This window comes from Paenibacillus sp. SYP-B3998 (assembly GCF_010820665.1).
Lineage (GTDB): Bacteria > Bacillota > Bacilli > Paenibacillales > NBRC-103111 > Paenibacillus_E.
Window position 1 is genome coordinate 115,344 of record NZ_JAAIKC010000006.1, and the last position, 115,343, is coordinate 230,686.

Below are 115,343 nucleotides of genomic sequence, written 5' to 3' on the forward strand. Positions count from 1 at the left end.
AAAAGCTTTCACTGTAACGGCGGAAGCAGATGGTTATCAAATTATCGGCCACGCTGTAGTAGATGACTTTCTTTCCCCTCTAATCAAATTCCGTAACTTACTTATTATCGTCGCTGCTATTACTTTAGCCCTTTCAACGTTAATTATTTGGTTTGTTGTTAAATCTCAGGTCATTCGACCTCTAAGAACCTTGACGCAATCTATGCATCATGTCAGCTTGGGCAATCTGGAAGTGCCTACACTTGCTGTCTATCGGAAAGACATGATCGGCGATGTCATTCGAGAGTTTATCGCATTGACACAAGCCTTGCGAACGATGGTTAGCACCTTGAAAGATACTGGCGATCACCTAAGCTCTTCCGCCCAGAACTTGAACGCATTCATGAAGGACACACAGTCTTCTTCACTGCTCATTACCAGCTCTGTAACAGAAATGTCTGACGGCGCCAAGAATCAAATGGTAGGGGCCAAAGAATCCGCGATTGCGATGGAAGAAATGTCCCTCGGTATTCAACGTATTTCCGGTAGTATTTCCAATGTAGCCGAAGATTCTGGGACCATGGAATTAGATGCCCAACAAGGAAATTCCCTAATTGGTAAAGCGGTTAACCGGATGCATACCATAACTGAGAAAGTCGTTGCCTCTTCCGACGTGATTAAATCTTTGGAAGCTCGCTCTGCCGAAGCTACTAAAATTATTGGCGTTATCTCTTCCATTGCAAAACAAACGAATTTACTTTCATTAAACGCCTCCATTGAAGCTGCAAGAGCTGGAGAAGCTGGTAAAGGCTTCGCTGTTGTTGCTCTAGAGGTGAAGAAGCTCGCAGAGCAATCCAAACAATCCGCCGAGCAAATATCCGTTATTTTACAGCTGCTCAATGAAGACACGCAGCACGCCGTTCGTTCTATTGAAGAAGGAACCGATGAAGTGAAAACAGGGATGCAGGTCATGAATGAGGCTGGAGAAGTGTTTAAACAAATTCTCACTTCTGTTCAACGTGTAGCCGATCAAATCCAGGAGGTCACTGCTGCTTCTGAGGAGATGTCTGCTGGGACCGAAGAAGTAACCGCATCCGTTGAGGATATGGCCCAAATCGCCAAAGAATCGCATGTCAAATCGGAACATGTTGTTCAAATTTATGACACGCAAAATGCAAAAATTAATAATGCCGTAGCCATGGTAGATGAACTATCCACCTTCTCCAAACAGCTTCAAGCTATGCTGATTAAATTTAAACTCTAGTAAAAACCAAATAGCCTCCGTTACCCTCATTCGTAAGGGTTGCAGAGGCTGTTTTTTTGTAATTATACTGAAATTAATCTAGCTTCGATTAATCCGTTACGAATACCATCTTCATCGACATGCGTTGTCACATAATCCGCGTAAGGAAGCAGATCTTTATGCGAGTTGCCCATTGCGATGCCCAGTCCGACATATTCCAGCATTTCAATATCATTCAATCCGTCGCCGAAAGCAACAGCTTCTTCCGGATTCACGTTAATCATTTCCAACAAAGCGGCAATCCCTTGAGCCTTAGAGCCTCCTGCTGGTAACACATCCATCGCGTGTTGGTGCCAACGAATGAGCTTGAGTTCGGTAAGCATGCCCTCATATAGATGTTCATCACCGCTCTCACAATGAAGAAATATTTGATAAACATCATTTGTTTGCCAGAAATGAGGATCGTGTCTCGGCAACTCGACCTTTAACGATCCGACCGCTCCTAGAACAAATGGATGATCCAGTGTATCCGTGACATAGGTATGCTCCCCTTCAAACACGAGGCTATGCTTATGCTTCGCAGCCAATTCGACCAAAGCTTGTACGCTCTCTTTTGCAATAATCCGCTTGTACAGCGGCTCTCCTCGATATACGGCATAGCCGCCATTCAAGCATACATAGGAATCAATGCCTAGTTCTTCTGCTAAAGATTTGATAAAATACGGCGCTCTTCCAGTCGCTATGACAGGTTCAATTCCACTCGTCTTCAATTGTTGAATGGATGCCAACGTACTAGCTGGAATTTCCTTTTCTTCATTCACTAACGTGCCATCGATATCAAAAAACACGATTTTGTAAGCCATATGGGTCTCCTTTACTTGGCTAGCCTAAGTCTGCTGCCAATCTTCTCTCATTCTTTCATTAAACAACAAAATGATACAAATGACAAAGAAAAGAATCCCTCATCGCCCCGTTACAATTCGAAACTTTCAAGTCATTTTCGCATGATTGGCGGATATAGTGTAGAATGCAATAAAGAACTTAAAAAACGCACGCATAACTAGGAGATGTAAATATGTCTAATGATGAAATAATTTTGACCCCAGAAGGGTTGGCTAAATTAGAATTTGAACTCGAGGATCTGAAAACTGTAAAACGCAAAGAATTAGCCAGCCGGATTAAAACAGCAATCAGCTACGGCGACTTAAAGGAAAACAGTGAGTACCATTCAGCGAAAAACGATCAGTCCTTCATGGAAACAAGAATTATGACGATTGAAAAAATGTTGAAAAAGGTGCGCGTAGCAAAAAATTCAGACGCATCCCGCGTCCATGTCGGTTCGGTAGTTATTCTGAATGATGTGGAATTTGCTGAAAAAATCGAATATCAGATCGTGGGTCCATCCGAAGCCGATGTGCTGGAAAACAGAATCTCCTATGAGAGTCCTCTAGGGACTTCTCTGATGGGGAAATCCGTGGGCGACATTATTACTGTAAACGCACCTATGGGCGTAATTAAATATGAGCTGCTCGAAATTAGAGCTATGTAATCACTCACCAACAAAGGGACTCTTCCTCACACCTCGAGGAAAGGTCCTTTTGTTCATTTCCAGATGTATGTAACTGCGCTTGAACCTATATTTATTACTGCTCATTCTTGGATCGTGTTAGTATATGGAAATAGCTAATTAAATTTATAACAGATGAGGTGTTGCTATGGATTTGGAATTACGTGTCGATGCCCTGGAAAAGCGAATCAAGCACCTGGAACAGCAGCTAAATACCTTGCTTGAAAAGGAACACAAATCAGATGAGCTTCCGCTGCATGCGATAAGCACGACGCCTGAAACCATCGCCCCAGTGATCGATCAACCTCATAGTCCAGTAAACATAGAGGTGAAACCACCCGCTCCCTCCAAAGACTGGGAGCATTTAATAGCACGCGTGTGGCTGCCGCGAATCTTCATCCTTGTATTCCTGCTAGGCGTCTTGTGGGGGTTCACTGCTGCAGTAGGAGCTGGCCTTATTACGCAGCCCATCCGCTGCATACTAGGTGTTGCAGTTGCTGGCTTGATGTATTGGCAAGGGGAAGTGCAGATTCGTCGCAATCGTACAGCCCTCGGGCAAGTGCTGTTCGGAGGTGCGAGCGGCGTGCTGATGCTTTCTTTATTTGCTGCACATATGCTGTTTGATTTAATTCCATCTGGACTCGCATTTATACTCTACTTGATTTCCCTAGGCGGCAGTGTTTACAGTGCACTTCGCCATCGCTCGCAAGCCTTAATGATCATTACCCTGTTAGCCGGTTATTTAGTGCCTTTTCTAGTCGAAACTGCAAAACCTAACATTTGGGCATTTGTTGGATATGAGACTCTCTTTTCGATTGCCATGCTGTTATTATCGTTACGTTACGCTTTCAGAGGTGCTTATTATGTCGCATTTGGAGTGTTACATGTGCCCCTCTTATTTGGATTACTGCTTGAGGATGGAACGGACAATCGCGCGGCAATCCTCACAGCTATTTGCCTACAGCACATTGTTCTTTTCGCGTTATCAGTTTTCTCTTCCAATAATCGTCAGCTTGGCAAGCAAATCACCCTTTTCCTCAGTTTTGGCCTGCTTGTTTCGTGGATGTATGGCTTATACGGGCACTCCAGCGACCGATTAACCTACGAATGGATGTTAGTCGTGTGGTCGCTCTTGTATAGTGGGACTTCATTCTGGTTCTATAGTCAAAAAAAGAGCTGCTCCATTCACTTATCCATCGCTACGTTCAGCTGGTTTCTTTGGTTAATCTACGTACTGCATACAGATCAAACCTCATCGGCGGTTTTGGCTGAAGGCTCACTCGCTCTCTACTTAGGAGTCAAATTGAAAAGCAGACTGCAACAACTCACGGGAACCTTGGCTTATGTATTCGGCGCTGTCAGTGTGCTCGTTCATCCGATCGCAGAGCTTTTCTCGGCAGAAGCGTTCGCTTGGCTTGTTCTCATCGCCTCGATTGGCGGTCTTTACCGTTTCATCCAGGTATCCCTTCAAGAAAGTAAGGGCAAATCTAAGATCAAATTAATCTTGTTATGGGCTGAGTTGGTTCTATGTCTTATCTTCCTCTCGCAAATAACGAATGTCTTGACCGACGCATTAACTTATGACTATCAACATCTAGTGCTATCCGCAGTTTGGGCCGTATACGCAATCATTTTGATCATCTTTGGTGTAATTGTCAAAAAGCCTAAAGCGAGATTAGTCGGCATTTTATTTCTATTCGTAACTCTGCTTAAAATCATTTTTGTAGATCTGCCCGACGTTTCCACTACCGTTCGCGCGATCCTGTTTATTGGGCTTGGGTCGGTTGGAGTCGTTATTTCTAGGCTGTTATATAAGCGATAGTGTCGTGTAAATGAATGTGAGGTTGTCCCAAAAGCAAGTTTATGATTTTTCAGCCCCCACTTTGAACGGGATTTCGTGCATACAAAGAACCTTCAAATCTCCACTTTACTAGTGGATTTGAAGGTTTATTTGCGTAAAATTTGGGACTCTCTTTCATGCGAAAACTTTGGGGATAGCCTCCTGAGGCTTACTCTCCCAGACTGTGCTAGGAATCTCGCGCCGTAGCACAGGAGCAACTTCAGTTGCAAATCGTTCGATCTGCTCGCGCTGCTCCGCTTCCGTTAATCCATCCACACTAACGCTGAGCACTTGATTGCCGTAAGCCGCTTGGTAATTGAGAATCTTCTCAATCACGCTAGCTGGGCTTCCCACAAGGATAGGGCCATTGGCGATATTATCCTCAAGATCTTTGAAGGGCGTATTGTTGATCTGCGCCGAAGCGGTCGCTTGAAAAGCGTTGTAATAGGGACGATAGCGATTAACCGCCTCCTCAGGCGTGTTGGCCAGATACAAGCTGCCAGCGCCGGAACCTACGACAGCCTGCTTCGGATCGTGCCCATAATAGGCTAAACGCTCACGATAATGATCAATCAAGGCTTTGTACTTGGCCTGCGGGTGAAACGTATTGGACGAGAAGATGGGTTCTCCATACTTCGCGGCAAGCTCGGTGGAAAGCGTGCTTGACGCACTTCCATGCCAAACGGGAATCGGCTGTTGGTAAGGTCTAGGTTGCGTAGTGACATTGTCCAGCGGCGGTCGATATTGCCCCTTCCAGGTGACATTTTCCTCATTCCACAATCGCTTTAGGAGTGCGTATCGCTCAGCAAGAGAATCCCATTGTTCCTCTTCCGTAATTCCAAACAGCGGATAGTGACGAGGGTCGTTGCCTTTGCCGATGATCAACTCTAAGCGTCCGCCTGAAAGATGATCCAGCGTCGCGTAGTCTTCCGCCACACGTACGGGATCAAGCACACTGAGCACCGTTACGGTGGTCAACAAGCGAATACGTGAGGTCCTTGCTGCGATAGCAGTCAGAACTACTGGTGGCGAAGAGGATAAGAACGGTGCGCCATGCCGTTCACCTATGCCATAGGCTTCAAATCCGAGCTCTTCAGCCAGGATGGCTTGGTTCAAGATGTTTTGGAATTTCTGCTGAACAGTCAAGGTTTCCCCTGTTACAGCATTCGGAATATTCATCATTAAGCTAAACAATGCGAATTTCATCTTCGGTATACTCCCCTCAACGAACCATGATGCCGTCATTTGCTCTTCGTTCTTCCTACATTCGCTTCCGTATATTGGAATTATCGTATCATACACGTAGATAACCCGTAAATATATTTTCTTACTATTCCGATTATTTTACTACGAAATAAAAAAAGAAGCTGCTTTATAAGGCTAGCAGCCCCTCTTTTGTAGGAATAATTATTGATAATCTTTTGCTTTTTTCACAAGCTCTTCGTAAGCTGCTTCTGGTATCAGCTTGCCGAACATTACTTTTTCACCGATACTCTTGTAGTCCTTCGCTGTGTAATTACTCCAGCCTTTGGCTCCTGCATTGAAAGGCTGCGCATCTGGCGCGACACCTTTAATTAGTTCAATTTGTAATTTATCCGCAGCAGTTAATTTAGGCGTTAAGTATTCCAACGTCTTTTTGGAAACAGGCACACCTCTGGTTGTCGTTAAAATATCCGCTGCTTCGTTATCGTTCACGAACCAATCGATAAACATTTTGGATGCTTCCGCATGCTTGGAGTCTGCGCTCACCGACCAGAACATCGAAGGTTTCAGCCAACCGCTGGATTGCGTGCCCTTCGGCTGCGCAACAAGCGAGTAGGCGCCAGGTTTTACACCTTCATAGCCTGGAAATAAAGCAGCGAACGTACGCTTCATCAATACGCTGTCGTTATTCATTAAATCCAGCTTCGCGTCGGATTCTTTATCTGTACTGGCGATTTCAGCAGGAGGAATGACCCCGGCTGCTCTTAGCTCCGCATATGTCTTCACGTAGGTTAGCCATGTATCTTTATCGAAATTAAATTTGCCATCCACTGTAATTGGGTAGCCCTTGCCTTGACTGATTTGATAAGCTGAATAAGTGATGTAATCGGAAGTACCGTCCATTAACACATATTTATCTTTATCCAGCTTAGCTTTAGCCTCTTTGCCGAATTGGAAATATTGCTCCCACGTCCAGCCATTTTGCGGAGGTTTAACGCCTAGTTTATCCACCGCGTTTTTATTGAAAATCATCCCTGTTGCATTATTGCCCAGCGGAATCGCGTAAAGCTTATCTTTATATTTTCCTGAATCAACTAACGATTTGTCGATATCTTCTGTTCGAATGCCTTTGGACAGCTCGGCCAATTGGTTCCTACCTGCATATTCGGCTAGCCAGGCTGGATCCATTTGGATAATATCGGGGGCATTTTTTGCTGCGGCTTGCGTAGCTAGCTTGTCAGCATAGCCATCAAACCCAGAGAATTCGGGTTCAAATGTCACATTGGGATGCTTTTTTGTATACGCATCTAATGCTTTTAAAGTCGCATCATGTCTAGCCTGTGATCCCCACCATACAATACGCAGCTTTACGGGCTCTGAGCTTGCAGCCGCTGGGACAGCAGTTGCAGCAGGACTGCTCCCTGTACTTGCGTTATTTCCAGAACTACATGCACTGAGGGACAGCGCCATAATGGCAGTCATTGAAAGCATGCTCCATTTTCTCATCTGCACTTTCATTTCATACCCCCTTCCTCTACCCCTGTTATCTTTACAATTTTATTATAGTAAGTACGGGAATGAACAAAAAGCAGAGTAATGAACACATTTCTTTCACTATTGATCACAATCCGTTTAGAAACAGCTTTAATTATCGCTATGTTCCGCTCTTCCCTACTTCACTTGGATTGATCCCATTATACTTTTTGAAAATAGAGCTAAAGTAAGGAACATTTTTATAACCTACTTTTTCGGAGATCTCATAGATCAAATACTTCCCTTCCGCTAAGAGCGCATGCGCCTTCTTCATCCGCACCCGAATCAAATAATTCGTGAAGGTTTCTCCCGTTGCTTTTTTGAAAATTTGATTCAGATAATTGCGGGACAAGTAGAGCTGCTTCGACATATCCTCCAAGCTGATTTCTTGAGCATAGTGGTCATGCGCATATTGAATCATAAATTCAACGGCCTCCTTGTGTTTGGAATTTTCATTCCAATGACGACTCGAAGCGATGAGATGAATCTTCCGATGCAGCCATTGCTTTAATTGCTCTGGCGTCTTGATTTGTACAATTTCCTGCTGCAGGACCATGTCTGGAAATAACTCATCAAGCACAGTGCCGACACTGTATAAAGAATAAGCAAATATCGTCCATAGCTCTGTGCATAAATATTGCAAGTACGGCGGATTAACTGTCTGTACGGACTGTAATTGCTGAATATAGGCGTCCACAATTTGCTTCGCGGTTTCTTCCTTTGCGTACACAATCGCTTCCGCTAGCTGCTGATAAAATTTAATCGGTCGCATTGAAACGTCATTGCCCGATGGAATCACAGACTGCTCGCCTTGCGCTGGAATTATCGTTTGTTGTAATAAATCAAGGAAGGCTTCCTCGGTGGAATCCGATATTTCCTGCCAATCCCGCTTCTCTTGGCCTAAGCCTAGACGAATGCTTAATTGCAAATAAGTAAGAACACAATCGGCGATCCGCTTGCCAATCGAGCGAATCGTTTTCTTCGCTTCCTCCCTTTCAGTGGCAGGAAGTATGTGAAACATAATCGCTGCATGGTGGCTGTGGAGCTCGACAAAGTCGGACTCAGGCCAATCTTCCGCCAAGATTTCACGGATGATGTTAGCTAACGCGAAGCGAAATAAATTCCAATCGATCAACGATAAATTAGCCGTTCGAACCGTACTCATCAACTCAATCCCCATGACCAGATGGCTTCTATACAGCCATTGCGTTTGCTCAGAAAGTTGAAAGCTTTGAGAGGCCTTCGATTTATCAAATGTACCTGTGATGACCGATTTCAGCCATTCCTTCTGCACAAAAGGTTCAACCATCATGAGCTTATTTCTGATTTCTTCTTGTTCTACTTTTTTCATTTCTTTGATCTCAAGTTCTTTAATAACCTTTGAAAGGACGCTGCTAAGCTCTTCGATGGTAACAGGCTTAGATAAATAATCACTGACCTGAAGCCGCAGTGCCTGCCGAGCAAATTGGAAATCGGCGTAACCGCTTAGAATAATTAATTCCCCTGGAAATTGATCCTCGCGGAGCTTCTCGATCATTTCAAGTCCGTTCATCACGGGCATATAAATATCTGTAATCACAATATCCGGATGGGTTCGTTTTACCATTTCTAAGCCTTCTGCGCCATCGCTGGCCTCCCCCACCAGTTGCGCGTCAATCGCCTCCCAAGGAATCGATTTCTTCATCCCTTCCAACACTTGAAAATCATCGTCAATGATGAGTATTTTCCACATGGTATCTCTCCTCCACATCTTCTTTATTTGGAATTTGCGGTAATCGAATGGTAACTTCAGTACCATGACCTTCCTCACTCGTAATCTGAACGCCATACGGAGACCCAAAATAAGCCGCTATCCGCTCTTTCACATTTCGCAAGCCGTACCCTCCTGTTTTCCTAGCCTTGGGTTGATCCCAGTCAGTCCGCAATCCGACGCCATTGTCCAAAACCCGTAAGTGGATATCCTGATTCAGAAGCTGGACACTCACTCGGATCTCCCCGCTTTTCCTCCCATGAAACCCATGAATGATTGCGTTTTCGATAAAAGGCTGTAAGGTTAGCCTTGGTATATAGAGGTCTTTGGCTCCCACATCTACAGAAATGGCGAAGGTCAAACGATCCCCCCAACGAATTTGCTGAATTTGCAAGTAACATTCCACATGCGTGATCTCGTCTGCGATAGAAATCAACGTTTCGCCATTCGATAAACCAATACGAAACATTTTTCCCATCAACGAAAGGATTTTACTAATTTTATCTTGACCTGAATCTATGGCTAACCAATTCAATTGATCTAGTGTGTTGTAGAGAAAATGTGGATTAATCATCGCTTGCAAAGCTTGAATTTCGGCTTCACGCTGACGCTTGTGTTGAGCCTTCAACGAATCCAACAGTTCCTCGATTCTTTCCATCTGTTTGCGATAGCCATTAAACAAATTCCCAAATTCATTTGAATAATCCTTTGGCAAATCCGAAACAAAGCCTCGATCCGGAAGCTTCCCCATGAATGCAACCAATGACTTGATCGGTCTTGTAAATTGGCGTGAGATAAATAAAGTGAAAAACGACGCGATAAAAATCGCGGATATCCCAACCGTAAGTAAAATAAGTGCCAATCGAACGCTACCATGGACGATATTTTTCCATGGCGTCACCTCAACTAATGTCCAGTTCGACGGTGATTTACTCCATACGAGCAAGGATTCACTTTGTTGATTCGTTGCCAAATGAACGCTACCCGACTTTTCCTTGATGAGTTTAATTTTCTCTAGTTCACTCGCTTGCAAATGCGAATCTCCGATCGACGCAATCTTTCTGCCGCCTGCATCGAACAGCAGCCTGCTTCTCGCCTCCGTTTCACCGCGAATCAAGCTCTCAATTTCGGAGGCTTTGACATTTAGCAGAAGCATTCCGACATATTTCCCCGAGTTATTGTACAATTTTCTTGCAAAGCTAATAACGGGCAGCGTTCCTGTATTCGTTTCAATCGTACGTTCTTTCATCCAAGCAAAATCGTTATTTTGAATATCGGGGAACCATTCTTCTTCCTTGACCTTCTGTAAATCATAAACCCGAACTGGCCCTTGGGCATCTGCCAAAAATGGATGCTCGATATATAAATAAATAGATTGCACCATTGTCGTGCTGTACGTGATGCTCGCCAGTAAATCACTCAAGTCTTTTTTTCGACGGTTCCGCTCAAATAAATCGCTTTCAAAAGGATCAAAGCCAATAATATCAATATTCCGAGAAGCGGCAAGCGACATTTGCTCAATGGAGTTTAATTGGGTAGCTAAGCGCTTATTCAGTTCATTTAATATATCCTGCTGGTAGATGGAGGTATTGCCAGCCAACTCACGAGAGGTGAGACTATAGCTGATCCAAGAAAAAACAAGCAGCAGCAGGGCGATGAATAAGGCAAAGCTTCCGAAAAAGAGTCTGCCGATTCGCACACGCTTAAACACGTTGAACACTGAATAAACACCTCTTTCATCCGTGAAATTGGAAAAAAGGTTGCATCAAACGCAACCTTTTCAACCTAAGGATATGCTCTATTCTATCCCTTCACCGCGCCTGAGGCAATGCCATCAACAAAATGACGCTGTGCCATAAAAAAAAGAATCAACGAAGGAACAATGGAGACAAGCGACATGGCTAACAATTGCCCCCAAGGCAATGCAGATTGGCTGTCTACAAATAGCTTCAAGGCAAGTCCTACTGTATATTTACTTACAGAATTTATATACAGCAAGTGGCCAAAGAAGTCGTCCCAATTCCACAAGAAGCAATAAATAGCAACTGTGACTAACGCAGGCTTCGTCAGCGGCAGTACGATCCTCCAATAGATGCCTAGCCAGCTGCAGCCGTCCATTTTCGCTGATTCGTCCAGCTCACGCGGAATGCCACGAATGAATTGTACCAGCAAGAAGATGAAGAAAGGCCCTCCAATCCCTCCCGCCAGGGCATGCGGAATATAAAATGGCAAGTACGTATTCACCCAGCCCCACGCATTAAACATGATGTATTGAGGTACGAGTGTAACCTGACTAGGTAGCATGAGTGTCACCATCAAAATAGCAAACCAGAAGTTTTTGAGCGGAAAATCCAAACGTGCGAATCCAAACGCCACTAAGCTGCAAGAAAGCACGGAGGTAATAAGTACACCTGCGATCAATTCAAACGTATTAAGATAAAAGTGGGTAAACGTAAACTTCGGAATCGCTACCCAGCCTTCGCTAAAATTGCTCCACAGCCACTGTGTTGGAAATATGCTCGGTGAATTCATTTCTGCATTTGATTTAAAAGCTGCCCCTACCCACCAGAGGATCGGATAAATCATGACTAAACTAAACAACGAAAGCATCATGTGAGAACGCAGCGTTCGTGTCATCGTTAGAGATGTCTTCATTTTCTTTTGCCTCCTTCTGTTTCATAAAATACCCAGTACCGGGATGAGGCAAAAATCAAAGCGGTCACGATACCGATCACAACAAGGAGAATCCACGCTAGCGCAGAAGCATAACCCATCTCATATCTTGAGAACGCGCGATCATATAAGTATAAAGCGTACATGTACGTTGAGTTGATAGGCCCGCCCTTCGTAATAATGAAAGCCTGTGTAAACATTTGAAAGGAACCTATTGTTTGCAGCACTAGATTAAATAGCAGTACAGGTGAAAGCATCGGTAACGTAATACTAAAAAACTGTCTTACTTTAGAGGCCCCATCCACGGAGGAGGCTTCATATAACTCACTAGAGATTTGCTTTAAGCCAGCTAGAAAAATAACCATGGAGGAGCCGAACTGCCAGGCAACCAGGATGATTAGTGTTCCTAATGCCGTATGCGGATTGCTGATCCAGCTCACACCATCTAAGCCGAACATGTTTACTATTTTATTGATAAAACCATCTATGCCAAACATATTTTGCCAAAGAATAGCCACAGCAATACTGCTGCCGATTAACGAAGGTAAATAGATAAACGTGCGATATACGGAGATCCCTTTGATTTTCTTATTGAGCAGCATTGCCACCATCAAGGCGCTGAATAGTTTAATCGGCACCGATAATACAACAAAAAGAATCGTGATCTTCAGGGACTGGCGGAACATCTCATCATCAGCAAAAATACGCTCGTAATTCCGCAAGCCAATCCACTCGGGCGCATCAAGGAGCGTATATTTAGTGAAAGAATAGTACATGGATTGAATCATCGGCCACAACGTTAATAACAGAAACCCAAGCAACCATGGAGAAATAAATAAATAGCCAGCAATCGGCGATTCCCAGCGCCCTTTAAGCGTAAACGTTGGCGTCAATTTGAGTGGAATAAGCTTTCGGGGTAAAGGTCTAGGATCAGGTTTCATCGTGACGACCGCCTTTCATTAACTAACAACTCTACTCTAAGTATAAAAGGTAGAACCTGCCTGAAAAATGAGAGTAATGAACACAATTTATTCACAATCGAACAATGACCAACTCATCCATCTTCAACGACGCCCACAGCACTTCTATGCGAAATAAGCCCTTGCTCACAAATGGGTTTAGACTTACAATGAGTGTGCGCATGACGACTTTAACGACAAGGAATGATACACCACGATGAGTGCTGAACTCGCATTTATACTCTTATGCTTGACCTCTTTTATCACGTTAATTAATCCACTTGGGGTCATGCCCATCTTTATGACAATGATGTCGGATTACGATAATCAAGTCATCAAGGCGACGGCAAGAAAAGCCCTTCTTGTCTCCTTTGTAGCCCTTCTTTTCTTCGCGATCACAGGCCAATTGCTCTTCAAATTTTTCGGTATTTCGGTAAATAGTTTCAAAATCGCAGGTGGCGTCATTTTCTTTTTCATGGGTCAAGACATGCTGCAAGCCAGACTCGTAAAAACAAAAGTGGCAGATACAGAAGTCAAAAAATACGTAAATGACATCTCCATCACTCCTCTCGCCATTCCCATGATCTGCGGTCCCGGAGCGATAACGAATTCCATTGTGCTCATGGAGAGCGCACACAACCTTCTTGAGAAGGCAATTCTCATTATTTCAATTGCAGTTATTTGCATACTTACGTATTACGTACTGTTAAATGCTACACGACTAACACGCCTGCTTGGTGAGACCGGCTGTAACGTTTTGATGCGAATCATGGGACTTATTGTGATGGTTATTGCCGTAGAATTTTTCTTAGGGGGCTTGAAGCCTTATCTGATTGACATTCTGTCTCATCAAACGTAAAAGCTCACATTCTTTAATAACATTCGTCGTTTCGCAACAAAAACACCCTTTCGCAAAAGGGTGTTTTTGTGCATAGTTCGTATTCGGTTCGTTGCCTAACATTTTAACTGCTGCTTGCTTCCATGCTCTGCCTCACATCCAGCGACCTTCTTTTGCTGAAGAAAAGAGTGAGGAGCCCCGTTATAACGGTCACAATAGCGAGTGCTACTAAATATGTCGAGATGCCAAACCAATCCAGACAAGCGCCAGTCGCTAGTAAGGCGATCTGGAACATGACACGATCAAGCATCCCGCGAAACGAGAAAAAGCGACCCTGAGCTTCCTTAGACACTTTAAGCTGAAAGACGGTGGATACCATAGGAAAAAAGAAAGCGACCGCGCAACCAAATATCGCGAATGAACCGAGCACCATAAATCTGTTATCGCTGAACGACATACCCACAAAAGAAAGCGCAAATAAGAACATAAAAATGGTTGAACTTGTCACAAGATTTTGAGCGCCGATGACACGTTTGGCAAGCAAGCCAGCCACTAAAATACTCGCGCCCTCTACGGTATAAATCCAGCCCATCAGTTCAGGTGTTTGCTGGATTTGGCTAAATTTGAGCACAAGCAAATTGAAGCCACCTAGAAACAACGTAACAACGCCCATATTGATAAGTCCGATTAGGATAGACGGCTCCGCGCGAATAATCGGGAATACTTCCGCGAATCGTATTTTCTCCCGTTTTGTTTTTCCAGAAGAAAGAGCGTTATGCGGAATTCGCAGCTGGGTGTTGAGTAGCACAAGTAAGACATAAAACGCAAGAGACAGCGCGTATACGGTGTATAAATTCATCATCGATACCAAGATGCCTGCTACTGCTGTGCCGCCTATTCTCGCTATCGTAATAACATTAAAGCTTACGCTGTTAGCTTTCATAAGTTGTGACGGGGAAACGACAGCCGGTAGCGCAGCCTGCACCGTAGGCATATACACCGTAGATGCCAATTGCATGATGACAACAGAAAGCAGCATGAATAAGACGGATTGGTTATATATCGCTATGAACATAACGATGGGAGCCAGGCAGCGAAAAAGTCCGGATACAAACATGACTTTCTTCTTATCGTAGCGGTCAGCCCATACCCCGGCTTGCGGAGAAATGAGCACCCCGAGAAATAAACCGCATATCAAGATCAAGCTTTTACCCAAATCCGATGGGACATGACTTTGCATAAATTGCAAATTAGCAATCAGGCTGATCCATATTCCCGCTCCTTCTATGCCTTCACCTACCATTAATAAAACAAACGTGCGATTGCGAAGTAACGAGTGTTCCATATCGACCTCCATGTATTCTTCAAAAGGTGAAACGAACATTAGTTCGTAAGTGTTTATTGTATCAAACCATGCCTAGCGTGTAAATGCCAAGCTGGATAATCTTAGCAGCTTCAGACGTAGATCCTTTAAGCAGCGTGGACTTTCCAATTTTACATGGTCGGAACATTGGGGATCTCCGCCTGTTTTCTAACGTTGAAAAACTCAACGAAAACATACACAACAAGGAACAAGATCATGAATAAGGACGAATACCTATACATCATCCCGTACCCCGAAGCAGATGAGATAGCCCCTAGCATTAAAGCGCCAACGGCTACGCCAAGGTCCGTAGAGTTATAGAACATGCTGTTGGCCATGCCGTGCTGTTCCTTCGGCGTCGTGCGGAGCATCCAAGCTTGAATCGTAGGTTGAATGGCTCCGAAGCCAAGTCCATAAAGCAGCGCCGATAAGATAAGCATCGGCATGGAGGTGGCATAAGAGAGAATAAGCAAGCTCGTAAACACACTAATCGCCGCTGGTATAAGAACAGCCGCATGCCCCTTACTATCGAATAATTTACCCGAAATAGGCCGTATAATAATAATGGTGAAAGCATTAAACAAGAAAAACAACCCAACTTGCGCCAAGTGAACAGACTCTCCGAATAGAGCAATGAAGCTGAGCAGGCCGCTATAAGTGACCGATAAGCATACGTTCAACAATGCCGGAAACAATAATTTCTTATTGAAAGGCTGTTTTGGTGAAGGAACTCCCCCTGCGGCAGCCTGTTTTTTAAGACCAGGCGGAATGGAACGGGAAAGCAAAATAACCGGGAAAATGAAGAGTACGGTTACCGTACCTATCATGGCGAGGGAGCCGAAGCCAAAGTGCTTCGTCACGTTTAAACCAATCATTGGGCCCATGGACATAGCAAGGCTAGTAGAAAGGCCAAAATAGCCGATACCTTCCCCTAACCTATTACCAGGAATAATTTGCGAGACAAAAGTAGGTATAATCGTACTCACCATTCCGAACCCGATGCCATAACCAACCCGCATCAGAAGCAGCGATCCTATTGAATCTGCCCATACGTAAATGGCTGTGAAAATAGTGGCAATCGCTAGGCCAATAAATAAAATGATATGCCTGTGCACCTTTCGGATCAATACAGCAGTCAAAAAACGAGTTGCAATCGCAGAAATCGCGAACACACTCGTTACTAAACTAACCGTCAAATCACCGGCAAGAAATTTATCTTTCACATAAGCCGGAAATGAAGAAAGCAGCATTTGTAAATTCAAAAACAAAAGGAACGAGCAAATCGTCAAACAAATAAACGCTCTCGTCCATAGTTTCAAGTGTTGTTCCTGATTGCTCATGGTGTTTTCTCCTACTCTCTATCTGTCAGTTCGCTCATGTGATTGTTGATTCTCGAAAGAAGCTCCATCAACAGACTGTATTCATCGTCTGACATGCACGCTTTGACCTCCGTAATAACTTGTTGTTCAATCGGGATCGTCTTCTCGATTAATGATCTGCCTTTGTCGGTGATATAAACCAAGAAAGAACGTCGATCAGTGTCCCCCATTTTCTTATAAACACAGCCCTTTCCCTCCAATTGATCGAGAATTCGGGTCGTTGTCGGTTTATCTTTAGCTGAGCGTTCAGCAATTTCCTTCTGGATTAACCCGTCCGTATTGGCGATCTGATAAAGAACAGACCACTGCTCGGTTGTAATCTCATATTCCTTTAGCCGCTGTTGCAAAACGTTAGATAATTTGCGATACGTCACACTCATATTGAAACCTATCGAATATTCCAGACCATTAGCTTTTGTGGACATGCTTATCCCCCCCCGGGTCATGTTAGTTGTTAAGACAACTATATATAAGACAACTAAATTTGTCAATGGTCTACGTATTGCTTCCCTTGCTTCACTTTTAGTTGAATTAAAAAAAGAGCACTCTGCTAAGTGGCAGCAAAGTAACTCTTTCTCAATCTTTTAAATCCTATTACCGTATCCTGGTAACAGTATCTCTATATCATCAACACTAGTGTACGGTTTTAATCGTATACACACATCGGTTTCCACCTGCTAGCAGATGCTCGCTCCTTATCACTTCTATGCCTATTCCGAGGACTTGCTGTAACATGCTTAGCTCTTTGCTGCAAATGCCTGAACATGACGCTGCTGCTTCACAGATAGGACAATGCTTTTCTATAAAATAAAAGGTGCCATCTGGATTTTCGATAGCCTCTGCCATATACCCTTCGCTCGTGCGTTTCTGTGCCAAGGCTTCAAGCTTCTCATCTAAGGGAAGACTCGCTGGAGCTTTAAGCTGATATTCGATCACCATTTTTCGATTTCGAATTTCCAAGAGCTTCTCTAAACCCTCTTCGCCAAAAGCCTCCCTCACGGATTCAATTAAATGAACGGTAAGTTCGGCATGTCCGTCAGGGAAAAGTCGGTTAGCCTCTGAGGTCAATTTCCACATTTTCGCAGGGCGCCCCATCGCTCTTGGTTCCTCGTCAAAGCTCACGAGCTTTTGATCCTCTAATTGATAGAGGTGCTGCCTTACGGCCATACCAGACACGCCTAGCAGCTTGGCTAGCTGGAGGGCATCCATGGAACCTTCTTGCTTCAATAGCTTCACGATGGCTCTGCTTGTTCTTTCAGCATGGACTTCTTTTCCTTGCGTTTCTTTTTTCTTCATTCGCCGACACCTTCATTTCTAATAAGAAAGTATACACAGACTATTACCAACATAGTAAAGAAAAACCTTGACAAAGTCAACCAAGATCCGTACATTGTACATTATAAAGATTTATGTTTACTAAGTATCCGGATACATACCCAGTTTACATAAAATACATAGAAATAGAGGAGGCAAAGAAACATGTCCAAAGCTCAAAGTATATTTGGTCCGAAATACATGGCCCTATCCATCGGCATCATACTAGCCGTTATGGCCGTCGGGTTTGAAGGATTAGCCGTAACTACAGTCGCTCCGTCCATAGCAAACGATTTAAACGGTATCAGCCTCTATGGCTGGATATTCAGCGCATATCTACTTGCACAAATTATTGGCACATTGGTCGTCGGTCGGCAAATTGACCGCAATGGACCTGCTTTAGCTTTTACCGTTGCTCTTCTTCTGTTTGCAACAGGATTGATCGTTGCAGCGCTTTCGAGCCACATGTACGTTTTAATTGGATCACGTGCCTTACAGGGCTTGGGTGCAGGAGCAATGATGACTTGCGTATATACAGCCATATCGTTAAGCTACCCCGATGAACTTCGCACCAAAATATTGGGTGCCTTTGGCACCGCCTACGTTTTGCCTTCGATGATCGGGCCTTACGTGGCTGGGGTAATTGCACAACAACTGTCTTGGCGCTTCATATTTTGGGGAGTCTTGCCATTCTTGCTTCTAGCAGCCCTCCTCAGCCTGCCTGTATTCAGAAAATTAAAAACACCTGATACGCGCGGAGGCGGAACAGGGTTTGGGGCCACTTGGCTCGCTATCTTATTAGCCATAGGTACGGGACTATTTTTGAGTGGCCTTGGCATGCTGCCTAAACCAATGGGGATCATTTTATTAGTTTTGGGTTTACTTCTAATGGTGCAACCCCTTCGCAAGCTGCTGCCTTCAGGTACGCTAGCTTTACGGAAGGGGCTGCCTTCAGTCTTAGCTTCCCGCGGGCTATTTTTCGCCGCTTATGTGAGCACGCAGAACTTTTTGGTGCTTGCCTTGACGGAGATAAAAGGAGTAGCTCCAGATGTAGCTGGATTAATTGTGGCAAGCGCGGCACTTAGTTGGTGTGCTGCTACCTATGTGCAATCTTACTGGGATACTCACGATAAAGGACAGGGACGCTATAAACGGATTTCAATCGGTGTGCTGCTGATCGCTATTGGAATTGCCATGCTCATCTGGGTTCCAGCGGTCAATCTAGTTATTGCCGTAATCGGTCAAATGATAACAGGCATCGGAATCGGGTTAGCTCATCCAACAAGCGGAGCAGTTGCGTTCACAAGTTCGGATGAAGAAGGGGCTGGGAAAGTTTCAGCTAACTTGCAATTTGCAGATTCGTTTACACCTGGTGTTGTCATCGGCATTGGCGGCGCAATTATCGCCATTAGTCAAGCAACCGGTTTGTCGATGGAAATTGGCATTATTGGCGCCATGACTTTTCAGTTTGTATTAATTCTTGTAAGCCTCCTTGCCAGCTTGCGGATTAAAAACAGTCAAACAAGTAGTAAATCAGAGCATTGATCCTGTTCGCTCTACGACAAATATCTTTCTTAATCTGTCCCTCCTATAACTGGGATGGCTGCATAACTAGGAGATGAGAGCTCGTTTTGCATTTTCTTAAAATGAATTTGTAGCGAACCAAAAAATGCTTTTCCCTGGTTGTAGTGAAGCTCACATTTATACCCATACGAACGGGATGCCGATTGCAGCGCTTTATAGCCTGGTAGCGCAATGACCAAAGAAATAATCCGTCTAATAATATGATTAGGCACCTTGGAAAACATCGTCGCGTATATCCCATCGGCAACCGATATAAAGCTAGGAAATGTAGGCTTGTTGAAGTGCGAAAGTGTGACGCAATCCGCGGCGATTACCAGCATCTCTTTGTTCAAGCGGTTTAAATTTATGGTGATGTCCTTGTAAAAATAAATACCAAAACCGATTTTGTTCGTTACGGGGTTCAAGCGTTTTTTCCATTTCAACCATACAGCTGCCGTATAAGTCTCGAGTTGATCCATACATGAATACCAGCGAATTAGCGATCTCAGCCTTTTTTTCATAAAGTGCTCCTTCGTTTCTATATGTTTACGTAATTTAGGTGTTTATTTTATTTGACTCTAGAACAAGACGGATTGTTCGCTAAAAACCATTGGTAAATGTAGGGAGTGACTGAAGCCTACAAAAAAAACGATCCTGAACGAACTAAAAAGAGAAGGAGCTGCATTCGTGGCTCCTTCTCTTTCATACTACTTTTGTTCCTAATACATGGTTAGATCATCGGTCATCTAACTTTGGCAGGAATCGCTTTTTTATAGTTTAACAGCTCTGAGACGGTAACAAATTTAAATCCCCTGTTTTTTAATTCCGGTAAAATTAACTTTAAAGCATCAATAGTCTGTGTAGGGCCTTCGACGTAATCATGAAATAAAACAATGTTCCCGTTTCTCGAATTTTTTAAAACGCGGTTCACAATTTTATCTACCCCTGGTGTGTTCCAATCTTTCGTATCCAACTGCCAAGTCCACATAATCATCTTATAGCCTTCTTGTTTCACCATTGCTACAAGATTTTCATTATAGAAACCGCCAGGAGGACGAAATAGTTGACAGCGGCGACCGGTTGTCTCATAAATAATTTCTTCCGCTTTGTTAATCTCTTTTTTTAAATTATTTTTTCTGCTCAAATAGGCATGACTATAGGTGTGATTTGCAAGCTCGTGACCTTCATTAACTTCTCGCTTGAGCAGGTCTGGGTTCATCTTCACTTTGTTGCCAACGACAAAAAAGGTCGCTTTCGCCTCATACTGTTTAAGTAGATCAAGAATCTGAGCCGTGTACACAGGATGAGGTCCATCATCAAAAGTTAAGGCAATCACCTTCTCATCGGTCATTATTTCCCAGACCACTTCTCCGCGATTCTCATAATAGGCCCGATCCTTTTTATTCGGTGCTGCGGTAGCGACAGATTGAAACGCCAATAAAAACACGACTACAGTTACAAAAATTCTCATTATGCCTCCCAGTCCTATGTGTAGGTAAAGTTAGGATGCTCCATTCTTCCTAAATTAACCCTACCTATCACGAAAAAAATTGGGAATTTCATTCCTTTATTTGCTGAAAATCTTTTGTTGGAAGTTAGCTATCGCCTCATATTCCTCTTCAAGCTTGCGTGAAATCTGGATATAAATCGGCAGCAGCTCATGATAAATTTCAGCATTCCCTTTTATAGGTTTGTGTTCATGCGTAGCTCCAACCATAGAAGACACCTTTTCAAGTGAATCGATTTTGCCGATTGCAAATAAACCAAGCACCACCGCGCCTAGGCATGAACTTTCGAAACTCTCAGGGATTACGACATCCTGATCAAAAATATCAGCCATCATTTGCCGCCATAAGGGGGCACGGGCAAACCCTCCCGTCGCCTGGATCTTCTTGGGGCGTCCAATACGTTCCTCCATCGCTAACAATACCGTGTACAAGTTGAAAAGCACGCCTTCAAGAACAGCACGTATCATGTGTTGCTTCTGGTGATGCATCGTTAGACCGAAGAAGGAACCTCGGGCATTGGAATTCCATAGCGGTGCACGTTCGCCTGTTAAATAAGGATGAAAGATCAATCCATCAGACCCTGGCGTAACCTTAGCAACGATTTCCATCAGCAGGTCATACGGGTCGATCCCTAGGCGCTTAGCTGTCTCTACTTCCGATGCGGCAAATTCATCCCTCGCCCATCGCAGCAGCATACCGCCGTTATTGACCGCTCCGCCGATAACCCAATGCTTTTCTGTTAACGCATAACAGAAAATCCTCCCCTTCGGGTCGGTCACAGGTTTATCGACAACCGTTCGAATCGCGCCGCTCGTACCGATCGTCGCGGCGACAACTCCCGGCTCAATCGCATCCACGCCAAGATTAGAGAGCGCGCCATCGCTGGCCCCAACAATAAAGGGAGTCGAGACTGAAAGTCCCATTTCTTCCGCAAAAACCGCATTCAACCCTTTCAACGCATAGGTTGTGGGTACAAGCTTAGATAGCTGGTTTCTCGTAATGCCTGCAATGTCTAGAGCCTCTTCATCCCAATCCAACTTCTCAAGATTCATCATCCCCGTTGCTGAGGCAATGGAGTAATCGATAACATACTCGTTGAATAACTTGGCGAACACATATTCTTTGATCGAAATGAATTTGCTTGCCCTTTGAAACAGATACGCATGATCATGGCGAAGCCACATTAATTTGGGCAGCGGAGACATTGGATGAATCGGTGTTCCTGTTCGCAAGTAAATGGCATGTCCGTTCATATCGCGCTTTAAACGCTCAGCCCAAGCGGCACTTCGGTTGTCTCCCCAAGTTATGCATCGTGTGAGCGGCTTACCCTCATTATCAACAACGATGACACTGTGCATGGCAGAGCTAAACGAGACGAACATTATTTGTTCCTGCCTAGCTCCACTCTGAACCATAACGCGCTTCACCGTTTGAACAACGGCCCGAAAGATTTGGTCAGGGTCCTGTTCCGCAACAGACGAAGTTGGTGTGTATAAAGGATAACCCTCGTCGGCCTTCGTCACAACCTTCCCGTTTTCTTCAAAAAGAACAGCTTTCGTGCTCGTTGTTCCAATATCAACGCCAATCATATACATAGGCTGGCTCAATGGATGCACCTTCTTTCCTTGAGAATTGTTCTCCTAAACCACCAAGCTGAGGAGAAGAATGAAAATCAATCCAACAACAGATAGAATCGTTTCCATTACCGTCCATGATTTCAGGGTTTGCGGTACGCTCATATTAAAAAATTCCTTAACCATCCAGAACCCTGCATCATTCACATGCGAAAGAACAAGCGAACCTGCACCTGTAGCTAAAACAACCAGCTCGATATTCGCATTAGGATTCAATGCGAGCACAGGAGCCACGATACCAGCCGCTGTTGTCATTGCAACGGTTGCCGAGCCCGTTGCTACACGTATCAGGGCAGCCACAAACCAAGCGAATAAAATAATATTCACGTGAGCCTCTGTAGCAATCGCAGCGATTGCTCCACCAACACCACTATTAATTAAAACTTGCTTAAAAGCTCCGCCGCCGCCAATGATCAGGATGATCGTAGCTGTCGGTGCCAAACACTCGCTTGCAAAACGGGACACCTCTTCTTTCTTAAAGCCTCTGGCAAAGCCAAGAGAAAAGAAGGAGAAAACGACTGCAATTAAAAGCGCAATTATTTCGTGCCCAATGAATGCGCAGAACTGTGTTAAGCCGCTCGTTGCTTTGGGGTCGATGATGTTTGCAACAGATCCAATTAACATTAAAATGACGGGTAATAAAATCGTAAACAATGTAATTCCAAATCCCGGGAGCTCACGATTTTCCTTCGACGCGAATTGCTCAGCCAAATTGGCCGGCGGCTCTACTAAGATTCGCTTGCCAATAAATTTTCCAAAAAGAGGCCCTGCAATAATCGCAGTAGGTAACCCAACAAGGATGGAATACAAGATTGTTTTGCCTAAATTAGCTTTGTATGCGTCAATTGCAATCATAGGCGCTGGATGAGGCGGGACGAGCCCATGAACCGTTGAAAGTCCCGCCAAAACGGGAATACCTATTTGCAGCAACGACATTTTCGTTTTTCGCGCGACGATGAACACAATTGGAATTAGCAAAATAACCCCAACCTCAAAAAATACCGGGATTCCAACAATAAATCCCACAATCATCATCGCCCAGTGAACTCGCTTCTCGCCAAATTTATCGACAAGCGTTGTAGCGATTTGCTCTGCGCCCCCGGACTCTGCCATCATTTTACCAAGCATCGTACCTAAACCAATAACAATAGCTATCGTTCCTAATGTACCTCCAAGTCCACCTGTAACCGCTTTAATAACATCCGCAGGCTTCATGCCCGCTAGAAATCCTAAAAACAAAGAAGAGATGAGTAACGTTACGAAGGGATTCCATTTATATTTTGCGATTAGCACAATTAGAAAAACAATGGAAATTAACGCCCACAAGATCAACGTTACATTATGACTAAGGCCAAAAATAGTGTTCATCCAGAACTTCTCCTTTTTTTTTACCTTCGGTAATATTCACTGTCACAGCATTCCCATTTTGGATCGCTTTAACTAGCTTATTTTCTTTGCATTGTATACTTGTCGACAAGAATTTCGAAACTTAATGATTGCGGGAATTAGCACGATTTTTAAGGTAAACTACTATGTAGCGTTTTGTTTGAATCTGCAAAATATTCCCTAACCACTCTTTGAATAACCGTTACATCCTTTGACTCCAGCGCCTCTACAATCACTCGATGTTTATCGATAACTGTAATGAGCTTATGTTCTCCCTCTGAGAACACTTCTTCGGTTGTAATTAGCATCACCGTCAGTACAATATGGCGAATACTTTTCCACAAATGCAAGATTCTCGCATGCTTGGCTTCTACAATAATAGCCTCATGAAAGCAAAAGTCTAGGTATGAAAACTCTACAATATCATTATGCTTAACGGATAATTCCATTTTATCTATGTTTTGCTTCAAATTATTGATCAACGATGAATGGCTTCCGGCTGCCAGACGCTGCTGTGCGAAGCTCTCGATTAAATACCGAACATCATAAAGCTCCTCAACGTCCTGCAAGCTTAATCCGATAACAATAGCTCCCATCCTCTCCAAACGAATGAGTCCCTCGTTAGATAACGTTTTCAATGCTTCTCTCACCGGGGATCTGCTGGTACCGAAGTCAGCAGCAACCCGATTCTCAGATATGACCTCACCTGGTTTGAACGTTCCATTAATAATTTGCAGCCTTAATTCGCAGGCAATCGTTTCCCCAAGGGAGACTCCTTGCAACCAGGCAGAAGGATAACTCTTCATGACTCAACTCTCCTATATAAACCAAATTCGGATTATTCAATGTGATAGATAGTATTGATTTTAGCACATATTCACCGAACGATTCTATGAGAAGAATTGCTTTGTATTACTCATTCCGGACAACCGCATGGCCGCCAAATTCATTGCGCAAGGCTGCAACAACTTTGCCATGAAAGGTATCATCTTCAAGCGAACGATATCTCATTAGCAGGGACATTGCAATAATAGGGGTACTTACTTCCAAATCAAGCGCCGTCTCAACCGTCCATTTGCCTTCGCCAGAACTTTTCATTACGCCTCGAATGCCTTCCAATTTTGGATCTTTTGAAAATGCTCGTTCGGTAAGTTCCATCAACCAACCTCTAACAACAGAGCCATTTGACCATACCCGGGCAACTTCTTCATAGTTGAAATCAAATTGACTTTTGGACAACAGCTCGAATCCTTCGGCGATGGACTGCATCATCCCGTATTCAATACCATTGTGGACCATTTTCAGAAAATGACCGCTGCCATGATTACCAGCATATAAATAACCTTTATCGACAGCTATTCCTTGAAATAATGGCTCAATAGTTGCAAAAGCTGCTTTATCGCCGCCGACCATAAAGCAGCCTCCGTTAGCCGCACCTTCTGTGCCACCTGACGTTCCAACATCGAAAAACTGGATGCCGCTCTCTCTCAACTTCTCCGCGCGAGCAATGGATTGTTTATAGTGGGAGTTACCCCCATCAATGACGATATCTCCTTGATCCAATAGCGGAATAAGGGTATCAATGACATGATCCACAATGTTACCCGCCGGAACCATCATCCAGACAACCCGAGGAGTCGCTAGCTTTGAAACTAGCTCTTCTATGGCCATAGTAGATACCGCGCCTAGCTGCTCTAGCTTCTTTCCTGGCTCAGGATTAACATCATAAACAACCACTTGATGCTGTTGGAGCAGTAAATTTTGCACCAGATTAAAACCCATTTTACCAAGACCTATCATACCTAGCTTCATATGGCTCACCTCTTTACGTCTACATGTATACTTGTGTACAAGTTTGTTATTTCATATTACTGCTTCCACAGGAATCTGTAAATATAAATTTGTAAGCGTCAAGCAATCCAGCCATAGAGCAGTGTTAGGGAATTTATTCCACTGCACTATCATCATGCGTTCATAGCAAGTATCCTTGATGATAGCGCAGTGGAATAGCCTTGATTTTATTTAAACTGCTTGGGAAATTGTTTGATAATCCCATCTGTAAGAACATCCGAAAGCATGATCATATGTTCCTCGCCTTTGTCGAAAGCGTTGATCTCCGCATCCCAATTTTTTTGAGCCTTGCGGTGAGATCATCCGTCACGAATTGTAAATGGGTGTGCAATAGGTCCTTTAATTGATTATTAGACCAATTTGGATTTGCCTGACTAAGAAATTGAGCAATGTCATCTGCATTTCTATACCACTCTTTATTATAAGTTTCTACCTCTGCCTGATTATCACTTTTTGCTGCTGTCACTATTTTTCCAGCAATTAGAATATGCTCTTTCAGAAGTTCAGCCAGTTTATTGCCTGCAGCATCACCATAATAGGGCTTAATTGCATTTCCAATATCCTGTTGATTTTTCAAAAGCCTTGCCAGCACTTTGTCTTGATCATCGGAACTTGAAACGGCGCTTACGATGTAGTTTTTAGTCCATACCACATGATCTACCCAAAGCTTCCTTAGATCCCCTTTAAGCTGTGTCATCGATAAACTTATACATGGCTTATTCTTCTCAGCAAGCACTTGCTTTTCTTCTGTTGCCCCAACCCTTAGTGGGGTCAAACTCAATGTTAGACATATACTTAATACGGTCAACTTGAGAAACTGCTTTTTCATGATATCTTCTCCCTGATGTTTGGATTTGAGCACTCTGTGATATTTTGGACATTTCAAATGATTTCATGCAGAAAGAGAGATTTTCATTGTTGTGAAATATACTGGAAATAGCATAACAGCAACTCGTCGTATAGCGCATGTGCCAGCAGAAAACATCGGCCTATCCTGTGATAATTAATTTGGAAGGCAGTGGATGGGGGAACCACGGCTTACACTCGCAGTTTACCATCTGCTCCCCCGCGTCACTTCCTCCACGATTGCCTTAACCCCGTCATCAATCTGTGCAGACTGGGCCCGAGAAATGCTGATCCGCAAAAACTTCTCACGCTCCGGGTAGTCCAATAAATAAAACGGTTTACTGGACACGACGTTAACATCCCTCGCTGCAAGCCGCTTAGTCAAACGATCCAAATTCACTGTTCGCGGCAGCTTAAACTGCACGTAAACACCTGAGCTAACACTCGCCACTTCAAGCGTTCCGGCACTGTTGTGTCGTTCCACAGCCTCATTCAATGCGCGAATCCTTGCCGTGTATTGGCTGCCTATTTTGATCTTATGCCGCTCATACATGCCGTTTTTGATATATACTTCAAGAGCAGCCTGAGACAAAAGCGAGGAATCACCATAGGTTTTATAGGTATTAAAAGTCTTTATCAGCCGTTCCGGCAAAACAGCAACACCTAAGCGCAAACCAGGAAAAATGATTTTCGAGAAGCTCTTTAAATACACCACATGCGAGGTCCGGTCATACGTATATATCGGATCGAAATGTCGCTCTACGCCCAAGTCAGCCATATAATCGTCCTCGACGATATATACATCGTACTTAGCTGCCATCTTGGCGATCGCCTTCCTTTCATCCGCGTTGTACGAAGTACCCAGTGGATTGTGATATCTGGACATGGTGTAAAAAAATTTGATTTCACAGCTTCTAAACTTCTCCTCCAGCTCAAGTAAATCAATCCCCTGCGCTGTGCGAGCAACCCCCTGAACGGGTACTCCTGCCGCTTCCAAAAACCGCAAATAAATATCGTAACTCGGCTGTTCCACCAATACCGTCTCCTTCCCGTTAGGAAACGGCATTTTTGCTAAAATTTCCAGCGCTTGCTGGACGCCTGATGTAACGATAATCCGTTCGGATTTCGCGAACACTTGATCACTCGCCAAATGGGAAACCAGCGTTTGACGCAGCGTTCCCAGCCCTTGTGAATCACCATAAGTAAACAGGTCGTACTTGTATGTATCAATCGCTTTATTCAAACAATGTTGGAAATCCAAATAGGGAAACAAGTGCAAATCTGGCGACGCAGAGGTAAAATCGATCGTTTTACTATCTGTCTTAGTCAGCCAGTCTCCTGGCTTCTCAACAACGTAAAAGCCGCTTTGCGGGACTGAGTAAATGGCGTGACGTTTCTCCAATTCTGCGTACGCTCGTGTGATCGTGCTGACGCTGCATCCATAGAACTCGGCAGCGCTTCGAACGGAAGGAAGCTTCTGGCCGGATCTCAGATGTCCCTCCCTAATTTGTTGTTCCATATCGGATAAAATCGAAAAATATTTTTTCATCCTGCATTCCCCCGTTTAGACTCACCTAGATGCAGACAAAATCTAAAATCTATTTATAATGACGCTGTTTCCGTTTTCTATTATTTCATCATATTTGATCTTTGCCAACTGTATCGGTACAATTCATCCAATTAGCCATTGTTTGGATCTGTGTTCTGACATACCTTTAATATAACGGATGAGGCGTTAGCGAATGTGCTCCCGATTATTGAAAAGAGGTAGATGTTATTATGAACTCAAAAGGTTTGAAGTTAGCCTATTTTTTTGCCATACTGAATGCTGTAATTATCGGATTTTCGTTTTTGTTTACGAAGATGGCGCTCCAAAATGCCCAGCCGCTCGACACGCTGACCTACCGTTTTGCCGCTTCGTTTATAGTCTTGTCAATCCCAGTGGCATTCGGGTGGGTTAAGCTTAATTTCCGCGGCAAGCCTTTATATAAAGCTTTGCTGTTGGCAAGCATGTACCCACTGGGGTTCTTTACGCTCCAGACGTTTGGGCTGCAACACGCCACCTCTGCTGAAGGAGGCATTCTATATGCGTTCACGCCTGTCGTAACGATGCTGCTTGCTTCCATATTCTTGAAAGAAGCCACAACGATCTTGCAGAAGCTTTCGATCTTCTTGTCGGTTTTCGGTGTTGTTTTCATTTTTATCATGAAGGGAAGCAGTATCAATTTGTCGAATATGACGGGCATCTTCATGTTGTTCCTAACTTGCGTAGCTTTTGCCGGATACAGCGTTTTGGCTCGTTCGCTTTCGAAACAATTTAGTCCTGCGGAGATCACTTATTTTATGCTAGGAATCGGATTCGTCGTTTTTCTGGTCGTCTCGCTCACCGATCATGCGACTTCTGGAACGCTCGACCGCTTTTTCGCACCACTCGCCAGCGGCACCTTTATCGTGTCCATTCTCTTCCTTGGCATCGTGTCTTCACTCGTCACAGCCCTAACAGCTAACTACATCTTGTCCAAAATGGAAGCTTCCAAAATGAGCGTATTCACTAATTTATCTACGATCGTCTCCATGGCGGCCGGAGCTATGTTCCTCGGAGAAGAGGTTACTGTGTATCATCTGATTGGCTCGGTACTGATCATAGCTGGGGTAGTTGGAACAAATCGTTTAGGACGAAAGAAGGCAAGCGAGAGCATTCGTTTTGCAGAAAAAATAGAAGCGTGAATTTCCCTGCCATGCAGCATTTATATTGACGTAAAACCGAACATTTTTTATAATTTAGGTCGATCATCGATATAACTGTTAATAAAGGTGGCTTAGAATTACAATGAGAAAAGTCAATTCCTCCTTCATAACGATGAAGGATATTGTACGGGAAGGCGATCCGATCTTACGAAAGAAAACGAAGCCTGTACAATTTCCCTTATCGGACGAAGATTTTAAACGTGCTGAAAGTCTGCTGATTTTCTTGAAAAATTCTCAAGATAAACGAATGGCAGAAAAATATGATCTGCGGGAAGGCGTCGGCTTGGCAGCTAACCAGATTGGTTGGGATAAACAAGTATTTGCCGTATATTTCACGGATGAACAGGATAAACAGTTCGCCTATATTTTCTGTAATCCCAAGATCACCAGTCACTCCTCTGCCATGGTGTATCTTGAAGAGGGAGAAGGATGTCTGTCAGTTGATCGTGTTGTTAAAGGGTATGTGCCTCGCTATGAGCGAGTGACGATTCATGCATTTACCCCGGAAGGCATACCTTTTACACTCAAATTAAAAGGCTATGCAGCAGTCGTCATCCAACACGAGCTAGATCATCTGAATGGGGTGATGTTCTATGATCATATTAATAAAAAGGACCCTTCCCGACTGCCAGAAGTAGAATTCATTCGACCTTTATAGTTTCCGCTCACGACTGCCTTTTTAAGAAGGCAGTTTTTTTGTACCCGACCGTCAAAAAGCATGAACGCGATTACTCATAATCTTTTGCACCGTTTTTTGGTATTGTTCAGCTCTTACTACCATGGCCGCTAAGCTATTGAGAACCTCTTTAGCATCCTCACGATATTCCTCATCCCCAAAAATCCTATAAAGTGTCATGAAGTCATTATATTCATCCAACCATTCATTAAAGAAAGAAGATGTCATCACCGTCACCCCTTTATTTTCATGATAAGGCTGCAACATTAAACTATGATTAGAACTAGATTAACGGAATATATAGTTTGCCGCGATAACTTTTCGTTGAAAGCCAATAAAATCAAAAAATAGCCTGCCGGCATATTCCCGACAGACTGCTTTTTAGAAAAAACTGCTCACTTATTTACTCTTCCATAATCTCTTTCTCAGGATCACTCCTAGAAGGATTAAGGCGAAACCTGTTAATTGAATGTACAAATGACTGGTTTCCCCTGTTTTCGGAAGCGTTTGTTGTGGCGCTTCTTTCACAGAAGTAGTGCCTAGTGGTATTTCTTGGACGTCGATATCAACAAAAGTTTCTGTTTCATTTCCGTCCTTATCTTTTACAACGATGATGATTTTATCTTTACCAACATAGCCAGGGTTCGGCGTATATGTCCAACGGCCATCCGGATCAATTGTTGCCTTTCCATTCTCCGGTTGCTTGCTGATGGACGGAATGCCTCCAAGTGGCACATCAATGTCACCTTCAATAGGCGTATCCTGGTCCGTCGTTTTTTGCTCCCCAGATGGGGTTGGCGTCGGCGACGTTGATGGCGCAGGTGTTGCGCTCGGCGTCGGCGATGTTGATGGCGCTGGTGTTGCACTTGGCGTCGGCGATGTTGATGGCGACGGTGTCGCGCTTGGCGTCGGCGATGTTGATGGCGATGGTGTTGCGCTTGGCGTCGGCGATGTTGATGGCGACGTTGTTTCACTTGGTGTCGACGTCGGCGCTGGCGTCACTGATGGTGATGGTGACGGTGTCACTGATGGCGATGGTGACGGTGTCACTGATGGCGATGGTGACGGTGTCACCGGTGGTGTCACTGATGGTGTCGGTGACGGTGTCACCACCTTAAAGTTGGTTACATTCAGATTAAAGCCTGCAGTCGAATTGATCGTTACTGAACGTTCGTTTGAATCAAGCACATAACCAGATGGAGCCGATGTTTCTTTCACAACGTAGTCTCCAGCCAATAACTTCTTGAATACGACCGTACCCGTTGAATCCGTGGTCAGTGTGTTAATAAGCAGCTTCGTTGAACCTGTTTTACGGTACAATTCGAAGGTTGCTCCGCTAAGCAGCAAAGCACTATCCGCTGAATCGACTTTTTTAACGGTCAATGAGCCTCTGACACCGCTACCTGTACCAGATCCACTAGAGACACCAACAATAACGTCCTCAACCGTATCTTTAGTCACAGTAGTCACATTGCTGCCACTAAAGCTGACTTTATTCGAAACGGTGTCGCCGTTGTTGGCAACAATCAATGACTGGTACTCCAAAATGTAAGCCGTATCAATCTCTTTAAGGAAATTTAATTCAAAGGTTTGCTTGCCATTATCATCCGTTTTGATTTCCAACGTGAAATCCGTGCCTTTAATCAATTCTGATCCCTTGGACACATTTCCGTTAGTAGCAACTGTTGTCGCAAACAGATGGAACGTATTTGGCAGTAAGAGTTGATTACCTGTCGGTGTATCCACGATTTTCGCACCCGATACCGTAGATTGTCCGCGATTAATATTAATCGTCCAGTCAATCTTGTCTCCACTTTGCGTGCCCTTTTTATTCACATATTCTCCGCCTTGAGGAATGTTAACGGAAGCCGTTAAATGATTAGACACTGGATTAACTCCGTCCAATAATTTAGCCGTATTGTTTACTTTATTATCAATAAGTTTGCCTTCAAGGCTTGTATTAAAGACAATATAGTAGGGAGCAGAAATTGGTTTCAGGAACTTCACAACCAACTTATTATCACTGGTTACTGTGTAGTTATAGTAGGTATTATCAACTACTGAACCTTGTGACGGATCGCCGTTAGCTGGAATGTTCATGTTACGTAAAACAAGTGAGTTGTCGACCAATTTCTGATTGGACTCCAGTACATCCTCTACTAATGCACCTGCAAGAGTTTTGCTGTTGTAGTTGACTCCTACTGTCCAAGTAAGTTGTTTGGAAACAGCATTATAGGATCCACTTTTGAAACCGTTATTCTTCACTTCGTTCCTTGGAACAAAGGTTGCAGAGTCCGTTTTCCCAGCGGGAGAGCCCTCGGTCCAATCGATCTTAGCGCTATTATCGAAATTCGTTATGCCAGCTGTAACAATCCAATCATTATTGAATTCCGTCTTGTAGCTGATCGTAACGGGCCCGGTAAGCGTCTTATTGAAAGTTATTTTAAACCCTTGATCAATCGGAGTCGTGTTGTCCACTGAGTAGTCTGACGTACTCATTGGCGCACTCCCTTCATTTACGACCAAAGAACTAGGTATAAAATGAAGGCCTTTATTCGGGAACGTATCCGTCAATACAACATTACTCATCTGTTTGCTATCACCATTAATGGCAATCTTCCACGCAACCGTTTTGGCTTGGTAATCTGCTGCACCCACACTCTTGACAATTACTACTTGATTAATAACTTGAGTGCCAGTACCAGTATTACTGCTACCAGAAGTAATCTTGTTTGTTATGGTTTCATCGTTAATAACACGATTATTCGCCTTCGTTTGGTACGTAATTTTGTAAGCTGAAGAAATCGTATTGCCGAACTGCAGCTTGAATCCCTTTTGGTTAGGAGCGGATGCCGTACTCACCGTATACTGACTATTAGACAATTCACTGCCTAAGGTTTCAACACCGGCGGAGTCCAACGTAACCGGAAACACATGAACAGATCCTGCAACTAATTCTTGGGAATCATTGAACAAATCTGTCAATACAGCTGCTGCCTGTGCAATTGTTTTCTCATTATAATTGTATTTAATTGCCCATTCTATGGTCTGTGTACTTGGATCATACGCTGTTGACGTTTTATCCAAAGCACTTCCATGCTGCACTGAGACGGTTGCAGAAGCGTCAACAGGAGCTTTGTTGCCACCTTCAAACGTTGCCTTGTTGACAAAAGATACTTTGTCAACGTCAGTGACTGGTGTCGTAAATTGAATACGGTAGGCAGTTACAATAGGACTGTCATTAAAGCTGACTTTAAGAACATTACCCGTCGTTTCCACGGCATACTTACTAGGATCAACCAACGCGCCCTGGTTCACTGTTCCATTCAAATTAACATCTAGATCATACACCGCAACGGTAACTGGAACTGATAGTCCGCTAGGAATCGGGTCCGTTACGACCGCGTTCTGAACGGAATCTAGCGCTTTGTTCACGTCAACGGTCCAATCGATGTTTTTGGCATTAAAGCCCTGAGGCACGCCGCTCTTGCCAATTGTTGAAGTCACATTCGGTTTGAAATTAAGGGTGAAAACTTGTTCACCGCTGTTAATCGGAATTTTGATGATTTGCTTCGTGCTGCCTATAATCTTGGTTTTATCGAATTCCGTCTTGAAAGTCAGGATGCCGTGTACATTATTATGGCTTTCGATGTAGTTATTAAAAGTCATGAGCACTTGATGATTAGCTACATTAACACTAAATGTTCCTACATCCTCATCATCAATCACAAGAGGTCCACTTATGTTATTAAAAAGTAAAAACTCTTGTGGCAATGTAAATGTAAATACATCACCATTATGGTATCCATGATTATTTGGCAGAGACCACGTATAATCCAATTGTACTTTGGAACCCTGCTCATACACGTTACCTGTAACAACTTGACCCGCATTATTGTATACAGCCATGTACACGCTATCGATGATATTACCTGAAATCGTAGTAGCTGCATTCGCTGGCGTCAAAAAACTGAATCCATACAAGCTCTGCATGAAAACCAAAAGCGCAATCAACAAACTACTTGTTTTTTTCTTCAACATTGTGTTTAGTGCCTCCATTCCTAATTCATCATGAATGAAGTCAATTTCATAATTCCAATCATTACATGAGTGGATATTTCACATTCTCCGAACTAACGGAGCCCTTGAAACATCCAGATTATGAAGAGTCTTCTCTTTTCTACCTTCAAAATCTAATCTGATTAAAAGAATAGAAGTATGAAATTGACTCTGTTGTACATTTTTTCTCCCTATTGGCTTGATCAGAAGCGTCGTTCCTCCCAAACCCCAATCCCACTCCTCCCCTTCGTTGATTCGAATTGCTTATATTTACCAAGAAGGCACATCTTGTATTTTAGAGCGTGAAGCTGAACAGTTTCTGAACAACTTATGAACAACTTTCGTATACTATTATATAAATCCAAATCCAACCTACATAAAACTTCTTTTTCTAAATAGAAATACTATTGTTCTAGAATGACCGCACTTACGCGTTCACCAATTTCGACCTCAGACTACCGATAGGTTGTTGGTTGAGCAAATGCAAAAAAGCCTACATTTAGTTTCAAATGTAGGCTTTTTTATACTGCACTCCATATTGGAAGCAGACCGTATAATTTAATAAAATTTTGTGATCGTGTAGTTCGATGCATCCTTGATCATTGGCGTTTCTTCTCCGCCTTGTACACGAGCAGCATCATACGTGGTATCGATAGTAACCCATTCCCCACTATCTTTTAAGAAAACTTGGTTCCAAGCATGATAAGTATTCGGAGCATGTACTTCATAACCCATTACCAATCGAGTTGGAATCCCTTCACTTCTAGCCATAGCAGCAAAGGTAGCTGCGTAATCATAGCAGATTCCCTTCGAATCATCGAAAACTTTATTCAGATCAGGGATATAGCCAGCTTCAACGCTTTCAGCTTTATCATTGTCGTATTTATATTTTTCAGTAATGTATGAATAGATAGCAGTAACTTTATCTTTATCCGACTCGGTACCTACGATTAATTTTTTTGCCTCAATAACAGCCTTTGTTTCATCATTCCAATCAATTAGTGGAATGGATTGCACAAACACTTCATTTTCGTTCTCCAGCTTAACATCTATGTTTTCTTGCGCGATTACTTTATATTTATTGTTGCTCACTGATTCGGCAATCAGGATATTGTAACTCCCATCACCTAACTGCAAAGGGTATTGGGCCCCACCCACTAGGTTATAGTCGTACCTAACGTTCCCCTTAGTAATTCGGACGATAGCTTTCGTTCCTTTACCATTCTCATAATTGACTGTAATGATTCCCTTATCCAAAGAGCTCTTATCTACCAAGGATTGAGCGGACGCGGCATAGGTTCCTTTCGGTGCAAGAATGAGAAAAAGCGCCACAATCATCGTCATTAGCAAGGTTTTTTTATACACAAAAAACTCCCCTTTCGGTATCTGGCTGCCATCTTAGCAGGTATGCTAAGGAAGGCCCTTTAGTTTTGCGTCTCTAGCTTTCGCTAGATTTGCCTTTATCGGTGGAAAGCACCGAAATCATATTTTTTTATATGCGTATCATAGCATAGGCTTGTCTGTTTTACTAGACAAATTATTCCTTACTTTTCTACTAACTTCGCTTTAACTATAATACGATGAGTCGGGTTTTCCATAGGATGGCAGGTAATCAACGTAATCTCTTGATCCTTACCATTGCCTTTCAGTACCCAAACATCTTCAGGGAGAACATATAACTTATCCTGTACCTTATACCAATACTGTTTGCTCCCGGTATCTACTTCGATCATATCACCGACCGCGACTTCATCCAGTCTATTAAAATTCTTGCCATAGGTCAGATTCCTATGACCGGCAATCGCATAATTACCGACAGCTCCTAGTTTGCCTGTGTTCGCAATGCTAGCAACCGATAGCTTCATATTATCAACTGTTGCATCCTTAAGAATCGGAAGCTTCAGATTAATCTTATCAATAATCAAAACACCTTCAACATTTTTCTGCATCATAGAAGCTACTGATGTTGTAGGCTCTGCGCTCAAAGCAACCGGCTGGCTATGTACAGTCGCCCCATCAACAGGAATAGAGGAGGGAACCTCTGAAATACGCTCCGTCTCGGATGCTGCTTGGTCAATATGCTGCAAATTTTCTTGCCATTGCTTCAAAATTCTCTGCTGTTGATAGCTTTCATAGCGATCATTCAGCGTCGGATACAGCAAAATAATAATCCCAAGGAAGATGCACACCAGTGAAAGTGTTCTTTTTGTCATCAGGAATTCCTACCTTTGTCTGACCTAAATTGATTTCTAATGGCTCATTATACGCCATAATCGATTCAAAATCCATATGAGCAACAACCGCGTCGTTAGAAAATTAACGGAATTGAGTTTTATGTATTTAAACCGAATAGCTAGCTGGTGAATCGAACAAAATAAGGGGCAAATCGAAATCAAATTCGAATGCCCCCGTTCTCGTATGCTTGATAGAGCTTCCTAATTAATGCATCATCATCTGTTTACCATCTTGTTCATTACTTCTGCAAACAACTTTGTCGCAAAGGCTATAAAATTTCTTAACACCGTTGGTCGGTAACGTTGCAATCACTTCATTGCACGATTTACATAGGATAACACCAAGATCATGCTGATGAACCGCTTCCAATTTTATATTGTTTGTGTTAGACATTTCGCTTCCTCCTTTAGTTGAGTGCTTTCCGCACGAGATACATAGGCTACAAAATCGATGACACGGCTTGCATAGCCCCACTCGTTGTCATACCATGCCAACAGCTTGATCTGGTCTTCCTGCGTCATAATACTGAGTCCATCAATAATGGCTGATTTATCATTTCCAATATAATCGGCTGATACAAGCGGCAATTCATTATAGTCCACGAACGTACCTAATTGGCCCGCGATTGCCTGCTTGATAGCCAGTTTCACTTCATCTACCTTCACTTTGCGGCCTACTACAACTTGAAGGTCCAACAGCGAAACGTCCTGCGTAGGCACACGGATCGAGACGCCTTGAATATGCGGAGCAAGATGCGGTAGAACATCGATAAGCGCTTTACCGACCCCTGTCGAAGTCGGGATAATAGAATTCGTGCAGGCCCTCGCTCGGCGAAGATCTTTATGCGGGTTATCCATATGATTTTGATCATTGGTGAACGCATGCACCGTTGTCATCCATCCTTGCTTGACGCCAAAATCCCTGTCCAGAATTTGTAAAACAGGCGCGATGCAGTTCGTTGTACAAGAGGCTACAGACAGTACACGATGCAGTTTGTGATCATACTTCGCTTCATTGACTCCCATAACCACCGTCAAGTCCATGTTAGCACCTGGCGCTGTAATCAAAACCCTCTTTGCTCCAGCAAACAAGTGTCGTTCTGCCCCATGACGATGATTGAACTTTCCAGTTGCATCTACGACCAATTCCACGCCATAGTCCTCCCATGGCAGCAAATCTGGCTCTCTTTCAGAAATTACGGATATCCGCTGTCCATTAATGATCATCAAGTTATCATTTAACACTTCGATGTTCGCGTCCCAAGTACCATGAACAGAATCATATTTCAACAGATGGGCCAACACATGAATAGGACTTGTTGAGTTAATCACCTTTACTTCGAAATCAGATTGCTTCTCAGACAAAGCTTTTCTCAAACAAAGTCTTCCAATTCTTCCTGTACCGCTTATGCCTACTCGCATCTGTATCCCCCAAATCATCATTTAGTATGTCATAAATATAGCAAATTTTTAAATAAACCACAATATATAAATTAAAAAACATTTTAAATTTAATAAAAAAACGTTAATGTAAAATAAACGCAGTATATATGATGTCATATTCGCATGTGATACCATGAATCGGCGAAATATGTCTTTTTTCACATTGATGTTGAACTCATAATTAATCTCAATATCGTGCAATGTGAATACATCAAAAAAACTACCCGAATTACTTTGTCGAGCGCAAAGTAATTCGGGTAGTTTTTGTAAACTATAGTTAGAACACGATCATTAGGCTATCCTATTGATTATACTTAAGCTGGCCAAAATTTCAGTGTTTGTTTTTGAAAAAATTTACGTAGAAGCTAGGTGAGATCTTTGGCCGTTCTTTCCATCCAGTTCATTTACATGTCTCTGCCAGACTTTTGAACAACAGTGCCATAAAGAAATACTTTGAACGCTTTGCGATAGATGCTAATCGCATCCTTGATTTGAGAACGCTTGGACATTTCACCAAGCCCCATGAGTAGTGCCTCTAAAATAAAACCGAGCGTTCTGGTATCGTCCGACTTCAGTTCGCCTGCGTCTATGCCTTGTTGCAGCATCCGTTGGTTAAATTCAATATGCTCGGAGATATACTTGATTACTTCATCTTGCACATCACTTTTTTCCCATTCGCTGCTTAGGAACTCATCTGCCGCTTTGGTTAGAGGATGATTCAGATCGTTAGCAACGAGATGTTCCGCAAGCCCGTACAGTTTTTCTTCAACCGTAGCATACAAATGTTCCTTCTCAACCCACTGCGCCTTCCATTCCCGATCCCACTCGTCCACTAAATGCAGGAAGAGCCCCTCTTTACTTTTAAAGTGATAATAAATATTTCCTTTACTGCTTCCGGTAGCGGCTACGATATCCTCGATGGAGGTCGCTGCATACCCTCTTTGTGCAAACAAGGTTCTCGCGGCTTCAGCTATCTTATTTTTAGTTAGCTCACTCTGTAGCTGCTTTTTATTCATCATTTTCATCTCCTGTTCAGCTTCTGGCCAATAACTATATGTGTTGATACTCGCTTAGTATCATTTTTCCGCTTTACGAATCGGACCATCTGTCACTTCTTTATTTTATACCGAACGTTATTTTTGTATTCTAACAAACCAAATAACCCGATGCAACTATGAAAAGATGTGCTAAACTCGACCCGCTACAACTGCATTTTATACGTAAAAGTGCTTTTCCATGAGTCAGCCCGCCCACTTATCCAACCGCATTTACTTTTAAAGAATGTCCGCGCATGATCGAACCTTCTGATCCCCCAAAATTTACAACGCATCCTTCATAAAAAGCAAATTCGATCCAGGTGCTACAGCGCCTCCACAGAGATATACAGTAGACTGTCTCTCATGAAACTTGAAAAAATAAAACAAGCCATTTATACTCATACTGAACGAACGGTCAGTATGAGCTCGATAGATAAGAGGAGAATGAGAATGTCATTGCTAGTAGAAACTGGGACTTCCTATGTTTATTGCGTTCATAATGAGCATGTTCTCACTTTTGAAATTATTGATATTTGGGAAGTAACGTTTCGTAGATGGAGGGAAATTAAATGAAATGGATACCAGCTATGCTTTCATTGAGCAATTTGTGCTGCGGTGTGATCTCAATAATATTAGCATTTTCTGGTCTAACAAGTGTAGCGGCACTCGTTGTCCTTCTAGGTATGCTTTTTGATTTGTTGGACGGGTACGCCGCACGTAAGCTACTGGCGGAGAGCCTATTTGGCAAATCTCTTGATTCGCTCTGCGATATTATTACATTCGGGGCCGCCCCTGCGCTACTTAGTTACGTCGTGGCTCTTCATAAGTTACCTTTTTGGGGCGCTGCAGCAACCGGATTGTTTCTAATTTGCGGAGCACTAAGACTTGCGCGTTTCAGCATCCAGAAGCAGCAGGCACGAGGCTTTGTTGGTATGCCGATTACGTTTGCTGGAGGCGTTCTAACGGTATATGCATTATTTGCAATCCACCTGCATGTAATCCTGTCTGTATTCGTCATTATCCTACTTAGCTGCCTTATGGTATGTACGATCAGATTTCCTAGCTTAAAGGTTACTTGAGAGAAGGGGGAGTCTGAATTGAATGAGTTGGATTGGGCATTGTCGGACTACCCGTGCCGGACGAAATCCTAATTGTATTTGTCACAGAATAATCTCTGATTCCCTGTCTTCCGAAAATATTCTAAAATCGTACTCTATTATACGTTTGCGATTAAACCTATATATCACCAAAATTAAAACTTATTTATACTTTAGGTTTCCAGTTGGAATCTCTTAAATCATATTTATTAGGTTTTCGAAAAAAATTCTCATCCTGTACAAATAACCTTTGATATTCAGTTAATGAAGCTGCATTTACTCCTCCCTCCTCATCAGGATTATAAAATTGTGCAGCGTCATCTTCCCAAAGGCATATATCACATATTTCATATGTTCCTGGAGGGATATTCTCTAGCGTTAGGTATCCGCAGCATGGGCATGGATACTTGCTTATTAATGATTCATTAACTTGTATTAAGGTTACTTCCATGCTTTCAATTATATCTTTTAAATTGTTTGAAACATATTCCTTAACGGGTTTTGACCAGTCATTTTCCTTAACAAGGGTTAATCTGTACTGACCTTCTGCTCTAAACTCAGGGTACCAACCTAAGTCGAGGATCATTGAATGCCGTCTATTAGTGAATTGTAGTATATCTTCTTTTAAATCATCCTCATGCATTTCCTCATAAAGTTCGTTAATATTTACAAGCCACCCTGTTGGTATTTTAAGAGAAACTAAGGATCTAATATTTTTTTTCGGCTTTTTAATAGTTACCGCACTCCTTTAATATTATTTGCTTTCCTCTTCTATGATTTACTCGAAAACTCCATTAACAGATATTTGAAATTAATTATAGCAATAATAACTACTATTTTGGTTAGGAAAGACCACCGGTAGCCTTGTTCTGGTAGCTTATTGAGTAAACCTAGTCGAACAAGCGGAGCAGGAAGCTTTGTGGAACCAATACTACTCATATTTTCACCACTTGGCGCTTGAAATCTGTGCCTATGCAAAAAGAGCAAAAGCGACTGGGCCTTTGCTCTACTTTTTCAACTAATCTTCCGTAGGATCCAAATTGCATTCTTCCAGTTTTAACACTTTTGTTTTGTATTTCCACTTGTAACCTAGCCACAGTACCAAGAAGAATGGAATTCCAATATAAGAAGCTGCCAAGAACTTCCAGTCCACCTGACCGTCCGAGAACGCACTAATGCTTTGGCCAATAATGACAATCATGCACATTACACCTGCCAAGATCGGCCCGAACGGGAACCAAATCGAGCGGTATGGAAGGTCAGCTACTTTGCGCCCTTGTGCAATGTAAGCTTTACGGAAACGGTAATGGCAAATTGCTATACCAAGCCATGCGATGAATCCAGACATACCTGACGCGTTCAACAGCCAAATGTATACTTGACCATCGCCAAAGAAGGAAGCAAGGAAAGCAAGCATTCCGAGTGCAGCTGTCGCAAGCAGGGCGTAGACTGGAATCCCGCTTTTACTTAATTTAGCGAACAATTTAGGCGCTTTGCCTTCTTTCGCCAATACCCAAAGCATTCGTGTGGAGGCGTACATCCCTGAGTTACCTGCGGATAGAACCGAACTTAGGATAACGGCATTCATCACAGAAGCTGCTATGCTTAAGCCTGCTTTTTCAAAAATAATCGTAAACGGACTTGCCGCTATGCTATCGCTAGCCAATGTATCTGTGGTGTACGGAATCAGCATGCCAACAACGAAAATAGCCAAGATGTAAAACAATAGAATTCTCCAGAACACGCTGCGGATCGCGCGAGGTACGTTCTTCCGAGGATTCTCGGACTCTCCTGCTGCAACACCGACAAGCTCTGTTCCTTGGAAGGAGAAGCCTGCAGCCATACAAACGCCAAGTACTGCAAGAAAGCCGCCCGAAATCGGCGCGTCACCTGCTGTGAAATTACTGAATCCAACCGCATTGCCGCCCCAGATGCCGACAATCATTAACAATCCGATACCGATGAACACAATAACGGTTACAATCTTTATCATAGCGAACCAATATTCCGACTCGCCGTAGCTTTTAACAGATAATAAATTAAGACCAACCATTAAGGCGAGGAATAGAGCACTCCATAAGAACGACGGGCTGTCAGGCAGCCAGAACTTTATAATTAACGTCGCCGCGGACAACTCTGCCGCAATTGTAATTGCCCAGTTATACCAATAATTCCACCCTAGCGCGAAGCCAAGGGATGGATCTACGAATTTCGTTGCGTAAGTACTGAATGTTCCAGACACAGGCATAAATGTCGCCATTTCTCCCAAGCTTGTTACCAAGAAGTAAACCATAATTCCAATGATGAAGTAAGCTAAAAGCGCGCCGCCTGGTCCAGCAGCATGAATCGCCCCGCCGCTGGCTAGGAACAGCCCTGTTCCAATCGATCCTCCGAGTGAAATCATCGTCATATGGCGCGACTTCAGACCTCTGCGTAATTGATTCTCTTTCACCTTCTGTACTCTCCCTTTATATGTTTTCCGTTAGCTTTCTTTAAGATGAGGGCTAACAACGCAAAAAAGCCGCCTCTTCATAAATAAGTAAGGTAGCTTCTACTCCCTCATTTATCCTGTCTCAAGATAGCACAACACACTGTTTTGGATTCAACAGTATGACAGTTCCGTCCCTTTCGGAAACGGCCCCAGCCGACGCGGTCAGTATACCGTACGGCTTCGGCGATGGTGCCTTTTCATCGGAATCAACAGTCATTGCTGGACTTCCTCCGATGTACTCTTCAACATCGCGACCTCTACCTCATCTAGGTTGATGAGGGTTAGTATTTAATTTTCTTTCAACAATATAAATGAACTCAGGTTATAAATCAATGGATATTCGTTCCATTACAAAATAACAACAGGTATTCAGTCAATAGCGTAGACACAGATTTTTTCATGCGGTAGCTTTAGGTACGTGCATCCGTTCCATTTCTACAAGTGTTTTGTACCTAATCGATGAGTGGATATAATACTTATACTTTCTCGAAAATGTGTAATTAGTCGTGGATCAACGAACGTTTCCAAATGCTATCCGAATTGCAGATCGATTCCATGTTCACGGCTATGTCATAAAGGACTTGCAAGAGGTTTGTGGTATAAAGCATACTTTTTCCAAAGGCGAGAGCTCATCTTAAAGCATCACCCCTTGCTCAACCCTCCAGCAGAATCCCTATCTGCAGAAAGCAAGAAGAAGCTTGATGAAATACTGGGTTACTCAGCAATTCTTCAGAGTAGTTGACCTCACTTGATAAAATTTACTTTGTAAGGTTATCTAAATCACCAATTTTATAATGATTATCTATGCTTAATAAAATACGATCTTTAGCTGTTAGTAGTGATAACTGCACCGCGGCTTCTGAACTTAAATTTTGAGGCAAGTTGTTTAATCAAATAAAAATTAAAATTAAAATCGATTTTCATCCATTCATAAACCTTTGTTTTATGGATAGCTATCGTTTCACAATCTTGTTTCGTAATAACACCGAGTAAACATATTCGTATTTCCCCGGTAACTTAGATGTTCATGTTCATTTTCTCTGTCTATTTATTGAACACAAGTGCATTTGTTTGTGAATACTTTCACAACACTGTCAAACACTTTTCAAACGTTGCTCACAATTATGTGAAATTAATCACATACATCCGTGTATGATATAAATAGTAAGAAAGAACGATGGAGCAGGTGAATATAAATGGACAAATACCGCAAACAAGAAAAGGCGCTCATCATCCTGTGTTCGGTGGTAGCTTTGATCATGCTTTTTTCTTGGAGCCGCCATCTATTTTCTTAGAAATTAGGACTGATCATGAGGCATTAATCTTGCCAGAACTTGAAGGAGCTGAATGTTATGAATTACGATCCCGTGCAATACAGCCGTATGCTCACTGAGCTTACACTCGCCTTTCACATTATTTTCGCAACAATCGGCGTTGGCGTTCCTGTCATGATAGCGCTCGCCGAATGGACGGCCATTAAGCGCAAAGACCCGTACTACTCGCTCATGGCGCGCCGTTGGGCGCGCGGCTTCGTCATTACAGTAGCTGTAGGTGTAGTGACCGGAACCGCTATTGGACTTCAATTAAGCTTGTTATGGCCAAGCTTTATGCGGATTGCCGGGCAAGCCGTTGCCCTGCCACTGTTCTTGGAGACGTTCGCTTTCTTCTTCGAAGCGATTTTCTTGGGCATCTACTTATACACGTGGGATCGCTTCAAGAAACCCATTTTTCACTTCTTGCTCCTTATCCCAGTCGTACTCGGTTCCTCGGCTTCCGCATTCTTTATTACAACCGTAAATGCATTTATGAACACGCCACGAGGCTTCAAATTGCAAAATGGCGCTATTGTGGATATTCAACCTCTTGTCGCGATGTTTAATCCAGCGACACCTACCAAGGTATCCCATGTGTTGGCTTCCTCTTATATGACAAGCGCATTTATTTTAGCCGCAATAGCCGCCTTCTCTTTACTTAAAAAGAAAGATACGCTCTACCATCGGAAAGCATTAAAACTCACGATGACCGCTGCGCTTGTATTCTCCGTGAGTACAGCACTGATTGGGGATTTATCAGGCAAATTTTTGGCCAAGTATCAACCAGAAAAACTAGCAGCAGCTGAATGGCATTTTGATACCGACAAGAAAGTTCCGCTTGTCATGGGCGGCATTTTAACAAAAGACAACGAAATTAAATATGGGCTCAAAATTCCTTATGCGCTAAGTATTCTTGCCCATGGGTCACCGACAGCCGAAGTGCAAGGTCTGAACGAAACACCCATTAAAGAGCGTCCGCCGCTGTATGTACATTACATTTTTGACATGATGGTCTCCATCGGTGTGTTCTTGACGCTGCTAGCTCTGCTCTACATTTGGGCACAGCGTAGAGCGCGCAAGCATCAAGGGCGTTACCCACGATGGCTGCTTCGCCTGATTAGTTGGTCAGGTCCCCTCGCCATGCTAGGCATTGAATGTGGTTGGGTCTATGCAGAAGTGGGACGCCAGCCTTGGATATTGCGAGGGTACATGAAAACCGCAGAAGGAGCAACCACTTCTGCACATGTGGATACGATGCTCGTCTTATTCTGCTTCCTCTACATTTTATTAGGACTAACCGTCATCAAAGTTCTTAGCAAGCTTTTCAAAAACAACGACGTTCAAGACGAGTTAATCGCCAGTGGCATTGAAGGAGGCGAAGCAAAATGAGTTATGAAATACTCGGTATATCGGTTCTTTGGATATTTTTGTACGGTTACCTGATCGTAGCCTCCATTGATTTTGGTGCCGGATTTTTCAGCTACTATTCCTTCATTACTGGAAGAAAGCATCTTGTTCATAACATTATCGAACGTTATCTATCGCCGGTTTGGGAAGTAACGAATGTATTTTTGATTTTCTTCATGGTTGGCATTATCGGGTTTTTCCCAGATACGTCTTACTATTATGGTACAGCTCTTCTGATTCCGGGAAGTGTGGCTATTATTCTGCTTGCACTCCGCGGCTCCTATTATGCATTTAGTAATTATGGGTCCAAAGATAACAAGTTTTATATGTTTCTCTACGGAGCTACCGGACTGCTCATTCCGGCTTCCTTATCTACGGTACTTACGATCTCGGAGGGCGGATTTGTCATTGAAAAAAATGGCAAGGTGGAGTTCCTCTTCGGAGAATTATTACGCAGTCCCTATTCGTGGGCCGTTGTTCTTCTCTCACTCGTCAGTGTCCTGTATATCTCATCTATGTTTTTAACTTACTATGCGGCTAAGGCACAAGATCGTAAAGCTTTAGAAGTTGTTCGTGGATATGCCTTAGGCTGGAGTTTTCCTACGATTTTAGCCAGTCTACTCGTCTTTTTTGCCATCAATGGTCATAATCCCTTGCATTTTCAACGGATGCTTGACTTAGCTTGGATGTTCGTCGCTTCCTTTTTGTGTTTCCTCACAGCTGTCTTTCTCATTTGGAAACGTCGGGGTTATAGTTGGGCTTTTCTACTCGTCATGCTGCAATTCGCTTTTGCCTTTTTTGGATATGGCGCTTCCCATCTCCCTTATATTCTGTATCCCTATATCACGCTTTATCACAATTTCACAAGCGATGCGATGGCGCTCTCCCTAGTTATTGCTTTCATCGCAGGGCTGCTGCTGTTAGTCCCTTCACTAGCTCTACTTATGCGCCTGTTTTTGTTCAATGCTTCCTACGTGCAAGGAACAACATCAAAGAAAGGATGATACCTAAATGGATTTGGATTTCTTTTTAATCATGATTGCTCCCTTTCTAGTTGTGTTGACAGCCATTTTCTTCTTGTTTGCCTGGTTTTCAAAAGGAAATGATGCTTCCATTGAGTAATAGAAAAACCCCTTATGGCGATGAATATTCATCTAACCATAAGGGGTTACTCATATTTCCTGGGAAATGATCGAATCTAGTCGAAATAAACCGCTTTACCTGTTTTTGCCGATTCATAAATGGCTTCTAGAATCTCAGAAACCACACAAGCCTGCTCTGGTGTGACAACTGGCTCTGTGTCATTCTCAATGGCTTGAATCCATAGACGCATTTCCAAATCAGGCGCACTCTCGGTTTCACCATCATAGAACGCAACACCGCCAGCATTCAACTCAACTTCCGTTGTGAACAACCGACTATGCTTCTCGCCATTGATCCGCAAGCCGCCCTTCATGTCTGCTCCGCCTTCGGTACCGCTCAACGTACATTTGGCTTCATCCACTTCCAGTGTGTTCAGCGCCCAGCTTGACTCCAAAATAATGGTCGCACCATTTTTCATCGTAATCATACCAAACGCAGAATCTTCAACCGTAAATTTAGATGGGTCCCATGGTCCCCAAGCATTCGCAGCGTTCTCTCGTTGTGATAGCTTATGGTAGGAAGTACCGAGGACAACCTTCGGTTCGTAGTTGTTCATCATCCACATCGTCAAATCGAGTGCGTGCGTACCGATATCGATTAGCGGGCCTCCGCCTTGCTTCTCTTCATCAAGAAATACGCCCCATGTCGGAACAGCACGACGACGAATCGCATGTGCTTTAGCAAAATAGATTTCACCAAGCTCGCCATCCAGACAAAGCTGGTGCAGATGTTGGCTATCGCCGCGAAACCGGTTATTGTAACCAACCGTTAGCTTCTTCCCAGTTCGCTTCGCAGCTTCGACCATCCGGCGCGCATCTGCAGCTGTTTTGGCCATCGGCTTTTCACTCATGACGTGCTTGCCTGCTTCCAAAGCTGCGATCGTAATGTCCGCATGAGAATCATTTGGCGTACAAACATGAACGATATCTATAGAATCGTCTTTCAGAAGCTCACGGTAATCTTCATACACACGAGCTTCGCCTTTTCCATATTTATTGGCTGCTTCCTGTGCTTTTTCTGAAATAATGTCACAAAAAGCAACCATTTGTACATTGTTTAATTTATTCAAGCTCGGCATATGTTTGCCGTTCGCGATTCCGCCGCAGCCAATAATCGCAATACGATACGTTTTAGACATAAATTATCCTCCTAAAGCTTATTTATCCTTAGCCTTTTCACAAGTGCATACAACTATTACAATTAGAAGTATATCAAATTCCTGAAAAAAGAAAATTTCATTTCTAGCGCAAGTTGTATGCGATTGTGCCATGATGGAGGACAATGATGCTTATTCATGAAATATCTCGCAAGCTTGGTATTACCCCCAGAGCCATTCGCTTCTATGAGCAGAAGGGACTCCTATCTCCAACCAAGATGAAAGTGAATGGTTATCGAACCTATACCGAGCAGGATGCTTGGCGATTACAAACGATTATTTCCCTTCGGGAAGTAGGCATGACGCTTGACGATATCAAGCTTACATTACTGAGCAAAGATCCAAACAATCAAGCTGATGTCATCTTTGCGCTGCAGTTACAGCGTTCCATCCTGTTTCAGCAATGGACAGAGATGAAAGAGATCATCGGTACCATGGATCGAATGATCGATGCAGCCGAAATAAATGAAGAGCTGCCCACTGACCAGCTGTATGAGTTAGCTCAACGAAGCAAGGCGATGCGCGATCTACGTCGAAGCTGGAGCGATCATTGGGACTTTGATGCAAAGGCTTCTGGATTTGATAGCCAACTTATCGACAGTTCCCCGCCAGAGACCAATCCTGTCCCTTTAACCACTTCAATACCTCCGAATGCAGCATACCAAGCTGCACAGGACAAAATTGCTGAGTTTATTTCACCCACCACAGCTGAAAAAGGGTTAGATATTGGGACAGGCACAGGTAATCTAGCTAGCAAGCTGCAGCATCTAGGCGCAACCATGTTCGCCATCGATCAATCCAAAGAAATGCTTAAACGGACTCAAAGCAAATATCCTCAGATAGAGCTAAAGCTCGGTAATGTATTAGCTATTCCCTTCATGGATCGACAATTTGATTTTGTAGTCAGCTCTTTCGCACTGCATCATTTGACCGAGCCACAGAGAGAGTTAGCTTGGGGTGAAATCATTCGTGTACTGAAGCCTGAGGGACGAATCTGCTTGGCTGACTACATGCTAAGCGATACTAGTGAGCAAGCCACCTATATAGCCAAACTAAACCGTACAGGAGCCGCCAGGCTTCCAATGATGCACGAGCAAGTTGAGCTTTATCCCGTGCATACCCATCTTGTAGACTGGTTAAAACGACATACTAAACAAGTTACATCCATGCAAATTGAACAATTAATCCACGTTGTTTATGCGCAAAAATGAGCCAGGGTTGCTGTTTAATCAGCAAGCCCTTGGCTCATTATTTTTTCACCATATTGGCAACTAGCTTGTAACCGACACCGCGGATCGAATCGATTTGTACCGATTGCTGATTCATCTCGAGCTTTTTGCGAAGCGAACTGACATGCACATCAACCGTTCTTTGTCCCCCTATATAATCAAAACCCCAGACAATGTTCATGAGATCGTCCCGAGTAACGACCACACCAGGACGTTGGACTAAATACAACAGCACTTCAAACTCTTTGGGTCTTAAGGGGATTGACTCCCCATTCAAAGCAACCTCGTATTTCTCTGGATATATAAACAATTCACCGGCTTGAATGACCTTCTCGTTGGCTTTATTTCTATCTGCCATGGCTTCCTCAGGCTGCGTTCTGCGTAGAACAGCAGATACCCTTGCAAGAAGCTCAGCGACACCAAAAGGCTTTGTTATATAATCATCCGCTCCGTGTTTCAAACCTTGAACAACCTCGTCCTCTGCATTGCGGGCTGTCAAAATAATAACGGGCGTTCCGTTCCCTTTTTGCCTTAGCTTGGCCAATATTTCGAAACCGTTCAATCCAGGAAGCATGATATCCAAAATAATTAAATCATATGATTGCTGTAAAGCCTCTTGAAGTCCATCTCCACCATGATCAACAACCTTGGTGTCATAGCCTTCCTGCGAAAGGTTGTACGAAAGCAATCGGGCTAAAGTCGGTTCGTCTTCGATAACTAGTATTTTTTGTGCCATGGGATCCCCCGTATTTACAATTTATTAACTTTGCACAGCTTTATTCTAACACGAGATTGTTAAGAGAATGTAAACATTCCGCAACCACCTGAAATTTAGTGAATAACTGGCAATTCAATCGTGAACTTCGTGCCTATACCGACCTCACTATCAACTCGAATGGTTCCCTTGTGCAGTTCCACCAAATGCTTCACGATAGACAATCCTAGTCCAGTTCCGCCTGAGATGCGGGAACGGGCTTTGTCGACACGATAAAACCTTTCAAAAATTCGCGGCAAATCCTTCTTCGGAATACCAATGCCCGTATCTGAGACGATAATCCTCAATCGTTCATAATCACCATCCGTATTCATTTCAAGGGGTTCAACACGAACTTTTACTTTGCCGCCTTCCTGCGTATAGCTAATGCCATTAGACAACAGGTTAATAAAAATTTGCCGTAGTCGATCTTCATCCGCCTCAATGTAAATATCATCATCTACATGCAAACTTAGTTCGATGTGTTTCTTCTCGGCTTCTTTTCTCAGAACACTGAGTGATTTTTCTAGAAATTCAGGTAAATAAATAGGTGAAAATTGCATCGGAATGCGTTTCGATTCAATTTTGGATAGCTCCAAAATGTCCCCGATTAACCGATTCAATCGCTCGCTCTCATCAAAAATGATTTGCAGAAAGGAAACCGCTGTTTCCTTATCGTTCAATGCCCCTGCAAGCAGCGTCTCGGCAAAACCTTTGACTGCGGCAATCGGAGTCTTCAATTCATGTGATACGTTGGCAACGAACTCGCTGCGCATCCGCTCCAGCCTTCTCACAGCGGTTATGTCATTAATTACAATGAGTACCCCCGACCATTCTTCATCCTCATGAGCAATCGGATTTAAGTTTATATCTAAGATGCGTTCAGCCGGATAGTAGAAAATCATCTCATCACGGATGGGTTCCCTTGTTTCTATGCATTCCTGAATCAATTTGGCGAACTCATATTGCTGTTTGGCTTCATTATATTTCTTACCCAACAATTCCTGAGCTGTAAATCCAAGAATGTACTCAGCTGAAGGGTTCAGCAGCATGATCCGCTCTTCACGATCGATCATCATGATGCCGCTCATCATATTTTCCATGACACCTTGAAGCCTGCGCTCGTTCTCCTGAATACGCGCCATCTGCTGCTGCAAGCTTTCTGACATCCGATTAATCGCTTGTCCCAGCTGCCCGACCTCATCGTTACTATAAGAAGCCACGCGCGATTCATAGTTCATATTCGTAATTTGCTGCGCAACACGAGTCATTTTCTCAATAGGGCGTGTAATTCCACTTGCAATCCGATAGCTAACAATTCCCGCAATCACGAACAAGATAGCAAGACCTGCAACCAGAAAATACCATAAACTTCGAATCGACTGATCGACCTGCTCCAAACTCAACGCAATCCGCAAATAACCAGTCACTTTGTCACCACTTTTGACAGGAACAGCAGCATAGAGCATTTTTTCTCTAAGTGTGTCGCTATATCTCGTTGTGTAGCCTACACCGTTAGTGACTGCAGCAGCAATCTCTGGTCGATTCAAATGATTGTCCATCTGCTCTGGATTTTGATCGGAGTCTCCCATTACCTTACCGTCTGCACGGACAAAGGTGAGCCTTGCTTCTGTGGAAGCTTTGATAAGCTTTGCTTGCGATGTGTAGTAGGCAAGCTGTTCACTTTCCGTACCTGTCCGGTTCCAATCGCCAGTCGCACTAATGACCATGAGCTCGCGCTGCATGTTATCTTTCAGCGATTGGACATGTGAATTCTCTAATACCTTGGCCATGAAAATACCCGCAATCAGCATCGATCCGCCGATTAGCAAAATTAAAATATAAGTCAGTTTGGCACGGAATTTCGTCATCCGCTATCTGTCCTCCGATGAGTAAGTTTTAACACTTATTCGTTCAAATGAAAAGAAAAAGGGCTACTCTACATAGTAACCCTTCCTCCCATACCGAAGCCAGTTATTTTTTTGTAAAGGCGCTGACACCCTCTTATTTAAATACAGGCTCTTTCAGTGCTGTCAGCTTCTCCAATGAGTTTTTCTCCACATCGGCATGCAAGCTGTTCCCGTGGGAGTCCATGGTAACGATCGCCGCGAAGCCTTCTGTTTCCAGATGCCACATGGCTTCTGGGATACCAAACTCAAGGTAATCAACACCTTCAACCTTCTTGAAACACTGTGCGTAGTATTGCGCAGCGCCACCAATGGCGTTCAAATATACACCGCCATGATCCTTCAGGGCAGCCAGTGTTTTGGGTCCCATTCCGCCTTTACCGATGACTGCACGAATACCGAACTTCTTAATGATATCGCCCTGATAAGGTTCCTCGCGGATACTTGTAGTCGGACCTGCCGCTTTCACATGCCACTCGCCGGACTCATCTTTGCTCATTACAGGTCCACAATGGTAAATGGCAGCGCCATTGAGATCCAGTGGTGCATCATGGTCCATCAAATATTTGTGCAGCGCGTCGCGTCCTGTATGCATCGTCCCGTTGATCACAACCACGTCGCCGACTTTTAACTGACGAATCTGCTCTTCCGAAATCGGTGTATGCAATACAATTTCTCGACGCTCTACCGTTGTGTCCTGAGCCGCTTTCACACTGGCTTCAAAAGCATCTTGGAACGACACTTCCGTCCCTCTTGGGTAGGACCAGCCATTAATTTCGCCGGATTCCGCGTTCAAAATAACACCCTGACGACGGAACGCCCAACAGTTATAGGCAACGGAAACGAAGAAACTTGCAGGCAATCGGTTCATCACGCCAACTTTACAGCCAAGCAGAGTAACCTGACCGCCAAAGCCCATCGTGCCAATCCCCAACGTATTAGCATGTTCCATCACATACTCTTCCACTTTACGCAGCTCTGGGTGCGGGTTCACATCGTCTACATGGCGAAACAATTGATGCTTAGCCAACTCGTAACCGCTTGTACGGTCGCCACCGATGCCTACGCCGATGAATCCAGCGCTGCAGCCTTGGCCTTGTGCCTGGTATACCGCGTGCATGACACATTTACGAATGCCGTCAAGATCACGACCTGCTTTGCCTAGACCCTCAAGATCAGCCGGAAGGCTGTATTGGATATTTTTGTTCTCACAGCCTCCGCCCTTGAGAATCAGCTTTACTTCAATATCACTACGTTCCCATTGTTCAAAATGAATAACCGGTGTGCCGGGTCCCAGATTATCCCCGCTGTTCGCTCCAGTAAGGGAATCCACAGAATTCGTGCGAAGCTTGCTTGCTTTGGTCGCATTCGCTACGGCTTCAAGAATCTGCTTCTTCATGATAATTTGGTTTGCCCCAACCGGACAGTGTATAATAAACGTTGGCATGCCCGTATCTTGGCAAATCGGAGATACATTGCATTCCGCCATATGAATGTTATCAGCAATTCGTGATAAGGACAGTGCGGAGCGTGTTCCTTTATCCTCATTCTCTTGAGCGGCTTGAACCGCGCGACGTACATCACCAGGAAGGTTCGTAGAAGTTTCGACAATCAAATCGTAAACGCTTTGATAAAAATGCTGCATGACTAAATATGGCTCCTCTCTCAATTGAAAGAAATGATAATGAATATAAATTGGGATAGCAAGTTTTAACAGCCTCTATTATACCATACCTCTCACGAACTATTCGATGTTCTTGTGAGCAAAACAAGGAGATTCACTACTATGTATAAAAGAATTGCCATCACAGTTCTACTGAGTCTCATCGGCCTCAGCTTACTGCTCACACCGCTGCAGGCTGAGCGTTCCCAAGAAATATACTATCAGGACCAAGTCGCAGTGCTTATGTATCACCATGTCCATGACGAAGATACCAGCTCCAGCACAATTACAACTCAATTATTGCAAGACCAGCTACAATCCTTACTTAGTAAAGGCTATCATTTTATTTCTCTCAATGAATTCAAACAGTATATGGCGGGCGCAACCGTCCCAGCCAATGCGGTCCTTGTCACCTTTGATGATGGTTATCAAAGTTTTTACACATCCGCTTATCCGATTTTAAAAAGCTTGCGTATTCCTGCCGTTAACTTCGTCATTACAACGGATTTAGCAAATCCACTCGGCTCCTATATCCCATCGATGTCGAAAGCTCAACTTAGTGAAATGACACATGCCACTAACTTCATTGATATCGGATGCCATACCGACAATTTGCATCATAAGCTGCCGAGTGGTAAAGCTGCCCTCGTTGGACGACTTGATCAAAATGGCCAACAAGAAACCGAAGAAGCCTATCAGCAGCGTGTCTTAAAAGATACAAACACTTGTGTAGGCAAACTCAAGGGACTTACCGATGCACCTTTAGACACAATGGCCTATCCGTTTGGCATTACTTCACCCCAAGCGGCATCCCTTATCCAACAAGCAGGCATCCGTTATGCCTTCACGATTTCACCCGAAATGGCAACGCGAAGCGCTGATCGGTTACTTATCCCGCGGATCAACGCAGGCAGCCCGGAGATCACGCCGGAGCTGCTGCATCGCTCGATCCAGCGCCGCATTGTGGCGCAGCCAAATACGGCTCCGCTACGCGTGGACGCCGCTACCGCTGCCGCGCAGCTCGGCGGCAGCGCTGTTCTAGAGGGCGGTGCGCTTGAGCTCCGCCTCGGACAAGAGGCATTCACCCTGCAGGTGAATGCGAAGACCGCGACGCGAGGAGGAGCGCGCGTCGTACTTCGAGAGCCCGTGCTGCGTCAGCACGGGCAGGTCATGATTGCGCTTGACGATCTTCAAGCACTGCTCGGGCTCCCGCTCGTCTACACCCCCGCCACCGGTAAGGTGGCTGAGCGGGTGACGCCGAGCGTCAAATAGACAAGGCCGTCTGGTGGGTTTCCCAGACGGCCTTGTCTTGCTTTGCCTGCTGCTATCGTTCTCATCAGCAGATGGAAATTTTTCCTCAGAAGCGTTACTATAGGAAGACTACAATTCTAGGAGGACTTTATGAGCCATCACTTTTTTGCCTACTTGTATCGATTAAAATATATCGATCGTTGGAGTTTAATGTGGAATATGCGAAGAGACACTGTCGCGGAGCATTCTTATTACGTCTCCGCCATTGCTCATATGCTTTGTACAATTGCAAATGAAGTATACGGCCGCAATATACCGACAGATCGGGTTGTTTCAATCGCATTGTTTCACGATGCATCGGAGGTATTAACGGGAGATATTCCTCAGCCCGTTAAACATAATAATGAGCAAATCCTGCGAAACTTCAGAGAAATTGAAGATGTAGCGGTTGAGCGGTTGATGCAAACCATTCCAACTGAAATCAGCAATGTATACCGCAGTTTAATTCAGGATCATGACCCCGAACTCTACAAATGGGTGAAGGCAGCAGATCTGCTGGAAGCTTATATTAAATGTTTAACCGAGCTGTCCACTGGAAATCGGGAATTCATTGTAGCCAAACAGCAAATTTTAGAGAGCTTGCAAAAAATGGATATGCCGGAAGTGGACTATTTCCTTACCCATATGAGCGCTTCGTTTGAAAAAACATTAGACGAAATTACATTGAATTAATACAAAAAGCAGGTCATCATGATGATGAGCCTGCTTTTTTCTTATGCCAACAATACTTTCATTTCTTTACGCTAAAAGTTGTGGATTCGTCATAATCAATACTGCAACGATGACTGCGATTGCAGCAATCCAGCTAAAAGTTTTGATTTTAGCTACATCAGAAGCTGTGTCCTTGCCTGCTTTAGCAGCAACGATCAGCTTCTTCATTCTACCACCCATCATACCGGACAAAGCGACAATGATAAGCAAGAGAACGATAGCCAGAATCATCCAAAGAACAGAAGGCTTAGTTTTACTGATCAATGCGCCTCCAGTGATGAAAGCTACGATTGCTGCGTATTGACCCACTCGATTGAAAGATCTAAGCAGCCCGACGAAGCTTTCTTGAGCAGCTCCCGATAACGTTGCGGCACGTCCCGTCAAAAAAGGGAATAACACATAACATCCTAGAAATAAAGCACTAACTACGTGTAAGAAAATCATAACACTGTACATTTGACGCCCTCCAAAGTTTTTATGAAATGGTTTACTTTAGTATAACGAATTCAAATAGATGGAACAAGAAAGCGATCCCATATATTTAACCAGTTCACCATTTCTACAAAACTAATTGTCTACAACCAAAAAACTAGCACCTGCTGGGTAGCAGGCACTAGCTTTTCTTATCGGTTTATGGCAACGGTACAGCAGGAACATTGGCGATCGTTACTGCTTCTGTAAATTTAGCTGTTGTGTTCTGTCTCAAGCGCATATTGGCTGCACTCGAAATACTTGGGTTAATTTGAACATTTACGATTTTTTCAGCATGGCCATTGGCATCAGCAGTTAATGAGAAACTAGTGCTGTATCCATAGGAGGAAGGCCAAGTGCCATCACTGTTTTGAACTTTCGCTACTTGCGTACCCGAACCATTGTAAACCCCAAGATTATAGCCAGTTGTCGTAGAATTTGCCGTTAACCCATTCACGATAACTTTCACTTGAAATACAGCTTGATTCGGTAATTGTGCTTGATGAACGAAAGCGAATGGCGCCGTGTTATTCCCCGCAGGATAAGTCGCTTGTAAGGCATAAGCCTGAGAAGTGCTCGTTGCTCCGTTTGCACCGACAACTTTAATATAATAGGTTCCCGCTACACTTGCATTATAGCTTATTGCTTCGGACGTCGTGTTCGTGTTTACAGAAGAAGCCAACTGCGTACTAGAAGCGTTATAGAGGTACAGATCATAGTTCGCTGGAAGATTGTTAAGCGCTACGCTGATAGTGCCTGATCCAGCAGTAGTGAATTTGAACCAATCAGCGTCTGTGCTTGTACCAATGTAGCCATTATAGGTTGCTCCTGAAGCCAGTGAACCATAGGCAGTCGATAAGCTGTCATTAGGTTCGTAAGGATCGGTCGTCGTCGTTGAACCATATCCATAAGAGCCAGATTTAAATGTTGTTGGATCCCACCATTTATAGCCAGCGGCTGGTGTAGCCCACGGTTCCGCTTGCGGCTCTGTCGTGTTAGCCGGTTGTTCCCATGTATAAAGCGATGTCGCTGTATCCAAAGTAAGTCCGGAAACTTGTCCTAGACTTGTGTAAGTCTCTTTGGTAGACAACCAATTTACCATATTCACAAGAAGCGTCGCATCATTTTGCTCTTGAAAACCAGCATAGGTTGTTTTTGAGCCGCCTGTTTCTTCTCTTTTATATTTAGGACTCGCATCTTCAACTGGCGAAGAATCACCAATAAATCCTGCTTTACCTGCGCTAACTTTGGAAACAGCGACGTACGGACCTTCTGCAACGCCTCCATTATTGTAAACACCTTGATCTACCGCATTTGCCCATTTCGTTGTTGTCGTTGGCAGATAGACGATCCCCTTAGCTTTGTTCGGATCAGTAACCGCTAATGTCGAGCCTGCATGCATCGCTACTTTAGAAACGCCTGTTGTAATGCCAAACGCTTGCGAAGGGCTCACAATGTTATTCGCGGTAATGTCTCCTAAAGCATTATAACGGAAACGCACGCCGAAATTCGTAGCTAACCAATCTGAACTAGCTACCCCCTGCATAGCTCCAGAAGCTGCTTCATCTGTACTCATGCCAGCTGCTGGGTTTGTCCATGCTCCACGGCGATAACCGTTGAACACTTCCGAAGCATCCCAACGATTTTTGTTCCGATCTGCATTGTAATGATCCCCAATGAAGAAAATGCTCCCGCCATTTTGCACATATTGCAGCAAGGCGCTTTGCTCAGAGGTCTTGTAAGGAATATTGGCTTCTCCGATGACGACTACATCGTAAGCCGATAGATCAGACAGTATAATAGGGCTTGTCTTACGAAGCTCTTTAACATAATAGCCTGCAGTACCTAAGGCATTCGCAAAATCAGAGAATCCTCCGTCAATAACCCAGTCTGCGGCACCAGCTGTTTGACCGTGCGTATTATCAAAAAGTACTTTCTTCCCGTTCGCCGTGATCGGGGTAATCGTTGGAGCCGGATCATTCGGCCCCTCGGCGAAAGCTTGAGGTACGGCGCCTAACAAAGAAACAGACATTGTTGCTGTAAGAGCGAGGCCTTTCCATCTGTTTTTACCTAGCAAGCTTTTCAAATACATAAAATCCCTCCATCATTGGATGAAATAGCCAATTCTTGGCCTAAGTGTATCGTAGCACAGAGAAAACGCTTCGAATAGCACCTAAGCATGGAATTTACAAAAGTAACAAAACTCTATGCAATCATCCAAATTAAAGAGTTCAGAAAAAAGAATGTACAACATAAAAAAGAACCAGCAGCCTATTCGCATAGGCCACTGGTTCTTTGCGCAAACGTAAATTAACCTGTTACAACTTTGATTACGTTACGAACCGAATTCGCAGTTTTATCCAAAGCTGTTTTCTCTTCTTCTGTCAGCTCGATATCCAAGATTCTCTCGATACCGTCTGCGCCAAGCACAGTCAGGACGCCCATGAACAGGTTATCGTACCCGTACTCGCCTTCAAGAAGAGCGATTGTAGGAATAATACGTTTCTTGTCTTTCAGAATTGCTTCAGTCATTTGCACAAGAGAAGCTGCTGGTGCGTAGTAAGCACTACCGTTACCAAGCAGGTTAACGATTTCACCGCCGCCAGTACGTGTACGTTGAACGATTGCTTCAATGCGTTCAGCTGAGATCAGCTTCTCGATTGGCACGCCGCCAGCGTAAGTGTAGCGAACAAGTGGAACCATGTCATCGCCGTGTCCGCCGATAACTACACCTTTTACGTCTTCAACAGATACATTCAACTCTTGGGAGATGAATGTGAGGTAACGAGCTGTATCCAGTACGCCGGATTGGCCGATTACACGATTCTTAGGGAATCCAAGTGCTTGGTAAGCAACGTAAGTCATCGCGTCAACCGGGTTACTAAGTATGATAACGATTGAATTAGGAGCTACTTCTTTCACGTTCTCACAAACGGATTTCACGATACCTGCATTCGTGTTAACCAGATCGTCGCGGCTCATACCCGGTTTACGAGCAATACCCGCTGTGATGATCACGATGTCAGAATCAGCAGCATCCGCGTAATTCGAAGTACCTGTGATTTGGCTATCATAGCCTTGAACAGGACCTGCTTCAAGCATATCAAGCGCTTTGCCTTTTGTTGGGTTTTCCAATTGTGGAATATCAAGAAGAACAACGTCACCAAGTTCTTTTTGTGCCAACATAAGAGCAGTAGTTGCGCCTGTGAAACCTGCGCCGACAACGGTAATTTTATTACGACGGATTGCCATGTTGGATGTGCCTCCTAAAGTTTATGTGTAAGAGCTAGTTTTGTTTATGAAAATCGGATTAACCCATGTTTTTAATGATTTCGTTAGCAAACTCTGAGCACTTGATTTCTTTCGCGCCTTCCATCAAACGAGCAAAGTCGTAAGTAACGGTTTTGTTGTTGATTGAAGTTTCCAGACCTTTGTAGATCAACTCAGCCGCTTCTAACCAACCTAGGTGCTCAAGCAGCATAACGCCGGACAAGATAACCGAACCTGGGTTAACTACATCAAGACCAGCGTATTTTGGAGCTGTTCCGTGTGTAGCCTCAAAGATAGCATGACCAGTCAAGTAGTTGATGTTTGCTCCAGGAGCGATACCAATACCGCCAACTTGTGCAGCTAGTGCATCAGACAGGTAATCACCGTTCAGATTCAGCGTTGCGATAACGTCGAAATCTGTAGGACGCGTCAAGATTTGTTGAAGAGCGATATCAGCAATTGCATCTTTCACGATGATTTTGCCAGCTGCTTCAGCATCTTTTTGAGCTTTGTTTGCTGCTTCAGCGCCTTGCTCTTCTTTGATACGGTCATATTGTGCCCATGTAAATGTTTTATCTCCGAATTCACGCTCAGCCAACTCATAACCCCAGTTTTTGAACGCGCCTTCTGTGAATTTCATGATGTTTCCTTTATGTACCAACGTTACCGTTTTGCGACCGTGTTGGATCGCATATTCAATCGCTGCGCGGATCAAACGCTCAGAACCTTCAGCGGATACAGGTTTAACACCGATACCAGAGGTTTCAGGGAAACGGATTTTATTAACACCCATTTCGTCTTGAAGGAACTTGATAACTTTTTTAACAGCGTCAGAACCAGCTTCCCACTCAATACCCGCATAGATATCTTCTGTATTTTCACGGAAAATAACCATGTCAACCAATTCAGGACGTTTAACCGGTGAAGGAACACCGTCGAAATAGCGTACAGGACGGGAACAAACATACAGATCAAGCTCTTGACGAAGCGCAACGTTCAAAGAACGAATACCGCCGCCGATTGGCGTTGTCAAAGGACCTTTGATGGATACGATGTATTCGCGCATTGCTGTCAACGTATCGTTAGGCAACCAGTTGTTATATTTGTTAAAAGCTTTCTCGCCTGCATATACTTCGTACCAAGCGATTTTTTTCTCGCCTTTGTAAGCTTTCTCTACAGCAGCATCCAGAACGCGTACGGAAGCAGCCCAGATATCAGGACCCGTACCATCACCTTCAATGAAAGGGACGATGGGATTGTTCGGTACTTGCAGAACACCATTCTCGATGGTGATTTTTTGACCTTCTGTCGGTAGTTCATAGGACTCGAATTGTGGCATGATAATTCCTCCTTATAATGTTTGTGAAATGGGTTGAGCGTGAGCTAGACACACAAAAGTAACGGGAGTAAGATACTCCCCCTGGTAATGGAAGATGGTACCAGACTGCCCGCACCTTTAAGCATAAAGCATGAATAGCCTGAGAGCAATTAACGCTCACTAATTGGAATATATTTTTGGTTGACCGGACCTGTATACTCAGCACGGGGACGGATCAAACGGTTGTTCTCGTATTGTTCCAAAATGTGGGCTGCCCAACCGGATGTACGGCTGATCGCGAAGATCGGCGTGAACAAGTCACGTGGGATTTCCAATGTTGTGTAGACGGAAGCCGAGTAGAAATCTACGTTCGGTTTCAAGCCCTTAAGACCAGTAACTAATTCGTCTGCTTTAATGGACATTTCGTACCATTTCAAATTGCCTGTCAACTTGCCAAGTTCATAAGACATTTTTTGCAAGTGCTTGGCGCGTGGATCTCCGTTTTTGTAAACACGGTGGCCAAAGCCCATGATTTTGTCTTTGCGCTCTAATCTATCATTGATGTAAGGAACAACATTTTCTACCGTTCCAATTTCCTCCAACATCGCCATAACCGCTTCATTAGCACCGCCGTGAAGAGGTCCTTTGAGCGTGCCGATCGCAGATGTAATACCGGAGTAAATGTCCGTTAAGGTTGCAACTGTTACGCGAGCCGCGAATGTAGAAGCGTTCAGCTCATGGTCAGCATGCAGAACCAATGCTTTATCTAAAGCTTCAATGGCTATCTTGTCCGGCTCATTTCCTGTCAATTGGTACAGGAAGTTAGCAGCTACGGAAGCATACCCTGGGGAAGCTAAAGGCTCTTTACCCTCACGGATACGTGCGAACGCTGCGATGATACCAGGAATTTGCGCTTGCAGCTTGATCGCTTTACGCACATTGGATTCTTGGCTTAAGTCGTTTGCTTCATCATCATACAAGGCAAGTGCAGAAACCGCTGTACGAAGTGCCGCCATCGAATTAACGTCTTTCGGATATGATTTCAACTGATCGATCACTGCATCGGGCACCTTGCTGTAGGCGTTCAGGTCGCTTTGCAGTTTCTCTAATTCAGGTTGGGTCGGAAGCTTACCGAACCAAAGTAAATAAATAACTTCTTCAAATGTCGCATTTTCTGCGAGGTCATCAATATCAATCCCGCGATACGTGAGCACTCCATCTACAATGGAGCTTATCGACGAGGTCGTGGCTACAATTCCTTCTAAACCTTTGGTTGCAGACATGGGAATCTCTCCTTAGCTACTCTATTAGCAAATAATTGCTTTTTCCTAACTCTAATCATATAGGATTTTGTTCAGTAAGTGAACAATAAAGACATAAAACTTCATTATCACTACCATAAATTTATGCTATCTGCCCATAAAATCAATTTAACCCTAGTGACTCATCTTCATTGTTTTATAATGATTCCCATGTTTTATTGTAACCATTATGGATCTTAGTAAATCATGATGAATCATCAATTATGCGAGAAGTTGTGGGAAGTGTAGAACATTGTGAAGGAGAAAAAACACTAAAAGAGCATCTAGGATCAACACTATATGCTCTTTTAGTGCTAATCGATCGAAATATGAAACTAAAAATTTTTCTTCTATTTCTTCAAACACACGATACAAGGTTTTGTTAATTCACCCGAAATATACGGTCAGCTAGGAAAAATTTGTCGGAAGCGAAGGAGATTGATACAATGTAGGCTAAGCAGCACCGATTATCCTAAAAAGGAGCCCGCACATGAGCATGAACACCAGTATAGGTATTATGGATATTGGCTCCAACTCTATCCGACTCGTTATTTACGAGCTGAGTGAGAATGGCGCTTATCGCGTTGTAAGCGAGCATAAAAATTCAGCCAGATTGAGCGAGCGAATTGGCCCTGATGGCCTTTTACATAGCAAAGACATCTTGTCGATCGTCCCGATCCTTTCTCATTATGCAATCCTTTGCACAGCTCACAACGTAAGCACAGTCCGAATCACAGCTACAGCTGCAATCCGCAATGCTACGAACTCCGAAGAAATTGTTCGTATTCTGGAAGAACAAACAGGACTAAGCATAATTGTACTAAGCGGTGAGGAAGAAGCTCGCTTCGGATTTCTTGGCGTTATCAACACCATCGATATCCAAGATGGCATCATTGTAGACATTGGCGGCGGTAGCACAGAGGTTACCCTATTTGGCAATCGCAAGCTACTGAAAAGTATCTCCTTCCCATTCGGATCCGTAAATACAACAAGACAATACACGAAGAACGGTCTGCCAACTGAAAGTGAAACTGCAACTATACGCCAAATGGTTATTGAAGCTATTAAAGAACACCCTTGGATTACAGATTCTCCCGATCTACCTATGATTGGGCTTGGCGGGACGATCAGAGCGCTTGGTAAAATGAGCCAAAAACGTTTCAAGAGCTCTATTCAGCTTGCACACAATTATATGGTACAGCCAGGGGAAATCGATTTTTTCCTGAAGCTGCTTACCCCGCTTTCTATTGATAAGCGGAAAAGGGTCGATGGGCTCTCCAAAGAACGAGCTGACATTATCGTTCCAGGGCTTATCATTTTGAATACTTTATGTGAAGCAGTGAAGGCCTCGCAGTTGATCATAAGCGGATCTGGCTTACGCGATGGTTTGTTTTACGAAATAATCCATCCCGAGCAGCCTATCGTTGACGATGTTTTGGATGCCAGCATCCAAAACTTATTGCTTCTGCATCCAGGCGAGGCACTCCAGCATGTTCGTCACGTCAACAAAATCGCGCTAAAATTATATGATAAGCTAGCTCCTTTGAAACAACTGAAAGAAAGAACCAGACGCTATTTGCATGCAGCCTCTCTGTTATACCGCATAGGTACGGGGATTCACTATTATCAATATAGTAAACATACGCAATACATCATTGCCCATGCTCGCATTGATGGCTTCACGCATCGTGAAATCGCTATCTGCTCACTCATTGCTTCGTACAAAACAAAAAGTCGGACACACCAGGCAGCCCTTTTGTATAAGGACCTTGTGGACATATCCGACGAGTGGCTGATTCATGAGCTTGGCACACTGCTTCATCTGGCAATAGCTTTAGACCATAGTGAAACGCAGCCTGTGCAAGACCTCGATATCACGCAAAACGATAAAACACTTACCCTCAAGCTACTTTGCTCGCACAACCCTGTTATTGAAATGAAGGAGATCTCCGACCACGCAAAAGATTTTGAAAAGGTATGGTTATTAAAAATTAAAGCCCAAGCTGGAGTTTTTTCCACGAATTAATTTTCATTGCCTCGAACTGGCTCCGATAAGGGGTCAGTTCATTTTTCACTCTAGCATAAATACCGTTTGACATTAATTCTCTTGCTTTGACATTATCGTTTAAGGTTAATTTGAGAATTTGAATCATCATCTTTTTCAACTGCTTATCGAAGACAGGACACATAAGCTCGATTCTTCGCGTTAAATTACGCGTCATCCAATCCGCGGAAGACAAGTACACATCCACATGACCGCCGTTCTCAAAGGTATAAATCCGAGAATGTTCTAAGAATCGATCCACGATGGTACGCACCGTAATATTTTCACTTAATCCAGGGACACCGGGACGTAAACAACAGACGCCGCGAATGATCAAGTCAATCTTTACGCCAGCCTGCGATGCCGCGTATAACGCATCTACCATCTGTTGATTGGATAATGAGTTCATTTTAGCTGTAATATGTGCAGGTCTACCGGCTCTAGCATGGGCTGCTTCACGTTCGATGAGCTCGAACAGTTTATCCTTCATGTCTGTTGGCGCGACAGCAAAAGCCTGCCAATCATGCGGCGCCGAGTACCCTGTAATTTCATTGAAGAGCGCAGAAGCATCTTCTCCAATGACACTATGTGAAGTAAAGAGACCTACATCTGTATATAAACGAGCCGTATTGTCGTTATAATTGCCTGTTCCAACGTGTACAAATCTACGAAGACCATCCTGTTCTTGGCGAACAACGAGTGTAATCTTGGCATGCGTCTTCAAGCCTACAAGTCCATAAACGACATGACAGCCTGATGTCTCAAGTTTTCGAGCCCAAGCAATATTTCGCTCCTCATCAAAGCGGGCCTTCAGTTCGACGACCACTGTGATCTGTTTACCAGACTCCGCGGCTCTCGCGAGCGCTTGAATAATTGGCGAATTTCCGCTAACTCGATACAAGGTCATTTTAATCGCCAGCACTTGAGGATCATAAGCCGCGTGAATGACAAAATCGGTTACTGCATCGAACGATTCATAGGGGTGATACACGAGAACATCCTGTTCCTTAAGTACGGAGAAGAAATCAACGTTAGACTCGAATTCAATCGGATATTTAGGCTCAATCCGCGGAAAACGCAGATGATCAAATCCACTCAAATTGCCAGCTAGCTTCATGAAATAAGTTAAATCTAATGGACCGTCAATTTCAAAGACATTCTCTGTAATTTCAAATTCATCTTGGAGTTGCGAGAGCGCATACGGATGCATACCTTCTTGTACTTCCAAGCGAACCGGCGCTCCCCAGCGTCGACGTCTCAGCTCTTTCTCTATTTCCTCCAGTAAATCTTCCGCGCCTTCCTCATTCAAGGTCAGGTCGGCGTTTCGAGTCAGTCGAAATGTATGCACGGCTATCGGGGAATACCCGCTAAACAAGGATTCAATATGATGTTCAATTAATTCTTCGATGAGAATAAACTCTTGCTTTTTGCTATTTTGGCGCGAAGGTATCGAAATACACCTAGAGAGGTTGTTCGGCACTTGTACAATGGCAAAGTAAGGTTCATCTTCTGGGTCTTCGCCTTCTCTGACGAGCACCACTGCTAAATAAACAGACTGATTATGCACCAACGGAAAAGGTCTGCTTTGATCTACTGCCATTGGCGTTAAAACAGGAAAAATAATATCGTGATAGTAAGCATCCATAGCCTTCTTCTGGCTTGCGTTTAGCTCTTCATAATCAGTAAACAAAATTCCTTCTTTAACGAGCAGTCTGGATACTTCACGATACGTTTTGTATTGTTCCGTCACCATCTTCGTCGTACGCTTCATAATACGCTTAATCAAGCCGGCAGGCGTATAGCCAGTGAAATCCTTTTTGTTGTAACCAGCCTTGATCTGATCCGTGAGCCCGGCCACACGGACACTCATGAACTCATCCAAATTACTAGATACGATTGACAGAAACTTCACACGCTCAAGCAGCGGAGTACTCAGATCCTGAGCTTCCTCCAGTACGCGTCGATTAAACTCGATCCAGCTCAAATCCCGGTTCAAGTACATGGACGATACTTCATTTACTTCCTTGAGCTCTTTGACTTCCTTCGCTACTGGTTCTCTTGCAATACCCATAAAGCCTCCATTTAATTACTTTTTTCGACATGCTCAACTTTATTGTACTATGACCCTATGTTTACCGACAATGTACCAACCCCACATTTGATATATTAAGATTTTGTAAAGAAATGAATTTCCGCATAATTTTAATAACATGATACAATAGAAATATTAGAAGCAAGGAGAGAAAATACCATGAATATCCTGAATCCGCGCTTAGTTCATCAAATTTTCAGGGGCATTTGGGTAGCCATCATCGTCTTCATTATCGCGCTTGGTTTTTACTATGTTACCCCATTGATTTATCCATTTATTTTGGGTTGGATCATCGCCTTTATGCTTCAACCGCTTGTTAATTTTTTTCAGTTCAAATTAAAGCTGCCGCGCTGGCTCGCTGTAACGATCTCCATGCTCTTGTTTCTAAGCGCCATGATTACCGCCATTATCATACTAGTAGCCAACATCATTGTAGAACTGGGCTCACTTGCCGATACGTTACAAAATCAGATTAACCGCTGGGTCGAGCAGTTCAATGTCTTCATTAACTCAACCTCATTCCAAGACTGGATAGAACGCATCAATCATTTTTTTGAAAATAACCCCAAATATCAAGAAACCGTCAATAATAACTTATCTTCAACCGCAGGCTCTATTGCAGACATCAGTAAATACATCATCGGGTATACTTTCGACACTTTGAAAAATGTTCTAGCCTCTCTGCCTAACATTGCAACCTTAACGATTATTGTTCTGCTCGCTACTTTTTTTATTAGTAAAGATTGGTATGCACTTATCTCTCGTTACAAAGGCATCTTCTCAGAGACAATTGTAAAAACAACAAAACTCATTCGAAATGATTTGCAAAAAGCACTTTTCGGTTATATTAGGGCACAGCTTATTCTTGTCTCTTTAACAGCCCTTGTTGTCATCATTGGTTTGCTAGTACTACGTGTGGACTATGCGATTACGATCGGGCTATTGACGGGATTAGCCGACTTAATGCCTTATATGGGTACTGGCGCGATTATGGTACCTTGGATTGCTTATGTATTTTTTGCCCAAGGGGATATGTATCTAGGTATTGGTCTCAGTGTCTTATACGGTGTTATTATGGTTGCCAGACAAATTATGGAACCTAAAGTGTTAGCCTTCTCCGTGGGGCTGGATCCTTTGGCCACACTAATCGCCATGTTTGTTGGATTGAAATTGTTCGGACTCGTTGGACTGATTATTGGACCTGTATCACTGGTTACTATCTCAGCCTTCTACCGAGCCCGTATCTTCCACGACATGGCCTCCTATATACAAAAAGGCTCAACTCCCCCCAAGTAAGTGGTGGGGGAGTGAGCCTTTTTCTGCACAAAGATAAGTTATCTGCGAAAAAAGAAATTGATCCGCCCTTTTCCTATTTGCTTTTGGATAAGAGCCAACAGCAGCACTTTAAATATCGGTCGGGTATAAGGAAATACAAGCAAAAAACCGAAAATATCAGTGATGAACCCCGGTGTTATTAGCAAGATACCTCCTAAGAAGATACAAATCCCATCCAACAATGATTGCGCTGGCAATTGTCCTTGCGACGATTCATATCTTGCATATTCCCATACCTTACGCCCTTCGCGTTTAGCAAAGTAAGCGCCTAAGAAGCCACTTAATAGGATTAGCGCAAATGTCGTCCAGCCTCCTATGAAATGCCCTAGTGTAATCATGAGAGTAATCTCTATGGCAGGCACAAGAATAAAAATAGCTAGAAGCACACGAAACATAATCTTAGCTCCTTTCTGTCAAAGCATTAAGATTCTTGCTTGAGCAGCTGCCATAATTGCGGCGCTTCCTTATCTATACGAGCTGGCTTCCAAGAAGGATTCACCCAAACATGACGAGTCGTCCCGGTCACCAATAACTCACCTTTCGGCTCCAGATCCGTTTCCTTTTGAAAGCTGGCTGATGAAGTCACTAAGTGGTCCTCAGTTACTCTTCGAACCTCATAAGTAAAGTCAATGCGTACACTGCTAGCATTCGTTACGCGCGTATAGACGCAAATCAAGTCATCATAGCGTGCGGGCCTCCTGAACTTAGCCTCAGCTTCAACTACTGGCAGTAGAAGCCCATTTTCTTCTATGCTCCGATAAGAGAACCCCAGCTCGCGAATAAACTCGGTTCGCCCAATTTCAAACCATGTTAAATAATTGGCATGATAGACGACCCCCATCTGATCTGTTTCTTCAAAACGAACGCGAAGCTGGTGCTGAAACCAGGATTGCTTACTCATGTGGATTCCCTCCTCATTAACTCGCTATGGGCGCCTTTATACCTGTGTACAAAAAAGAGTGAAGCTGAGAACTGTCTCGCTTCACTCTTGCTGTTATTATCACTTACAGAACTTGTGCTTGTCCGGAATAGATTACGCCTACCTCTGGATAAATAGACACTTCTGTTCCGTCTTGAATTAACTCGACAGCGCGTTCCACACCTACGATGACTGGAATGCCAAGACTTAACGCAACCACAGCCGCGTGGGAAGTAATTCCGCCCACTTCTGTGATTAACGCGGAAGCTTTTTGAACAGCAGGCATATACTCCTTGTCTGTAGAAACGGTAACAAGTACGGCCCCATCAACCATTTTGGCATTCGCTTCTTCCGGCGTACGCGCCGTTACAACTTTACCTGTAGCCGTTTGGGTACCGATTCCCGTACCTTTTGCGATCATTTCACCAACATGATGAACTTTAATCAGGTTTGTTGTTCCTGAGCGACCAACAGGCACACCAGCTGTAATGACAACAATATCACCCAAACTTACAAGACCGGATTTGATGCTGCTATCAACCGCTAAATTGAACAGCTCGTCCGTTGTTTTGGCTTCAGTGCCTTTCACCGGAATGACACCCCATACAAGGGACAGACGGCGAATGACTTGATCATTAGGCGTAACAGCAATGATTGGCGCTTTAGGGCGGTATTTGGAAACCATACGAGCCGTATAACCGCTTTCTGTTGCCGTCAAAATTGCTTTCGCTCCTAGCTCAAGTGCAGAGTTGGCAACAGCCTGAGAAATCGCTTCAGTAACTGTTACTTGCTGCGCCTGGGCTTGGCGAAGGAAAATTTCTTTGTATTCTAGAGCTGCTTCCGCACGCTCTGCAATGCGAGCCATCGTTTGTACAGATTCAACTGGATATTTACCAGCAGCTGTTTCACCAGACAACATAACCGCATCCGTTCCGTCGAACACAGCATTCGCTACGTCACTTGCTTCTGCGCGTGTAGGACGTGGGTTACGCTGCATGGAATCCAACATCATCGTTGCTGTAATAACGGGTTTACCCACAATATTACATTTTTTGATCATTTGTTTTTGAACAACAGGTACATCTTCCGCCGGAATTTCCACACCAAGATCTCCACGAGCAACCATCAGACCATCGGATACTTCCAAAATTTCGTCCAAGTTATCGACGCCTTCTTGGTTCTCAATTTTACTGATAATTTGGATGTGATTCGCATTGTGTCTTTCGAGCAGTTCACGAATTTCCATTACATCACTTGCTTTACGAACGAAAGAAGCTGCGATGAAGTCTACGCCTTGCTCGATACCGAACACGATATCGTTCGCATCTTTCTCAGTGATCCCTGGAAGGCTGATTTTCACGCCTGGGACGTTCACGCCTTTTTTGCTTTTGATTGTTCCGCCATTAACAATACGGCATTCAATTTCCGTGCCGCGAATGTCAACAACCGTCAAACCAATCAAACCGTCATCGATGAGAATGGTAGAACCAACCTCTACGTCGCGCGGCAGGTTCTCATAAGTAACGGAGATACGTTCAGCATCGCCAAGAATCTCTTCTGTGGTAAGAATGATGTGCTTGTCTTGAACAAGCTCAATCGGCTCTTCTTTTAATTTACCCGTACGAATTTCCGGGCCCTTAGTGTCTAACAAAATCGCTGCTGTTTTGCCTGTTTCTTGGCATGCAGCGCGAAGATTGCGGATACGTGCACCGTGCTCCTCAAAATCTCCGTGGGAGAAGTTAAGACGGGCTACGTTCATTCCCGCTTCAAGAAGCTTTTTTAAATTCTCTTGTGATTCGCTTGCAGGTCCAATGGTACAGACAATTTTCGTTTTACGCATGGTTTCCCTCCTGAATGAATGTGAACCTACCGATGTCTCTAAATTTACGGTATCGGTCCTCGTGTAGCTCCTGTTCTGTTAAACCAAGCAATGGCTGAAGCTGTTCCCAAATGGCTGTTTTGATGAATTCAGCTTGTGCTGCTGGATCCCGATGTGCTCCGCCTTTCGGCTCTGGGATAATACCGTCAATCACACCAAGTTCCAGGATATGATCCGCAGTAATTTTCATCGCTTCTGCCGCGTGTAACGCTTTGGAAGCATCTTTATATAAGATGGAAGCCGCACCTTCGGGACTAATAACCGAATAGATAGCATTTTCCAACATTAACACCTTGTTTCCTAAGCCTAGCGCAAGCGCGCCTCCGCTCCCGCCTTCCCCAAGAACAATACAAATGATTGGCACACGGAAAGAGGCCATTTCCAGCAAGTTTCTGGCAATCGCTTCGCCTTGTCCACGCTCTTCGGCAGCATTACCCGGGAAAGCGCCTTTCGTATCAATAAACGTGATAATCGGGCGCTTAAATTTGTTTGCTTGACGCATTAAGCGAAGCGCTTTACGAAATCCCTCGGGATGGGGCAAGCCGAAATTACGAGCAATATTGTCTTTGGTGTCCTTACCTTTTTGGTGACCGACAACCGTTACGGGGACCCCGTTAAATTTAGCTAATCCGCCAACAATCGCAAGATCATCTCCATAGAGCCTGTCCCCATGAAACTCGATAAAATCGGTAAAGATCGCTTCAATATAATCAAAAGTCGTAGGTCTTTGCGGATGACGAGCTAACTGCATCTTTTCCGCAGATGACATATTCTTGTATAACTCGTCTTCAAGCTGAACGTATCTTTCTTCTAAACGACGTATTTCCTCTGAAAAATCGATATGCTTCTCTGCACCAAATTTACGCAGCTCCGCAATCTTGCTTTTCAGCTCTGCCAGCGGCTGTTCAAACAGCATCTCACCCGCCATAAGTCGCATCCCCCTTCACTCCGTGCATGTCGAGCAGCTTGATTAGCGTAGGCCTCATATCTTTGCGGCTCACGACTTTATCGAGCTGACCATGCTCCAAATTGAATTCAGACGTCTGGAAATTGTCTGGGAGCTTCTGCTTGATCGTCTGTTCAATGACGCGGCGTCCTGTGAAGCCAAAGGGTGCCGCAGGCTCAGCGATAATAATATCTCCGAGCATAGCAAAGCTAGCTGAAACACCGCCGAAGGTCGGATCGGTAATGACCGAAATAAATAATCCGCCTTCCTCGTTCAGCTTGGACAATGCAGCGCTTGTCTTTGCCATTTGCATTAAGCTCAAGATGCTTTCTTGCATACGCGCTCCACCCGAAGTGGAATAAATAATGATCGGATATTTCTTTTGAATCGCTGCTTCCACAGCTCTAGTGATTCTCTCACCAACAACAGATCCTAGCGAACCCCCCATAAAGTCAAAGCTCATCGCTGCTACAACAACCGGATAACCGCCAATAGTCCCTTCACCGGTTACAATGGCGTCCAGCAGCTTCGTGGAACCTTTGGCTTTGTCCAATTTCTCAATATAATCAGGAAATTGCAAAGGGTCCTCTGAAATCATGTCGTTGTCGTATTCGAAAATCCGTCCTTCATCAAGTGTCAGCTGAATGCGTTCCATCGCGTTTAATCGATAATGATAGCCACAAGCCGTGCAAACTTTCAGGTTTTTCTCGAGTTCTTTGCTTGTCTGAATCGTACCGCACTTGGGACATTTATTCATTAGGCCCTCGGGAATATCCCTCTTTGTTTTCTCAGAAGGAATGGTTGCATATTTTCGTTTTTGAAATAGATCCTTGAGCACTTTTCCACCTCTACTTGGCTTTTATCGTGAAAATCTGACAAGCCTCGTTACTTACTTCTACATTCGTTATCTATGTAAAATAGAATTTAGCACTTCCTGCACTTCTTCCAATTCCCCTTCGGGGACAACAATTTCAAACTGGTTTTTGGACAGGCTGATACCACGAACCTGCACGAGAAATCCTTCCTCCGTCAGCTTCTGTTTAATACGCTCAGCAATTTTCGCGGTAGGAGCAATGTAAATCACCGTCCACATGAAAAAAAACCTCCTATGAAGTGCAACTACCTGTATAAGTCCATGTTAGCAATGATGACTGGATGAACACCCTCTATAGGCATAGGCACACACAATGGAATAATGATATCATAATTTCTCTTTTTACCGCAACAGAGCAGTTTGGTTAAAAAAAGTGAAGTCTGAACTAAAAAAGCTAGTCCAGACGAATTTTCACGCTATAATCGGGGGCACGCTCATTCTGATGCGCAATTCTCGCTGATGCCGCAGCCGCAAGACCACAAACCAAATCATCAAGAAAAACATGTACAGCAGATCGATCGTCATTCAAATCTCGAATAATGCCAATCTTTTCTTTATCCAAATACCCGAAACTCGTAAGTCCTATCATCCCGTAGACGTGAACAATGCCAAGCGCCAGCGTTTCATCAACACCGAATAATGGTTCATCTACTTCAAGAATCGACTGTAAAGGCTCAGGAAGCAGCTTCTTCTCAGCCAGTTCGTCAAGGGCAATACCTGCGTATAAGGTATACTGTACTTCGCGCTTCGCTAACACCGCTAACACGCTTTCTACACATTCATCTTCGGTAAGTTGATCATTATAGGGCTTTTGTAGCTTGAATACAATCTCCGCTATTTGCTCTACCGTAACACCGCGTTTTTTCAGCAGCTGAATCATGTGCTCTTCTGTCATAGCATCCTCCTCATACCTTCGGAATGAACTAGGTTCCTATGTATATGCAGAGGTTAGGAGCATTATTTCACTTTGGCTGAATCTTTGCCCATGATCGTCTCGATCATACGAATCAGCTCAGGTGAGGGATCCACCTGATATTGATCGCTGAGGGCCAAAAGCCGACCGCCGTTCTCATAGAACAGCGCAACGGAGAGCGGCCCCTTGTGCAGCTTTAGCAGCGTCTTCAGCTGAAGCAGCTTCGCCGGCTGCTCGCAGTCGGCCGAGATCTTGACGAACACCCGTTGAGCCTTCGGCTCCCCAGCGGTGCTCGTGCTGCCACTCCCCGCAGCCTGCGGCTGGGCAGCGTTCGTCCGCACAGGCTGCTCAGCCGCGTGAGGGTCTTGGCGACCTGCCCCTGGCGGGGTCGTCTTGGCAGGGGCGCTGCGCGCACCGACCGTGCCTGTGGCCCCTGTACGAGCTGGGGCCCGGCGAAGCCGTTGGACGGCCTCAGGGTCGTCCAACGCCACCATTTGCTCCGCAAGAAGCTTAGGCGGGTCCTCGTCCTGAAGCTGCAGCTTTGCACGCACAAGGACAAGGCGCCCTTTTTGCACAAGCGGAGCCGCGTTCTTCCAGGTCTCCGGAAACAAGACCACCTCGACCTTATCAATGCGATCTTCAAGCTCCATGAAAGCCATGGGCTGCCCCTTCTTCGTGACAATAGTCTTGTTGGAAAGGATCGAACCCGCAACGATCACTTCACTGTTATCCGGCAGCTCATGCAGTTCGTGCAATTTGTCCGCTTCAAGCTCCGTAAGAAGCTCTGCATAAGCATCAAGTGGATGGCCAGATATATACATTCCTAGCAGCTCCTTTTCATACTCAAGCTGCTTGTTCTGCGGCATTGGCGGAATGTTCGGCACCTCCACCTCCCAATTCGGCTCTTCTACGAAACCAAAAAGGTGCAGCTGCAGATCATCTCGCTCCTTGCGCCACTTCGTGGCAGAAGCAATCGTTTCATCCAGGATAGCGATCAGTTGTGCGCGATGTCCGCCGAGTGAATCAAAAGCCCCACCTTGAATAAGCGATTCGATAACCCGTTTGTTACACACGCGCAGATCGACTCGTCGGCAGAAATCAAGCAAGCTCTCGAATGGCGATTGTTTGCGTTCACTGAGAATTGCATCGATCGCATGAGTACCCACATTTTTAATTGCTGCAAGACCGAAGCGAATTGCCCCTTGACGATCAGGCGTAAACACAGTACCGCTACCGTTGACATCTGGAGGCAGCACAGCCAGCTTCATACGTCGACATTCGTCCACATATTCAGCAACCTTGCGGTGATTCCCCATCACTGCAGTTAACATCGAGGCCATGAAATAGATCGGATAATGCGCTTTTAAATATGCGGTTTGGAACGCAAGCACCCCATAAGCCGTTGCATGAGCCCGTGGAAAACCATAGTCAGCGAAACGGACAATCATATCGTAGACGTGATTCGCCTCTTCGGCGCTAAAACCTTCTCGCAAGCTGCCCGCTACGAAATGCGTGCGCTCTTCGTCGAGCACTTCGCGCTTTTTCTTCGAGACTGCTCGTCTTAACAAATCCGCTTCTCCTAAGCTAAAACCAGCCATGGCGGAGGCAATTTGCATGATTTGTTCTTGATATACGATAATTCCATACGTATCACGAAGAATCGATTCCAAGGACGCATGCGGATAGATAACCTCCACCTGCCCATGCTTACCGGCGATATATTTAGGAATAAATTCCATTGGACCGGGACGATAAAGCGCCACGACCGAAATAATATCTTCAAATACAGACGGCTTCAAATCTTTTAGCACTCTGCGCACGCCATTACCTTCTAATTGAAAAACGCCTGTTGTCTCGCCTTTAGTGAGAAGGTCAAAGGTAACCAAATCCTGATCCATGTTCAGCTTATCGAAATTAACGCTGATACCTTCCATTTCTTCAATCCAATGCAGCGTCCGTTCAATAATGGAAAGGGTTCTTAACCCAAGAAAGTCCATTTTCAGAAGACCAATGGCTTCCAAGTGCTCCATGGTGTACTGCGTAAGTGCCGTTTGCGAAGTACCTTCTTGCAAAGGCACATACTCAGTTAACGGTTCTCTAGAAATAACAACTCCTGCCGCATGAGTTGAAGCATGCCGTGGCATCCCTTCTACGCGCATGGCCATTTCCAGCAGCTCTGCCGTCCTCGGTTGTTTAACCGTGAGCGCCTTAAGCTCAGAGCTGATCTGCAACGCTTCGGCGAGCGTCATTCCGAGCTGATTAGGAATCATCTTGGCTGCGCGGTCAACATCTCCGTAAGGGACGTTCAGCACGCGTCCGACATCTCTGACCGCTGCTTTCGCAGCCATCGTTCCGAACGTAATGATTTGTGCAACGTGTTCTTGACCATATTTGGCAACCACGTAGTCAATGACTTCATCCCGACGTTCATCGCTGAAGTCGATATCGATATCCGGCATCGTAATCCGTTCAGGGTTGAGAAACCGTTCAAATATCAGCTTGTATTGCAATGGATCGACATTCGTAATTCGCAGCACATAGGCTACAAGACTGCCGGCTGATGATCCCCGTCCTGGACCTGTCATAATCTTCTTTTCATGAGCAAATCGAATAAAATCCCAAACAATTAAGAAGTAATCTGAGAAACCCATGTTCTCAATAACACCAAGTTCGTAGGCCAAACGTTCTTCCGCTTGCGTTCTAAGTGGTGAATCTGTTGAATGCCAATCCTGTTTCGTTCCGTAACGCTGCTCTAAGCCTCGCAGACATAACTCTTTTAAGTAAGCTCCTGCCGTTAAACCTTCTGGAATTGGACGAAACTTGGGTAAAATCGATTTCCCAAACTCCAGTTCGAGTTCACAACGTTCAGCTACAACTGCTGTATTCGTAAGGGCTTCAGGAACATGAACGAATAATCGCCTCATCTCCTCTTCGCTTTTCAAATACATTTGGCTTGTCCCCATACGGAGTCTCTCTTTGTCTTCTACCGTTTTGCCCGTACCTATGCAGATCAAAATATCTTGCATGACATGATCTTTTTCTGTCACATAGTGAACATCATTGGTAGCAATAAGCGGAATACCCGTATCTTTGCTAAGCTCGATCATCGAAATCATTACTTTTTTCTGTTCGATCATGCCATGATCTTGAATTTCTAGAAAGAAATCGTCTCCGAAGATGCCCCGATAACGCTCTGCGGCCTTCCGAGCCTCATCCTTCCGATCATGCAACAAATGCTGGGAAACCTCACTGCCTAAACAAGAACTTAGACAAATAAGTCCCTCGGCGTGCTTCGCTAAATGCTCCAGATCAATTCGGGGCTTATAATGAAAGCCCTGAAGATGTCCAATCGAGCATAATTTCATAAGGTTTTGGTAGCCTTTGTGATTCTTCGCAAGCAAGATCAAGTGATAAATCGGTTGTTCCTGCCTCGAACCCTTTTCACGTATAGAACCAGCAGTAAAATAAACTTCGCAGCCGATAATCGGCTTAATGCCTCGCTGCTTGCAAGCTTTATAGAAGGCGATGGCGCCATACATGACGCCATGATCCGTTAAAGCAAGAGATGTCATGCCGAGAGCAGCCGCTTGCGAAACTAGTTCTTCCATACGCGCAGCACCATCTAATAAGCTGTATTCACTATGCACATGCAGATGTACAAACGCACTCATCGGCATTTCCTCCTGTCTCGTATTTTTTGATTTATTTTATCATAATGCAGCCCAGCATTCCCATAGAATTGAAAGTAGAGAGTTTGTCCTGCGAACTTATCTGGAAGGGAAGCGATATCGACATGTACACTTTTTGGGCCAATATTATCGTTTATTTTTGCATTGCGTTCGGGGTCGTATTTGGAGGCAGTATGCTAAGTGGAATCGCTGCCGTACTAACCCTTCAGTCCCCAACAGAGAAGATGCTAACCATTGCAGAAAATATTAAAATATGGGCCATTGTTGCTGCTGTTGGAGGGACAATTGATCCCATTCGTTATATTGAAAGCCATGTAGCTGTAGGCCATTTAAATCCAGCGATTAAACAGATCGTGTTGATCGTGGTCGCCTTTGTCGGCGCCCAGATGGGCACCTCGCTTATTCAAATGATTTGCAAAGGAGGAACTCAACCTTGAGAATCCCTCCTTTTGCCCGTTACAAGCGTATTCTTACGAGTGCCGGGCTTATGGCTTCGGGAGCTATTATAGGCAGCGCAATCTATATGAGCATTCATCAACACTCTTACAATCAGCTCTACGTGCAGATGCACAAGTATTTAGAGGAAAACTCGGATCTTCGAGCTGATCTTGAAGCTTTGAACAAAACCCGCAACAAGCAAGCTTTAATCAATGTAGTAAATGTATATTTACTGCCCAAAAATCAAAATGATCTCATAAGCGAAGATATTCAAAAGGAAATTGAAGGGGATGTCAAAAATGAGCTCAAGCTTGTCATTGGGCAAAAAGCCGCTTACGTAAGAGACGCCAGACTCCTCTATGAGCGGCTCATTACGCAAAGAACGTACACGCTGCATGACAAAATATACACAATTGAAGTCAAATCCATTGTACTCATTCAAGCGGAACTGACGATTTGGATTACAGCCGAGCAAAAACGTACGTAACCTTCTGAACATGAAGCTTGGCTCAAGGAATTTTTTGTTTACTTGCAGATTGCAATCCAACGCCAAAGTCGCTAAAGTAAACAATAAACCTACGTAAAAGGAAGGTTCTTACTCATGCTTTGGATACAAATCATTTTATTTTCGTTTATTTGCATCATGCTCGCGTTATCTGTGTATTTCAGTTTTCGCTCTCGCCGAGAGAAAGAAGCTGCCAAACGCGGATTGTATTCAGCCCGCATGAATATTTGTATGGGCGTCATGCTGGTTCTAATAGCGGTGACCCAATTGTTTTTCTTCAGTGAATCCAGCTTCCGTCGTATCTTTGGTACGATCTGCGTGCTGCTCGGTTTGTTCAATCTGTTTGCGGGCATTCGAAATCATGGGCATTTCGACCGTATGCAGCGCTAGATCACTTGTGCAGTCAGCATCGCTTTGGAGACTAAAGCCCCTAGATGATAAATCTCCACATCAATCTTCCCAAACTTACGGCTTACCTCAATGATGGTGGGCCGTATTTCTATTTTTGAATCAATTTGCAAAGGTTTTAAGAAATAGGTAGACATGTTGTCCATGACAAGATCGCCTTTCTTATGCTCCTGCACGATACGATAAGCCGCCTGGGTCATCAGTGTAGTAAGGACGCCTTCTGAGACCGTGCCCAAATGATTCGTCATTTGCGGAGTGATGACACCGTGAAACTGAAGCGAACCCTTCTCGTCCCTCACTTCTTCAAGGCCAGACCAAATCAGATCCTCGAATGTTTCACCGTTCTGCGGTTGTTTCTGAATGTATTGCATAGCTTTGAGCACATCGCTACGGTTGAGAACGCCTAATATTTTACGGTTCGTATCGACGACAGGCAGCAGCTCAATCCCTTCCCACACCATCATGTGGGCCGCAGAGGCAACAGATGTTTGGGGTGTAACGGTCAGTGGACTACGCGTCATCAGCTTGTCTACCGTTTGCATAGAGTGGGCGCCCACCATATCTTTGGAAGTAACAACGCCAATAATTCGGTTCCACTCGTCCACAACAGGAAAGCGGCTGTGCCCCGTCTCCTCAGACAAACGCTGCCAATCTTTCAACGTGCTGTTCGCTTTGAGTACAAATAAAGATGCGCCCGAGGCAAGAATGTCTTCGACAAGCATAATTTTTTTCTTAATTAATCGATCGTAAATCGCTCTGTTGATCATAGAAGCAATGGTAAACGTATCATAGCTGCTCGAAATAATAGGAAGCTCAAGTTGATCGGCCAGTAACTTTACCTCTGAACTCGTATCAAAGCCACCTGTAATGAGAACGCCCGCTCCCTGTTCCAACGCGCAGATATGGGCTCCGTTCCGATTGCCTACGATGAGAAGACTGCCCGCCTCGATATAGCGCATCATAGCATCTTGTTCCATCGCACCAATGACAAATTTAGATAGTGTCTTATGAAGTCCCTTCGAACCTCCCAAGACTTGACCATCCACCATGTTAACGACCTCTGCAAAAGTTAACTTGTCAATATTTTGCCGTAGTTTCTTCTCTACGCGTACGGTACCAATCCGCTCTTTGGTGCTAACCAATCCCTGGTTTTCCGCTTCTTTGATAGCACGGTAGGCGGTACCCTCACTAACTTCCATGTTTTTTGCTATTTTACGAACGGAAATGCGACTGCCCAATTTGAGGCTCTCAATATGCCGTATAATTTGCTCGTGCTTCGTTAAGGCATCCATGGCCTGTCTATCCAACTGTTACACCCCACTCACTTCATCCTGTACTAATCTGTACTATAAGTATAATCGTTCTGTGGAGTAAGAACAATGTGGCTTAATCATGAAAACCCACTATTGTTGGATTTAACTTTCTTTCACAAACAAACATATGTTCTCTTTTTTTATTCTAACACATACATAAACTTAGATAAAGCTTGTATAAATAAAGAGCTTCTCTCCTTTCGGAAGAAGCTCTTTATTTGGAAATATTACCTAATTAAATAACAAAATGGCTTACTTCATCGCGTAATTCCTGAGCCAATTTGCTTAATGAATCCGCAGATCCTGCAACCTCTTTCATCGCTGTAAACTGTTCTTGCGAAACCGTAACGACGCTGCTTGAATGCTCGGAAATTTCTTGTGAAAGGTGAGATAGCATCTCTTCCGAAGCTAGCATTTGTTGAGTACCCGCCGATATTTCTTCTGTAGCTGCAGATACCTCTTGAACTTGGCCTGTGACTAGCTGAATCGCCGAGAAAATTTCATAAAATGCGTCTCCAGCTTCCTTCACACTATCCGAACCTTGGTCGACTTCGAAAGCGCCTTTCTCCATCACCGTAACGGCATGAGTCACTTTCTGAACAATATTTTCAAGCAGCTCCGCGATTTGCTCGGAGGATTGTTTGGACTGTTCAGCCAATTTCTTCACTTCGCTTGCCACTACAGCAAAGCCCTTACCATGCTCCCCAGCTCTCGCCGCTTCAATCGAAGCATTCAATGACAGCAGGTTCGTTTGCTGAGCGATACCGCCAATGACACCTGCAATCTGCGCCACTTGCTTCGAATGCTCGCCAAGATCATGGATAACATTGACCGATTCTTTCACAGAAGATCGAATATGATCGATCTGAGTAATCGTTTCACGAATTAAGCTCTTTCCGAGTTCTGCATCTTGCAGAGCTTTAGAAGATGACTCAGCAGCTATAGATGCGGATTCTGCGATTCGCTGTAGGCCCATCGCGCTTTCTTCCATCGCCTTTTTATTTTCTTGCATGCTACTCAGCTGATTGTTTGCCGAACTTGCTATTTCTTGTATTGCATAAGTGACCTGTTGAGCGGCCTCAACGGCCATTTCAGAGCCGACAGAAAGCTCCTTTGAAGAATCGGCAACTTGCTCCGCACTCGCATTGATTTTGAAAAGCAGATCCCTCAAATTCCGTTTCATTGTATTAAACGACCCCGCCATTTGACCAATTTCATCTTTGCTTGTGATTTGCAGATCGGCTACTGTCATATCCCCTGCCGCTATACGCTTCGCTGCTTCCATAACAATTACGATAGGCTTAGAAATAATTCTCCCCATGAAAATCGCGATAAGACAGCTTAGCAGTAAGGCGCAAAGAGCAACTCCTACAATAATTTGTTTCACATGAACGACATCGTCGCCTGTTGCTAGCATAGAAGCTTCTAGCTGCTCCTTTTGGAAATTTTCTAATTTTTGTGCGGTTTCCGCCATTTTATTTGCTTGCGGCACACATTTTTCCTGAACAAGGCGTGTATAGGTAACAATATCATTTTTCTTTTTGTAGGAAATAATTTCTTGCACGACTTGGTTATATTCGGATTCTTGACTGATCAATTCATTTATAAGTGTGACCATTTGCTCTGTGTTCACAGATTGCAACAAGCCTTTGCTCAGTTCAGCAAATTCCTTACGATCGGCCAAGTAGGATTGGACCTGCTGTTCATCCCCCGTGATCAAATACCCTCTTACGTTCTTAGCTTCATTCGTTGTCGCATATTTAATCTCTTTAACGTTTATAATCTTAGTAACCCTGTCTTCAATTAAACTTGTATAGGTTTTGTTTACGGAAGTGATTTGCTTCCACCCAATAAAAGCTACAACTAAAGTAAGTAATAATACAACGGCAAATCCACTAAATAATTTTCTCCTGATATTCACTATGTATTTCCCTCCGCATGCTCTCTAATTCTTTATAAAAATAGGTCTGCTATTCTAGTTGTATTGGATTCTACTAATATTATACATTAGCGCGCAAAAATATTCGACACAAAACGATTTTGTTCAACAAAAAAACATAAAAAAAGCGATACATTCTCTGCAGAATGTATCGCTTTTTCACACATTGGAACACTGCTTATTTGCGAAATTGCAGCATTTTCCGACGTCCCTGAACAATTTGCTCCAACTGCCATTTTTTCATACGTTTGATGCGATTTAATTCCTTCCGTTTCTCTTCGTCTACACCAAGAATATGGTGAAGATGTGCAGCTATGACTAACAATGCCATACCTAACCAGGCTGCACTGAAAATCATTGGCAATGTCAAACCTTCACGAAACGTTAATTGAGGAACAGAATAAAACAGCATACCTAACGCTAAGCTCATAAATACGACATTTTTGAAGCCTTTCAAATGGCTGCACTCCTTTCGCTCTGACAAGTTCGTCATCCCGTCTCTTGCTTACTACATTGTATGAGACAAGTTCTTTAAATATGAGCGAAAAGACGAATGAGCCCTGTAGGCTCCTTATTCAATTTCGTATCCCTGTGTGCGCAGGAACGATTTCATGTGTTCACGGGGTCTCATCGCCTTACCCGCCATTTCTTTGGACCAGGTCGTATCGACTTTGCCACCAGTACGCTCTTTCATATAGGTGCGAATCGTTTCGTCGTAGACATTGATCGCACTTGGCTTGTCCGTATACCGATTTTCGTGGTAAACAGCTTCTTGCGGGAGCCGTGGGCGCAGCAACGGCTCTTGATCCGGCGTGCCGATGCACATGCCGAAGACTGGGTACACCAGCTGTGGGAGTTCGAGCAGTTGAGACACCTCGGAAGGGTTGTTGCGTAGCCCGCCGATATAGACCACGCCGAGGCCTAACGATTCAGCGGCAATTGCTGCATTCTGAGCAGCTAGCGCAGCATCCACGGTGGCAATGATGAAGTTTTCGGCATTGCCCGTAACCGGCGTATTTCCATGAAGCTGAACAGCCTGCTCGAAACGGTGCAAGTCGGCACACCACACGAGGAACAACGGACACTCGTTAACGTAACCCTGATTGCCGGCAAGAGCGGCAAGCTGTTTCCTTACCTCTACATCCGTGATCCCAATGACACTATAGGCCTGTATATTACTTGATGTAGAAGCGGCTTGCGCGGCAGTTAAAATCGCGGACAGCTGCTCTGAGCTAACGGCTTCCTTCGTAAACTTTCGAATGGAACGATGGTTTTGCAATAACGAGATGATTTCGTTCATGATTAAACATCCTTTCTGCCCATAATCAAGAAAGTCTCCAAGCATATGGTCGACAAACATTCATGCCAATTTACTTGTATTTCTTTTCTCCATGTTTATCACTTCCAATTTTCACATATCCATCGCACTACAAAAAAGAGCGCAAACTCATTACAAGTCCACACTCTCCTTACTTACAACGATAACGCCTTCCTTGCTTTCCGATATAAGATAGCAAGTACCCAAGGAATGGCGATAATGAGTACGAGCACGAGCAGCGTGTACACATTAAACAGAATAATAGATCCAGGTGCATGCACCTTATACTTCCACAAAGATAGGAGCGCCGGATGCATCAAATATACAGCAAAAGATACCGAACCGAGAGATGTTAAAAAAGTGGCCACTCCAACTGCACTCTTTTGCATAAGCTGCGCTAGCCAAATGAAGCTAACTCCGACGCCAAGGCTATAGAGGACCCATAAGATCTCAAACCATGTATTATCAAAGGAATAACCTTTCTTTTCTCCAATAAATAGAAGCGTATAAGCGATACCACTTAACACGGTTGCAGGAAGCACCCAACCTTTATTGCGATTCAACCACGCCCTAAACTCTTTATAATGAATGCCAATAGCGCCTCCAATCAGGAAATAGGCGAAATACGTGACGCAAAGAGACGGTTTGTGGCTGATCGTTCCGAACCAATGATTATAGATATACACTCCCGCTTGAATCAACACTCCCCATAATGCCAACGTCCGACGGAACCAAGGCATCTTCCTTACAGCCCACACCAGTAATGGGAACAGCAAATAGAACTGTACAATGATGATCATAAAGTACAAATGATAGGAGGAATCTGCCCACTTAAGCTGCCCCAAGAACACCCTTATATCCAATTTTATCGGATGTCCAGGTGTAAATAGCCAAAAATTATAAATATAATAGAAAAATGACCACAGGATGTAGGGAACCAGGACCTGCCGCACCCTTTTCCAATAAAAGAGGCCCGCTTGCTTAGCACTCCAATTATCGTAATAGATGTAGAAGAGAACAATGCCGCTGATAAATATAAATACAGGAACCGCAAAATAACTAATTTTGTTTAAAATGACGTTTAATAATTGTGTACCGCTGCCCAATAAATTCTTATCCACCGTATTGTCTGCTGTTACATGGATCAAGACAACAGCGATGATCGCGAGCGCTCTAACGATATCGAGCTCCGTAATTTTTGCTTTTGCCATTTTCGTATCTTGTCCTCTTTTCCTTGTCAAATACCTTTTAACTATAGTCAGTTTCCAGAGGCTTCCCATCTGTAGATTCTGCGCTTAGGAAAGCCTCTTTTTCTTATTTTGTCATCGCTTCGAGTGGCTCCGCAATAATTCGCTGTACATCCTCAAGCACTACAGACAAGCGGCGCTCCGCATCAAACAACCGACTGATGTTCGGATTCAGCGCAAGTACTTCGTACATTTTCTGCATCTGTTCCATTTCATCCTGCGGCGGCATCTCCCCAGCCATCATTTTTTCTTGAAACTCGGATTGACGTTTCCGGAAATCCTCAAGCATCGTTTTGGAAGTAGGCTCTGTGTCTACCTTAGCACGGATGTCCTTCATTTCCTTATATTCATTACATTCCTTGATGGCTCTTGCCAAATCATAAGCCTTATCGTGTACATTCATTTTCGATGACCTCCATCATTTTTGTCCATCTTTCGGTTGGGCTCTTCCCACTGTACTTTCAGACAGATGCCTAAGCACCAAGGGATATATGTCCTCATATGATGGGAGTAGTTTACTTTGCTTAAACAGCAATGCCATTTTTGATGCTGGAAGGAGTGTTCGCTATTGACCAGGACGAAGATTGGGATATCCATTCAAGGCACCAGCATCTATTTGGATGATCGGACCGTTGTTCTAAGTGAAGCCATTGCAAAAAAATGGAAAGTTCCAGCTAATCAAACAATCACTTTGCGATTTGGCTCTGCCAAGCAGGATGTCAAAGTCGTCACCGCCGCGATTTCGAACAGCTTACGTGTTAATTCTGCTCTCGCTTCCAAACTCGGTCTCCATCATGGAGCTCAACTCTGTCTTCATTATAGACAAAGCAGCAGTACCTTGTCGATCGGACCTCTCATTGGCGTTATGATCAGCCGAGTCTATACTGGCTCGCAAGATCGGCCATTTGGCGCTATCACGGCCTTTTGCAAGGAAATGACAGAAGCGTGTGAAAAGTTTGGAGCACTTGTATGCTTTTTCCCACCCAATGAAATGCGCGCATCGGCTCATTCTGTAACTGGATATTCGTACGCCAGTGGTTCCTGGAGTAAAAAGACGTTTCCGATTCCCAACGTCATCTATAACCGGCTCACCTCTCGCAAATACGAGAACATGACGAACGTTCAGCAGTTCATGAAAGAAGTAAAATCTCGATATGCCACAGACATCTTCAATGAGAAATATTTGAATAAGACAGAAGTATTCGAAGCACTTCACAAAGATAATACCCTGCATGGATATTTACCGGAATCGTATCTGTTTAAAAATTATCAAATGCTAAAATCCATGTCCAGCCGCCACCCCGTTTTATTCTTAAAACCAATTACAGGAAGCCTCGGCAAAGGCATCATTCGGATTCGAAAGGAAACTGGAGAAGTATACACGTGTCATTTTACCAATCTTGGGGGCGTTCGTAAACAGTCCTTCCCTACGCTTACAAGTGTATTTCAGTCGCTATCCGGCAAGCTAAAAACCCAGCGCTATCAGCTGCAACAAGGACTCGATCTAATCTCAGCGGACGGCAGACCTGTAGACTTCAGGGCTCTCGTACAAAAAGGGCCGCTTGGTCAATGGGCCATCACATCCATTGTCGGGCGAATTGCCGGCTCGCAGCATTTCGTCTCCAATCTCGCAAGGGGTGGTTCGCTCAGCACGGTTAAAGCTGCTCTTGCCAAATCTTCACTGAGCGCACAATTACGCCTTTCCGCATTTGCGCGACTACGAAAAGCATCGTTAGACATTGCCAAAGGCATCGAAACACAGATTCCAAACCATTTCGGCGAACTCGGCATCGACCTTGCCATCGATACGAATGGGAAAGTCTGGCTCCTTGAAGTGAATTCCAAACCTTCTAAGGATGACAATACGCCTTTAACCAACGAACGTAAGATTCGACCTTCTGTAAAACAACTCGTGCAATATGCCCGTTATCTGGCAAAGTTTTGAGGTGAAAATATGCAGCTAAGCGAAGCACGCCCTTTACTAGGAATTATGGTGACGGAACTGATGCGTCAACTACCTTTTGCCAATTCAGATTTCTATAAGCGTCTTACTCAATTTGGCTTACAAGAAGGCTTACACGTGTTTGTTTTCTCGCCGAATCGAATTGATTGGGATCGATTCACGGTAACTGGGTACACGTATATTCCGGAGAGTCGAGAGTGGATTACGAATCTTTTTCCTCTCCCAACGCTTATTTATGATCGTTGTTTCTTCAGCACTAAGGATAGCTATCATCAGTACCGTTCCCATGTGAGCAAGCTGCGTACAAAGCCTGAGATTCGCTTTCTTGGATATGGCTTAAGCGGTAAATGGGAGGTTCAACAAATCCTACAAAAGAACGATTATTTACTTCCATATTTACCAGAAACTCACTTTCTTACTAACGGTCATGACTTGCTGCATTGGCTGAATAAGAGCAACGAAGTGTTTCTCAAACCACAAGGTGGCAGTCAAGGTAGGGGGGCCCTTCATATCCAGAAGGTCATGTCCCCCGATGATAGGATGCGCTATATCGTGAAGGGGCGCAATGCTCGAAACCTCCCCATTCATCGGCATTTCAAGAAATTCGAAGCTTGCTGGTATTGGCTTCGTGGCCTGATTGGCAAGCGGCCTTATTTAATCCAGCAATATCTGACTCTTCAATCAAAAAAGGGAACGGCTTACGATGTTCGTTCCCTTGTGCAGAAGAATGGCAAGGGGCTTTGGGAAACTACCGGCATGGCTGTTCGGAGTGGAAAGCCGGGCAGTATTACCTCCAACCTTCATGGTGGAGGTACTGCTGAAGATGTGACTGACTTCCTGACGAGAGAGTTCGGCGCAACCCAAGCAGAGACCCTTATTGCTGAGCTCACCTTGCTCTCTAATCTCATTCCACCTGTTCTTGAAACTCATCATGGACGATTAGCAGAGCTTGGTATTGATTTGGGGATCGATACTTTAGGTCGTATTTGGATTCTTGAAGTGAATTCGAAACCAGGGCGGACCATTTTTGCGCGCATGCATGACAAAAAAGCACGTTCTAAGTCCATTGCAAACCCGATCCGCTATGCTGGATTTTTACTACACAAGAAGCTGAGTTAAGCTTGCTTTGCTGATTAGTGCGTTAACCCCGGCTGGCACATTTAAGGTGTCTGCTTGCTTTGGCACGGAAAGCCCCTAGGGCAACATATTTAGGAGGGTAACCTAATGAGTTTGACAACGTGCATGCTTCACGCCGTACAAAGAACAGATAGATCGGTCTACTTAACAAGTGAACTCGTCAAAGCTTTACGGTTAACCGGCACTAAATCCCTTACCGTAAAAGTTGGCAGCAAAACGGCAACTCTTCCGATTCGTTTGATCAAAAAGTCTGGTCAGCATATGTACATCCCGCTTTCTCTACTTAGTACCTTACACATACCTAAAGTTGGAAATGTGTTAGTTGCCAGTACGAATAATAAAGAAATTCGACTCGGCCCGCTGATTGGTGTTTTGACCAATATAGCTGGCAGCACTTCTCCTTTTGGAACGAAAACTGGCTTCATACGCCAATTCATGAATACAGGGTCAGGTAAATCATTTCACTTCGCTTTCAGCCCGAGAGACGTCAATTGGACACAAGAAACGGTCGTCGGCATTGTACCCAACAGTGGTGGCGGCTGGATACGTAAAACATTCCCGCTTCCAGACGTCGTCTACAATCGTCTTTCTAGCCGTAGAGCTGAGAAAACAGCTGGGATAGAAGGCTTTAAAGAACGATTTGTACGAAGAGGCATCCCTCTTTTCAATTGGAGCTTTTTCGATAAATGGGACGTCTACAAAATGCTGGATGGCGATGATGCCTTCCGCTTCGTGCCAGAATCTCGTATTAACCCCTCCGCGGATCAAATCAAAGAAATGCTTGATAAACACAAGTTCATTTACTTGAAACCGACTGCTGGCAGTCTGGGTATTGGGATATACCGCGTAACGTATAACCCCAGAAAAGGTTATTTCGTCCGCTTCCGCAAAGGAAGCAACAATGTACTCATTCGTTATGCAAAATTCGATGGCCTGATGAAAATGCTGGGAACAGGACGCGGACGGTTAACCAACTATGTAGCTCAGCAAGGTATTCGCTTGATCGAAATCGACAGTTGTCCGATTGATTTCCGTTTTCATATGACAAAGAATGGCAGCAACAATTGGGTCGTAGCCGCCATCGGCGCTAAGAAAGCAGGTAAAGGCAGCGTGACGACGCATGTCCGCAGCGGTGGCCAATTAATGACATCAGAGCAAGTGCTGCGCCAAATTTATGGTAGCCGGGCGGATCAAATGCTCACGAATGCCAAAGAAACAGCAGTCAAACTCGCGGAAGGTATTGAAAACAACTACAACCATCTACTTGGCGAGCTCGGATTTGATATCGGTATCGATCAAAACGAAAAAATTTGGATGTTTGAGGCGAACGCCAAGCCGGGTAGATCGATCTTCAAGCATCCCTCTTTGAAAGACGGAGATATTGCTTCACTCTCCAATATTTACGAGCACTGCCTCTACTTGAGCCGCTTCCGCTCTAGGAGGGATAGTTAATGGGCATTATGGGCTTCACCCTTCATAATAAAAATGAACATCCGACGCTGGCCATCCTTACCGTTAAAGACAGTAAACGTATATTTAGGGGGAACTTGGATAATTTCATCGATTTAATTCGTACAGGAGAGCGACTGGGTCTTGATGTTTATGTTGTAACCACAACTGAATTCAATTTGACCGCTTCTCAACTAAATGGCTATCGATACGATTTTGACAAAAAAAAGTGGCGGAGGGATCTTGTTCCCTCTCCCCATGTCGTTTACAACCGAATCCCTTATCGCAAAATGGAAATGAAGCCGGAAGTCCAGCAAACGATTCAAGCTTGTAATCGCAGCAGTTCCGTGCACTTGTTCAACTCTTCATTTTTCAACAAATGGACCCTTTTTGAATGGTTGAATAGTGCTAAAGAAAGTAAGCCGCATATCCCGGATACGCAGCAGCTCACATCAGCAAGAGATATTACGCAATTATTGCGAAAACACGCCGTGCTCTATTTAAAACCTGTCAAAGGCAAAGCGGGTAAAGGGATTATGCGAGTCGAACGCATTACTCATACAAATAAAAATAACGAGTATCGCTTGAGCCGGCAAGAAAATAAAAAGATGGTCTATACGCTCCACAGCACCGTCGATGATCTTTGGAAAGAATGGATGCAACACCGCGGTTCACATGACTATATCGTGCAGCAGGGGATTACCTTAACTCGCTATAATCAACGTGCTTATGATTTACGAGCGCTCATCCAGAAATCGTCCAAGGGCAATTGGAGCGTGTCGGGTATCGGTGCTCGTGTAGCCGGAAAATCAAGTATCACGACGCATGTGCCACGCGGCGGCTCCATCGACAATCCAAGTAAGCTGCTCACGGATGCTTTTGGCGCAATGGAAGCGAAAAACATCCTGAAACGAGCAAGATCAGCTGCGGTTACATTGGCGAAGCAAATCGAGAAGTCATCGGGAAATTTGCTGGGAGAGATGTCAATGGATCTAGGAGTGGATACGAAATCTAATATTTGGTTTTTCGAAGCGAATGCCAAACCTATGAAATTCGACGAGCCCGAAATTCGCAAGAAATCGCTTGAACGTATCATCCGATACAGCCTCTATTTAATTAACCATGGGAGAAGAAGGTGACTATGCTTGGCTTCACGACGACTAGGCGTGCTCGCTATTTATTTAGGCAAAACGAAGCTGGAGGAACTCTCTTATTTTCGTAGACTTAGTCAGGAAGGAAGAAAACTTGGGGTTCAAGTCGAGGTTTTTACGCCTGATGATGTAGAAAGCGACATTGCTGTGCGCACGCTAACGTATGATCCCTCATCGCAGAAGTGGGTTAGAAGGCTAACGTCTTTCCCATCCATTATCTACGATCGCTGCCGCTATCAAGCCGCCGCTAACTATCAAATGCTGAAGGCATTTCGCAAAAAACACGCAAGGCTCACTTATTTAAGCAAGCCTTTAGCGAATAAATGGAAAATGCATCAAATACTAACCGAGAGTGAATCGATTCGAGACTATCTGCCAGTCACCATACGTTACAGTACGACTCAGGAGCTAATGCGCTTTCTCAAAAAACATAAACTCATTTACGTCAAACCGAAGAACGGAACCGGCGGAAGAGGTATCCTGCGCATAGAGCAAATCGAGACTGACCTTTATCTTCTGCAAGGTCGCAATCAGTATCGAAAAATACTGGCTCCGTATCGCGCAACGGAAAAGCAGCTCATGATCAAGCTGAACACGCTTAAATTAAGCCCTGACTATGTTGTACAACAAGGTATCCAACTTACCTTACAGGATGGCCGCGTGCATGATTATCGACTGCTCATCCAAAAAAATGGCAGTGGCGAGTGGGAAGTCACCGGCTGCGCAGGACGCATCGGTCCTCAGCGAAGTATTACGTCAAACCTTCATGGCGGCGGCAGTGCTGTCGCGTTAGAGAAGCTTCTAACCTATCGTTTTACTTCAAAAGTCAAGATCGATGTTATCAAAAAAGAAATGAATAGCTTTGCTTTCAAGCTCGCTAATTTTCTTGAAACTAAGTTTGGTAAACTTTGCGAATTAGGTATGGATATTGCCGTGGATCCGAAAGGCAACGTCTGGCTGCTTGAAGTGAATCCAAAGCCATCCCGCGAAGTATTCCATAAAATCGGCCAAAAGGCAACCTACCAGAAGGCGGTTACACGGCCACTGGAATACGCCCTTTGGATGATGAAAGAGAATAAGAAAAGCGATTAATAAAGCAATGGAACGGAACGATGCCGCGTCATACTCATCGGCTCCGTGCTACATAGATTCGTCATAATATTTCCGCTACACCCTGAACTCTTGATGGTTAATTGTTGAGTTCTCGATTTGTATCGTGGTATGAATAATTCGAAATCGCTGCTCGATTTGTTCAATAGCGTTCTGTAAAATAGTCTGACTATCGCGATCATCATGAATGAGCAGATGACAGCTCAAAGCATTCAACCCCGAGGTAATCGTCCAAATATGCAAATCATGCACGTTAATGACCCCTTCAATGTCCTCCAACATGTGCTGAACTTCCGTTAATTGAATCGCAGTTGGAGTTCCTTCCATTAATATATGAAGCGTCTGCTTCAGAACTACCCATGCCCCTTTCAAAATGAGCAAAGCTACGATAACACTAATGATAGGATCTGCCACGTACCAGCCGAATAGCATGATGACGCCGCCTGCGGCAATTGCGCCTACCGAACCCAAAGCATCACCTAGGATGTGCAAATATGCACTGCGCAAATTGAGGTTACCATGCACGTCCCCTTTGCGCATTAGAGACCAAGCGCTAATCAGGTTTGCAAGCAAACCCACAGCTGCGATCAGCATCATCGAACCGCTTGCGACCTTAGGAGGGTCAATAAAACGTCCAACTGCTTCCCAGATAATAAATCCCGCAATAACGAAGAGCGTAACCGCATTAAATAATGCGGCTAGTATTTCAAAGCGATGATAGCCATACGATTTACGCGAGGAGGATGGCTTTGCCGCAAACCAAATTGCAAATAAGCTCAAAGCGAGCGCTCCAGCATCGCTTAGCATATGACCGGAGTCGGATAATAGAGCCAGACTGTTTGTAAACAGACCCCCTAGGAATTCCAGAACCATACTACAAAATGTAATCAAAAAAGCGATTAAAAGTCCTTTTTTATTCCCATCCTGAGAATGTCCGTGACCATGGTGATGATGGCCGTGGTGACCGTGATCATGACCATTATGGTCGTGTGAATGACTGTGCGAGCTGTGATTGTGCATCTTATTTCCTCCCTATATCTGGCTTTTAGAATGGATTCCTTTAGATTTGTTTATACATACGAATAACATATGAATGAATGATCATATATTAATAATAACGAAATATGCCAGCCGAAGTCAACCGCATTTCGCCTAAAAAACAAAAAAACCGACTCAAACGCTCATCATGCCGCGTTTGAATCGATTCTAACCCGTTCCAACATTCATGTTTAGGTTCCTGTTGCCGTCTTGTTCGCTCCAGCCTCTACACCATCTGAATCAAAGGTTATCGTGGCACTAAATAGCGTATTAGATACGGAGAAATCCCCCGTAATTCCGCCGCCGCCGCCCGAATACGATTTGCTTGCACTGGTCGGAGCAACAACGCACGTGTCCCCGTTTATCAAGTTTCCTTCGTTTCTTATGACATTGAATACTCCTACAAATGCAGGCATTATGATCAGCACCCTTTATCTTTCAATGTGCTATAGTGTATGCCCAACATGGCATCCTTGCGACAACATTTATTAGGTTAGAGATGATCCAACAGTTCAATGAAGCTTTGTATACGAATATGCGCGCCTTCAAGCTCACCTTCTTCCCGAAAACCGGCGTAATCGCATGCGACAACGGCAAGATGGTTCGCCAGCCCCGCTTCCACATCAGAGGATCGATCGCCGACCATCCAAGCAGACTGCAGGTTATGGGTTTCAAGCAAAATTTCAACTAGCTCATCTTTAGATTTCGTCTGATATTTCCCCGCGCTATAAAGTCCTTCAAATACTTGGCTGATCCCCTTAGCATCTACGACCTGCTTCACGTAATCCTCCAACCCGTTGCTCGCCACAAATAAGCGAATCCCTTGGGCTTGCAAGATTTCCAGCGTTTCCGCCACACCTTCATACAGTTCTCCTTCGCCTCTCAGTAAACCAGCCGTTTGATGCCGAAGAAGAAGCCGATCCGCATGCAGTCGCACTTCTTCAGAGGCTTCTGGGATGACCCGCTGCCAGATATGCTCTAACAGCATACCGAGTCCGCCCAAAAATAGCTCCTCAGGAGGCGTTTCCCCTGCATACATCCCTTCTTCTCGCAAATCATCGAATGTAGCATGATAAGCGGGCAATAGCAGCGTTTCGGTCTTAAACAAGGTGCCATCCAAATCGAATAGCATCGCCTCAGGTCGTGTTAATTTGATTAACATCTCTAAGCTTCCTCTCTTGAAGCATTTCAATATGGCTTCATATAATTTGTAATGATCTTAGTTTAGAATGGCAAACATCCCCCTGTAAGTCAATGTCCCTTTTAGGTAAAAAGTCTGTTGCCGTTGCTTTACAATTCAGTTATGATTGAAATGAGAGTATTTTAAATATAAAATGATATTTTTATGCAAAACAAACACATATTTGAGCAAAAATGTTATTTACACATTTGTTATAACAAATTAGCTAGAATCAACAACCAGCAAATGAAAGTGAGGAAATACGTTAATGAACATTCACGTTTTTCAAAATGAACAAGAATTAAATGAAGCAGGTGCAGGCATTATTACCTCGTTGGTTCAAATGCAACCAACGGCTGTACTAGGATTAGCTACGGGCGGCACGCCAGTAGGTATCTACGAGGAACTTGTGAGAGCCTATGAGAAAGGACGCGTCTCCTTTAAATCCGTAACTACGTTTAACTTAGACGAATATGTTGGTTTGCCCGAAGATCATCCGGAAAGCTACCATGCTTATATGAAGCATCACTTATTTGCTCATATCGACCTGCCTCATACGCAAGCTCACATCCCGAACGGCAACGCAGCAGATAGTGAGGCCGAGTGCGAATATTACAATCAAGAACTAGAAAACGTGAAACAGATTGATTTGCAAATTCTTGGACTCGGGCATAACGGTCATATCGGCTTTAATGAACCCGATCACTCTCTCGTTAGCGGTACCCACCGTGTCGAATTGAAGCCAGAAACGCGCGAAGCGAATGCACGTTATTTTAACTCCATTGACGAAGTTCCGACTCATGCCCTAACTATGGGTGTAGGTACAATCTTGAAAGCCAAAACGATTCTGCTTATCGTTCGTGGCGCAGACAAGGCTGAAATCGTCCACCGCGCTTTAACGGGTCCTATTACAACTGAAATTCCTGCGACGCTTCTGCAAACCCACCCGCATCTGGTCGTTCTTCTCGACGCGGAGGCTGGGAGGTTATTTCAATGAGTGAAATCATCATTCATCATACTGCCGTTGTAACCGAGCAAGGAGTTATAGAAAATGGCGTCATCCGTATCACGGATGGCGTAATTTCATATATAGGGGATGCGGAAACCTGGCGGCCAGAAACCGCGTCTGGTGAAGCTCAGCATATTGATGCAAAAGGAGGCTGGTTGCTGCCTGGTTTCATTGATGTGCATGTCCATGGCGGTTATGGCGCTGATTTCATGGATGCCACACCAGAAGCGATGGATACAATTACCCGTTTCCATGCTCAAAATGGTACCACCTCTATGCTCGCTACGACGATGACTGCTACACGTGAAAATATTGACCGTGTTCTTGGTGAAGTACACCGTTATATGAGTAAACCTATGCCTTACGCTGAGCTGCTCGGCGTTCACATGGAAGGACCCTTCATCTCGCCGAAATGGGCAGGTGCACAAGACCCAAACCTTATGCTGCTTCCGCAGCTTGATTGGCTTAAAGATTGGTACGAGCGCTACCCACAGCTCGTGCGTCAGTTAACCTTAGCCCCTGAACGCGAAGGGGGCCTTGAGATGATCGCGTGGCTGCGCGATCATAACATTGTAGCCGCATGCGGCCACACCGACGCGACCTACGCCGACATTCAAGAGGCGGTTGGCGCTGGACTCTCGCATGCGGTCCACACCTACAATGCAATGAAGCCGCTTCATCATCGCGAACCTGGTACCGTCGGTGCGGTACTTACCGACGCCCGCATCAGCGGCGAAGTGATCGCCGATGGGCACCATGTGCACCCTGCAGCGATCCGCCTGCTGGCTATGGTCAAGCAGCCGCATGGTCTGCTGCTGATCACAGACGCAATGTCCGCCGCAGGACTTGGCGATGGTCATTACGAGCTTGGCGGGCAAGGCGTGACCGTCAAGGCGGGCGTAGCGAAACTGACCGAAGGCGGCGCACTCGCTGGCAGCACGCTCACAATGATTGACGCGCTGCGTTTCATGGTGCGCGAGGTTGGTGTCAGCGTAGCCGAAGCTAGCCGTTATGCAAGCGGCAATCCAGCTCGCCTGCTGGGTGTCGAAGCGACGCATGGTTCGATCGCGCAAGGCAAGCGAGCTGACCTGCTGCTTGTGAGTCCAAAGCTAGAGCTAGAACGCGTGTGGGTTCAAGGCAGAGAAATCACCGCGTAAATCATAACCTTAGCCTCGCTCTCTTCATTCAAGTGAAGAGCGAGGCTTTTCTGTATGATTGGCCTTCCTTTCTACTCGAGATGTTCTATTTCTTTTGTAAAGATGCAGGACCTAATCTTGTTATGTCGAAAAATGCTTAGTATCCATTGTAAGGAAAGAGGACTCATTATGATCTATGCGCTTAAAATTGCATACACCTTACTATTTCCTCCAGGCATTATTATTGTTCTCCTGCTTAGTATTGCATTAAGGCTACAACAAAAAAGAGAATTTATCGGATCACTTCTCGTGGGAGTTGCCGCCCTTGTATTATGTGCAACCTCCCTCCCTTATATAGGCAATGAGTTCCTTCAGTCTATCGAACAAAGATACTCACCGCCTAAACAGTTTTCTGGTGACGTGCTCATCATGTTAACAGGCGGCGCTACGCAGGATACTCCCAACCCGCTGACGGGTGGAGAGGGCTATCTATCTCCTTCTACTTCTGCTCGTGTTTTAACCACGGTTGAGCTTTATCGCAACACCAAGCTGCCAATAATCCTATCCGGTGGACAAGTATTCAGTGATACAGGCAATGAATCGCAGATCGCAAAACGGCACCTTCTTGCTCTTGGTGTGCCCGACTCGGCGATTACCCTTGACGATACAAGCCGCAACACTAAAGAAAATGCGGCTAATGCCGTGACCATCCTGAACCAAAAGAGCTGGGAACGCCCCATCCTTGTTACATCAGCTTTTCATATGGCACGAGCGGTGAAACAATTCCAAAAACACAAGGTCAACGTAATTCCCTACCCCACAGACTTTCAAACAAATCGCAAACAAACGATATACTTCAGTAAATTCATCCCTTCTTCCAGCGGACTTTCAACAACAACCATGGCGCTTAAAGAGTATCTCGGCTTACTTGGTGCGCGGAAATAAGTTAAGAGTGCCGACACCGTCTTTTGGTTAATCTAGACATACAGAAAAGCCTAAACCTTATTCAGGTTCTAGGCTTCTTCATCCTTATAGGCATTTCCCAAAATCATCAATCAAAACACACGCTGACGCTCCTGATCCTCCTTCAACATCTCCACAGCTTCTCTAAAACGCAGGGAGTGAACGATCTCCCTTTCGCGTAGGAATTTCAATCCATCCTGAAGATCGACATCATCCGTCAAATCAATGAGCCACTGATACGTAGCTCGAGCCTTCTCCTCCGCGGCTATATCTTCATATAGATCCGCTATCGGATCACCCTTCGCTTGTATGTAGGTAGCTGTCCATGGTACACCGGAAGCACTTTGGTAAAACAACGCTCTATCATGGCTAACGTAATGATCATCTAGCCCTGCTGCTTTTATCTGGTCTACAGTTGCATCTTTGGTTAACTTATACACCATGGTGGCAATCATTTCCAAATGGGCGAATTCTTCCGTGCCAATGTCCGTTAGAAGTCCGATCACTTTGTCTGGAATCGTGTAGCGTTGATTCAAATAACGAAGCGCAGCCGCAAGTTCGCCGTCTGCTCCTCCATACTGCTCAAGAAGCAGTTTGGCCATATGGGGATCACACTTACTAACACGTACAGGGTATTGAAGCTTTTTCTCATAAATCCACATGCGCTTTGCTTCCTCCTCTCACACTTGCCATGGCCAAGGAGCTTCTATCCATTGCCAAGGTTGTTTGCTGTAGGCGTGCCCAAAAGGCATTAAGGGGCCGAACTCCAACTCGAATTGATTAGCAATATGCATCCTTTTTTGAGCGAATTTATTATATTGTTGAAGCGCAGCCAAATCGTCTGGATGGGTGTCCAAATACAACGTAAGTTCGACCAAGACGAAATCCACGGCTTGTAAATCATGAAGCTGACTATAATAGGACTCGGGCATTCCTACCTGACTCATGTTTGGGATCTCCCTTCAACCGCTTTCGCTTCATACGGACCATAGAGCGCTGGCCATAGTGTGCCGATTTTTAAAGCTTCATAGGGACTAAATTGTGGCAGACCTGGCGGCTGATAAACCATATATAACTGCGGAGGTGTGTTATAGAACTTTTCTCGAATGGGTGGACATGGATCGAATGGACTGATGTAAGGGTAATAGACCTTGAATTGCGAATGCATGCGCTCCCTCCTCTTCTTGGGCATAATCGGGCATCTGACCACTCGACAGAGGCCTATATGTTGGTTATATGCGCAATAACTTGACCATAATCACATCTTTTCCAATATTTCCATATTGTACGTTATGGGTACAGGCGGATAAAATAAAATCAGCTAGGCTTGTAACAATTAAATTGCCTTAAAAGGGAGGATAAAACGATGAAGGAACAGAAATTTATTCTCGCTGCAGCCGTAATACTTCTCACAACCTCCATAAACAACATGATTCCCGCCCCACCTGCATATGCAGCTACGACTAGCAGCGCCGCCTTAACCCAAGGGATGTCAAACGTTTCCGTAACTGGATTACAGCAAAACCTAAAAATTCTTGGATTTTATACATATCAAACGGTAACTGGATACTTCGGAACAATCACCGCTCAAGCTGTCAAAGACTTTCAGAAAGCATATAGCCTGCCAGTGACGGGTAACGCAGATGCAGCTACTCAAATCAATATTAGTCATGCACTTACAAAACGAACGATGATGAGCGATGCAATGAACTTGCTTCGTGTCCCCTATGTATGGGGAGGCGTAACAACTCAAGGCTTTGATTGCTCCGGTTTCGTATATTTTTTATTTCAAACACATGGAATTGCTATGACACGAACGACGTCCAAGGCACTATTCGATATGGGAGCTTCCATCCAGCAAGCAAACTTACAGCCTGGCGATTTAGTGTTCTTCGCGATTGCGACGCCAGGTGTCGTTGATCATGTCGGCTTTTATATGGGCAATGGACAGTTCTTGTCCGCCACTCGTTCAGCTGGCATCTACTCCCAAAGCATGACTAGCACTTACTGGGCTCCAAAATATTTAGGTGCTAAACGAGTTTATTAAGCCCTGCATGCTGAAGCAAAAAGACTCGTCACTCCTACTATCAGCTTAGGAATGACGAGTCTTTTTCAATTACAATAAATGATCAATAAGTTCATGAAGCCTTGTGACAGTGGCTAGAGGTTCAACATCATCTTTTGGAGGCTTACCATATTTATTCAGCCAGATAGCCTTCATGCCAACACGTATGGGACCAGCAACATCAGCCTCCCACGAGTCTCCAACAAAGAGAGCTTCTTCAGCCTTCACATTGAAATAATCAAGTGCCAACTGATAAATACGCGGATCAGGCTTAGCGATTCCGACCACATTCGAAATCCATACCTGTTTGGCGGGGAATAGCCCTTCCAGCCCTAAGCGCTCTATTTTCCCCTCCTGCATATCATGAGGCCCGTTCGTAATAATGCCTAACAAATATTTCTCTTCGAGCCGTTGAAGCATCTCTAGGACTTCGGGTTCAGGCTGTAGGCTAATCACATATCGGTTAACGAAATCCAAATTAAACGCCGTTGCTTCCTCGTCCGTCATCCTATACTGATAATCAGCCAAAGTCTCGATCAGCCTGCGGTTGCGATAAGCTTCAATCGAACAACTTCTTTGTTCGTATAAATAGTAGAGTTCATCGCTTTTCTTTTGAAATGCTGCGAAGAAAGCTTCCGTTTCATACTTCTTGGTCGCGGCATGTTCGGCAAACATCATCTTCAACACAACATTCCACGTGCGAGTAAAGTCAAACAGTGTATCATCCAAATCAAATAAAATTAGTTTCAAAATCTTTCACACCCTATAAGCATACTCAAGATCAATCCAGCTTGATGTTTAGCTTCAATAAACCCGCTTTTCTCATGGCTTGATAAATAATGATGACTAGCGGCCCAAGAAACAGGCCAATAATGCCAACCAGCTCAAAGCCCACATATAAACTAATTAAAGCAGCCAGCGCATTAATCCCAACAGCATCGCTTAATACTTTAGGCTCAACAATTCGCCGGAATATCGTTAAAACAAGGAACAAAATCAAGAGCCCAATCCCCATGGACGTGTGCCCGACAAGTAGTTGGTAGGTTAACCAAGGGACAAACACCATGCCTGTTCCTATCACAGGCACAAACTCCATCACCATGACTAGAAGTGAGATTGCGAGCGGATATTCCGCCTGCAAGACCAGCAAGCCGATAAACGTAACCAAGTAGGTCAAAACAGCCATAATGAGCTGAGCCCGGATGAAGCCAAAAATTGCCTGCCTTAAGTTCAGCAGCACATGGTCCATCTTCCCTCTGGATTGCTCATCGAAAATGGAAAGAAAGGCCGTTTTCAGCTTCGGTAAGCTGATCATAAATAAATACAACGAAATTACGAAAACGATTAACCAAACGAACAAATTTGGAATTTTGCCAGCAACATTAAGGAAGAAACCAGAAATTCCGCTAAACACCTCCGTTAAGGTGCCTGTTAAGGTCGTTATACCTCGTTCTATCCAGGTCTGCACCTGCACAGCCATATCGGGTGATAATGACTCATAAAACCCTTGCGTACGCGTTATTGCTTGATCTACGTACTTATTCACTTCATCCATATAATTCGGAGCTTTGCGACCCAAGTCAATCAACTCGGTTACGACATTCAAACCGATAAAATAAAATAGTGTCAATGTCAACAAGGTAAAGAAGGTGCTGATGATCGTCGCTGCTATCATTCTGTTCACCCGAACCGCTTTCATTAGAAGCACTGTAAGGGGATCAAGGAAAATAGCTGTAACCATAGCTAGCATAAAGGGCAGTCCTATGGTAAACAATCCATACAATAACAGCAATCCAAGAACCATAATTACGACAGTCTTCAAAGACATGGTGGGCTCCTCCGCTTATTCGTTTCCGAGTTTTATCGTGGTGTTTTTGTAATATGAATCCTTACAATACGCAGTCTATCCACTTCTGAAACTTCAAAAACATGGGAACCAAACTCTATTTTTTTACCTTTTACCGGTATACCTTCCAATTTCTTGAACAACCAACCGCCGATGGAGTCCACATCATCGTCTTCAATATCCAAATCCAACATATCGTTCAAATCTTCAATCAATACGCGCCCATCTACCGATGTGTAGGTATCCTTAACCTCAACTTCCGATCGTTCATTGATATCGAATTCATCATGCAATTCACCGACAATCTCTTCTAAAATATCCTCTAGTGTTAGAAGCCCGGCCGTTCCTCCATACTCATCGATCACGATAGCAAGTTGGGAATGTTTTTTCTGCATCAGCTTCAGAACTCGGCTTACTTCCATAGACTCGGGAACATTCAAAATGGGACGAATAAAGCTCTTAAGCTCTTGCTCTTCGTCTGGATCTGCTGTCAACAAATCAGCAATATGCACAAAGCCTACAATCGTATCCTTATCTTCGATGCCAACTGGATAGCGGGTATGCTTCGTTTCATGCACCATTCGCAGATTATCAATGAAGCTCAAATCCAAGAACAAACAATCCATATCCGTACGCGGCAGCATCACCTCTCGCGCAATTCGTTCAGAGAACTCGAAAATATTATCAAATAAAACCATCTCATCTTGATTGATATGACCGCTCTTGACGCTCTCATCCATAAGAATACGAATTTCTTCCTCCGTATGCGCTGCCTCGTGCTCACCTGCCGGCTCTACACCGATCCAGCGTAAGAACATATTGGCTGTTCCATTCAGGACCCAGATGATTGGACGAAACATCTTGTAGAAAAATAGCAGCGGCGCGGATAACCACAACGAAGTTAGCTCTGCTTTTTGAATCGCAAATGATTTAGGAGCCAACTCACCAAGCACGATATGCAGGAAAGTTATGAACGCGAACGCTACAATGAATGACAAGGTATCCGTGTATACGGAAGGTCCAATATGAAGCGAATGCAAAAGTGGCTCCATTATAAGTTCTGAGACGGCAGGCTCTCCAACCCACCCTAGTCCCAGGGAAGCTAGCGTAATCCCAAGCTGCGTTGCAGATAAGTAGGTATCCAGCTGAGACGTCACCGTCATCGCGTACTTGGCCTTACTGCTGCCCTCGTTCAGAAGCTGCTGTATCCGGGATTGGCGTACTTTCACTAGCGCGAACTCCGCAGCCACGAAGAAACCGTTAAGCAGCACTAATACAATGACCAGCAGTAAGTTCAAACCTATGGAACCAATATCAAAAGATGTATGTGACAATGAGTAAATTCTCCTTCAAGTATAAGAATTAGATGATAGCTTTACGCTTTTTGAAATCCACGTCACGGTAGTAAGAATCCGCTACAAGCAGGTTGGGTCCACAGCAAGCTGCTTCACTACAGAAGCAATTCACACGTAAGTTTAGAGGATTATTTTCCCATCGCGCAAATATTGTATCCAAATCATCTTGATGCACATTTCCAAGCGCAGGCTCGTTCGCAAAATCGGTCACATACACATCACCCGTAAATGTACTTATATTTAATCGGTTACGCCCATCGGGGTCGTTGCGAACCGTTACATTCGGCTCATGGCGAAGCCTTTTGACCAGAATACGATCTTCTTCATTCTCATTACAAGCGAAGAATGGAAGCGTTCCGAAGAGCATCCACATTGCAGGATTCCGTGCATCTAGCAGCCGGTGAATGCTATCACGCAGCTGCGAGAGTGAAACCATCGGTAAGTGCGAGGCAAAAGAGGTCGCGTACATGGGATGCACCTCGTGCCGTTTACAGCCCATTTCTTCAATAAGCTTATGTATGCTTGGTAATTTCTCATGCGTTCGTGTATTGATCATAGATTCTGCAGAGACGTACAAGCCACCTTTGCTAAGCGCAACTGTGTTCTCCACCATTCGCTCGTACATGCGCGCCGCGGTATCATAGCTAACTGGATGATTCGCATTGACGAAGCCGACCTGATGGAAATCTTCCGCGTTCAAATAGTTAAATGAAATATGCATAACATCCAAATAGGGAGCAAGGAGCTCGTATCTTGCCAAATCCAATGTCAGATTCGAATTGATCTGCGTTCGAACGCCACGATCTCGCGCATATTTCAAAATCGGGAGCATATAGTCTTTTACGATTTTGAGATGGTACGACGGCTCTCCGCCGGTTAGACTTATTGTCTCTAGATGTTCCACCTGATCCAATTTACTCAGAATCACATCCAGAGGAAGCCTTGATCCTTCCGTCATTGTTAAGGAATCGCCTACTGCGCAATGCTCGCATCGCATATTGCAAAGATTCGTAATCGTAAGTTCTACGCTGGTTAATACATGCTTCCCATACTGTCGATAAGACCGAATCGGGTCCCACGGATCATTCTGGGGAGTTAGCTCCGGCAAAAGGGAGCGCGTTTCATTGACATTCATGTTGTTCACACCTTACCTATCATTTCCTAATAACGAATAAATGGTTCTATCACGCCTATACCTATGCCCTATATTGTAACTTATGATTAGTAAAAAAGGAAACGGCCAGAGCGGAAAGAAAGCTAGTTTCACGCTCCCAGCCCACTCTATTCCGTATTCGTTTCTCGTTGATTTGACTGCTTTTGGGATTGTTGGCGAAGCCATCTAGGCGCCCACCAATTGGCTTGACCCAGCAGCTTCATCAGCGCAGGCACCAGCATCACACGAATAATCGTGGCATCGATGAGAACGGCAAGACCTAAGCCTAAACCTAGCGCCTTCATAATTTCGATATCAGTGAAAATAAAGGAACCAACAACAACGACTAAAATAAAAGCTGCACTCGTGATTAAGCTCCCTGTTTTCTTAAGCCCCTCAGCTGTGCTGCGATCATTATCGCCAGTCGCCTCATATTCTTCCATGATCCTAGAGATGAGAAACACTTCATAGTCCATGGAGATACCGAACACCACACAAAAAATAATAACTGGTAGTGTCGCACTCACATAGCCAATAGAAGTAATATGAAGCAAATTAGCCATATACCCATGTTGAAACACAAGGACTACAAAGCCGAGGCTTGCTCCTAAGCTGAGCATGTTCATCAACACAGCTTTTAACGGGAGCAAAATCGACCTGAAGGCAATCATTAAGACCAGATAGGTTATGCCCATTACCAACGCCAACACTTTAGGAATCTGCTCCTGAATTCGATCGATAATATCAAGACGATAGGCCGGACCCCCTGTGACAGCAATATCCATCCCGTCTCGCTCTATACTGCGAAGCCTTCGGACTAATCCATCTGTAACTGGATCATCTGGATCTTTCTCGGGTATCACGACCATCAATACGGTATGCCCTTTGGCTAGCTTGTTCGTTTCAATTCGCGCTTTGGCCTCAGGTGCCTTCAGCAGTGCGGCTAACTCTGAATCGGAATGCTGACCCAGGGAAGTCACGTAGCTCTGAACTTCTTTTACACCCGAAACGCCAGCAGCCCGTCCACCATAAGCTCTAACCTGACGAATGGACTGCTCGTCCCAAACTTCTGCGTCTGTATGAATAAGAATTTGGATAGGACTTAGCATTCTAGAATCGTAGGCTTCTTTCATTAGATCAGACCCATAACGGGATTCATAACTAGGAGGAAGCACTTCCGCATTGGGCACACTTAACTTCATATGGCCAATCGGCGTCATCGCGAGCAGCAGCAAACTACCTACAACGATGACCAATAGAAGCGGTCTCTTCATAACTCCATAAGCCATTCGCTCCCAAAAGCGTGAAGTTTCATGCTTACGAAACCGCCTAGGGACAACTTTCAAAGAATTGATGCGATGCCCCAGAATCCCCAACAGGGATAACAGCATGGTATTGGCAACAATCACAGATATGGAAACAACAATAACACCGCCTAAGCAGAGTGATCGGAAAAAGGTTAGATTCACGAACAACATGCCTAGAAGTCCTATTAACACTGCGATGCCGGAAAAGAAAATCGATTTACCCGCAGTTTGACAAGTCATCGCTACAGCTTCAGCTACATTCGGCTGCCGCTTTAGTTCCTCTCTGAACCTGCTAACCAGAAAAAGCGCATAATCGATGCCAACCGCGAGCCCTAACATGGTAACCATGTTAGGTAAAAAATTGGACAATGACTGATGCTGAGCAATAAAATATGTGATTCCTAACGTAAGCGTTACACTCATAAGCCCGACAATCATCGGCAGAAGCGCCGCCACTAACGTGCCGAATACGATGAGTAAAACAACTAGCGCGATCGGAAGACCGATCGCCTCAGACTTTGCGATATCCCTTTTACTGGCCACCTGCATATCATATAAAATAGCAGGCCCCCCGCTAACATAAACATTCATCCCACTTGGTGGCTGTACGCGCTCTTTTAGTTCGGGGTACTTCTCTAATGCAAGATCCGTTTCCAAGCTTAGTGCCACGACTACGGCTTGTACTTCCCGATTGCCTTCATGACGTGGTGTTGACACAAAATCAACACTTTCCACATAGGACAACCGTTTAAGCTCTACCAACGATTTCATGATGTCTTGTTTATGATGCTCTTCCGTTAGATCCAGCCCCTTGGCCGTATAAACGAGATTCAGCATCGTTACCGGCAAGCCCAACTCGTTGCGCAGTTGGATCAAACCCCGATCGGATTCGCTTCCTTTTGGAGTAAAGCCATTATCTTTTAACATACCTGGAGTTTTCTGCGCAAACAGAGCAAAGCTGAGCAGGAGAACGATTCCTAAGGCTACAACAAGCCAACGGAATCGATGCATGGCATACCCCCAACGCCAGAATGCTCCTTTATTTGTTGATTCTTTCACCAAAATCCCCCTAATCTACAAAAAGAACCTGGATGCCCAGGTTCTTAGGTAGTGTACTATCTCTATTTTATCTCAAAGCAGGGTTGGTATGCTTAAATCGGATATAATATCGCCCACTTTTATTTCCCCGACTTCCGCAATGAGGACGGAGAGCTTCGTGGACAGATCAATTTCGTAAGGTTCTTTCAATTCTTGCCCGCCGTCATCTTGAAGAACGCGCACGACTGGACGATGGGGGACAGACATATTTAATTTGGATACAATCCCATATTCGCCTGTATTAAGACGCACGGTAATTCCTAAAGGATAAATCGCAATTTTATCTCGGAACAACGCAATTTGACTTTGATCATACATCGTTCCCGAACCAGCGAACAATTGCTCCATCGCTTCATGGGGTAGCAAAGGCCGACGGTACACTCTCGTTGTTGTCATTGCGTCATAGGAATCAACTAACCCAATCCAACGGGAAAACTCATTAATATCCGGCCCATGAATACCTCGCGGATACCCGCTTCCATTCATTCGCTCATGATGCTGAAGCGCGCAATGCGCAGAGAGCAGTGGAACATTGGGCTCTTCCTTCAAAATTTGATAGCCGTAAACGGTATGATTTTTCATCTCAGTGAATTCTTCTTCCGTTAACTGCGAAGGCTTCTTCAAAATACCCAGAGGAATCCGCGTCTTCCCAATATCATGAAGCAACGCTCCAAGACCTAGGGTTTCCAAATTTTCCCTACTATATCCATAGCTAATACCGAGCATAGTGGCATAAATACTTACATTGACCGAATGCTGAAATAAGTAATTGTCCTTAATGTTCATATTATTGAGCATGACCATAGCGCCTTCGTGAGCGCTCAGATCGTCAATAATCATCTTCATTACGTCACGAAAATTCCGCCCAATATCGTAATAGCTAACGGACCCTCGCTTATTCGAGTCCTCCATAACCTTCCGAAACGTGTTACGGATTTCAACCACAGCCTTGCTTCTCGTCTCGTGTTGGATTAAATCCTCTTGAACAATATCGTCCGTACGTGAATCAACGATATATATATAATCAATCCCAAAATTAAAAAGCCGATCGATAAGTCTCTGTGTGAGCTCCACGTTAACGGCAAGCAAGACCATACCATCTTCGTTGTATATATTCTTGGCCAACCTCATTCCAGGATGACACATGTTGATCGGCATCAAACGCATTTCGTTACCCCCGCTTAGGTGAGCGCTACTTTTCTATTAAATGTAATAGATTTTACAGAAAAGTTCAATACAAAAAACCGCATCTTTCGACGCGATTCGATGAAATCCGTTATTTTCACTAGCTTAAGTATAAATAAAGCGCGAATACGATAGCTAAGGCAAAACGGTAATAGGCAAAATAGGTAAGCTTCATTTTTTGCACAAATTTAATAAAGGAAACGACGGCAAGCAGTGCAACAATAAATGCAACGATAAATCCTACTGCAAAAAATGGCAAGTCATTGGTAGACAAAGCATGGTAATTTTTCAAGAAATATACGCCGGAAGCACCGAACATAATCGGGATCGCCATGATAAAAGTGAAATCGGCAGAAGCCGCACGGCTCACACCTGAGAGCATTCCCCCTGCAATCGTTGACCCAGAACGAGAGAATCCAGGCCAGATAGACACCAACTGCCAGAGACCAATATAGAACGCCTGACGATAAGTCATATCATCCATAACTGTAACGCTTGGTTTTTCCTTCTTTTTCTCAGCGATGATCATTAGAATACCGCCGAGCACTAGACCAATCAATACCGTTGCAGAGTTGAACAATTTCTCATCAACAATTTTATTGACGGAAAGCCCTATGACTCCAGCAGGAAGAATCCCGATAAGGATATGAAGCAAATTCAGCTTTTTACCTCTCGCACTCTCGCTTTTCCTTTTCACTAAACCAAACAGGGAGAGGATACGTTTCCAGTAAATGATAACGACCGCCATAATAGCGCCTAACTGGATAACAAAATCAAAGGTTTTCATTACTTCATCGTTCTGAGTGTTGAGTAGACTTTGTGCCAAAATCATGTGCCCTGTGGAGGAAACCGGTAAGAACTCGGTCAGACCCTCAACAATGCCGATAATAACAGCTTCGAAAATAGAATGCATGACTTCCCCCTATAAATGAGAGTTTATTTGCTTACTCCTGTCCAATTATCTATTCTACCTGTATGCCTACGTTTCTGACAAGACCTTCGACAAAGGTCGTCACAGGTAACTATTCTTCAACAAACTTTTCACGATTTCTGTGGTCTATATACCTTGCCTCGCGGCAATCCTGGATTGCCATTTCATCTTGCAATTGCGCTGCTAGAACATCCCGAATAAATTCCGGGAGCATATAAGCGATATTCGTTCCTTTACCTAAACTCAGGTAGCCCGAGCCAAAAGTGAACATGTCGATCGTACCGACCACATATTCTCGATCAAGCAGTAAAGGCTCATCGCCAACAGTAACTGCGATGATCCGTTCATACGGCGGACGATCGCTATCCACCTCAACTCGGATACCGTCGACACACAGAACACCAAGAACTTCGCCCCGGAAACCGAATCCACGAATCGGCTTCTCGATAAACTCACCAAGCTGCGACTCTTCGAGCGCTTGGAGCAGATGAGCCCCGCTGAGCGTTATGCGGCAGGGATTGATCGGACCTGGGCAGATTTCAAGTAATCTGCCGCGCGTCAGCCGCCCCTCCTTCAGTCCCTGAAGGAGTTGGCCGCTATTGACCAGCCCGATCTCGGCGCTGGTCCAGCGGCGAATCCCTGCGGCAAGCAAGTTGCCAAGCGGGGATTCGCCGTACCAGTCCAGGCGCAGCGGCTCCCGCAGCTGCGCCACCTCCGCGTCCAGCGCAGAGGCGCTGGACTTGCGGTAGTGCTCCAACAGCGCGGTAACGCTGCTGTCGTCGACAACGTCGGCCATTGAGACGACGCGGCCGATTAGATCTACGATCCTGCGCTGCGTCGGATCGTATGCTAATTCGATATGGCCGGCGTACTGCCCGAACTTGCCGGCTGCACAGATGTAAGTACCGCTGAGTAAGAGCGGCTCCTCCAACAAATGGTGCGTATGGCCTCCCAGAATCAGATCGATGCCGCTGAGCTCTTCCGCCATCCGCTGATCCATACGCAGCCCTAGATGAGAAAGCACGATAAGAATATCCACTTCGGTTCGAAGCAACTCCGTATACGCCCTAACTGCTTCAAAAGGTTCGGTTACGTTCCAACCCAACAGCTCGTAATAATCCGTATACGCAGCTGTTATGCCGATTAGACCGATTTTCAATCCGGATTTCTGCACAACAGCACAAGGAGACATCCAATCTGGCGCCTTATTCGTCGCTACTTCTTTAATATTACTTCCGATTATAGGAAACTCCGCATACTCACCAAACACAGACTTTAAGATGTCCGGCGTGAAGGTCAATCCCTCGTTATTGCCAACCACCATGGCTTCGTAACCCGTTACGTTCATGATCGCTACATTTGCAATTCCGCTTGTTCCTTCGGTTTCCGGGCGCATCCGATCCATGTGATCACCAATATCCAGTGTCAGTACTTCATCCCGAGACAGACGATTACGAACACTTTGGAAATAAGTACTGATTTTGGGCATCTGCTCAAAATGACTATGGATGTCATTCGTATGCAAGATTACAACGCGCTGCAGCTCTTCAGACATGCCGCTCACCTCCTAAGAGCTTTCCGTAAGAAAGCTGACATCATAAGCATATCTAATCTTATTCAGCAACCTTGACTCTCATTTCTTGATTTTGAGATCCTTCAAGGAAACCGTATTTTTGAAGCCGTATGTAGCCTCTTCACCAAGAGTGACATCATGGAGAAACCATATTTTCACAACACCTTTGACATTAAGGCACTCACTGCTGCCGTCGGGAACGTATAGCCTTATCGGGTACCCTTTCTTCAACGCCTGACCCTCTTGCGCATACAAAAACAAAGCTTGCTTAACTTGTGACCAAGGCAGCATGGCTTGGAACTCATCCATTGCTTCTACCATGACATGCGTCGGTTCAGGTGCTTCGATGACATGATGTCGCTTCCAGCTATCATACCAAGACGTTAAATCGAAGGCATCTCCTTGTACATCAGGCACTCTTTCTTCCAGCGGCAGGACCTGTTTGGCAATAGCGACAATGCGCTGTACAGTTAACTCCTCAGTGACTATATGTAAGTCTGACACTTGTATGCGGATATCGGTAGACATAGCCAAGGTATCCCCTTCCTTATCATCAAAACACTTTTCCCATTATACCATCTTCCCGCTAAAATATGATATGCTGAAAGGGATACCTACAATAAAAGCACTCAGGAGTAAACCCCATGCGAATACATATTCAACTCTTTGCAGGTCTAGTGGACTTACTTGGGACTTCAGTCCTCACCATTGAAATTGAGCAAGCGTCTATTTCTATAGAACAACTGAAACAACGTGTTGTGGATCTGCATCCTAAGGCCGCTACGCAGCTGTTTTCTTGTTTCTTCGCCAAAAACCAGGCTTATGCCCATGAGCAAGATATCGTTACAGAAGGTGACGAGCTTGCATTAATCCCGCCGGTATCTGGTGGACAACCATCCAATTATGTCATTACCTACGATACCATCGATGTCTCTGAGGTTACCTCCAAAGTCAATCATCCCAATCACGGCGCTTCAATTGCTTTTGTCGGTACCACAAGAGAAATGACTTTCGGTCAGCGAACTGTCCTTTTGGAATACGAAGCTTATATCCCTATGGCCTTAAAAACCATGGAAACGATTGGCGAGGAAATTGAAACGAACTGGCCTGGCACCCTGTGCGCAATCACACATCGATTAGGCAAGGTCGATATCGCCGAAGCGAGTGTTGTTATCGCCATATCCTCGCCTCACCGGGCTGGCTGTTACGACGCTAGTCGTTTTGCGATTGAACGATTGAAACAAATTGTACCCATCTGGAAAAAAGAAATATGGGAAGATGGTTCTGAGTGGAAGGGCAACCAAACTGGCCCATGGAACCCCCTCCAAGCACCCGAATTTGAGTCAAAGTAAGACTGGAGATGAATAAAGATGGACTTGTACATAAATGAAATATCCCAAAATGATGTGGATTCGCGCTATTCTAGGCAGGTTCTATTTTCCCCTATTGGCGTGGAAGGACAGCGCAAATTGCATATAAGCAAAGTTGCTATAGTCGGTATGGGCGCGCTCGGAACTGTTTTAGCCAACCATATGGTTCGGGCAGGGGTCGGATATGTTCGTTTAATCGATCGAGACTTTGTAGAAGCAAGCAATTTACAGAGACAAATGCTCTATGACGAAGAAGATGCTTCATCTTCAACACCCAAAGCAATAGCTGCAGCCAAACGACTGCAGCTTGTAAATTCGCAAGTTACTATTGACCCCTATGTAACCGATCTCAACCCGACCAACGCCGAGCAATTGCTCGGGGGCGTAGATCTCATTTTGGATGGCACGGACAATTTTTCTGTCCGTTTTCTAATTAACGATGTCAGCAACAAGCTAAACATCCCGTGGATCTATGGGGGAGCTGTGGCATCAAGAGGGGTATCTTTAACGATTATTCCGGGGCAAACGCCATGTTTGAGATGCTTGTTCACACAAGCGCCAGCAGCAGGTACGACAGAAACCTGTGATACAGCAGGAGTTATTGGAGGAATAATCCACGTTGTCGCCTCTTTCCAAGCCACGGAAGCACTCAAAATCCTCGTAAATGACCAGAAAAACCTGAATCTCAACATGCAGCAGTGGGACTTATGGTTCAATCAAAACTCAGCAATCAACGTATCAAGTGCGCGTAAAAGCGATTGTCCCGCTTGCGAGCAAAAACACTACGAGTATCTAGACGCATTGCTGGAAAGCGATACGATTCAATCTCTGTGCGGGCGCAACTCGGTTCAAGTTCATCCAATACAACCTTCTACATTAACGTTAGAAGATTGGGAGAAGCGTTTAGAGCCTCTGGGCCCGGTTCAAAGAAACCGCTTTTTATTAAAATTTCAAGCAAGTCCTGATGTACATCTCGTTATTTTCCCGGATGGGCGGGTCCTTATCCAAGGAACTGATGATTTAACTCAGGCTAAAAGCCTTTACAGCCGATATATAGGGATGTAGAACTACTAAAAAACTGAGCTATTGATATTGCCAATCTCTAGGGGTTGCTGATACTATAACTATATACCTACTAGGATATATAGGTCTCGGAAAGGATTCTCTATGCGCATACACGTGCTACAACTTATAGTCGGCGACAAACTTATTTCTGATTCCTACAATTCCGTAGGACTTCATCTTCTCTCATCGGGCACCGTCTTAGATGCTGGAGATATTTTGATGCTTAATCGACACAATATCGATTATGTCGACATCTTGCCCAGAGAAACTGAAGATCCCGAGCAGGACGAACGCACTCAATATCAGGTGACTCCTGAGCAATCCGATTGCTTTCATAAAGCAATTGATGGCATTAAACAATTATTTAAGTGTGCAGGTTTTGGCGATAAGCTCGTGAATAATGATGTAGAAACCGCTTTCAATCCATTAATACAAAGTTTCCAAGGTGAAAAGGATGTTGTTTCACTCCTTCTTTCTTTGAACAGCCAGGACGATTATACCTATCAGCACAGCGTGCAAGTAGGCATGCTTTCGTACTATATGGCCAAATGGATGTACAAGAGTGACAAAGAAGCATTACTTATTGGAAAAGCGGGATATTTGCACGATATCGGTAAAAGTAAAATCGATCCAAGCATTTTAGAAAAGCCGGGCAAGCTCACCAATGATGAGTACAATGAAATCAAGAAGCATACCATTTATGGCTACGAAATTATACGTGATTCCTTACAAGACAATACGATCGCGCTAGTCGCTCTTCAGCACCATGAACGATTCGATGGCAGCGGGTACCCGATGCGCAGAACAAAAACAGAGATCCATTCTTATTCAACGATTATAGCGGTTGCAGATGTTTACAGCGCAATGATCAGCAACCGTGTTTATCAAGAAAGTCGCGATCTTCTCTTTGTCCTGAAAGAGCTACATCGCATGAGCTTCGGGCAGCTTGATCCGAAAATTACGCAAATATTTATTCGTAATATGATTCCAAACTTTATTGGCAAGAAGGTTTCCTTAAGCGATGGAAGAGCTGGAACCATAGTGATGACGAATCCTTCTGATTTTTTTAGACCGCTAATCAAAATTAAAAATGAATTCGTTGATCTGTCCCAGCTCAATGGTGTCGAAATCACCCAGATCGCCATGTAATATGTATTAAATAATTAAACTTCCAACGGTTAGTGCCATACCAATGTAAACAGCCGCTAGCAAGGTGCCTACAGCGATATTTCCTTGTTTCAACTGATCGGAAAGCCGTACGCCTGGCGTTAGCCAATCGAACACCCAATACGTTGCGATCAAACAAACATAACCAACTGCAAACCATAAGCTCATGTGCCAGATGGAGGAATTCGTATAAGCGGCAATTGCAAGCACTATAGCGGTGGCGACAAATTTACCACCCATGGTAATTCCTACTGCTACATTGCCCTTATTCACTTCCTCCATATCGCGATAAGGCGTCATTAAACTAAAGATATACATACCCGCAAACTGAAGCACAACAATAACGAGTAAACTAATTACTACATTGACTACGATCACTCTGCCCACCCCCGAAATTTCGCCATCGTTAGATCATAATTGCTGTAATCATGCACTTCTTCCAGAATAACCTGCACTTGCTTCTTATCTTTAAAACTCTTATACCGATCTTCCGCAATAGGTTGTTTGACTTTCTGACCGGTTGGCAAGTCGGCTACTGCAAAATATCGGAACTTCCCGTTTAATTCTGTTTTATAGACTCCAATCAAATCCACTTCCGTTTTTATTTCTGTCTTTAACTCTGCGATATCTTTGTCAGCTTCTTCTTTCGTTTTGAACGTCTTGATCGATTTCCATTGCGACAGGGTTACATCATTTTTCCCCTGATTATCTGCTTTCATCGAGGCATTCATATAGCTAAGGACCCATACCTGGTCACCCGTGGCGAAATTTTGATCATTAGATATCCGCTCATTGTTGGGCAGCAGAACCATATCTCCATCCAGCAGATCACCCACCTTGGCTTCTTTCACTTGATAGTCCCATGGAACCTCATTGCTTCCGCTGTTCGTAGAACCTCCCACACCAGTTCCACTACTTACTGCCGATTTGGCATTCATAACAGATGGTTTCTTATTAAAAGCACTGCTTATCATTGCTATGATTACAATGACAACGATCAATCCGGCTGCCATCAACCAAAACCGTTGCTGTTTCAAGATGCATTCACTCCTATCGCCACAAAATGGCTTGAATTACCGGTAATGATCCCACCAGCTCTCCCTAATAACCCACAAGGTACGCCGTTGAGAACAAACAATCCTGTTAACAGATACTTTTCTCCATTTTCAAAATCCAATTTCGGCAAGTCGGCTCGTTGTTGGAATACTCTACTAAAAAATACACTCGTATCAAAACCAGCCTCGTCTTTACTCTCTAATTCGCCATTAGCGTTATAGAGCTCAACGGAGCCCCCTTCTCTACCGAACATCGCTTTGGATACATAATCGCCTTCAAATGCAGGCGCCATATAAGTTGGCAGCATATACGTCTGTATAGCCAGATGCTCCGCCTCTGTGAAAAAATCCGTTTGCTGCGCATGTAACTCCCATATGATGGCCTGTAAGCCCTTAGATTGCAAAATAACCGCATGCAAAGGATTAAATAGCTGTACGAATTGTTCTTCAACGGAATAAGCCAATGCTTCGCCGCCTTCATCAATCCCCATCCATTCTTTGGGGTACAAAGCGAACATTCTCGCAATGGTATCCTTCTCTCCTACCTTTACGATCCCTTCCTCTATCCACAAATCCAAGCAGTCGATACAGGTGATGTTTCTACCGCTATGCGCTACCAATGCATCAATAGTCCCCGTGTCTTCCACATGATGACCGTATGAAGTACAGGCAGCATAATCCGGTGCTTCTGCTTCCCAGGCTTGACGTATCCACTCTTTCATGCCGATATTGGGTGATGCTAGACCATATTGTTCACTGAGCCAAGGTGTCGCTATGGAAGCTTCTACATACCCCGTTGGTGTATCCGCATTGAGCTCTAACAACTTTATACTGCCTTCTTGATTCACGGCAAAATCAAACCGCGCATAACGGCTGATAAGGCCTGGCTCGTTAGGCTCTAGTCGATCAAGACCATCCCATAACACCTCTGGTATGCATAGCTGCTCATACAGCTCACGGTTTCCTTTAACAAAACGTGCTGCTTTATCAAATACGTCCCACAAGGCTCCCGCGGCGTGCAGTAGCTCTTCATAAGCAGTTCTCTGCATAACGACAAGCTGATCGATCCAGTATGCCTCGTCTTCAAGGTTGGCCCACGTAAAACCAAGAGCGGCTAACTGCTCGACACGGTCATTCCGATCTGGAGAAGGTGTCCCCACAACTTCATAAACGGGAAGATTAACCACCTGAGCTAGACCCAGAGGAGGAACTGAAACCGCTTGATTTCCCACCAATACTTCCTGACGACGTTGAAGTGGACTTCGAGCTTGAGCTTGAACCGGATGTTGTTCCCGAAGAAGTACCAGAACTGGAACCAGATTTCGACCCAGTTGTTGTATCTGTACTACTTGCACCCGAACTTGATGTCGACTTTGTTCCCGATGTTGTATCTGTACTACTGGTACCTGAACCCGATCCTGAGCTTGATGTCGTACCCGACTTCATGCCTGATGTTGTACCTGATGCACCACCCGACGTACTTGACGTACTGGACGGCGTTTTCGTATTGGAAGAAGATGACGACTTATTACTTGTAAAGCTTCCCTTACCGCTCGAAGTGGTAGGTGCTTTCGTTGTAGATCGGTTAGTAAACGAATTTCCTTGGTAATTCTTGGTGACATAAGGTGTATTGGAACGATATTGATAAGACTTATGATTGCTTACATAGTTACTGGACGAATAGGGACTGCCCCCATTGAAGATAAGGTGATACAATAGCAAATCATCCCAACCAAAGCCGCCTCCTTGGTTGATGATAATTGGCGTATTACTGTTCCCAGTGCCACTTCCTGTTGACGCCGTAGGCGTTGGAGAAGCAGCCGTATCAGTTACCCCTTTCTCAGAGGCTAGAACCGGCAAACTCCAGTCGATTGATGCGTCATAATACGCTTTCACACCTTCTGTCGACCATTCAACGAGTTTAGGTACACCTGCTGGTGTATTGCTAGCGCTTGCTGTCTCCGCAGTTCCTAAAGGAACTAAGATTATGTGGCTGGCTAGTAGCATCCCCAACGAAAGAGAGAGCACTTTCAACGGTCGTTTCAAAGTTTGTTACCTCCCTCCTGCCCTCCGACAGTCACCAGTAGAAGCTCGAATACGTTTTCATCCAAATTCAGTCTTCCTTCTATCATTTCATATTCCTTCGTGTCAATGAGTACATAATTGGCTACATTCAGAGCGGTTATTATTTTCTCATCCCAAGGACGTTCGCTTATTTTGCGGAGCAGTCCATCTGGCAACTTTTCAAACAAAACAATATTCACTTGTTTACCCTCCTTAGAAGTCAAAACTTTCTATTATGTAAAACGCACGAACCTTCATTTTGTTTCATATTGTTAAAAAATAATGGGAATGCACGAGGAATGTACGTAAAAAAGCCTATCCTCAGAGGATAGACTTGACATCATTGAAAATCATCTATTCAGCTATTCGCTTTGCTCTCAGAAACGTTGCTTTCCAATAAGCTTTATCGATGTTGGTAATTTGCACCCCATCTTTGGGCTTTGGGGAAGCGTGAAGCATCTGCATATTTCCGATATAAATACCTACATGCCCTATAGTCTTGTTGCTTTTAAAACGGCCCGGTACATAGAAGAACATCAGGTCACCTTTGCGTAAGCTTTTTCGGCTAACAAGTGTACCCGCTGTAGCTTGCTCACGTGCTACCCTCGGAAGCTTTATTCCATATTTCCCATATATATATTGGGTGAATGTAGAACAATCGAATTTTCCTGTTTGTGGATAGGGTTTTGTGCCGAATAAGTATTTAACTCCTAAATACTGTTTCCCTTTATCAATCATAGCGTTAATATCAATATTTTTTAGCACAGGAATGGCTTCCTCCTGGCTATTCGGTGACCAGACTTGTAGACCTTCATTCGGAACTTGGCTATTGGCAGGGCTCACTGCACGTTTCTCGCCTTTGAATGGGTCCGCAGGATCATCTCCGAATTCAAGTTCTGCCGCATTCCCTCGTGGATCCGGATCATCTTCATGCTCCATTGTGATG

General features: G+C 44.4%; 103 protein-coding genes, 1 pseudogene and 2 riboswitches (2 of these 106 cut by a window edge). Of the genes and pseudogenes, 31 read left to right on the plus strand and 73 right to left on the minus strand.

The window, feature by feature from the left end; translation table 11 throughout:
- Positions 1-1,243: the 3' portion of a methyl-accepting chemotaxis protein gene (locus tag GK047_RS17035; RefSeq protein WP_163949184.1), read on the plus strand. Its footprint begins 686 nt before the window's first position; only the last 1,243 of its 1,929 coding nucleotides appear in the window; its start codon lies off the left edge, out of view; its stop codon occupies positions 1,241-1,243.
- 62 nt (positions 1,244-1,305) lie between these two features.
- Here GK047_RS17035 and GK047_RS17040 read toward each other — a convergent pair whose 3' ends face one another.
- The gene (locus GK047_RS17040) at positions 1,306-2,085 is read right to left on the minus strand and encodes a Cof-type HAD-IIB family hydrolase (protein WP_163949187.1); all 780 of its coding nucleotides are present in this window, start codon (positions 2,083-2,085) and stop codon (positions 1,306-1,308) included.
- Between the two features lie 212 nt (positions 2,086-2,297).
- On the opposite strand from GK047_RS17040, the gene greA reads away from it, so the two are divergent.
- Positions 2,298-2,771, plus strand: coding sequence for a transcription elongation factor GreA (greA, locus tag GK047_RS17045; RefSeq protein ID WP_163949190.1), 474 nt, complete (start codon positions 2,298-2,300; stop codon positions 2,769-2,771).
- Between the two features lie 166 nt (positions 2,772-2,937).
- On the plus strand, positions 2,938-4,611 hold the full coding sequence (locus tag GK047_RS17050; protein WP_163949193.1) for a DUF2339 domain-containing protein: 1,674 nt from the start codon (positions 2,938-2,940) through the stop codon (positions 4,609-4,611).
- 153 nt (positions 4,612-4,764) lie between these two features.
- On the opposite strand, the gene GK047_RS17055 is transcribed toward GK047_RS17050, so the two are convergent.
- The 6 genes from GK047_RS17055 to GK047_RS17080 form a co-directional block, all read right to left on the minus strand.
- A complete protein-coding gene (locus tag GK047_RS17055) occupies positions 4,765-5,835 on the minus strand; it encodes an LLM class flavin-dependent oxidoreductase (protein ID WP_163949196.1) in 1,071 nt (356 codons plus the stop codon).
- A 201-nt stretch (positions 5,836-6,036) separates the two neighbouring features.
- Positions 6,037-7,350: an ABC transporter substrate-binding protein gene (locus tag GK047_RS17060; RefSeq protein ID WP_163949199.1), complete on the minus strand. Its 1,314-nt coding sequence runs from the start codon at positions 7,348-7,350 to the stop codon at positions 6,037-6,039.
- A gap of 136 nt (positions 7,351-7,486) precedes the next feature.
- Positions 7,487-9,097 (minus strand): response regulator transcription factor, encoded by a 1,611-nt coding sequence (locus GK047_RS17065; protein WP_163949202.1) that lies wholly within the window; start codon positions 9,095-9,097, stop codon positions 7,487-7,489.
- Positions 9,075-10,826, minus strand: a complete 1,752-nt coding sequence (locus tag GK047_RS30405; RefSeq protein WP_205516836.1) for a histidine kinase — start codon at positions 10,824-10,826, stop codon at positions 9,075-9,077. The genes GK047_RS17065 and GK047_RS30405 overlap by 23 nt, the downstream gene beginning before the upstream one ends.
- Positions 10,827-10,918: 92 nt before the next feature.
- Entirely contained in the window at positions 10,919-11,770 is an 852-nt protein-coding gene (locus GK047_RS17075) for a carbohydrate ABC transporter permease (protein ID WP_240344009.1), read from the minus strand.
- On the minus strand, positions 11,767-12,729 hold the full coding sequence (locus GK047_RS17080) for a carbohydrate ABC transporter permease (protein WP_163949208.1): 963 nt from the start codon (positions 12,727-12,729) through the stop codon (positions 11,767-11,769). Before GK047_RS17080 ends, GK047_RS17075 begins: the two co-directional genes overlap by 4 nt.
- 235 nt (positions 12,730-12,964) lie before the next feature.
- Between GK047_RS17080 and GK047_RS17085 the strand changes: the two genes are divergently transcribed.
- The gene (locus GK047_RS17085) at positions 12,965-13,606 is read left to right on the plus strand and encodes a MarC family protein (RefSeq protein WP_163949211.1); all 642 of its coding nucleotides are present in this window, start codon (positions 12,965-12,967) and stop codon (positions 13,604-13,606) included.
- Between the two features lie 103 nt (positions 13,607-13,709).
- Here GK047_RS17085 and GK047_RS17090 read toward each other — a convergent pair whose 3' ends face one another.
- The 4 genes from GK047_RS17090 to GK047_RS17105 form a co-directional block, all read right to left on the minus strand.
- On the minus strand, positions 13,710-14,930 hold the full coding sequence (locus tag GK047_RS17090; protein WP_163949214.1) for an MFS transporter: 1,221 nt from the start codon (positions 14,928-14,930) through the stop codon (positions 13,710-13,712).
- 149 nt (positions 14,931-15,079) lie between these two features.
- On the minus strand, positions 15,080-16,288 hold the full coding sequence (locus GK047_RS17095; protein ID WP_163949216.1) for an MFS transporter: 1,209 nt from the start codon (positions 16,286-16,288) through the stop codon (positions 15,080-15,082).
- 11 nt (positions 16,289-16,299) lie between these two features.
- Positions 16,300-16,752: a MarR family winged helix-turn-helix transcriptional regulator gene (locus tag GK047_RS17100; protein WP_163949219.1), complete on the minus strand. Its 453-nt coding sequence runs from the start codon at positions 16,750-16,752 to the stop codon at positions 16,300-16,302.
- Between the two features lie 208 nt (positions 16,753-16,960).
- A complete protein-coding gene (locus tag GK047_RS17105) occupies positions 16,961-17,623 on the minus strand; it encodes a helix-turn-helix transcriptional regulator (RefSeq protein WP_163949221.1) in 663 nt (220 codons plus the stop codon).
- Between the two features lie 183 nt (positions 17,624-17,806).
- Here GK047_RS17105 and GK047_RS17110 point away from each other — a divergent pair, with 183 nt between their 5' ends.
- Positions 17,807-19,186 (plus strand): MFS transporter, encoded by a 1,380-nt coding sequence (locus GK047_RS17110; protein WP_163949224.1) that lies wholly within the window; start codon positions 17,807-17,809, stop codon positions 19,184-19,186.
- Between the two features lie 29 nt (positions 19,187-19,215).
- On the opposite strand, the gene GK047_RS17115 is transcribed toward GK047_RS17110, so the two are convergent.
- From GK047_RS17115 to GK047_RS17150, 8 genes and pseudogenes are all read right to left on the minus strand, one after another.
- Positions 19,216-19,683, minus strand: a complete 468-nt coding sequence (locus tag GK047_RS17115) for a hypothetical protein (RefSeq protein ID WP_163949227.1) — start codon at positions 19,681-19,683, stop codon at positions 19,216-19,218.
- Positions 19,684-19,946: 263 nt separating this feature from the next.
- Positions 19,947-20,675 (minus strand): polysaccharide deacetylase family protein, encoded by a 729-nt coding sequence (locus GK047_RS17120; RefSeq protein ID WP_163949229.1) that lies wholly within the window; start codon positions 20,673-20,675, stop codon positions 19,947-19,949.
- Positions 20,676-20,771: 96 nt separating this feature from the next.
- A complete protein-coding gene (gene gntK / locus GK047_RS17125; RefSeq protein WP_205516837.1) occupies positions 20,772-22,319 on the minus strand; it encodes a gluconokinase in 1,548 nt (515 codons plus the stop codon).
- 33 nt (positions 22,320-22,352) lie between these two features.
- Positions 22,353-23,714 (minus strand): GntP family permease, encoded by a 1,362-nt coding sequence (locus GK047_RS17130; RefSeq protein WP_163949231.1) that lies wholly within the window; start codon positions 23,712-23,714, stop codon positions 22,353-22,355.
- Between the two features lie 149 nt (positions 23,715-23,863).
- Positions 23,864-24,538 carry a GntR family transcriptional regulator gene (locus GK047_RS17135; RefSeq protein ID WP_163949234.1) on the minus strand — a complete coding sequence of 225 codons (675 nt, stop codon included), beginning with the start codon at positions 24,536-24,538 and terminating at the stop codon, positions 23,864-23,866.
- A 106-nt stretch (positions 24,539-24,644) separates the two neighbouring features.
- Positions 24,645-25,544, minus strand: a complete 900-nt coding sequence (gnd, locus tag GK047_RS17140; RefSeq protein ID WP_163949238.1) for a phosphogluconate dehydrogenase (NAD(+)-dependent, decarboxylating) — start codon at positions 25,542-25,544, stop codon at positions 24,645-24,647.
- A gap of 206 nt (positions 25,545-25,750) precedes the next feature.
- Positions 25,751-26,412 (minus strand): annotated as a pseudogene (locus GK047_RS17145) (glycosyltransferase).
- A 222-nt stretch (positions 26,413-26,634) separates the two neighbouring features.
- Positions 26,635-27,978: an aminotransferase-like domain-containing protein gene (locus GK047_RS17150; protein ID WP_163949241.1), complete on the minus strand. Its 1,344-nt coding sequence runs from the start codon at positions 27,976-27,978 to the stop codon at positions 26,635-26,637.
- A gap of 230 nt (positions 27,979-28,208) precedes the next feature.
- On the opposite strand from GK047_RS17150, the gene GK047_RS17155 reads away from it, so the two are divergent.
- Together GK047_RS17155 and def are read left to right on the plus strand one after the other, a co-directional pair.
- A complete protein-coding gene (locus tag GK047_RS17155; protein WP_163949244.1) occupies positions 28,209-29,156 on the plus strand; it encodes a DMT family transporter in 948 nt (315 codons plus the stop codon).
- Between the two features lie 103 nt (positions 29,157-29,259).
- On the plus strand, positions 29,260-29,835 hold the full coding sequence (gene def, locus GK047_RS17160) for a peptide deformylase (protein ID WP_163949247.1): 576 nt from the start codon (positions 29,260-29,262) through the stop codon (positions 29,833-29,835).
- A 51-nt stretch (positions 29,836-29,886) separates the two neighbouring features.
- Here def and GK047_RS17165 read toward each other — a convergent pair whose 3' ends face one another.
- The 7 genes from GK047_RS17165 to GK047_RS17195 all read right to left on the minus strand — a co-directional run bounded on the left by GK047_RS17165 (position 29,887) and on the right by GK047_RS17195 (position 38,605).
- Positions 29,887-30,081, minus strand: coding sequence for a hypothetical protein (locus GK047_RS17165; protein ID WP_163949250.1), 195 nt, complete (start codon positions 30,079-30,081; stop codon positions 29,887-29,889).
- 171 nt (positions 30,082-30,252) lie between these two features.
- Positions 30,253-33,894, minus strand: coding sequence for a collagen binding domain-containing protein (locus tag GK047_RS17170; RefSeq protein ID WP_163949253.1), 3,642 nt, complete (start codon positions 33,892-33,894; stop codon positions 30,253-30,255).
- Positions 33,895-34,470: 576 nt separating this feature from the next.
- A complete protein-coding gene (locus tag GK047_RS17175) occupies positions 34,471-35,277 on the minus strand; it encodes a transglutaminase domain-containing protein (protein WP_163949256.1) in 807 nt (268 codons plus the stop codon).
- 13 nt (positions 35,278-35,290) lie between these two features.
- Positions 35,291-35,381: riboswitch (cyclic di-GMP riboswitch) on the minus strand.
- A 75-nt stretch (positions 35,382-35,456) separates the two neighbouring features.
- Positions 35,457-36,125 carry a class D sortase gene (locus GK047_RS17180; RefSeq protein WP_163949259.1) on the minus strand — a complete coding sequence of 223 codons (669 nt, stop codon included), beginning with the start codon at positions 36,123-36,125 and terminating at the stop codon, positions 35,457-35,459.
- Between the two features lie 226 nt (positions 36,126-36,351).
- The gene (locus tag GK047_RS17185) at positions 36,352-36,540 is read right to left on the minus strand and encodes a GapA-binding peptide SR1P (protein WP_163949262.1); all 189 of its coding nucleotides are present in this window, start codon (positions 36,538-36,540) and stop codon (positions 36,352-36,354) included.
- A complete protein-coding gene (gene gap / locus GK047_RS17190; RefSeq protein WP_240344010.1) occupies positions 36,519-37,568 on the minus strand; it encodes a type I glyceraldehyde-3-phosphate dehydrogenase in 1,050 nt (349 codons plus the stop codon). Before gap ends, GK047_RS17185 begins: the two co-directional genes overlap by 22 nt.
- Positions 37,569-37,993: 425 nt before the next feature.
- Positions 37,994-38,605 carry a TetR/AcrR family transcriptional regulator gene (locus tag GK047_RS17195; protein ID WP_163949645.1) on the minus strand — a complete coding sequence of 204 codons (612 nt, stop codon included), beginning with the start codon at positions 38,603-38,605 and terminating at the stop codon, positions 37,994-37,996.
- Positions 38,606-39,195: 590 nt separating this feature from the next.
- Here GK047_RS17195 and pssA point away from each other — a divergent pair.
- A complete protein-coding gene (pssA, locus tag GK047_RS17200; RefSeq protein ID WP_163949265.1) occupies positions 39,196-39,705 on the plus strand; it encodes a CDP-diacylglycerol--serine O-phosphatidyltransferase in 510 nt (169 codons plus the stop codon).
- 184 nt (positions 39,706-39,889) lie between these two features.
- Here the strand turns inward: pssA and GK047_RS17205 are convergent, their stop codons facing one another.
- Positions 39,890-40,174 carry a CPCC family cysteine-rich protein gene (locus GK047_RS17205; protein ID WP_163949648.1) on the minus strand — a complete coding sequence of 95 codons (285 nt, stop codon included), beginning with the start codon at positions 40,172-40,174 and terminating at the stop codon, positions 39,890-39,892.
- Positions 40,175-40,741: 567 nt separating this feature from the next.
- On the minus strand, positions 40,742-42,133 hold the full coding sequence (locus tag GK047_RS17210) for an amino acid permease (RefSeq protein ID WP_205516857.1): 1,392 nt from the start codon (positions 42,131-42,133) through the stop codon (positions 40,742-40,744).
- Between the two features lie 161 nt (positions 42,134-42,294).
- Positions 42,295-42,482, minus strand: a riboswitch (Lysine riboswitch).
- Between the two features lie 1,084 nt (positions 42,483-43,566).
- On the opposite strand from GK047_RS17210, the gene GK047_RS17215 reads away from it, so the two are divergent.
- The 3 genes from GK047_RS17215 to cydS are packed head-to-tail and all read left to right on the plus strand — an operon-like array spanning position 43,567 to position 46,056.
- Positions 43,567-44,916, plus strand: a complete 1,350-nt coding sequence (locus GK047_RS17215) for a cytochrome ubiquinol oxidase subunit I (protein ID WP_163949270.1) — start codon at positions 43,567-43,569, stop codon at positions 44,914-44,916.
- Complete coding sequence (locus GK047_RS17220; RefSeq protein ID WP_163949273.1) at positions 44,913-45,938, plus strand: cytochrome d ubiquinol oxidase subunit II; 1,026 nt, start codon at positions 44,913-44,915, stop codon at positions 45,936-45,938. The genes GK047_RS17215 and GK047_RS17220 overlap by 4 nt, the downstream gene beginning before the upstream one ends.
- Before the next feature lie 7 nt (positions 45,939-45,945).
- Entirely contained in the window at positions 45,946-46,056 is a 111-nt protein-coding gene (gene cydS / locus GK047_RS30660; protein WP_481856011.1) for a cytochrome bd oxidase small subunit CydS family protein, read from the plus strand.
- Positions 46,057-46,132: 76 nt separating this feature from the next.
- Here cydS and GK047_RS17225 read toward each other — a convergent pair whose 3' ends face one another.
- Positions 46,133-47,215: a Gfo/Idh/MocA family protein gene (locus GK047_RS17225; protein ID WP_163949277.1), complete on the minus strand. Its 1,083-nt coding sequence runs from the start codon at positions 47,213-47,215 to the stop codon at positions 46,133-46,135.
- A 143-nt stretch (positions 47,216-47,358) separates the two neighbouring features.
- Between GK047_RS17225 and GK047_RS17230 the strand changes: the two genes are divergently transcribed.
- Positions 47,359-48,444, plus strand: a complete 1,086-nt coding sequence (locus GK047_RS17230; protein WP_163949279.1) for a MerR family transcriptional regulator — start codon at positions 47,359-47,361, stop codon at positions 48,442-48,444.
- Positions 48,445-48,481: 37 nt separating this feature from the next.
- Here the strand turns inward: GK047_RS17230 and GK047_RS17235 are convergent, their stop codons facing one another.
- The 3 genes from GK047_RS17235 to GK047_RS17245 all read right to left on the minus strand — a co-directional run bounded on the left by GK047_RS17235 (position 48,482) and on the right by GK047_RS17245 (position 52,768).
- On the minus strand, positions 48,482-49,198 hold the full coding sequence (locus GK047_RS17235; protein ID WP_163949282.1) for a response regulator transcription factor: 717 nt from the start codon (positions 49,196-49,198) through the stop codon (positions 48,482-48,484).
- Between the two features lie 95 nt (positions 49,199-49,293).
- The gene (gene pnpS / locus GK047_RS17240) at positions 49,294-51,087 is read right to left on the minus strand and encodes a two-component system histidine kinase PnpS (RefSeq protein WP_163949285.1); all 1,794 of its coding nucleotides are present in this window, start codon (positions 51,085-51,087) and stop codon (positions 49,294-49,296) included.
- Between the two features lie 133 nt (positions 51,088-51,220).
- Positions 51,221-52,768, minus strand: a complete 1,548-nt coding sequence (locus GK047_RS17245) for a fumarate hydratase (protein ID WP_163949288.1) — start codon at positions 52,766-52,768, stop codon at positions 51,221-51,223.
- A 141-nt stretch (positions 52,769-52,909) separates the two neighbouring features.
- On the opposite strand from GK047_RS17245, the gene GK047_RS17250 reads away from it, so the two are divergent.
- Positions 52,910-54,058: a polysaccharide deacetylase family protein gene (locus GK047_RS17250; protein WP_163949292.1), complete on the plus strand. Its 1,149-nt coding sequence runs from the start codon at positions 52,910-52,912 to the stop codon at positions 54,056-54,058.
- Between the two features lie 129 nt (positions 54,059-54,187).
- Positions 54,188-54,769, plus strand: coding sequence for a 5'-deoxynucleotidase (gene yfbR, locus GK047_RS17255; RefSeq protein WP_163949295.1), 582 nt, complete (start codon positions 54,188-54,190; stop codon positions 54,767-54,769).
- A gap of 66 nt (positions 54,770-54,835) precedes the next feature.
- Here yfbR and GK047_RS17260 read toward each other — a convergent pair whose 3' ends face one another.
- From GK047_RS17260 to citZ, 5 genes are all read right to left on the minus strand, one after another.
- Entirely contained in the window at positions 54,836-55,264 is a 429-nt protein-coding gene (locus tag GK047_RS17260; protein WP_163949298.1) for a hypothetical protein, read from the minus strand.
- Positions 55,265-55,439: 175 nt separating this feature from the next.
- Positions 55,440-57,371, minus strand: coding sequence for a pre-peptidase C-terminal domain-containing protein (locus GK047_RS17265; protein WP_481856012.1), 1,932 nt, complete (start codon positions 57,369-57,371; stop codon positions 55,440-55,442).
- Between the two features lie 218 nt (positions 57,372-57,589).
- Entirely contained in the window at positions 57,590-58,531 is a 942-nt protein-coding gene (gene mdh, locus GK047_RS17270; RefSeq protein ID WP_163949300.1) for a malate dehydrogenase, read from the minus strand.
- 58 nt (positions 58,532-58,589) lie between these two features.
- The gene (icd, locus tag GK047_RS17275) at positions 58,590-59,888 is read right to left on the minus strand and encodes an NADP-dependent isocitrate dehydrogenase (protein ID WP_163949303.1); all 1,299 of its coding nucleotides are present in this window, start codon (positions 59,886-59,888) and stop codon (positions 58,590-58,592) included.
- Positions 59,889-60,037: 149 nt separating this feature from the next.
- Positions 60,038-61,150: a citrate synthase gene (gene citZ, locus GK047_RS17280; protein WP_163949306.1), complete on the minus strand. Its 1,113-nt coding sequence runs from the start codon at positions 61,148-61,150 to the stop codon at positions 60,038-60,040.
- A gap of 508 nt (positions 61,151-61,658) precedes the next feature.
- Between citZ and GK047_RS17285 the strand changes: the two genes are divergently transcribed.
- Positions 61,659-63,194: a Ppx/GppA phosphatase family protein gene (locus tag GK047_RS17285; RefSeq protein WP_163949309.1), complete on the plus strand. Its 1,536-nt coding sequence runs from the start codon at positions 61,659-61,661 to the stop codon at positions 63,192-63,194.
- Here GK047_RS17285 and GK047_RS17290 read toward each other — a convergent pair.
- Positions 63,160-65,283, minus strand: coding sequence for an RNA degradosome polyphosphate kinase (locus tag GK047_RS17290; protein ID WP_163949313.1), 2,124 nt, complete (start codon positions 65,281-65,283; stop codon positions 63,160-63,162). The two genes, GK047_RS17285 and GK047_RS17290, sit on opposite strands and share 35 nt — an antisense overlap.
- A gap of 180 nt (positions 65,284-65,463) precedes the next feature.
- Here GK047_RS17290 and ytvI (GK047_RS17295) point away from each other — a divergent pair, with 180 nt between their 5' ends.
- The gene (gene ytvI / locus GK047_RS17295; protein WP_163949316.1) at positions 65,464-66,600 is read left to right on the plus strand and encodes a sporulation integral membrane protein YtvI; all 1,137 of its coding nucleotides are present in this window, start codon (positions 65,464-65,466) and stop codon (positions 66,598-66,600) included.
- Positions 66,601-66,638: 38 nt separating this feature from the next.
- On the opposite strand, the gene GK047_RS17300 is transcribed toward ytvI (GK047_RS17295), so the two are convergent.
- The 8 genes from GK047_RS17300 to GK047_RS17335 form a co-directional block, all read right to left on the minus strand.
- The gene (locus GK047_RS17300; protein ID WP_163949319.1) at positions 66,639-67,034 is read right to left on the minus strand and encodes an FxsA family protein; all 396 of its coding nucleotides are present in this window, start codon (positions 67,032-67,034) and stop codon (positions 66,639-66,641) included.
- 26 nt (positions 67,035-67,060) lie between these two features.
- A complete protein-coding gene (locus tag GK047_RS17305; RefSeq protein WP_163949322.1) occupies positions 67,061-67,540 on the minus strand; it encodes an acyl-CoA thioesterase in 480 nt (159 codons plus the stop codon).
- Positions 67,541-67,643: 103 nt separating this feature from the next.
- Positions 67,644-69,398, minus strand: a complete 1,755-nt coding sequence (gene pyk / locus GK047_RS17310) for a pyruvate kinase (RefSeq protein WP_163949325.1) — start codon at positions 69,396-69,398, stop codon at positions 67,644-67,646.
- Positions 69,391-70,365 (minus strand): acetyl-CoA carboxylase carboxyl transferase subunit alpha, encoded by a 975-nt coding sequence (accA, locus tag GK047_RS17315; RefSeq protein ID WP_163949329.1) that lies wholly within the window; start codon positions 70,363-70,365, stop codon positions 69,391-69,393. Before accA ends, pyk begins: the two co-directional genes overlap by 8 nt.
- Complete coding sequence (gene accD / locus GK047_RS17320; protein ID WP_163949332.1) at positions 70,355-71,221, minus strand: acetyl-CoA carboxylase, carboxyltransferase subunit beta; 867 nt, start codon at positions 71,219-71,221, stop codon at positions 70,355-70,357. The genes accA and accD overlap by 11 nt, the downstream gene beginning before the upstream one ends.
- A 66-nt stretch (positions 71,222-71,287) precedes the next feature.
- Positions 71,288-71,476: a glutamate decarboxylase gene (locus GK047_RS17325; RefSeq protein WP_163949334.1), complete on the minus strand. Its 189-nt coding sequence runs from the start codon at positions 71,474-71,476 to the stop codon at positions 71,288-71,290.
- 175 nt (positions 71,477-71,651) lie between these two features.
- A complete protein-coding gene (locus tag GK047_RS17330) occupies positions 71,652-72,152 on the minus strand; it encodes a phosphatidylglycerophosphatase A family protein (RefSeq protein ID WP_163949337.1) in 501 nt (166 codons plus the stop codon).
- 62 nt (positions 72,153-72,214) lie between these two features.
- Complete coding sequence (locus GK047_RS17335) at positions 72,215-75,841, minus strand: DNA polymerase III subunit alpha (protein WP_163949340.1); 3,627 nt, start codon at positions 75,839-75,841, stop codon at positions 72,215-72,217.
- 122 nt (positions 75,842-75,963) lie between these two features.
- On the opposite strand from GK047_RS17335, the gene GK047_RS17340 reads away from it, so the two are divergent.
- From GK047_RS17340 to GK047_RS17350, 3 genes are all read left to right on the plus strand, one after another.
- Complete coding sequence (locus tag GK047_RS17340; protein ID WP_163949342.1) at positions 75,964-76,296, plus strand: YtrH family sporulation protein; 333 nt, start codon at positions 75,964-75,966, stop codon at positions 76,294-76,296.
- The gene (locus GK047_RS17345) at positions 76,293-76,784 is read left to right on the plus strand and encodes a sporulation membrane protein YtrI (RefSeq protein ID WP_163949345.1); all 492 of its coding nucleotides are present in this window, start codon (positions 76,293-76,295) and stop codon (positions 76,782-76,784) included. The genes GK047_RS17340 and GK047_RS17345 overlap by 4 nt, the downstream gene beginning before the upstream one ends.
- Before the next feature lie 114 nt (positions 76,785-76,898).
- Entirely contained in the window at positions 76,899-77,192 is a 294-nt protein-coding gene (locus tag GK047_RS17350; protein ID WP_163949347.1) for a YtpI family protein, read from the plus strand.
- Here the strand turns inward: GK047_RS17350 and GK047_RS17355 are convergent.
- From GK047_RS17355 to GK047_RS17380, 6 genes are all read right to left on the minus strand, one after another.
- Complete coding sequence (locus GK047_RS17355) at positions 77,189-78,502, minus strand: DRTGG domain-containing protein (RefSeq protein ID WP_163949662.1); 1,314 nt, start codon at positions 78,500-78,502, stop codon at positions 77,189-77,191. The genes GK047_RS17350 and GK047_RS17355 overlap by 4 nt on opposite strands.
- A gap of 256 nt (positions 78,503-78,758) precedes the next feature.
- Positions 78,759-80,444 (minus strand): methyl-accepting chemotaxis protein, encoded by a 1,686-nt coding sequence (locus tag GK047_RS30410; RefSeq protein WP_163949349.1) that lies wholly within the window; start codon positions 80,442-80,444, stop codon positions 78,759-78,761.
- 196 nt (positions 80,445-80,640) lie between these two features.
- Entirely contained in the window at positions 80,641-80,919 is a 279-nt protein-coding gene (locus tag GK047_RS17365; protein WP_163949353.1) for a hypothetical protein, read from the minus strand.
- A 114-nt stretch (positions 80,920-81,033) separates the two neighbouring features.
- Positions 81,034-81,762 carry an oxygen-insensitive NADPH nitroreductase gene (gene nfsA, locus GK047_RS17370; RefSeq protein WP_163949355.1) on the minus strand — a complete coding sequence of 243 codons (729 nt, stop codon included), beginning with the start codon at positions 81,760-81,762 and terminating at the stop codon, positions 81,034-81,036.
- 173 nt (positions 81,763-81,935) lie between these two features.
- Positions 81,936-82,991 (minus strand): acyltransferase, encoded by a 1,056-nt coding sequence (locus GK047_RS17375; RefSeq protein WP_163949358.1) that lies wholly within the window; start codon positions 82,989-82,991, stop codon positions 81,936-81,938.
- Between the two features lie 103 nt (positions 82,992-83,094).
- Entirely contained in the window at positions 83,095-83,430 is a 336-nt protein-coding gene (locus tag GK047_RS17380) for a YlbF/YmcA family competence regulator (RefSeq protein ID WP_163949361.1), read from the minus strand.
- Positions 83,431-83,595: 165 nt separating this feature from the next.
- Between GK047_RS17380 and GK047_RS17385 the strand changes: the two genes are divergently transcribed.
- The 5 genes from GK047_RS17385 (at position 83,596) to GK047_RS17405 (ending at position 89,819) form a co-directional block, all read left to right on the plus strand.
- Positions 83,596-84,972 carry a YheC/YheD family endospore coat-associated protein gene (locus GK047_RS17385; RefSeq protein WP_163949363.1) on the plus strand — a complete coding sequence of 459 codons (1,377 nt, stop codon included), beginning with the start codon at positions 83,596-83,598 and terminating at the stop codon, positions 84,970-84,972.
- 9 nt (positions 84,973-84,981) lie between these two features.
- A complete protein-coding gene (locus GK047_RS17390; RefSeq protein ID WP_163949366.1) occupies positions 84,982-86,109 on the plus strand; it encodes a YheC/YheD family endospore coat-associated protein in 1,128 nt (375 codons plus the stop codon).
- A gap of 105 nt (positions 86,110-86,214) precedes the next feature.
- Positions 86,215-87,579 (plus strand): YheC/YheD family endospore coat-associated protein, encoded by a 1,365-nt coding sequence (locus tag GK047_RS17395; protein ID WP_163949369.1) that lies wholly within the window; start codon positions 86,215-86,217, stop codon positions 87,577-87,579.
- Entirely contained in the window at positions 87,579-88,715 is a 1,137-nt protein-coding gene (locus GK047_RS17400) for a YheC/YheD family endospore coat-associated protein (protein WP_240344012.1), read from the plus strand. The genes GK047_RS17395 and GK047_RS17400 overlap by 1 nt, the downstream gene beginning before the upstream one ends.
- Positions 88,716-88,721: 6 nt before the next feature.
- Positions 88,722-89,819 (plus strand): YheC/YheD family endospore coat-associated protein, encoded by a 1,098-nt coding sequence (locus GK047_RS17405; RefSeq protein ID WP_163949372.1) that lies wholly within the window; start codon positions 88,722-88,724, stop codon positions 89,817-89,819.
- 75 nt (positions 89,820-89,894) lie between these two features.
- Here the strand turns inward: GK047_RS17405 and GK047_RS17410 are convergent, their stop codons facing one another.
- The 3 genes from GK047_RS17410 to GK047_RS17420 all read right to left on the minus strand — a co-directional run bounded on the left by GK047_RS17410 (position 89,895) and on the right by GK047_RS17420 (position 92,037).
- The gene (locus GK047_RS17410; protein ID WP_163949374.1) at positions 89,895-90,857 is read right to left on the minus strand and encodes a cation diffusion facilitator family transporter; all 963 of its coding nucleotides are present in this window, start codon (positions 90,855-90,857) and stop codon (positions 89,895-89,897) included.
- 209 nt (positions 90,858-91,066) lie between these two features.
- Positions 91,067-91,291 (minus strand): spore germination protein, encoded by a 225-nt coding sequence (locus tag GK047_RS17415; protein WP_163949377.1) that lies wholly within the window; start codon positions 91,289-91,291, stop codon positions 91,067-91,069.
- Between the two features lie 77 nt (positions 91,292-91,368).
- Positions 91,369-92,037 (minus strand): HAD family hydrolase, encoded by a 669-nt coding sequence (locus GK047_RS17420; RefSeq protein ID WP_163949379.1) that lies wholly within the window; start codon positions 92,035-92,037, stop codon positions 91,369-91,371.
- A gap of 286 nt (positions 92,038-92,323) precedes the next feature.
- Between GK047_RS17420 and nagB the strand changes: the two genes are divergently transcribed.
- From nagB to GK047_RS17435, 3 genes are all read left to right on the plus strand, one after another.
- Positions 92,324-93,052, plus strand: coding sequence for a glucosamine-6-phosphate deaminase (gene nagB / locus GK047_RS17425; protein ID WP_163949382.1), 729 nt, complete (start codon positions 92,324-92,326; stop codon positions 93,050-93,052).
- Positions 93,049-94,221 (plus strand): N-acetylglucosamine-6-phosphate deacetylase, encoded by a 1,173-nt coding sequence (nagA, locus tag GK047_RS17430; RefSeq protein ID WP_163949385.1) that lies wholly within the window; start codon positions 93,049-93,051, stop codon positions 94,219-94,221. Before nagB ends, nagA begins: the two co-directional genes overlap by 4 nt.
- Before the next feature lie 168 nt (positions 94,222-94,389).
- Positions 94,390-95,145 (plus strand): YdcF family protein, encoded by a 756-nt coding sequence (locus tag GK047_RS17435; protein WP_163949388.1) that lies wholly within the window; start codon positions 94,390-94,392, stop codon positions 95,143-95,145.
- A 110-nt stretch (positions 95,146-95,255) separates the two neighbouring features.
- Here the strand turns inward: GK047_RS17435 and GK047_RS17440 are convergent, their stop codons facing one another.
- From GK047_RS17440 to GK047_RS17450, 3 genes are read right to left on the minus strand one after another with little or no spacing between them, the layout of a single operon-like run.
- Positions 95,256-95,825, minus strand: coding sequence for a manganese catalase family protein (locus GK047_RS17440; RefSeq protein WP_163949391.1), 570 nt, complete (start codon positions 95,823-95,825; stop codon positions 95,256-95,258).
- A gap of 18 nt (positions 95,826-95,843) precedes the next feature.
- Positions 95,844-96,110 carry a spore coat protein CotJB gene (locus GK047_RS17445; protein ID WP_163949393.1) on the minus strand — a complete coding sequence of 89 codons (267 nt, stop codon included), beginning with the start codon at positions 96,108-96,110 and terminating at the stop codon, positions 95,844-95,846.
- Positions 96,107-96,331 carry a spore coat associated protein CotJA gene (locus tag GK047_RS17450; protein WP_163949396.1) on the minus strand — a complete coding sequence of 75 codons (225 nt, stop codon included), beginning with the start codon at positions 96,329-96,331 and terminating at the stop codon, positions 96,107-96,109. The genes GK047_RS17445 and GK047_RS17450 overlap by 4 nt, the downstream gene beginning before the upstream one ends.
- A 198-nt stretch (positions 96,332-96,529) precedes the next feature.
- Between GK047_RS17450 and GK047_RS17455 the strand changes: the two genes are divergently transcribed.
- Positions 96,530-97,210, plus strand: a complete 681-nt coding sequence (locus GK047_RS17455; protein WP_163949399.1) for a C40 family peptidase — start codon at positions 96,530-96,532, stop codon at positions 97,208-97,210.
- A 69-nt stretch (positions 97,211-97,279) separates the two neighbouring features.
- Here the strand turns inward: GK047_RS17455 and GK047_RS17460 are convergent, their stop codons facing one another.
- The 9 genes from GK047_RS17460 to GK047_RS17500 all read right to left on the minus strand — a co-directional run bounded on the left by GK047_RS17460 (position 97,280) and on the right by GK047_RS17500 (position 108,204).
- Positions 97,280-97,978, minus strand: a complete 699-nt coding sequence (locus GK047_RS17460) for an HAD family hydrolase (RefSeq protein ID WP_163949402.1) — start codon at positions 97,976-97,978, stop codon at positions 97,280-97,282.
- 31 nt (positions 97,979-98,009) lie between these two features.
- The gene (gene ytvI, locus GK047_RS17465) at positions 98,010-99,056 is read right to left on the minus strand and encodes a sporulation integral membrane protein YtvI (protein WP_163949405.1); all 1,047 of its coding nucleotides are present in this window, start codon (positions 99,054-99,056) and stop codon (positions 98,010-98,012) included.
- A 32-nt stretch (positions 99,057-99,088) separates the two neighbouring features.
- Complete coding sequence (locus GK047_RS17470) at positions 99,089-100,408, minus strand: hemolysin family protein (RefSeq protein ID WP_205516839.1); 1,320 nt, start codon at positions 100,406-100,408, stop codon at positions 99,089-99,091.
- A 28-nt stretch (positions 100,409-100,436) separates the two neighbouring features.
- A complete protein-coding gene (gene yfkAB / locus GK047_RS17475) occupies positions 100,437-101,564 on the minus strand; it encodes a radical SAM/CxCxxxxC motif protein YfkAB (RefSeq protein WP_163949408.1) in 1,128 nt (375 codons plus the stop codon).
- 146 nt (positions 101,565-101,710) lie between these two features.
- Positions 101,711-103,948, minus strand: a complete 2,238-nt coding sequence (locus tag GK047_RS17480) for an MMPL family transporter (protein ID WP_346010356.1) — start codon at positions 103,946-103,948, stop codon at positions 101,711-101,713.
- A 72-nt stretch (positions 103,949-104,020) separates the two neighbouring features.
- Positions 104,021-105,154 (minus strand): HD-GYP domain-containing protein, encoded by a 1,134-nt coding sequence (locus GK047_RS17485; protein WP_163949410.1) that lies wholly within the window; start codon positions 105,152-105,154, stop codon positions 104,021-104,023.
- A 118-nt stretch (positions 105,155-105,272) separates the two neighbouring features.
- The gene (locus tag GK047_RS17490; RefSeq protein WP_163949414.1) at positions 105,273-106,085 is read right to left on the minus strand and encodes an undecaprenyl-diphosphate phosphatase; all 813 of its coding nucleotides are present in this window, start codon (positions 106,083-106,085) and stop codon (positions 105,273-105,275) included.
- 109 nt (positions 106,086-106,194) lie between these two features.
- On the minus strand, positions 106,195-107,658 hold the full coding sequence (locus tag GK047_RS17495; RefSeq protein ID WP_163949417.1) for a bifunctional metallophosphatase/5'-nucleotidase: 1,464 nt from the start codon (positions 107,656-107,658) through the stop codon (positions 106,195-106,197).
- Between the two features lie 78 nt (positions 107,659-107,736).
- Positions 107,737-108,204, minus strand: a complete 468-nt coding sequence (locus GK047_RS17500; RefSeq protein WP_205516840.1) for a molybdopterin-dependent oxidoreductase — start codon at positions 108,202-108,204, stop codon at positions 107,737-107,739.
- A 116-nt stretch (positions 108,205-108,320) separates the two neighbouring features.
- On the opposite strand from GK047_RS17500, the gene GK047_RS17505 reads away from it, so the two are divergent.
- From GK047_RS17505 to GK047_RS17515, 3 genes are all read left to right on the plus strand, one after another.
- Positions 108,321-109,028 (plus strand): molybdenum cofactor biosynthesis protein, encoded by a 708-nt coding sequence (locus tag GK047_RS17505; protein ID WP_163949419.1) that lies wholly within the window; start codon positions 108,321-108,323, stop codon positions 109,026-109,028.
- 18 nt (positions 109,029-109,046) lie between these two features.
- Positions 109,047-110,111, plus strand: coding sequence for a ThiF family adenylyltransferase (locus GK047_RS17510; protein WP_163949422.1), 1,065 nt, complete (start codon positions 109,047-109,049; stop codon positions 110,109-110,111).
- Between the two features lie 102 nt (positions 110,112-110,213).
- Positions 110,214-111,260, plus strand: a complete 1,047-nt coding sequence (locus tag GK047_RS17515; RefSeq protein WP_163949424.1) for an HD-GYP domain-containing protein — start codon at positions 110,214-110,216, stop codon at positions 111,258-111,260.
- Positions 111,261-111,266: 6 nt separating this feature from the next.
- Here the strand turns inward: GK047_RS17515 and GK047_RS17520 are convergent, their stop codons facing one another.
- From GK047_RS17520 to GK047_RS17545, 6 genes are all read right to left on the minus strand, one after another.
- Positions 111,267-111,656: a DUF350 domain-containing protein gene (locus tag GK047_RS17520; RefSeq protein WP_163949427.1), complete on the minus strand. Its 390-nt coding sequence runs from the start codon at positions 111,654-111,656 to the stop codon at positions 111,267-111,269.
- Positions 111,653-112,315, minus strand: a complete 663-nt coding sequence (locus tag GK047_RS17525) for a hypothetical protein (protein WP_163949430.1) — start codon at positions 112,313-112,315, stop codon at positions 111,653-111,655. Before GK047_RS17525 ends, GK047_RS17520 begins: the two co-directional genes overlap by 4 nt.
- On the minus strand, positions 112,312-113,565 hold the full coding sequence (locus GK047_RS17530; protein ID WP_346010357.1) for a glutathionylspermidine synthase family protein: 1,254 nt from the start codon (positions 113,563-113,565) through the stop codon (positions 112,312-112,314). Before GK047_RS17530 ends, GK047_RS17525 begins: the two co-directional genes overlap by 4 nt.
- Positions 113,513-114,379, minus strand: a complete 867-nt coding sequence (locus GK047_RS17535) for a hypothetical protein (protein WP_205516841.1) — start codon at positions 114,377-114,379, stop codon at positions 113,513-113,515. The genes GK047_RS17530 and GK047_RS17535 overlap by 53 nt, the downstream gene beginning before the upstream one ends.
- A complete protein-coding gene (locus GK047_RS17540) occupies positions 114,376-114,597 on the minus strand; it encodes a hypothetical protein (RefSeq protein WP_163949433.1) in 222 nt (73 codons plus the stop codon). The genes GK047_RS17535 and GK047_RS17540 overlap by 4 nt, the downstream gene beginning before the upstream one ends.
- A gap of 154 nt (positions 114,598-114,751) precedes the next feature.
- Positions 114,752-115,343: the 3' portion of a C40 family peptidase gene (locus GK047_RS17545; protein ID WP_163949435.1), read on the minus strand. It continues 518 nt past the right edge of the window; 592 of the gene's 1,110 nt are visible here — the last part of the coding sequence; its start codon lies beyond the right edge, outside the window — the gene reads right to left on this strand; it ends in the stop codon at positions 114,752-114,754.

What these genes read in the sequence shown, in the direction of transcription:
- citZ (WP_163949306.1), bottom strand. Translation starts at nt 61,150, where the DNA reads ATGTCTGCAACCAAAGGTTTAGAAGGAATTGTAGCCACGACCTCGTCG.
- cydS (WP_481856011.1), top strand. Translation starts at nt 45,946, where the DNA reads ATGGATTTGGATTTCTTTTTAATCATGATTGCTCCCTTTCTAGTTGTG.
- GK047_RS17415 (WP_163949377.1), bottom strand. Translation starts at nt 91,291, where the DNA reads ATGCCTGCATTTGTAGGAGTATTCAATGTCATAAGAAACGAAGGAAAC.
- yfkAB (WP_163949408.1), bottom strand. Translation starts at nt 101,564, where the DNA reads ATGAATGTCAATGAAACGCGCTCCCTTTTGCCGGAGCTAACTCCCCAG.
- GK047_RS17210 (WP_205516857.1), bottom strand. Translation starts at nt 42,133, where the DNA reads ATGACGATGATTTCACTCGGAGGATCGATTGGAACAGGGCTGTTCCTA.
- GK047_RS17055 (WP_163949196.1), bottom strand. Translation starts at nt 5,835, where the DNA reads ATGAAATTCGCATTGTTTAGCTTAATGATGAATATTCCGAATGCTGTA.
- GK047_RS17180 (WP_163949259.1), bottom strand. Translation starts at nt 36,125, where the DNA reads ATGACAAAAAGAACACTTTCACTGGTGTGCATCTTCCTTGGGATTATT.
- GK047_RS17495 (WP_163949417.1), bottom strand. Translation starts at nt 107,658, where the DNA reads ATGTCTGAAGAGCTGCAGCGCGTTGTAATCTTGCATACGAATGACATC.
- nfsA (WP_163949355.1), bottom strand. Translation starts at nt 81,762, where the DNA reads ATGAACGAAATCATCTCGTTATTGCAAAACCATCGTTCCATTCGAAAG.
- icd (WP_163949303.1), bottom strand. Translation starts at nt 59,888, where the DNA reads ATGCCACAATTCGAGTCCTATGAACTACCGACAGAAGGTCAAAAAATC.
- GK047_RS17220 (WP_163949273.1), top strand. Translation starts at nt 44,913, where the DNA reads ATGAGTTATGAAATACTCGGTATATCGGTTCTTTGGATATTTTTGTAC.
- pyk (WP_163949325.1), bottom strand. Translation starts at nt 69,398, where the DNA reads ATGCGTAAAACGAAAATTGTCTGTACCATTGGACCTGCAAGCGAATCA.
- GK047_RS17445 (WP_163949393.1), bottom strand. Translation starts at nt 96,110, where the DNA reads ATGAGTCAGGTAGGAATGCCCGAGTCCTATTATAGTCAGCTTCATGAT.
- GK047_RS17060 (WP_163949199.1), bottom strand. Translation starts at nt 7,350, where the DNA reads ATGAAAGTGCAGATGAGAAAATGGAGCATGCTTTCAATGACTGCCATT.
- ytvI (WP_163949405.1), bottom strand. Translation starts at nt 99,056, where the DNA reads ATGTCTTTGAAGACTGTCGTAATTATGGTTCTTGGATTGCTGTTATTG.
- GK047_RS17185 (WP_163949262.1), bottom strand. Translation starts at nt 36,540, where the DNA reads ATGTCTAACACAAACAATATAAAATTGGAAGCGGTTCATCAGCATGAT.
- GK047_RS17170 (WP_163949253.1), bottom strand. Translation starts at nt 33,894, where the DNA reads ATGTTGAAGAAAAAAACAAGTAGTTTGTTGATTGCGCTTTTGGTTTTC.
- ytvI (WP_163949316.1), top strand. Translation starts at nt 65,464, where the DNA reads ATGAATATCCTGAATCCGCGCTTAGTTCATCAAATTTTCAGGGGCATT.
- GK047_RS17165 (WP_163949250.1), bottom strand. Translation starts at nt 30,081, where the DNA reads ATGACATCTTCTTTCTTTAATGAATGGTTGGATGAATATAATGACTTC.
- GK047_RS17515 (WP_163949424.1), top strand. Translation starts at nt 110,214, where the DNA reads ATGCGCATACACGTGCTACAACTTATAGTCGGCGACAAACTTATTTCT.
- GK047_RS17485 (WP_163949410.1), bottom strand. Translation starts at nt 105,154, where the DNA reads ATGCGTTTGATGCCGATCAACATGTGTCATCCTGGAATGAGGTTGGCC.
- GK047_RS17115 (WP_163949227.1), bottom strand. Translation starts at nt 19,683, where the DNA reads ATGGATCAACTCGAGACTTATACGGCAGCTGTATGGTTGAAATGGAAA.
- GK047_RS17340 (WP_163949342.1), top strand. Translation starts at nt 75,964, where the DNA reads ATGTACACTTTTTGGGCCAATATTATCGTTTATTTTTGCATTGCGTTC.
- GK047_RS17450 (WP_163949396.1), bottom strand. Translation starts at nt 96,331, where the DNA reads ATGCATTCGCAATTCAAGGTCTATTACCCTTACATCAGTCCATTCGAT.
- GK047_RS17215 (WP_163949270.1), top strand. Translation starts at nt 43,567, where the DNA reads ATGAATTACGATCCCGTGCAATACAGCCGTATGCTCACTGAGCTTACA.
- GK047_RS17375 (WP_163949358.1), bottom strand. Translation starts at nt 82,991, where the DNA reads ATGGCAAAAGCAAAAATTACGGAGCTCGATATCGTTAGAGCGCTCGCG.
- GK047_RS17250 (WP_163949292.1), top strand. Translation starts at nt 52,910, where the DNA reads ATGTATAAAAGAATTGCCATCACAGTTCTACTGAGTCTCATCGGCCTC.
- GK047_RS17455 (WP_163949399.1), top strand. Translation starts at nt 96,530, where the DNA reads ATGAAGGAACAGAAATTTATTCTCGCTGCAGCCGTAATACTTCTCACA.
- GK047_RS17440 (WP_163949391.1), bottom strand. Translation starts at nt 95,825, where the DNA reads ATGTGGATTTATGAGAAAAAGCTTCAATACCCTGTACGTGTTAGTAAG.
- GK047_RS17095 (WP_163949216.1), bottom strand. Translation starts at nt 16,288, where the DNA reads ATGAGCAATCAGGAACAACACTTGAAACTATGGACGAGAGCGTTTATT.
- nagB (WP_163949382.1), top strand. Translation starts at nt 92,324, where the DNA reads ATGAACATTCACGTTTTTCAAAATGAACAAGAATTAAATGAAGCAGGT.
- GK047_RS17150 (WP_163949241.1), bottom strand. Translation starts at nt 27,978, where the DNA reads ATGAAAAAATATTTTTCGATTTTATCCGATATGGAACAACAAATTAGG.
- GK047_RS17510 (WP_163949422.1), top strand. Translation starts at nt 109,047, where the DNA reads ATGGACTTGTACATAAATGAAATATCCCAAAATGATGTGGATTCGCGC.
- GK047_RS17245 (WP_163949288.1), bottom strand. Translation starts at nt 52,768, where the DNA reads ATGCAGCATTTTTATCAAAGCGTTTACGATTTGATTGTCGAAACTTCT.
- GK047_RS17105 (WP_163949221.1), bottom strand. Translation starts at nt 17,623, where the DNA reads ATGAAGAAAAAAGAAACGCAAGGAAAAGAAGTCCATGCTGAAAGAACA.
- def (WP_163949247.1), top strand. Translation starts at nt 29,260, where the DNA reads ATGAGAAAAGTCAATTCCTCCTTCATAACGATGAAGGATATTGTACGG.
- GK047_RS17500 (WP_205516840.1), bottom strand. Translation starts at nt 108,204, where the DNA reads ATGTCTACCGATATCCGCATACAAGTGTCAGACTTACATATAGTCACT.
- GK047_RS17080 (WP_163949208.1), bottom strand. Translation starts at nt 12,729, where the DNA reads ATGAAACCTGATCCTAGACCTTTACCCCGAAAGCTTATTCCACTCAAA.
- GK047_RS17230 (WP_163949279.1), top strand. Translation starts at nt 47,359, where the DNA reads ATGATGCTTATTCATGAAATATCTCGCAAGCTTGGTATTACCCCCAGA.
- nagA (WP_163949385.1), top strand. Translation starts at nt 93,049, where the DNA reads ATGAGTGAAATCATCATTCATCATACTGCCGTTGTAACCGAGCAAGGA.
- GK047_RS17330 (WP_163949337.1), bottom strand. Translation starts at nt 72,152, where the DNA reads ATGACAGAAGAGCACATGATTCAGCTGCTGAAAAAACGCGGTGTTACG.
- GK047_RS17325 (WP_163949334.1), bottom strand. Translation starts at nt 71,476, where the DNA reads ATGTGGACGGTGATTTACATTGCTCCTACCGCGAAAATTGCTGAGCGT.
- gnd (WP_163949238.1), bottom strand. Translation starts at nt 25,544, where the DNA reads ATGAAGCTAGGTATGATAGGTCTTGGTAAAATGGGTTTTAATCTGGTG.
- GK047_RS17355 (WP_163949662.1), bottom strand. Translation starts at nt 78,502, where the DNA reads ATGGATGCCTTAACGAAGCACGAGCAAATTATACGGCATATTGAGAGC.
- yfbR (WP_163949295.1), top strand. Translation starts at nt 54,188, where the DNA reads ATGAGCCATCACTTTTTTGCCTACTTGTATCGATTAAAATATATCGAT.
- GK047_RS17490 (WP_163949414.1), bottom strand. Translation starts at nt 106,085, where the DNA reads ATGCATTCTATTTTCGAAGCTGTTATTATCGGCATTGTTGAGGGTCTG.
- GK047_RS17390 (WP_163949366.1), top strand. Translation starts at nt 84,982, where the DNA reads ATGCAGCTAAGCGAAGCACGCCCTTTACTAGGAATTATGGTGACGGAA.
- greA (WP_163949190.1), top strand. Translation starts at nt 2,298, where the DNA reads ATGTCTAATGATGAAATAATTTTGACCCCAGAAGGGTTGGCTAAATTA.
- GK047_RS17090 (WP_163949214.1), bottom strand. Translation starts at nt 14,930, where the DNA reads ATGGAACACTCGTTACTTCGCAATCGCACGTTTGTTTTATTAATGGTA.
- GK047_RS17110 (WP_163949224.1), top strand. Translation starts at nt 17,807, where the DNA reads ATGTCCAAAGCTCAAAGTATATTTGGTCCGAAATACATGGCCCTATCC.
- GK047_RS17335 (WP_163949340.1), bottom strand. Translation starts at nt 75,841, where the DNA reads ATGAGTGCGTTTGTACATCTGCATGTGCATAGTGAATACAGCTTATTA.
- accA (WP_163949329.1), bottom strand. Translation starts at nt 70,365, where the DNA reads ATGGCGGGTGAGATGCTGTTTGAACAGCCGCTGGCAGAGCTGAAAAGC.
- GK047_RS17050 (WP_163949193.1), top strand. Translation starts at nt 2,938, where the DNA reads ATGGATTTGGAATTACGTGTCGATGCCCTGGAAAAGCGAATCAAGCAC.
- GK047_RS17300 (WP_163949319.1), bottom strand. Translation starts at nt 67,034, where the DNA reads ATGTTTCGTGTGCTTCTAGCTATTTTTATTCTTGTGCCTGCCATAGAG.
- GK047_RS17420 (WP_163949379.1), bottom strand. Translation starts at nt 92,037, where the DNA reads ATGTTAATCAAATTAACACGACCTGAGGCGATGCTATTCGATTTGGAT.
- mdh (WP_163949300.1), bottom strand. Translation starts at nt 58,531, where the DNA reads ATGGCAATCCGTCGTAATAAAATTACCGTTGTCGGCGCAGGTTTCACA.
- pnpS (WP_163949285.1), bottom strand. Translation starts at nt 51,087, where the DNA reads ATGACGAAATTCCGTGCCAAACTGACTTATATTTTAATTTTGCTAATC.
- GK047_RS17380 (WP_163949361.1), bottom strand. Translation starts at nt 83,430, where the DNA reads ATGAATGTACACGATAAGGCTTATGATTTGGCAAGAGCCATCAAGGAA.
- GK047_RS17205 (WP_163949648.1), bottom strand. Translation starts at nt 40,174, where the DNA reads ATGGAAGTAACCTTAATACAAGTTAATGAATCATTAATAAGCAAGTAT.
- GK047_RS17195 (WP_163949645.1), bottom strand. Translation starts at nt 38,605, where the DNA reads ATGAATAAAAAGCAGCTACAGAGTGAGCTAACTAAAAATAAGATAGCT.
- GK047_RS17395 (WP_163949369.1), top strand. Translation starts at nt 86,215, where the DNA reads ATGAGTTTGACAACGTGCATGCTTCACGCCGTACAAAGAACAGATAGA.
- GK047_RS17075 (WP_240344009.1), bottom strand. Translation starts at nt 11,770, where the DNA reads ATGAAGACATCTCTAACGATGACACGAACGCTGCGTTCTCACATGATG.
- gap (WP_240344010.1), bottom strand. Translation starts at nt 37,568, where the DNA reads ATGCGAGTAGGCATAAGCGGTACAGGAAGAATTGGAAGACTTTGTTTG.
- GK047_RS17435 (WP_163949388.1), top strand. Translation starts at nt 94,390, where the DNA reads ATGATCTATGCGCTTAAAATTGCATACACCTTACTATTTCCTCCAGGC.
- GK047_RS17305 (WP_163949322.1), bottom strand. Translation starts at nt 67,540, where the DNA reads ATGAGTAAGCAATCCTGGTTTCAGCACCAGCTTCGCGTTCGTTTTGAA.
- GK047_RS17505 (WP_163949419.1), top strand. Translation starts at nt 108,321, where the DNA reads ATGCGAATACATATTCAACTCTTTGCAGGTCTAGTGGACTTACTTGGG.
- pssA (WP_163949265.1), top strand. Translation starts at nt 39,196, where the DNA reads ATGAAATGGATACCAGCTATGCTTTCATTGAGCAATTTGTGCTGCGGT.
- GK047_RS17350 (WP_163949347.1), top strand. Translation starts at nt 76,899, where the DNA reads ATGCTTTGGATACAAATCATTTTATTTTCGTTTATTTGCATCATGCTC.
- GK047_RS17410 (WP_163949374.1), bottom strand. Translation starts at nt 90,857, where the DNA reads ATGCACAATCACAGCTCGCACAGTCATTCACACGACCATAATGGTCAT.
- GK047_RS17040 (WP_163949187.1), bottom strand. Translation starts at nt 2,085, where the DNA reads ATGGCTTACAAAATCGTGTTTTTTGATATCGATGGCACGTTAGTGAAT.
- GK047_RS17085 (WP_163949211.1), top strand. Translation starts at nt 12,965, where the DNA reads ATGAGTGCTGAACTCGCATTTATACTCTTATGCTTGACCTCTTTTATC.
- GK047_RS17265 (WP_481856012.1), bottom strand. Translation starts at nt 57,371, where the DNA reads ATGTATTTGAAAAGCTTGCTAGGTAAAAACAGATGGAAAGGCCTCGCT.
- GK047_RS17285 (WP_163949309.1), top strand. Translation starts at nt 61,659, where the DNA reads ATGAGCATGAACACCAGTATAGGTATTATGGATATTGGCTCCAACTCT.
- GK047_RS17135 (WP_163949234.1), bottom strand. Translation starts at nt 24,538, where the DNA reads ATGAAGAGTTATCCTTCTGCCTGGTTGCAAGGAGTCTCCCTTGGGGAA.
- GK047_RS17065 (WP_163949202.1), bottom strand. Translation starts at nt 9,097, where the DNA reads ATGTGGAAAATACTCATCATTGACGATGATTTTCAAGTGTTGGAAGGG.
- GK047_RS17290 (WP_163949313.1), bottom strand. Translation starts at nt 65,283, where the DNA reads ATGGGTATTGCAAGAGAACCAGTAGCGAAGGAAGTCAAAGAGCTCAAG.
- GK047_RS17155 (WP_163949244.1), top strand. Translation starts at nt 28,209, where the DNA reads ATGAACTCAAAAGGTTTGAAGTTAGCCTATTTTTTTGCCATACTGAAT.
- GK047_RS17120 (WP_163949229.1), bottom strand. Translation starts at nt 20,675, where the DNA reads ATGAGAATTTTTGTAACTGTAGTCGTGTTTTTATTGGCGTTTCAATCT.
- GK047_RS17225 (WP_163949277.1), bottom strand. Translation starts at nt 47,215, where the DNA reads ATGTCTAAAACGTATCGTATTGCGATTATTGGCTGCGGCGGAATCGCG.
- GK047_RS17400 (WP_240344012.1), top strand. Translation starts at nt 87,579, where the DNA reads ATGGGCATTATGGGCTTCACCCTTCATAATAAAAATGAACATCCGACG.
- GK047_RS17235 (WP_163949282.1), bottom strand. Translation starts at nt 49,198, where the DNA reads ATGGCACAAAAAATACTAGTTATCGAAGACGAACCGACTTTAGCCCGA.
- GK047_RS17260 (WP_163949298.1), bottom strand. Translation starts at nt 55,264, where the DNA reads ATGTACAGTGTTATGATTTTCTTACACGTAGTTAGTGCTTTATTTCTA.
- GK047_RS17100 (WP_163949219.1), bottom strand. Translation starts at nt 16,752, where the DNA reads ATGTCCACAAAAGCTAATGGTCTGGAATATTCGATAGGTTTCAATATG.
- GK047_RS17130 (WP_163949231.1), bottom strand. Translation starts at nt 23,714, where the DNA reads ATGAACACTATTTTTGGCCTTAGTCATAATGTAACGTTGATCTTGTGG.